This is a genomic window from Bradyrhizobium sp. AUGA SZCCT0182 (assembly GCF_018130185.1).
In the GTDB taxonomy this organism is placed as follows: domain Bacteria; phylum Pseudomonadota; class Alphaproteobacteria; order Rhizobiales; family Xanthobacteraceae; genus Bradyrhizobium.
In genome coordinates, this window is sequence record NZ_JAFCLY010000010.1 from 1 (window position 1) to 113,951 (window position 113,951).

A 113,951-nucleotide genomic window follows, 5' to 3' on the forward strand; every position below is an offset into this window, starting at 1 on the left:
GAGCACCGCTATCGACCGCGGCACTTTCATGCGCTGGAATGCCCTCACAAGGGGCGACAAGACAAAACTCAAGAGGACGGCGACTGCGATCGGAACGAGGATTTCGCGCGTGAAATAGAGGGCGGCGACGACAAGTGCGCCGATCAAGAAGTTCGAAAATGCCAAGCCAGCTGGGACCAACACCTCTATTTACCAATGCGCGAGCCAACCCGGCACGGAAGTGCGCCGCGTGACCCTTAATGGAAATCCTGTTGGGAAGGTTCCAATTGCGAGCCGCATGAGATGTTGTCCCGTTCGAACGTATCTCTCCACAGACATCGGGTGCACTGCGATATTGATCGGGAAGAAGTGGCAAATTGCCGATGCCTCGCGCCGCGCTTCGCGGACAAGAGCGGAACCAAATCCAACCACTGCGGTTTGATCGGCTGATTACGCCCGTCTGCAACGCCACCAAGGATCAGCTCAAGGCGATGCCGGAATTCGAGTATTGAATTCGAATGGCCCGGCCTGGTCGTCGAGCCGTTTTCAGGAAGCTTCATACGTAGATTGAGTTTCTTCAGAGCACACGAAAGCGCGCTGCCCATGGAGGTGGCAAATCATGGTTGATCAACATCAGGTACAATCGATCATCGCGGACGCAATTTGCGAATGCTTCAAAGATCATCCCGAGCGAAGCATTGGCTTTGAGGAAGCCAAACAAATGGCAAAATGCGTCGTCGAGGCCCTGGCTAACGCCCGGCTGGAGATCTGCGTGAGTGAACAGGATTGAATGTTTGCGAGGTGCCTGGGCTTCGATATTTCCGTCGATGTCAGCGGATGAGCGGTAGGGTGTCGGCGCGAGTCATCGTCCTCCACCCGCCGCACTCTTCGAGCCCAGCGACCCAAGAGCGAACTTCGCTCGTCTCGACCCTCAAGCGAGAGAAGTGCACTGAGTTCGTGGCTACCGATTCACTCAAGTGACATTGGGTTCGGCGCCCGCGTAATCCGCCCGATGGTCTTTCATCATTGAATCGTCTCATGCACGTCGAGAATGGGCACGTCCGGCGTTTTCATGATCTCGGCAATGACATTGTATGAAACGTCAACCGAGCCGGGCTTGTTCGGGTCAATCTTGACGTCTTTCACGTGAAGCGTCGCGCGAACCAGCCGGCCGTCGCTCAGGGTTATCTCGGTGACGCCGTGACGAACGCGGGAAATGACAGTTTCCGGGCGATGACCGATGTTGAAGGAAAATGGTTGTGCGTATCCGAACTTCATCGCCTCACCCTCGCATTTGACGCGCACACTCGTAACTTGCGCACTTGCTTCCCGATCAGATTTTCGGCGCCCGGCCTGCCCGGTCGAATACCGGCACCTTCTCGACATCGTCGGGTGCAGCGGCAGACGGCGTATCCTCGGCAGCGTGTCGCAACGCCTCGGTCTCGGCATCGAGGCCATCAACGGTTTCATTGGCCTGGCTGCCTGAATCGTGCGGTCGTGCCGGAACCTTGCCGTCCGTTCTGACTGGATTCTGTTTTGCCATTGTCTGTCTCCTTGGAGGTCAAGACACCAATGAACCGGGGCGCGGTCGGTTCCGTTGCGTTCATGTAATCGCGAGTAGCAAACGCAGAAGGGCCCCAGCGTAAGGCTGGAGCCCTTCGTCGATGAGGTCCGCTTGCCTGATTACGCAGCCTGCGCGGTCTCGGCGTGCTGGTTGACCTCGGATATCGCGAGCTGGCTCAGGGCGCTGTCCGTCGCTTTTTCTTCCTTGAGCGTAGCATCGAGGAGCTTCACGGCATCCTTGTAACCCAGTTCGTTCGCCCAGGTTCTGAGGGTGCCGTAGCGCGAAATCTCGTAATGCTCGACGGCCTGCGCGGCAGCCAGAAGGCCGGCGTCGAGGGCGGGCATGCCCTTGTACTCGTCCATGACTTCCTTGCCCTCGTCGAGAATTCCCATGATGGCATCGCAGGTCTTGCCCTTCGGGGTCTCTTCGATCGACGCAAACACCTGCTCCAGCCGCTCGACCTGGCCATCGGTCTCGGCCAGATGCTTTTCAAAGGCTGCCTTGAGCTTGGGCGACTGCGCCGCCTTGGCCATCTTCGGCAATGCCGAGAGGATCTTCTTTTCCGCGAAGTAGATGTCCTTCAACGTATCGAGGAACAGGTCCTGCAGTGCTTTCTCTTTCGCCATAACGGCCTCCGGCTGTTGGATTGTGTTGCGGTAGAACCAGCCGTACCGGGAGTTGTTCCTCAACTGCGTCCCGTGTGACGATTCATTTTTCTCGGCTCATTTTGTTTTTGGCGGCGCTGCAGCGGCTGTAGCTGAATCACAAAGACGCTCGTTGCACGCGTTGTCGCGATATCGCTTACGACCGGTTTGCCTGGATTGAAGGACGCGGCCACAACGCGTCAACGGTCAGAGCGTGATCGGCAAGACCGCTACCGATTGACCCATGGAAAGGGGTCCCTCACTGCTTTTGCTCGGGATGGAGCGTGGTCTTTTCGGCCATCATTTGCTTTATCAAACCGGCTATACCGTCCAGCGTGAGCTGGTCAGTCACATGGGATGATATACGCTTGTAGTGTTCAATCTTCTCATCGAGTTCGGTGCACTTTTTGCACATCGCTCACCTGCTTTCAGGCGGGAGCACAACACTCTCTGTCGCCGGTAGAGGCCAAAGGGCAGGACGGCGATAACACGGCAACTCCGATCTTTATGTCGCGTTCCCAGTGACCTCTGCTGGATCGAACAGGGTGGATCAAACGGCCACCGGCTGCGATGCTGCTACAGGATTAGCCATAACGAGGCGGCCGCGGCGGAGTAACCATCGTCTTCGGCTGCGAAGGCGCGACGCGTGGCATTCCCGTTTCGATGACCGGTTTGGCGCCCTCCGCCGCGCGATTCTGGCGGGAAGCCAGGATCTGTTCGGCGAGGTATTCCCACCGCTCGGCCTCACCGAGCAACCTCCAGCTATTGTCCGGATCGCACGCGGCCTGTTGACGGCAGAGCAAGGCCGTCGCGCGATACGCTTCAGCGCTCTTGAAACCGCCTTCCATAAAATCCTCCCCAGCTTTCGCGAGGTGCGACCGACCCCGCGTGAGGAGCAGAACGTTCCAGCCTGAGCCCTGTTCCTATGACGCCAGCGACAGGCCCTGTTCGGCTCGAAAACGCCGGTAGGAGGCGATGGCGGTGTTGGAGAGAAGCACCCGGCGGCGCTCGCCGCGGCGAACCATCGTCTCGATCGTGTCGAGCAGGTGATTGGCCGCGGTGTCGGGATGGCCGAGTTCGCCCGTTGCCTCCAGATAGTCCCAGGCGATCTGGAAGGAATCTTCAATCGTTGTCATCAGCGTCTCGGTCATGCAGGCAAACGCCGCCGAGGGAGACCTGTTCCGTGACCATCGGCCGCTTGAAGTAAGTCGCGCGCGCCGGCGGCTCGGGCGACGTCGCGCATCAAGGAACGTGATCGTTCCTGCTGCCGCCGATGCGATGCGGCTTGTTCAGGAAGTATCCGCGATTGCCGAGTGCGGCTTCCGCGTATTGGTCGATCGAGACGATGATGGCCTGGACGTGCTGGTAGCACCAGCCTTCGCGGCAGGCCAACGTCCGGACTTCGGCGAGCGCCTTGATCCAGGGCGGATTATCCGCGTTGTGGTCGTACCATTTCAGCGGATCTGACGGCATCGGAATGGCCTCGCTTCATCAAATCTTCCAGCTCCGCCCGCTTGCGCGAAAGCAGGAGGTCAGCCGTCGCGTTGTCGAGGCCGGCTTGATTGAGCCGGCGAACTGCCGAGCCCAGTTCGGCAAGCTGCCTGCGCAGCTTTTCGACTCTTGATGTCCAGGCCTCATCGCACACGGCGGCCGCGCGCACCTTTCAAGGGCCCCTTGAAAGGCCCCCGGCCGGCGGCGCGGCAATCCGCTTTCAGCCGCTCATCGACATCGAGCAGGCGTTCTTCGCCGCCGAGCCTGTTCCGCTCGCTGATCAGCCCGAGCATCACGACGCGCATGGCCATCAGCTGCATCGAGGCCCCGGCGCAGTCTTCATCGCGGTTGATGTGTTGGCGGATGGTACTCTCGGCATCCAGCATTTGAGAGCGCAAGAACCTGATTTTCCTGCGGATTTCGTTCAATCTGTTATCCATGGCTCACCTCACCCGGGGTTGGAGCCTATAGAGAACAAACAAAGAACAAATATCAAGTTAAGAATGCGGGCGGAGCCAAGAATCTTTGGGGGTCTTTGTGGGTCCGTGTGGGCCGCGCCCGATCGGCTGGTGATCCCTTAACGGGCGCAGGCGCAGGCCTGCGCGTAACCGGCGACTAGCAGTCGCGCGAGCAATCGCGGAATCAGATCCCGAATACCCAGACCGCGACGATAGTGACCAGGGTCGCGAGCCCGCTGATGGTCCATCCGGTTGCGTAGAGGATGTTGTCCTCGCCGGTGCCGCGCATCGCGTCGACATCCGCGGTTGCTGATCGCCAGTGCATGGCGCATCTCCACAGAGCCTGCCCGCTCTGATAACGCCGGTCCGGGTTCCCGGTTCCATCGTTCCGGGACATCGAGCGAGCGATCGCCGCTTTGAAGGTGAGGCCAAAACCGGCGCCCCGAGCGATTCACAAAAAAAGGCCGCCCCCGGGCGGCCTTCTCTGAGTGCTTTGCGCCGTCGGCAAACACCATCACACCAGCAACAGACGGTCCGTCTTCGCGGGCGTCAGCTCATCCTCGTCTCTGACGATGATAGTGACATCCCAGCCTTCGCTGGCCCACACCCGCGCCTTGGCGAGTGCCATCAGCGAACTCATCCTGTCCATCCTGACGGTCTCGTTTTCCCGTTCCGCCACGATCCTGTACGACATGCAAGTTCCCCTTACGCACGAAATGACTGGCCGAGACATTTCAGTGCGGCTTTGACCGCAATTTGCTGACAATTTGTCCAATTGGCGGCCCGCCGGGCGGCGCCGGACCGCAAAACGCCTTATTTCGCCGGGTCACGCGGAACGTTTGCCTTTGTGACGAATTAGCGTCAGTGCAGGCGGGAGAAGTAGTATGTTGAATTTGGTCAGGCATTCCGAAGCAGCCGATCTCGAAAATATCCTGGCCCGGCACGCCATCAGGAACACCGCCGCTGCCGACGACGCGGAATCGCAAGAGAAGCAGTTCCGCGATCTGCTGCAGGCGCTGCCCGCCGCCATCTACACGACAGATACCGAAGGCCGGATCACGTTCTTCAACCAGGCCTGCATCGAGTTCGCCGGCCGCACTCCGAAGATCGGCGAGATGTGGTGCGTGACCTGGAAGCTGTTCTGGCCGGACGGCACGCCGCTGCGCCACGAAGACTGTCCGATGGCGATTGCGCTCAAGGAAAACCGCCCGGTGCGGGACGTCGAGGCGATCGCCGAACGGCCCGACGGCTCGCGCATCTGTTTCATGCCCTATCCGACGCCGCTGCGCGACGAGGCCGGCCGGCTGCTCGGCGCCGTCAACATGCTGGTCGACATCACCACCCGCAAGCAGGCCGAAGAGCGCATGATGCTGCTGACCGGCGAAGTCGATCATCGCTCGAACAATCTGCTCGCCGTGATCCAGGCCATGCTGCGGCTGACCAAGGCCGACACGGCGGAGGAGTTTCAAGCCGCGTTCCAGGGCCGGCTCCGTGCGCTCGCCAATGTGCAGCGGCTGTTCTCGGTGTCGCGCTGGACCGGCGCCAGCATCCAGACCATCATTCAGGAAGAACTTCGCCCCTATGGCTCGACGCGGGTCAGCATGACCGGGACCGACGTCCGGCTTCCCGCCTCACTCGCGCAGGCGATCGCGGTGGCCATACACGAACTCGCGACGAACGCCGCCAAATACGGCTCGCTCTCGGGCCCCGCGGGCAAGATCGACATCCACTGGCAGATCGATGAGGCTGACAGCCTTCAGCTGCGCTGGACGGAATCCGGCGGCCCCCAGACCGCCGAGCCGATGCGGAAAGGATTTGGCGTCGACGCCATCGACGGCATGGTCCGCACCCTCAGCGGCCGGATCACGCGGCAGTGGAAACCCGAAGGACTGGACTGCGAATTGTCGTTCCCGGGCATCGGGGCGTAGCCCACATTGCTCGTCATGCCCGGCCTCGTGCCGGGCATCCACGTCTTAGCCTCACCTAAGCGAGAAAGACGTGGATGGCCGGGGATAGGCGAGCGAAAGCGACGCCGTCCTTCAGACGGCTATGCCCGGCCATGACGGCTGTGATTAAGACCCCGTCCTACTTCCCCTGCCTCACCACCAGCGCCGGCTTGGTCACGCCGTCGAGGCCAGTCAGCATCAGAACCGTCAGTAGCGCGTTTTGCGGGCCGAAATACGCATCGGTCGGCTTGTACCATTCGTTGCGCGAGTGCCAGTTGCCGCCCTCGCCGCCGCCGCCGATGGTGACGGCGGGAATGCCGAGCGACATCGCGATGTTGGAGTCGGTCGAGGAGCCCGCAAAGGTCACGCGCGGCGCGCGGGTGACGGCGGCGACCGCGCGTTGCGTCGCCTGAACGATCGGGGAATCCATCGGCACGATTCCGGCGGGCCGGTCGCCGATCATCTTGGCCTCGACGTTAAGCTTGTCGGACTTCCAGCGCGCGTTTTCATCCGCCACCGCCTCCTTGACCAGATCGAGCAGGCGCGCCTCGAGCTTGAGCAGCTCGTCGGTCGAATTCGAGCGCATGTCGACCGCCATCCGCGCTTCGGCCGCGATGGCGTTGACCGAGGTGCCGCCGACAACGGTGCCGACCGTGAAGGTGGTCTTGGGATCAGACGGCGGCTGCAGCTCGGAGATTTTGGCGATCGCGCGGCCCATGGCGTGGATCGCGCTCGGCAGGCCGAATTCCTGGAACGAGTGGCCGCCGGGGCCCCTGAAGATGAACTCGTAGCGATGGCTGCCGGTCGCCTGGTTGACGACGCGGGTGATGCCAAGCCCGTCGATCGAGATGAAGCCGTCGATGTCCTTGTGATCGCGGAACAGCGCCTTGACGCCGCGCAAATTGCCGAGTTCCTCCTCGCCGACGGTGCCGACGAACATGATGTCGCCGACGGTCGCGATCTCGTTGGCGTTCATCGCCTTGATCAGCGACAGCAGCGCAGCCAGCCCGCGGGAATCGTCGCCGATGCCGGGCGCGACAAGGGTGCCGTCCTTTTCCTTCACCGTGACGTCGGTGCCTTCGGGGAATACCGTGTCGAGATGCGCCGACACCACGAGTTTCGGACGGCCGCCGCCCGACCCCTTGCGCAGCGCGATGACGTTGCCTTCGCTGTCGATCGCGGCGTCCTTGAAGCCGAGCTCCTGCATCCGCTTCTGGTAATATTCGGCGCGGATCTTTTCCTTGTAGGGCGGCGCCGGAATTTCGGTGATGCGCTTTTGCTCGTCGAGAGTTCGCGCATCGTCGGCCTTGATGTCCTCAAGTGTCTTGGCGACCTTGGAATTGGCGAGGATGGGCTCTATCGCCGGCGCGGGCGCGGCCTGCCCCCAGGCCTGCGAAGCTGCCGCGACAAAGGCGATTGTCAGGATCGTGCGTTTGAAATTCATGAATGACTTCCCTCTCTCCTCGCAGGCCTCAGCCTGCACTTAAACCTGTGTCCTTCAGCCGCTCGGCGAACCAGCTCGACAAAGCCGGGTCTACCACGCCGCCGGTATAGATTTCCGACATCGCGACCTGCTTCTTGCCGAGCGTCACGAACACGCCGATCCAGTAGGCGAACCACAGATGCGGATCGGTCAGCGCCCGCAGCTTGTGCTGGTCGTGTTCCAGCGGCTGGTGATTGGCGGATTTCCGGACCTCGATCGTGAGCAGATTGTTGGGGATCTCGCGCTGATGCACGACGATATCGGGGTAGATCGATTTGCCGAGATGGTCGTCGGTCGAGATGATCGAACCGTGCGGCAGCCGCAGCGTCCGCTCGCCGAGTCTGTCGTAGTCGCAATCGACCTGCCAGCCGGCAAACTGATGTTCAAGATGCACCGCCAGCCGGTGCGTCAGCGGGCGCTCGCCGACGTCCTTTTCGAGCAGGAACGTCTCGTGCGCGTAAAACTCCGATAGCGCCGTGACGACCTTGTTCAGCTCGGTCTGCATGTCGCCTCCGACCTTCCGTCATTCCGGGGCGATGCGACGCATCGAACCCGGAATCTCGAGATCCCCCGGTGCGCAATTGCGCACCAGAGGTTCGCTTCGCGCCCCGGAATGACGGCTTTCAGCCGTCACATCTGCACTTCGATCAACCGCGGCCCCGGCTCGGCGACGGCTTCCGCCAGCGCCTTGACGAAATCGTCGACATTTTCGACGGCGCGGGCCGGCACGCCCATGCCCTTGGAGAGCGCGACGAAGTCGATGGTCGGGCGGTCGATCTTGAGCATGTCGAGCGCACGCTGTCCCGGCTCGCCGGCGCCGACGCCGTCGAACTCGCCACGCAATATCTGGTAGATGCGATTAGCGAACACAATCGTGACGACGTTGAGGCCTTCGCGCGCCTGCGTCCACAGCGATTGCAGCGTATACATCGCGCTGCCGTCGCCGACCATGCAGATCACCTTGCGGTCCGGGCAGGCGATCGCGGCTCCGGTCGCGACCGGCGTCGAATATCCGATCGAGCCGCCCAGATTCTGGATCCAGTCGTGCGGGGCGCCGGCCGCCATCACCGGAAAGAATGCTCGCCCTGTGGTGACGGATTCGTCGACGACGATAGCATTGTCCGGAATAGCCATGGCGATCGCCTGGGCAATTGACGCATGGTTCAGGGCGCCGGTCGGCTTGACGAGTTCGACCTTGGCCTGCGGCTTCACGTCCGCCGGCTTGGCGCCCACCGCCGAAGCCAGCGCCTCCAGCGCCGCGACCGAATTTTCGCCGCTCGAAGTCATGCGATGGACCTCGCATCCCTCGGGTTTCAGCAGGCTGGGCTTGTTCGGATAGGCGAAAAACGCCACGGGATCGTTGGCTTCGACCAGCACGATGTGCCGAAAACCCTTCAGCGCCGCTTGCGCCTGCTCGATCACGTAAGGCACCCGATCGATCGAAAACCGGCCGCGGCCGCGCGCCATTCTCGGACTGGCCAGCGGGCCCATCACCCTGCACCCGGTCTTGCCGGCGATTTGCGCCGCCAGCGCCAGTCCCTTCTCCGTCACCGCGCTGCCGGTCATCAACAGCAAGGTCTGTTCGCCTCCGCGCAGCACCTTTGCCGCCTTCTCGACCGCCTGCGGGGAGTAGCTCTGACGCTGCGATTCCACCGGCACCTCAGCCACGCCGTCGGCTTCGTTCCACGCGGTGTCGGCCGGCAGGATCAAAGTTGCGATCTGCGGCGGCGCACCACTCGCCGCGGCGATGGCGGCAGCGCCGTCACGGGCGACCGATTTCGCGTCCGGCGAAGTCCGAACCCAGGACGACATCGGCCGTGCCAGGCCCTCGATGTCGGAGGTCAGCGGCGCATTGTATTCGATGTGGTAGGTGGCATGCTGGCCGACGATGTTGACGACGCCGGAATTGGCCTTCTTGGCATTGTGCAGATTGGCAAGACCGTTGGCGAGCCCGGGGCCAAGATGCAGCAGCGTGGAGGCCGGGGTGCCCTTCATGCGGAAATAGCCGTCGGCGGCACCCGTCACCACGCCCTCGAACAGGCCCAGCACGCAACGCATGCCCTCGACCCGGTCCAGTGCGGCGACAAAATGCATCTCCGAGGTGCCGGGGTTGGTGAAGCAGACGTCGACGCCGCCTGCGACCAATGTCCGCACCAGACTTTCCGCACCGTTCATGGTCTCGCCCCCGTTCGCGATTGTTCTCAAGACGGCTCAAGATCAATCATTCTTCACCCGTTTCGTCAAAGGTTTAGCCGACAATGCAGCCATCGCCTCCGATGTGTTGCCTTTTTTAACCGCCGCGTCCGAAAATGGCGCGCTCACGGGCTCTTTGCTTGCGAAATCGCGGCAGTTATGGCCTGTCTCGCTGCATATTCTGATTTTTCACGAGGAAGAAAATGACCCGGGTTTTGGCTTTGTTATTTGCGACGTTGACGGTGCTGGCCGGTGTCGGTCACGCGCAAGCCCAGGACTTCGGGGGCTTCGTTGACTCGCGCGACATCTTGGGCGGCGGGCCGAATTTCCGCATGGGCGGATCGAGCTCGATCCGGCGGCAGACCGTGAACTTTGCCGGCAACTATGCCCCGGGCACCATCTACATCAACACCGCAGAGCGGCGGCTCTATCTGGTGCTCGCGGGCGGCCAGGCGCTGCAATACGGCATCGGCGTCGGCCGCGACGGCTTCCGCTGGAGCGGAACCCACCGTATCACGGCGAAGAAGGAATGGCCGAGCTGGACCCCGCCGTCGCAGATGCTGGCGCGGCGGCCCGATCTGCCGCGGCACATGAAAGGCGGCATCGACAATCCGCTCGGCGCCCGCGCGATGTATCTGGGATCGACGCTTTACCGCATCCACGGATCGAACGAGCCCGAGACCATCGGACAGGCGGTATCGTCCGGCTGCTTCCGCATGACCAACGACGATGTGACCGATCTCTATAGCCGCGTCTCGGTCGGCACCCCGGTGATCGTAAAGAACTAGCCGCATCCAGCGTCAGGGAACCGGCGGCGTCTGCCTTGACGCGCGAACAAGACTTGTTGACCTGAACCGGCCTCGCCAGGCGTGAACAAGTCTTGCGCGCACGCGCCGATTGCGGCAGCGTCGAGCCATAATGAGCGCAATTGGCCGGCCTCGATTCCCGCGAATGCTCGCAGCCGCCCTGGCTGCCGTAGCTCTCGGCGAAGTGTTGTTGCCCGCCGCGGCGTTGGCCGGGGATCCCTCCGTCGCCCAGCGTCAGCGCGCCCAGAAGAAGGTTTTCACCGACAGCGAGATCATCGAAGGCTTCTTCAAGATCGCCTTTGGCGCCGAGTATCATCTTGCCGGCCGCGTCGACCGCATCCGGAAATACGAAGCACCGGTTCGGGTGTTCGCCGACGGCACCCGCGCCGACCGCAAGGCCCAGCTCGCGAAGATCGTCGCCGACATCGCGGCACGGGTTCAGCACCTGGATATCGCGATGGCCGCGAACAATGATGATGCCAATGTGCTGGTCAAGCTGGTGCGCGACCGCGACCTCAACCGCACCATCATAACCTTCTACGGCAGCGAACGGGCGCGCGAGATTCGCTCCTCGCTCGATCCGCAATGCCTGAGCGGCTTTCGCAAGAACGAAAAGTTCGAGATCGAACATTCCGATGTGATCCTCACCGTCGACAATGGCGACTTCGTCTTCTTCGATTGCGCCTATGAGGAATTGCTGCAATCGCTCGGCCCGATCAACGACACCCCGACCGTGCCCTGGACCATGTTCAACGACAATGTGTCGATGGGCTATTTCGGCGTCTACGACCAGTACCTGCTCAACCTGCTCTACGATCCCCGGATCAAGGCCGGCATGACCGTGCAGGACGTCAGTGCGATATTGCCCGACGTACTCGCCGACGTCCGGGCATGGGTGCGCAAGGTCAATAATCTGACGGAGTGAATTGCATCACGATCGCTGCGTTAACTTCCTTCCCGACGCCGCCGTTGCGGTGTCCGCTTCGAGGGGAAGAGCGGTGGTGGTGGCCAGACTGTCAAAATGACGCGAATGACCCCAAGCGGACATTTGGCACCACCTAGCCAGGTTGTCCCGCCTAGGAGACTATCTCGTAGGGAGGTCCCCACCGTGGACGTCGGAGGTTGGCTGCGGAAGCTCGATCTCGAACAATATGAGGCGGCATTCCGCGAGAATAACATCGACGACACCATCCTCCGGAGTTTGACGAGGGAGGACTTGGAGGAGCTTGGTGTCGGATCTGTCGGGCATCGCCGGAAGCTGCTGGACGCCATCGCTGCGTTGCGGGCTGAAGCCTGCGAACCTGCACCGCTAGCGGATGCATGCCTGGAAGCCGACAAAGACACCGCCGAGCGCCGCCAGGTCACCGTGATGTTCTCGGACCTTGTCGGTTCGACGGCGCTCTCCGCGCGTCTGGACCCCGAGGACCTTCGCGAAGTCATTTCGGCCTATCAGAGGTGCGTCGCCGATATTGTAGGCCGCTTCGGGGGCTTCGTCGCCAGATACATGGGTGACGGCGTGCTGGTCTATTTCGGCTATCCGGCGGCAGATGAGGATGACGCCGAGCACGCAGTTCGAGCCGGTCTCGCGATTATCGACGCGGTCGCTGCAATCTCCGCCCCTGAGCGCCTGCAGGTGCGGATCGGAGCTGCCACCGGTCTGGTGATCGTGGGAGACCTTGTCGGATCCGGCGAAGCGCAGGAACGCAGCATTATCGGCGAAACCCCGAATTTGGCCGCGCGCCTGCAAAGCACGGCCGAACCCAACACCGTCGTTATTGCTGAGGCCACGCGCAAGCTCGTTGGCAATCTGTTCGAGCTACAGGATCTGGGGCCCAAGGAGCTCAAGGGGATCGCTGGACCGGTGAAGCCCTTCTCAGTGCTGCGGGCAAGTTCTGTCGAGAGCCGCTTCGAGGCAATGCACGCCGGCGACCTGACTGCGCTGGTCGGGCGGGAGCAAGAGCTTCAATTGCTCTTGCAGCGCTGGGCGAAAGCAAAGTCCGGCGAAGGCCAGGTTGTACTGCTGTCCGGTGAGGCCGGTATCGGCAAATCCAGGCTTGCCGCCGCGGTCATGGAGAAGCTTGCAGGCGAGCCACATGCGCGGCTGCGTTATTTCTGCTCGCCCCAGCACACGGGCAGCGCTCTCTATCCGGTCATCGGGCAGCTCGAACGTGCCGCCGGATTTGCGTACGGCGACACACCGCAGACAAAGCGCGACAAGCTCGATGCGCTCCTGGCGCAGACCGCGACGTCCAGGCAGGACACAGCACTTGTCGCCGAATTATTGTCACTCGCCAACGATGGGCGCTACCCCGCTCTCGAGCTTGCCCCTGAACAGCGACGGCAGAAGACGCTGGAGGCACTCGACCGGCAATCGGAAACCCTGGCGCGCTCGCGCCCCGTGCTGATGATCGTGGAGGATGCGCACTGGGGCGACCCTACGAGTCTCGAAGCGTTCGGTCGCACGGTGGATCGGATTGCGAACCTTCCCGTTCTCGTGATCGTGACGTTTCGGCCGGAGTTCGAGGCGGCCTGGGTCGGAAAGCCGCATGTGACAGCTCTTGCCCTCAATCGTCTGGGTCATCGCGAGGTCGACAGCATGATCGACCGCGTCGTCGGCAACAAGGCGCTGCCCGCGGACATCAAAAAAGACATCATCGAGCGCACCGACGGCATCCCGTTGTTCGTCGAAGAGATGACAAAGGCCGTTCTGGAGACCGGGAGCGAGCGGGAAGCAATGCAGACTGCGGCCGCGGTTCCCCCCTCGGCGCACGCCGTCCCCGCAAGCCTGCATGCGTCCCTGATGGCGCGGCTTGACCGGCTCGGCCCGGCCAAGGAGCTGGCCCAGACCGGGGCGGCGATCGGTCGCGAGTTTTCGCATGCGCTGTTGGCCGCGGTGGCGCGCAAGCCTGAGGCAGAACTGGTCTCCTCACTCGATCGTCTTGTCCGGGCCGGATTGCTGTTTCGCAACGGCGCACCGCCGCTTGCGACCTACTTGTTCAAGCATGCACTGGTGCAAGATGCGGCCTATGGCACTTTGCTACGCCAGCCTAGGCGCGTGCTCCACGCTCGTATCGCGGACATCCTCGAAAGCCAGTTTGCCGACATCGCCGAGGCCCAGCCGGATCTGCTGGCGCGGCATTACACCGAGGCCGGGCTGATCGACAGGGCCGTCGTGTTGTGGGGCAAAGCAGGATCGCGATCAATTGAGCGCTCGGCGCTGCTGGAGGCCATCGAGCAGCTAACGCGCGCGCTTGAGCAGATCGCGACTTTACCCACCACGCCGGCGCTTCGTCATGAAGAAATCAAGCTCCAGGCTGCGCTGATAGGTCCACTCCGCGATATCAAAGGGCTAGCCGCGCGCGAGACCACGGCCGCCGCCGAGCGGGCGCGCCTGCTGATCGAACAGGCTGAAGCGCTCGGGGAGCCTCCCGAAGATCCGTGGCTGCTGTTTGGGACTCTTATTACGTTGCTTGATTCACATATTGTGAACTTCAACGGCGACCTGGCCCGCGAGAGGGCCGCGCACATCATGACATTTGCCGAGAAAATGGGAGGTACGGAGCCTTTGCGGCTCGCCCAGCAACTCCTAGGTCTTGTCTTGCTTCTCTCGGGAAACATGGCGGAGGGCCGAGTCAATCTGGATCATGCGCTTTCCAGTCCTGTCGAAGCTCAGTCGATGGCGACACCGCGCGGTGGCCGCCTGCGGTGGCCGATACCAATCGTTTTGATCTGGCGGTCGCTGGCACTGTGGACGCTTGGCTATCCTGAAGCTGCGCTGGCAAGCGCAGAACAAGCGGTCGGTGAGGCGCGTAGGACGGGCTACGCCAGTACATTGATGCACATGTTGTCTATCGCATGCATTCCTCATTTGATGGGCCGCAACTATACGACGGCGCAGGCGCTCACCGTTGAGCTCATCGCACTGGCCGAAGAAAAAGGTTCCGGCTTCTGGAAGACCGCCGGATTGTTTAGGCGAGCCAGTCTCCTGGCCGCAACCGGCAAAAACTCGGACGCAGTCAGCATTTTCAGCTCAGCGATCCCCGTCTGGCGCTCAGCAGGGGCGACAGTGATTTTGCCGGTATGGCTATCCTACTTGGCGAAGGCCTGTGGGGAGGTTGGCCAATTCGACGACGCATGGCGCCACATTGGCGAAGCAATGAAGGTGGTCGAGGTCACAAAAGAAGCATGGTACGAGGCCGAGGTCTATCGCATCGCCGGTGAAATTGTCCTGATATCGCCAGCGCGGGACTTGGCAAAAGCGGAAACGTATTTCGCGCGGGCGCTCGCAGTCGCGAAGGCGCAGCAGGCAAAATCCTGGGAGTTGCGCACAGCCACGAGCATGGCGCGGCTCTGGCACGATCAAGGGAGGCGTGATGAGGCCCGAGAACTTCTCGCTCCGATCTACGGTTGGTTCACCGAGGGGTTCGCCACGCCGGATTTGAAGGAGGCAAAAAGCCTACTCGATTCGCTGGCGCCATGAGGACACTGGTGGAGTGCCGGAAAGAAATGCCTGCTCATGGCACCAAACAGACATGCGGAGAAAACGGACCTCGCGCAGCACGTCCGTAATGTCAGCTTATGACCTTCTCCGATGCCCGGGGTCCATCGGGTGGTCAGCGCGTGCCGGCACGATCCCCACAAGCAACGATATCCCGGGGAGATTTTCGACCCGCTCCCTCGGGCGGAGAGAACACCGCCAGGTATCCGCTGCCCCCTGCGAGCTTATATGTGGCGACCGCGCGATAGCCGACGGCGGTCAGTTCGCAACGCAAGAGCTCTATTGGCGTGCCGTGTTTCGACGTCGGAAGCTCAAGGTCGACAATTCCAACCCGCGCACCCCGCTTCAAGGCGGACGAGAGATTGTAGAGGAAGGCATAAGGTTGGGCTATCTCGTGATACATGTGCACAAGGATTGCAGCATCCAGCGAGGAAGCGGGCAGGCGCGGGTCGTGTGGTTCGCCGAGCGCGAATTTGACGTTCGTCAACTTCAGGCGTTCTACTCGCCGGGCGAGCTTGACGAGGTAATCCCGCGTAACGTCCTGGGCAACGACAGAGCCTTCGGGCCCGACGAGGTGCGAGATCCTGACCGTGTGGTAACCGCTGCCTGCACCAATGTCGCCGACCGTCATGCCTGGCTTTAGTTCAAGAAGACGGGCGATTTGACCGGTTTCATTCAGGGCGTCGCGGTGCTCTTCGGCAGAGCGGCGTGGGCTGACAATCTGCGCAACAGGGCGCTGAGGTAAGGGAAACTCGTTTGCAGCGGCTCCGGGGGGAGCCAGATGACCAATGTCAGCGGCGTATGCGCGAGTTGCGGCAAACGCCACTAGCGTCGCTGCACGGGCCAGTGTTATCACGCGCCTGCCGAGCAGGCGCAGCCGGTTTAGGCGCGGTCGTCCAGTTTTTGTGAGCTCAATAGGTGGACTCACACAGCCAACTCCATCTGTTCGCCTTGCGCTGGAGCACCCAACGAAGCCTAAGTGAGAATGCTGAGTACTCGAAGTCAACGGGTAAAGCCCGGCTGACGGTCGGCAACATCATCAGAATGCTGGCCCGCGTGCCGAAGTCCCGCGCAGGCTGTCACTTCGCTACGGCCATCGGACTGCGCGCCACAGCTCGAAGGCTATGTTCAAAATGTTTGACTCGCTCAACCAGACTTCATGTCTTCGTCCAGTATCACCAGCACCCAGGCTAGAAGCAGAAGCATCGTGGCAATAACGGAGTGCCTCCCCCAACATGAAGGCCACCCCAAAGCCTGCAACGATGAGGCCAACCAGTGTCTCCCGGCTGTATCCAACTAGCATTCGTTCCCATACTGCAACAGGATGCCTGACCATAGCTAATGTCGGTTGTTGGCACTAGACATGCCGACCGGCCGTGGACGATGTCCGCTCCCGGGAGAAGACGAGAAATCATGATGTCCGGACAAGCCGACGCGATTGACCCGAAGCGGACATGGGCGGGCTGGTTCGAGTTTCGCTCCGATCACTCTGGAAGACCAGCCTTTCGTAGGCCAGCGCTGAACAAAGCGAAATCCTCGCCCCGGCGGAATGACGCGAGATCTTTCAAGTTTGATATGCTCAAACCGGGCCTGTGTTTCAGTACCAACTCCACGCCGTGTTGTGCCGGTTCCAGACGTCCAGCCAGCCCGTTGCTTGCCGCATACGCACAAATTGGCAGCAGAAAAGGCGGACTGTCACGCATGGACGTTTCGGCCCAGGCTGACGCGCTGTCGTAATCGCCTAACAGAAAATGCGCATATGCCGCTGCACCATGAACACCAGCGGGATCGCGAGGATTTAGGCGAACGGCATGTGCGACATGTTCGAGCGCCACATCCGGTTCACCTCTCCAGACCCTCAGCCACGCACCGAGCGTCCAGGCGGACGCATGATTCGGATTAGCTTCCAGCCCCCGGTCCATGAAAGTCGCGGCCGCGTCGAACTCGTGCGCTATGAAAGCAAGTGCATAACCGCCCATACACAATGCCACGGAATCCTCGCTACCCAGATGCACTGCTTTCCAAGCCAAACTCGTGGCTTCGGCACTTTCCCGGACAGATTCGATCATCCATCCGCGCGCCTTTCGGTGCACGTAGCACCATGCGGCCATGCCGTAGGCGCAGGCTAGTTTGGGATCGACGTCGATCGCTTTGCGGTAAAGCCGGAGCGCTTCTTGATTGGCGGCCATCGACTCAAAATCATGCTTGGCCATTCCGCGCAGGTAGTAATCATACGCCAGGAGATTCTCGGTTGGCTTTCGGTTGGCTCGCTTGATCTCCTCAATCTGTAATTTGGAGGCGATTGCGCCCACAACGCCCTCTGTCACGCGGTCCTGAAGGTCAAACATATCTTCGGGCGGGCCCTCGAAACGGCCGGCCCACAGGTGCGCTCTGGTTTCGGTGTCTATAAGTTGTCCTGCGATACGTATACGGTTTCCAGCTTTGCGCACACTACCGACAAGGACATAGCGTACGCCAAGCTCGCGACCAACTTGCCTTACGTCGACTGTCCGGCCTCTGTACGTGAAGCTTGAGTTTCGCGCGATCACAAACAGCCAACGAAAGAGCGACAACGCCATCGTGATGTCCTCCACGATGCCGTCAGCCAGGTACTCCTGCTCAGCGTCCGCACAAAGGTTCTGGAAAGGCAGCACCGCAATCGAGGACTTGTCCCGACGTGGAAGCGCGGGTTTTCGCGGCATCGCAACGTCGAGAACTCTAAAAGCGCGAACCGGGCGTTCGATGTTTTTGAGGCTTTGTTCACCCATATCGACGAACTCAGCCTGAATTTTGCCCTGGACATGATCGTAGGCGGACGATGAGATCCAGATCCCACCGGCCTCTGCGATGCTTTCGAGTCGAGCCGCGATATTGACGCCGTCTCCAAAAACGTCGTGAGGTTCGATGATTACGTCTCCGACGTTGATGCCCACACGAAACATAATGCGGCTATCTTCCGAGTCATCGACTGTAAGCTCCCTGATGCGGGCCTGGAACTGGACAGCAGCGCGAACCGCTTCGACCGCGCTCGGAAACTCTGCCAAGAACCCGTCGCCCGTGTTCTTCACGATCCGGCCCCCGCGTTCGGCAATTGCGGGGGTGACAGCGTCAATCAAAAGTGCCGCAACTTTGGCATGCGTAGCTTCTTCATCATTGTGCATGAGCCGCGAATAGCCAGCCACGTCGGCGGCCATTATGGCCGACAACCTGCGCTCGACCCGAATTGGCCGATCCTGCACCATGGTTCGCACCCTAACCGACAACATATTGTACGACGGATTGAGTGACCGGACTACTCGGCTAACGTCTGCTTCTGGCACCCTTCGTACCTGATGCGGTGTCCGAATTGGGTCAGGAATAGGCACCCAGGCGGACAGCAGCCGACCGCTCGGATTCATGATTGGCGAAACGGCTATTCGCGGCAAACGAGCCCGTCATGGGCGCCTACGAAATTCAGGATCTGTTCGGCGCAGGCCCGCGGCTGCAGCATTCCCAGCATCGCGTAAGGCGTATCGAGATGCGTCACGCGGACGGAGGCGATGTTGTCGCGCAGCGCGGCTTCCTGATCGGCGGACGAGATGTTGCTGCCGGTCGGATAGAGTGCGAGCGTCGGAGCCTCGACCTTTTGCAGGTAAGGCCTGGCGTCGACGGAGCCGGCGAACTCGACCATCGCAGCGACGACATCGATGTCGGCCTTCCCTACTTCCCTGGCGTACCAATCCATGAAGGCCGGATCGAAACCGGCGGGAAACCGCGCCAGCGTGTTCGACTTGCGCACCCAGCCCTCGACGCCGAGCGCCCTGATGGCCTCGACCCAACTCGGAAAGCCGACCGCATAGGCGTTGCGGATCCAGTCATTGGCCCACACCGCCGGCGCCAGCACCGACAGCGTACGCAGGCGCTGCGGCCGCTCGGCGGCGAAAATCAGCGTGATCGCGCCGCCGATCGCCTCCCCGACCAGATGAAAATTCGGTGCGCCCGCGTGATCGGCCACCGCCTCGATGTCCCCGATGTAGGCGGCAAGCGAGAGCGCGTGCGCCGGATCTTTCAGCGGCGACGATTGTCCGAGCCCGCGCAAGTCCGGACAGATCACCCGGTAGAACCGCGCCAGATACGGCACCATGTTGAACCAGAACTCGCCCGAGCGGGCGAAGCCGTGGATCAGGATGATGGTCTCGGCCTTGCGCCAGCGGTCGGTGTAGTCGTGAACCGCGTAGTGCAACGGTGTCCCGTCACCGGCTTCGACGGTCGGCATCGCGGCGCTCCCGTCAGTTCGGTTTCAGACGGAGTTCTCTGGCGAGCTGCTCCATCTGGACGAATTCGCTTTGCGCGTATTTGGCGGCGTCTTCGGCGCTGATCACCCAGACCTCCTCGCCGCGTTTGGCCGCCATCGCCTTGAATTCGGGGCTTTGCGCCGCCCGGGTCAGAACGTCGCGCAGTTTTTCAAAGCGATCCTGAGGGATGTCGCGTGGCGCGATGACCGCGCGCCACAGCAATGTCTGGGATGGCGCCATCTTGACGTCATCAAGGCTTTCGACGTCGGGCAGCGTCGGAAAGCGCCGCGCCGTGGTCAGCAGCAGGCACTTTGCTTTTCCTTCGGCGACAAATTGCGCGATCGAGGCGATGGCGCCGCCATAAATGTCGATGGTGCGCGCAAGGAAGGCCGTTACCGTCTGGTCGGCGCCGGTAAAGGGGATGATCCGCTGGCGGATGCCCTCGGGTTGAAAAATCCGTGCGGTCGAAAACTGCACGAAGGCGCCGACGCCGTCCGAACCATAGGTGTATTTGTCGGGGTTGTTCTTTAGCTCGGCGAGGAACTCGCCTGCGTTCTTCGCCGGAAAATCCGGGTGGACGCAGAGCACGCCGGCGGCCTGCGTGATCATCGCGACAATGCGGTAGTCGGCCTGCTGGAAGCTTTGCGCCGCAACATGCGGGGCCATGGTGATGGCGCCGCTCGGCACCCCGCCGATGGTGTAGCCGTCCGGCTCGGACTTCGTCACAAAGCCGACGCCGATGGTGCCGCTGGCGCCGGGCTTGTTCAGGATCACGATCGGCTGGCCGAGCATCGGCGCTGCGACCTGGGCCAGCGACCGCATGATGGTGTCGGTGCTGCTTCCGGGCCCGGCGGGCACCACCAGCTGAACCGGCCGCTCGGGATAGTTGTCGGCCGACGCCGGCGAAACTACGCCGGCCATGAGGGCAGCTATTACGGCTACCGCGCCGATTCGGGCCAGCCCGGCAAAACGGCGCGACCAGGGCCACCACATCATGTCAGCGAATTTCTCCGTCGCGTCCTCCCCAATTGCCGGCAAGCGCCGTGATCCGAGTTCCGGCCAGCGACAACGCTGGGTTTTGCCTACGAAAACTTGTGACTTGCGGGAGCAAATCTTGTCTAATGAGTTAAAGGAAATCGTGTATAAGCTTTTCAAATGAATGACCTCCCCCGTACCCAGGCCCTGCGCTGCTTCATTACCGTGGCGCGCGAGGGCGTTGTGTCGCGCGCGGCCAGTTTGCTGAACCTGACCCAGCCGGCCGTCAGTTTGCAGCTAAAAGGGCTGGAGGAAAGTACCGGCCTGTTGCTTTTCAACCGAACACCGGGCGGCTTTACCCTGACCGAAGCCGGCGCCGCCCTGCTGCCGCTGGCGCACAAGGCGATATCGGCCTCGTCGGATTTCAAGACGATGGCGGATTCCCTGCGCGAGTCGGTACGGGGATCGCTTCGGGTCGGCACGATCCTGGATCCCGAGTTCATCCGGCTTGGACCTTTCGTGCGGAGCCTCGCCACTTCCTTGAAACAGACCGAAGTCTTCCTGCGCTACGGCATGAGCGACGACGTGCTGGCGCAGATCGGCAGGGGCGACCTCGACGTCGGATATTATGTCGACGCCACGCCTCCGGAGTCCCTGTCGTTCCCGAGCTTCTCCGAGCGCCACATCGACGACGGAAAGTACCAGCTCGCGCCGCTGATGAGCTACCCGTACCGGGTGATTGCCCCAGCGGAATGGAGCGACCGGGTGATCGGCAAGGACTGGCCCGACCTGATCGGCCTGCCGTGGCTCGCGACGCCGCCGCACTCGGCGCATCGGCGCCTGCTCGACAATATCTTCCGCCCCATGGGCTCGCTGCCGAAGCGGGTGGCCTATGCCGACCAGGAAGAGGCCATGATCGACTTCGTCGAATCCGGCATCTGCCTCAGCCTCGCGCGCGACTGCACCCTCGATCGCATCACCCGCAAACGGAACTTCGTGATCGCCGACAAGGTGACGGTGACCTGCGACCTGAGCTTTGCCTGCCTGACATCGCGGCGGCACGAACCGGTGATTTCGCACGCCTTCTCGGCCATGCAGGCGGTGTGGGATTTGAAGCCGACCAATGCCCTGCCCGCGCCGGTGGCCGCGCCAAGGTCGCGGAAAAGCGCACGAAGATAACCAGCCCCGCCGAATTAGCCGTCAGATCTTGCCATCGGAATCGCAGATCGATTTCAGTGCTCGCCATTCCTCCGGCGTCAGCAGCGGCGGCTTGCTGGCCGGCCGGTCTTCCCGGGTCATCCGCGCCAGCCGATCCTCGCTCATCGGATGGCTGGAGATGATGGAGAGGCCCTTGCCTCCCTTGCCGGTGACGCGGACGAGCAACTCGCCCATCGGCTTGGTCGGCCGGCCCAGCCCGTGCATGACGTCGATCGAGAAGCCGTCGGCATCCTGCTCGGCCTCGCGCGAATGCGACGAGGTGACCAGCGTCTTTGATGCAAAGATCAGGGCGCTGGAGCCCGTGATGTCGCCGAACAGCAACCCGACCAGAAACGCCGTGCCGCCGTCGCGGATCAATCCCCGCATGTTGTCGCGATGCTTGTGGTGGCCGAGTTCGTGCGCCAGCACGCCTGCGATCTCGTCGGCGTTCTCGGCCTTCGCGAGCAATCCGTTGAACATGTAAACCCTGCCGCCCGGTAGCGCGAAGGCATTGGGCACCGACGACGACAGCACGCTGGACTGTACCGAAGTATCCATCCCGGCCGATTCACGTATCGCGGTCATCAGCTTGACGAAGGCTTTTTGCCCGGCCGCATTGTCGCAGACCTTGGCGTCGAAGATCGTCTTGACCTGACTTTCGGCCGCTTCGCCGAGCCGCCGTTCAAAGGCCTCCGGCACCAGCGGCGCCAAACGATCGGCGGCGAGCGGGACACCGAACAATACCACCGCGATGATCGAAACCGTGGCGGCGAGCGACCAGCCGACGATCGCGGCGACGCCGCGGCGGCCCGGCGTGTTCTCATCCAGAGTTGCACAACGCGAGACTAGGTCGGCCGCGACCGCGGCATCGCGAATCTCCAGGCGCGCCAGCGCCGGTGCCGTCAGAGCACTGAGGCGCAGCATGCCGGAGGGACCGTCGGCGCGGCGGATATCGGCATAGGCCCATGCCGCAAGGCTCGTTTCACCGTCGCGGATTTCCAGCCGGTCGGCAAAATGCAGCGTGACCGCGCGCCGCTGGTTCGACTTGCCGTCGAAATAGATCGCCGAACCGCCCGATGGCGATTTCGGGGTACCGGGAGCGTCGCTATCCGTGATGGTACCGGTCATCAGCTAGAAGCCCGCGACATCAAGGCCATCAGCAAAACCTTCACCAAGCGCATTGGCCAGTTCACCCCTTGCCGAAACATTGGCAGCCGCTTCGATGCCGTGGATGTTGATCGATTCCAACACCCGCACCCAGAGATCGCGCATCAGATAGACGCGGATCACGACGTTGAGCGCCAGTGCGAACACCAGGTAGCCGATGCCAGCGAGCACCAGCAACAGGATGCTCTGAGAAGATTCCTGCGACTTGAAGAACTCGCCGAATCCCTCGCCGTTCATGCTGGCGACCAGCGCCGCGGCAGCTGCGAGGTAGACCGTGAAAACGAACCCGAGCAGGATGATCCAGCCGACCACCTTCCAGTACAGGCCGATCAGCCGGCTGCGCGGCAATTCCGATTCTAGCCGCACGCCGCCGATCCGGATGCCGGACAGCCACCAGCGCCATTCGACCGCCTTGAACGCGCCGTAGATGAAGGGTGCGAACAGCGGCATCAGGAACGCCATTGGTGCGAGCAACCACAGCCACCAGCCGCGCTTGAAGAATTCCCAGCCGCTTCCCTCGAACTTCCCCTGCAGATCGCCATAGTATGAATGGCGCATCTTGTAGCGCTCGAGCGCCGCCGTGCGCCATGGCAGCGCCAAGCCGAAGGTCACCATCGACAGCAGGCCCCACAGCGACGCCTGCAAGGCATAAATCCAGCCCGAGCCACTCATCCAGAATCGCACGCCGCGCCACACCGTGCGCGTCAGGCGATAGCGGCGGGCGCGAAAGATCGCAAACTGCCCGAACAGATAGAAGAAAGCGACCAGGGGAATGCTGGCGAACGCCTTGTAATGCTCGGCTTCGAGGCCGGCGAGAAAGTAGGCCAGATAGATCGGCACCAGGATCGCGAGTGCAACCAGGAACCCGATCAACAATTCCCGGCCCCGGCCGGTATATTCGGCGCCATCGCCGTCGATCTGGGTATTGCTCCAGAGATGGCGTCGGATGTCGGTGGTGAGCCAGAAGCGGTAGAAGCCCAGCGTCACCAATTCCAGCCCGGCGCCGCGCTTCACCAGGTGAAAGAATTCATCACGCTTGCCGGAAAACCCCACTGGCATCGGCGGCGGTTTCGGCAGCGGCGGTAGCGATGGCGGCCCGAGCGGGGTCCAACTCATCTGGTTCACGGGTCAACTCCAAGGCAGCGGGCAACAAGTCGGGTTTACACCAATTTGTCGGCTGGAGTGTGATCCGGTTCACTTACGCTGACTTGTCGAACAGCTCCCGCCCGATCAGCATGCGCCGGATTTCGCTGGTTCCGGCGCCGATTTCGTAGAGCTTGGCGTCGCGCAACAGCCTGCCGGTCGGATAGTCGTTGATGTAGCCATTGCCGCCGAGCAGCTGGATGGCGTCGAGCGCGCATTGCGTCGCCTTCTCGGCGGCATAGAGGATGGCGCCGGCCGCGTCCTCGCGCGTGGTCTCGCCGCGGTCGCAGGCTTTCGCCACCGCATACACATAAGCGCGCGAGGCGTTCATCGTGGTGTACATGTCGGCGATCTTGCCCTGCACCAGCTGGAAGGTGCCGATCGGCTGGCCGAACTGCTTGCGCTCATGCACGTAAGGCAGCACCACGTCCATGCAGGCCTGCATGATGCCGATGGGACCCGCGGCCAGCACCGCGCGTTCATAATCGAGGCCGGACATCAGGACGTTGACGCCGCGGCCGACTTCGCTGAGCACGTTCTCTTCCGGGACTTCGCAATTGTCGAACACCAGTTCGCAGGTATCGGAGCCGCGCATGCCGAGCTTGTCGAGCTTTTGCGCGGTGGAAAATCCCTTCATGCCCTTTTCGATGATGAACGCCGTGATGCCGCGCGGGCCGGCATTGGCGTCGGTTCGTGCATAGACCACCAGCGTGTCGGCGACCGGGCCGTTGGTGATCCACATCTTGCTGCCGGTCAGGACGAAGCGGTCGCCCTTCTTGTCCGCCCGCGTCTTCATCGACACCACGTCGGAGCCGGAATCCGGCTCCGACATCGCCAATGATCCGACATGTTCGCCCGAGATCAGTTTCGGCAGATATTTGCGCTTCTGCGCGTCGTTGCCGTTGCGGCGGATCTGGTTGACGCAGAGGTTGGAATGCGCGCCGTACGAAAGACCGACCGCCGCTGATGCCCGCGACATTTCCTCGACCGCGATGCAGTGCTCGAGATAGCCGAGCCCGGTGCCGCCATATTCCTCCTCGACGGTAATGCCGTGCAGGCCGAGCGCGCCGATCTTGGGCCAGAGATCCCTTGGAAACTGATTGCTCTTGTCGATTTCGGCCGCGCGCGGCGCGATCTCCTTGCTCGAAAAGGCAAACACGGTCTCGCGAATGGCATCCGCGGTTTCACCGAGGTCGAAATTGAGCATCCGGTACGCATTGGGAATCATGGTCGGCGACCTCCGGCGAAATATCGTTATTGGGATAAGCCTTAACCCCTGCAGGCGCGCTTGTCACGGGGAATGATACGGCTCCGTATCGGCCCCGACCGGGTGTAAAGTTCAATGCGGCCGAAGCATCAAAACTGTCCCTTGCTCCGGCACGTACGAACGGCTGTAATCGGCCCAAAATACCGCCACCGGGCGAATCCCGGCGCGCGGAGAACAATCAGGGAGCCGCTCCATGCAGGGAACCATCGAACTCACCCAGGATTCCATTGAACTGGACTCCCGGCAAAAGGCCGCACGCGAGCGCGCTTATTCGCTGCCGCTGGCCGAGTTCGACCCCGGCGATCCCGAACTGTTCAAGACCGATACGTTCTGGCCGTATTTCGACCGGCTGCGCCGCGAAGCGCCGGTGCATTACTGCAAGGACAGCATGTTCGGGCCGTATTGGTCGATCACCAAATACAATGACATCATGGACATCGAGACCAACCACGCGGTGTTCTCGTCGGCGGCCTATCTCGGCGGCATCACCATCCGCGACGTCGCAACCGATCTGCGCCGCGAAAGCTTCATCGCCATGGACCAGCCGCGCCACTCGGCGCAGCGCAAGACCGTGGCACCGATGTTCACGCCAACCCATCTCGACCAGCTTGCGATCAACATCCGCAAGCGGTCGGCCGAATGCCTCGACAATCTGCCGCGAGGCGAAGTGTTCGACTGGGTCGACCGGGTCTCGATCGAGCTCACCACGCAGATGCTCGCGGTGCTGTTCGACTTCCCCTGGGAGGACCGCCGCAAGCTGACGCGCTGGTCTGACATTGCGACGACGATACCCGGGCCCGGCGGCCTCGTCGCCACCGAAGAGGCGCGGCAGGCCGAACTTCTGGAATGCGCGACCTACTTCGCCACGCTCTGGAAGGACCGGATCAACCAGCCGCCGAAGAGCGATCTGCTTTCGATGATGGCGCACAGCGAAGCCACGCGCGACATGGACCCGAAGAATTTCCTCGGCAATCTGATCCTCTTGATCGTCGGCGGTAATGACACCACCCGCAACACGCTGTCGGGCAGCATCTATGCGCTGAGCAAGAACCCCGACCAGTACAGGAAGCTGCGCGACAATCCCGCGCTGATCGACAGCTTCGTTCCCGAGGTGATCCGCTGGCAGACGCCGCTGGCGCACATGCGGCGCACCGCGCTCGAGGATATCGAGTTCCGCGGCAAGCAAATCAAGGAGGGCGACAAGGTCGTGATGTGGTACGTCTCGGGCAACCGCGACGAAGAGGTGATCGATCGCCCCTACGAGTTCATCATCGACCGCGCCCGGCCCCGTACCCACATCTCCTTCGGCTTCGGTATCCACCGCTGCGTAGGCCTGCGGCTGGCGGAACTGCAATTGAAGATTATCTGGGAAGAGATTCTCAAGCGCTTCGACAAGATCGAGGTGATGGATGAGCCGAAGCGGGTTTATTCAAGCTTTGTCAAGGGTTACGAGACCCTGCCCGCCCGTATCGTCGGCTAGGCCAGCAGTTCCGCCCAAATCGGCACGGGCTTTGCGCATCGAGCGTCTGCAAGTTATAGTCTAATACATTTCCTATTGCGTTTCCTTGCACCCAGGGATGACTGACGATGAACGTCCTGACCGCGATCCGAGGCGACAGACAAGAGCTCCTGCGCGCCGCGCGCGAGGAGGCCTATTCGACGCCGCTCAGCGAATTTCACCCGGGTGCGCCAAAGCTGTTCCAGAACGATACGTTGTGGCCGTGGTTCGAGCGGCTGCGCAAGGAAGAGCCGGTGCATTACTGCACTAACGCGCCGATCGAGCCGTACTGGTCGGTGACCAAATACAACGACATCATGCATGTCGACACCAACCACGGCATCTTCTCCTCCGACTCGACGCTCGGCGGTATCTCGATCCGCGACGTGCCGCCCGGCTACGACTATCCGAGTTTTATTGCGATGGACCAGCCGCGGCATTCGTCGCAGCGCAAGACCGTATCGCCGATGTTTACGCCGACGCATCTCGATGAGCTGGCAAAGCTGATCCGCGAGCGCGCCTGCAAGGTGCTTGATGGCCTGCCGCGCAACGAGACCTTCAACTTCGTCGACCGCGTCTCGATCGAACTGACCACGCAGATGCTGGCGACGCTGTTCGACTTCCCCTGGGAAGAACGCCGCAAGCTGACGCGCTGGTCCGACGTCTCGACCGCGCTGCCCAAGAGCGGCGTTGTGGAATCGCCGGAACAGCGACGGCAGGAAATGGACGAATGCTACGCCTATTTCTCAAAGCTCTGGAATGAGCGCGTCAACAGCGAGCCGCGCAACGATCTGCTGTCCATGATGGCCCATAGCGAGGCGACGCGCCACATGGACCCCGATAATCTGATGGGCAACATCATCCTCTTGATCGTCGGCGGCAACGACACCACCCGCAACACCATGAGCGGCTCGGTGCTGGCGCTGAACGAGCATCCCGAGCAGTACCAGAAGCTGCGCGACAATCCGGCATTGATCGACAGCATGGTGCCGGAAGTAATCCGCTGGCAGACGCCGCTGGCGCATATGCGGCGCACCGCGCTGGTCGACACCGAAATCGGCGGCAAGAAGATCGCAAAGGGTGACCGCGTCGTGATGTGGTACGTCTCCGGCAACCGCGACGAAGAGGGTATCGAGAAGCCCGACGAATTCATCATCGACCGCGCCCGGCCGCGTACCCACCTGTCATTCGGCTTCGGCATCCACCGCTGCGTCGGCATGCGGCTGGCCGAGCTGCAGCTGAAAATCGTGTGGCAGGAAATGCTGAAGCGTTTTGACCGTATCGAGGTGGTCGGCGAGCCGAAGCGGGTCTATTCCAGTTTTGTGCGCGGCATCGAATCGCTGCCGGTCAGAATTTCTTGAGCGAGCTCAATTCGCCTGAGGCTATCAACGCCAAAGGCTTTACTGGCGCCCCTATAACATCGCGGCATGGCAGCTTGAACCAGATGAGAAGGCCGCGCTGCGGTATTTTCGGCTAGACCTTGGGCGTGGTCACGCAGGAGACGTGACCCGGAACCGAGGCTGCCATGAACGATGCTGCTGTCAGGGATGACGCCAAAGACGATACCCAGGCCGGCCAAAGCTGGCCGCTCCAGATCTACAAGACGCTGAAAGCGCATGGCGTCTCGCAAATCTCCTATGTTCCCGATGCCGGCCACTCCCGGCTGATCGAGCTGTCGCACGCCGATCCCGCGATCCAGACCACCGTCTTGACCACCGAAGAGGAAGGCGTCGCGCTATCCGCCGGCGCCTGGCTCGGCGGTGACCGCTCGGTGCTGTTGATGCAGTCGAGCGGCGTCGGCAATTGCGTCAACATGTTCTCGCTCGCCGCAAGCTGCCGCCTGCCGTTCCTGACGCTGGTGACGATGCGCGGCGAATGGGCGGAGTTCAATCCGTGGCAAATCCCGATGGGCAAAGCGACGCAGCAGGCGTTTGAGATCATGGGCGTCACCGTGTTCCGGCTCGATCGTCCCGAGGACGCGGAAGAGATGATTTCGGCGGCCTGTTCGCTGGCGTTCGAGGGCGACCAGCAGATCGCGGTGCTGATCTCGCAGCGCATGCTCGGCCGCAAAAAGTGGACGGAGACGAAGTGATGGTCCAGAATTTCACGCTTGGTCGCCGCGAGGCCGTCAAGGCGCTGCTCGCCGACCGTAAGGATCTGCTTGTGGTGACCGGGCTCGGCTCGGCCTCCTATGACGTGTTCGATGCCGGCGAGCATCCCGGTAATTTCTATCTGTGGGGCGCGATGGGCGGCGCCGGCATGGTCGGCCTCGGACTCGCGCTGGCGCAGCCGAAGCGGCCGGTCGCCGTGATCACCGGCGACGGCGAGCAGCTGATGGGCATCGGCAGCCTGCTGACGATCGCGACCAAGATTCCGGGCAATCTGACCATCGTCATTCTCGACAACGGCCATTTCGGCGAGACCGGCATGCAGGTCAGCCATTCCGGGCTCGGCGCCCAGCTCGACGTGATCGCGACCGGCGCAGGCTTTCGCTCGGTCACCGAGATCACGGATATCAAGGGCATCAATGATTATCGGCCCACGCTGCAGCGCATCGATCAAGGGCCGCGGCTGGCGCGCATTCGTATCGCCACCGGCCATGTCGATCGCGCGCTGCCGCCGCGCGACGGCGTGTTCCTGAAGAACCGGTTCCGGGAAAACCTTGGGTTTGCGGTCACGTAATCGCCTCAGCCGACCTGGATATCCCAGAGGCCTTCCTTGCGGCAGGCCTCGACCTCCTTGCGGAGCAGATCAGTGACGAGCGTGATGGCGGTCGAACCGGGATGCTCGATAGGGGAGGCGATGGTGAGTTCGCGCATCGGCGCCGGTTTTGCAATCGTGGCGACTTCCAGCCGGCCGTCGGCGACTTCCGCGCGCAGCGAGGACGGCGGCAGCAACGCATATCCAAGCCCCTCCTCGACCAGGCTGGTCAGGACACGAAACGAGTCCGCCTCGACCTGGACATCGAGCTTCAGCTTCTTCTTTGCCGCCGCATGCTCGATCAGCGTCCGGAGCCCGTGCGAATGACTGGGCAACACCAGCCGCTGCCGCAGCAGCCAATCGATATCGACCTGCTTCTTCTTCGTCAGCCCGCAACCGCGCGGGCCGACGGCGACGATCTTGTCGCGGCCGAGGTGTTGCACGGTGAGGTGCAGATCGGCCGACGGCCCGTAGATCACGGCCAAGTCCATCTGGCCGCGGTGCAACCACTCGATCAGATGTCCGCTGTAGCTCTCGACGATGCAGAGCGAGATGCCCGGATAGCTTTCGACGGTGCGCCGCGCCAGCCGCGCCGAGATCACGCAACTCACCGTTGGAACCAGACCCAGCACCACCCGTCCCGACGGTGGTCCGCCGGAGGACTGGATATCGTCGCGAATTTGATCGATTTGCCGAACGATGCCGGCCGTCCGCGCCAGCAGCAGACGGCCGGCCTCGGTCAGCACCATGCCGCGGCCGTTCCGGGTAAACAGCTCGGCGCGCAGCTCGTGTTCGAGCAGCTTGATCTGGCGGCTGAGCGCCGGCTGCGCGACCCGCAACGTGTCGGAGGCCTTGCTGAGGCTTCCGAGTTCAGCCACGCAACTGAACGTCCTCAGCTGTCGGAAATCCATGCTTGCCAATCTTGGAATGCAAGTTAATACGCTATAACAGTTGAGCATAGGGACTTCACGGTGGTTTCACAACTGCAAGCCCATCCCCAATCACAACGACGGCACTTCAAATGACCGCACACGAACAACCCGACGAGTACGCCGATATCCGCAACGCGGTCGCGAAACTCTGCGCCCAGTTCCCCGGCGAATACTGGCGCAAGCTCGACCGCGAAATGAAATATCCGAGCGAGTTCGTCGATGCGCTGACGCAGGCGGGTTATCTCTCGGTGCTGATCCCCGAGGAATATAACGGCGCCGGGCTGAAACTGTCCGCGGCGGCCGCGATCCTCGAAGAGATCCAGCGCGCCGGCTGCAATGGCGGCGGCTGCCACGCCCAGATGTACACGATGGGCACGCTGCTGCGGCACGGCAGCGACGAGCAGAAGGCAAAATGGCTGCCCAAGATCGCCAGCGGCGAATTGCGGCTGCAGGCGTTCGGTGTCACCGAGCCGACCAGTGGCACCGATACATCCTCGCTGAAGACCTTTGCCAAACGTGACGGCAACAAGGGCTACATCGTCAATGGCCAGAAGATCTGGACCAGCCGCGCCGAATATTCCGACCTGATGATCCTGCTCGCGCGCACCACGCCGAAGGAAGACGCCAAGAAGCGCACCGATGGCTTGTCGGTGTTCATCGTCGACATGCGCGAAGCCAAGGGCAACGGCCTCGAGATCCGCCCGATCCGCACCATGATGAACCACGCCACCACGGAAGTGTTCTTTACGGACATGCGGGTGCCGGCCGAAAACCTGATCGGCGAGGAAGGCAAGGGTTTCCGCTACATCCTGTCCGGCATGAATGCCGAACGCATCCTGATCGCCGCCGAGTGCATCGGCGACGCCAAATGGTTCATCAAGAAGGCGACGGATTACGCCAAGGAGCGCGTGGTGTTCGGCCGTCCGATCGGCCAGAACCAGGGCGTCCAGTTCCCGATCGCCAAGGCTTACGCGCAGATGCGCGCGGCCGAACTGATGGTGAAGGAAGCCACCCGCAAATATGAAGCCGGGCTCGATTGCGGTGCCGAGGCCAACATGGCCAAGATGCTGGCGGCCGACGCTTCCTGGGAAGCCGCCAATGCCTGCGTGCAGACCCATGGCGGTTTTGCGTTCGCCGAGGAATACGACGTCGAGCGCAAGTTCCGCGAGACGCGGCTTTATCAGGTCGCGCCGATCTCGACCAATCTCATCCTGTCCTTCGTGTCCGAGCATGTGCTCGGCATGCCCCGCTCCTACTGAGAACCATCATGCTGCCGTTAGAGGGATTGATCGTCGTCGCCGTCGAACAGGCGGTCGCCGCACCATTTTGCAGCTCGCGGCTGGCGGATGCCGGCGCCCATGTCATCAAGGTGGAGCGCCCCGAGGGCGACTTTGCCCGCGGCTATGACGCCGCGGCAAAGGGACAGAGCAGCTATTTCGTCTGGCTCAACCGCGGCAAGAACTCCGTGGTCGTCGATCTCGCCACCAAAGAGGGGCGCGCATCGATGGAAGAGCTGATCGCGAGCGCCGACGTGCTGCTGCAAAACCTCAAACCTGGCTCGATGGACAAGCTCGGCTTCTCGCTGGAGCGCCTGCGAAAAGATTATCCGGCGCTGATCTGCTGCACCATATCAGGCTATGGCGATGACGGCCCCTATGCCGACCGCAAGGCCTATGACCTTCTGATCCAGGCCGAGAGCGGCCTCGCCTCGATCACCGGCGGACCGGAAGGCCCGTCCCGCGTCGGCATTTCTGTCGTCGATATCGCGACCGGCGCCACCGCGCATGCCTCGATCCTTGAAGCGCTGATCGCACGCGGGCGCACCGGCAAGGGCGCCGATATCCGGATTTCGATGTTCGACGTGATGGCCGACTGGATGGCGGTGCCGCTGATCAATTCGGAAGCCGGCAATCCGCCGAAGCGGATGGCGCTGGCGCATCCGTCCATTGCGCCCTACGGCGTGTTCCAGTCGAAGGACGGCAAGGGCATCCTGATCTCGATCCAGAGCGAGCGCGAGTGGAAGAAGCTCTGCGCCGAGGTGCTGGACCAACCCGACCTGCCCAACGATCCCCGCCTGGCCAACATGGTCGAACGCGTCAGGAATCGCGCCGTCACTGACCAGATCGTGGCCGACAGCTTTGCCACGATGGATCGCATCGATCTGCTGAAGCGGCTGGCGGACGCCGACATCGCCTTTGCCGAGGTCAACACCATGGCCGACCTTGCCGTACATCCCCATCTGCGCCGCATCGAGGTCGATACGCCGAAGGGCAAGGTGAGCTACGCCGCGCCGGCTGCGATCTTCGTCGGCGAGAACAGGCGTTACGGCGCGGTGCCCGCGATCGGCGAGCACGTCGAACTCCCCAAAGCTGCTGCACGGGCCAAGTCGCCATGACGGAAAAACTCGACCTCGATCATTTGCGCGGCTGGATCGGAAAAACCACCGAAGCCTCCGACATCGTCACCGGGCAACTCGTCAAGGGTTTGCGCGCGACGCTGTTTCAGGAGATCGGTGAGCCCAGGACCGGCGACGCCGCGCCCTGGACCACGCATTGGTGCCTGGCGCAGCCGGTGTTTCCGATGTCGCAGCTGGGCCCGGACGGCCATCCGACCCGCGGCGGCTTCCTGCCGCCGGTGCCGCTGCCGCGCCGGATGTGGGCCGGCGGCGAGCTCGAATTTCTCGATGCGTTGCGCGTGGGCGATGAAGCCAACCGTACCTCGCGCATCGCTGACGTGACGATGAAGACCGGCAGCACCGGCGCGTTATGTTTTGTCTCTGTCGAGCACACGATCACGACCCCGCGCGGGGTCGCGATCCGCGAGCGCCAGGACATCGTCTATCGCGACATGTCGAGCACGCCGCCGGCGGCTTCCGGCAAGCCGGCCCCGCCGCCACCCGTTGCAAAGCACCGCGAAAGCCACATGGCCGACCCCGTGCTGCTGTTCCGCTATTCGGCGCTGACCTTCAACGGCCACCGCATCCATTACGACCGCGACTACGTCACCAAGGTCGAGGGCTATCCGGGGCTGGTGTTCCACGGTCCGCTGCAGGCGGCCCTGATCGTGGAGTTCGCCGCCAAACTGCACGGCGGCGCGGCGCCGAAGAAATTTGGCTATCGCGGCGTGCAGCCGCTGTTCGAAGGCAGCGAGTTCTCGGTCAATGCCAACGACACCGGCGCCGGCCTGGAACTGTGGACCGCCAATTCGGACGGCCAGCCGACCATGAAGGGTACGGCGACGTGGTGAAGGGTTGACGTCATTCCGGGGCGATGCAAAGCATCGAACCGCAGGTGCGCGATTGCGCACCGGGGAATCTCGAGATTCCGGGTCTGGTCCCGCGGACCATCCCGGAATGACGGTTTCCCTTTCTGAGGGCCCGACGTTGTCTCAAAATTCTTCCAAGACCAAATCGACCACCGTCAAGGACGCCACCTTCAACCTGCTGCGGGCGTTCGGCGTGAAAAAAGTGTTCGGCAATCCCGGCTCGACGGAATTGCCGTTCCTGAGCGACTGGCCTGACGACATCGATTACGTGCTGGGGCTACACGAAGCCTCCGTGGTCGGCATGGCCGACGGCTATGCGCAGGCGACCCGCAACGCCGGCTTCGTCAACCTGCATTCCGCCGCCGGCGTCGGCAATGCGCTCGGCAACATCTTCAACGCCTACCGCAACCAGACGCCGATCGTCATTACCGCCGGCCAGCAGGCGCGCTCGATCATGCCGCTGCTGCCGTTCCTGTTTGCCGAACGGGCGACGGAATTTCCGCAGCCTTATGTAAAGTACAGCATCGAGCCGGCGCGGCCCGAGGACGTGCCGGCCGCGATCGCGCGCGCCTATTACGTCGCGATGCAGCCGCCGTGCGGGCCCACCTTCGTCTCGGTACCGGTCGACGACTGGACACGGCCGACACAGCCGGTCGAGGCGCGCCAGGTCAGCCGCGAGCTCGGGCCTGATCCGGCTGCGATGAAGGCGCTGGTATCAGCGCTCAACGACAGCAAACGCCCTGCCCTCGTCGTTGGCCCCAGCGTCGATCGCGCGGAGGCGGTCGAGCTGATGGTCCGCGTTGCCGAAAAAGCCCGGGCCGCGGTGTGGGTCAGCCCGTTCTCGGCGCGCTGTTCGTTTCCGGAGCGGCATCCGCAATTCGCGGGCTTTTTGCATGCCTCGCCGGGACAGGTTTCCGACGCGCTGCGCGACCATGACCTCGTGGTCGTGATCGGCGCGCCAATTTTCACCTTCCATGTCGAAGGCCACGCCGCGATCTTCGATGGCGCCACCACGATCTTCCAGATCACCGACGATCCGACCGCGGCGGCGGTGACGCCGTCAGGCACCAGTATCGTCGCGACGATGAAGCCGGCGCTGACGATGCTGCTGGAACTGTTGCCCGAGACGAAGCGCGTGATCCCGGCGGGCCGCGCGCTGCTTCCCGCGCCCACGGCCGCCGATCCGATCCCGACGGAATTCCTGCTGGACGCGCTGTTCCACGCCATGCCCAAGGATGCTGCGCTGGTCGAAGAAGCGCCGTCGCACCGCCCGGCGATGCAGAAATTCATGCCGATGCGCGGGCAGGACAGTTTCTACACCATGGCGAGCGGCGGTCTCGGCTTCAGCCTGCCCGCCGCGGTTGGAATATCACTGGGACGTCCCGAGGTGCGTACCGTCTGCCTGATCGGCGATGGCTCGGCGATGTATTCGATCCAGGCGCTATGGACCGCGGCCCAGCGCAAGCTGCCGCTGACGGTGGTGGTGATCAACAATTCCGGCTACGGCGCGATGCGCTCGTTCAGTCAGGTGATGCAGGTCCGCAACGTGCCCGGCCTCGAACTGCCCGACATCGATTTTGTGAAGATCGCCGAGGGCATGGGCTGTCACGCGGTCCGCGTCAGCAAGGCATCGGAGCTCGGCGCTGCGCTGAAGCGCGGGCTGGCGCATGAGGGTGCCAGCCTGATCGAGGTGATGGTGGATTCGGCGGTGCCGCTGCTTTACACGAAGAAGGATTGACGCGGCCGCACCCATCTCGTCATGGCCGGGCAAAGCCGTCTGAAGGACGGCGTCGCTTCCGCTCGCCTATGCCCGGCCATCCACGACTTCCTTCTTGTGCAGCTCCAAAAACGTGGATGCCCGGGACAAGCCCGGGCATGACGGCTGGAAATTATTTCCCGTACGCTTCCCGCATCTTGGCCTGGATCTTCGCCATGCCTGATATCCAGCGATCGTAGTTCTCGGTCTTCTTGCGCATGTAACCGAGCACCTGCGGGTGCGGCAAAATCGCAAAGGTTTCCTGCTCCAGGCCCGCGAGCACGTCCTGCGCCACCTGCTCCGCCGACAGATCGCCGTCGCCGGATTGCGGGCCCTTTGGAATGGACCTGAGCATCGCGGTATCGACGCCCTGCGGGCACAGGATCGAAACCTTGATGCCGTCGGCCTTGTGCGAGATCGCGAGATTTTCCGCAAAGCCCACGGCCGCATGTTTGGTGGTCGAATAGGCCGGGCTGCCGACCTGCGACAGAAGTCCCGCCGCAGAAATCGTGTTGAGGAAATAGCCGCCGCCGCGCGCCTTCATGCGCGGGATCAGGTGCCGCGCGGCATAGACATGCGCCATGACGTGAACGGCCCAGCTTCGCGACCAGGGCTCATCCGAAGTTCCGCCTGCGTTGGTGGACAGCGGATCGAAGCCGCCGCCGATGCCGGCGTTGGAACAGAACAACGCTATCGGGCCGAATTGCTTCTCGGTCTCCTCGATGACGTGCAGGACATCCTTTTCCTTGCCCACATCGCATTTGAAGGCCGCGCCATTGATCGGCGTGGCGACGGTTCGCGCGCCGTCCGGATTGATGTCGGCGACCACGACCTTGGCCGCGCCCGCACGGTGGAAGGCTTCGCACAGCGCCCGGCCGATGCCGCTGGCGCCGCCGGTGACAACCACGACTTTTCCGGTCACCTGCATGGCCGTTCTCCCCTTGATTACTGTTTTCAACTGAACCCGGATCGGAAACGTAAGCCTCGCCCGGAAAATTGTCACGGAGCGATAAAACGTGCCCCCGGGATCGTCAATGCGCTGTCCGATCCCTCGGCCGCCATCGCAACTGAAGCTTGATTTTGGCCCGCCAATCGCCACTTTTGCGGGTGATCGCCCGCCCAATGTCTCATTGCCCTCTCATCGAGCCCTCCACGACGCATGGCCCCCAGTTTTCAGGATATCGTCGAGGAAGCGCGGTTGTCGGCGCGGGCGCTGCTCGATTACGGCGACAGCTTCTTCCATCCGACGGTGCGGCTCGGCGTCACCGGCCTGTCCCGCGCCGGCAAGACCGTGTTCATCACGGCGCTGATCCACGGCCTCACCCGCGGCGGCCGTTTTCCGGTGTTCGAAGCGTTCGCCACCGGGCGCATCGCCCGCGCCCGGCTCGAACCGCAGCCTGACGATGCGGTGCCGCGCTTCGATTACGAGAACCACGTCCGCACCCTGATCGAGGAGCGGCGCTGGCCGGCATCCACCGTCGACATCAGCGAGTTACGACTGGTGATGGACTATCAGCGCCAGAACGGCGCCGATCGCACGCTGACGCTTGATATCGTCGACTATCCCGGCGAATGGCTGCTCGACCTGCCGCTGCTCAACAAGAGTTTCGAGCAATGGTCGGCCGAGAGCCTTGCGCTCTCACGCGAAGGCCCGCGCGAAAAGCTCGCCACGCCCTGGCACGAGCATCTGGCGACGCTGACCGCCGAGGCCCGCGAGGACGAACCCGCGGCGCGCATGGCGGCGAAGCTGTTCACCGATTATTTGCGCGCCTGCCGCGACGAGCGCTTCGCGATGAGCCTGCTGCCGCCCGGACGCTTCCTGATGCCGGGCAATCTTGCAGGCTCGCCGGCGCTGACCTTCGCGCCGCTCGACGTGCCAACCGACGGCACCGCGCCCGACGGTTCGCTGTGGGCAATGATGCGGCGGCGTTACGAGGCCTACAAGGATGTCGTGGTGCGGCCGTTCTTCCGCGATCATTTCGCGCGGCTCGATCGCCAGATCGTGCTGGTCGACGCGCTCGCGGCGTTCAACGCCGGACCGGAAGCGCTGCACGATCTCGAAGCCGCGCTCGCCGGCATCCTCGATTGCTTCCGGATCGGCCGCAGCACGATTCTGAGCAATCTGTTCCGGCCGCGGATCGATCGCATTCTGTTTGCCGCGACCAAGGCTGATCATTTGCATCATTCGAGCCATGACCGGCTCGAAGCCATATTGCGCCGTGCCGTGGCCAAGGCGGCCGACCGCGCCGAATATGCCGGTGCCGCCATCGACGTTGTCGCGCTGGCCGCGGTGCGCGCCACCCGTGAGGCGATGGTCGCGCGCGGCCGGGAAAAACTGCCCTCGCTGCTCGGCACGCCCGCATCCGGCGAAGTCGCCAATGGCGATACGTTCGACGGCGAGACCGAGGTCGCGACCTTTCCAGGTGACCTGCCCATCGATCCCGAGGAACTGTTCAAGGGCACGTTCCGCGGCCTCTCCAGCGCGCCTTCCGAAAAGGCAGATTATCGCTTCCTGCGCTTCCGGCCGCCGCTGTTGCAGCGCGAAGGCGGCGAAGAGCCTGCGCTGCCTCACATCCGCCTTGACCGCGCCCTCCAGTTCCTGATCGGAGACAAACTGCAATGAGCGAGAAGACGCCCCATCGGCGGCCGGCGACGTTCAAGCTCGACGATCCCGGCGTGATCGTGATGGATCCGGATGATGCCAGCCGCCCCGCGCGCGGCACGGTGCACATCACGCCGGAGCCCGACCCTGCGCAGTTGCCGGTGCCGATCGACAGGCCGCTGGTCCCGGCGAGGCGCGGCTTCCGCTGGGGCACGCTGTTCTGGACCGCCACCGGCGGGCTGGTGTTGCTCGGCCTCGGGCTCGGCGTTGTCAACCTGATCGAGGATCTGTTCGCGCGCAGCCAGACAATGGGTTACGTCGCGCTGGCGTTTGCCGTCGCCGCCGCGCTGGCATTGACGGTTGTGATCGCGCGCGAAGCGTTCGGGCTGGCGAGGCTTGCCGCCATCGAGAAGCTGCACCAGCGCGCCGCCGAAGTGTTGCTCAGCGACGATCGCGCCGCCAGCCGCGCCATCGTCAATGACCTCTTGAAGCTCGCGCATCAGAACCCGCAACTGGCGCGCGCCCGCGCCACGCTGGTGTCTCACGCTGACGACATCATCGACGGCGCCGACATGATCAAGCTGGCCGAGCGCGAATTGATGGCGCCGCTCGACGAGGAGGCGCGGCGACTGGTCTCCACTGCGGCGCAACGCGTCTCGGTCGTGACAGCGGTCAGCCCGCGCGCGCTGATCGACGTGCTGTTCGTGTTCGTCGCCGCCATGCGGCTGATCCGGCAATTGGCGCGGCTCTATGGCGGCCGGCCGGGAACGCTCGGCATGCTCAGCCTGCTGCGCCATGTGATCGGCCACCTCGCCGTCACCGGCGGCATGGCGATTGGAGACAGCCTGGTGCAGCAGATGCTCGGCCATGGCATCGCGGCAAAGCTGTCGCAACGGCTCGGCGAAGGCGTGCTCAACGGGCTGCTCACCGCCCGGCTCGGCCTCGCCGCCATCGACGTGACACGGCCACTACCCTTCACCGCGCTGCCGCGGCCCGCACTCGGCGATCTCGCCAAAGACCTTTTGCGCAAGCGCGACGGCGAGGAGTGACATCTCCGGCTGTGCGTTGCCGGCCAGTACGCGCCAGCGGAACAGCGGCGTGTCCGGCGGCGGCGAGAGTTCGGGCGTCCAGCCGGTCAGCTTCTCCAGCGCATAGGTATCCATCACCACGCCGCGCCAGGTGCGCTCGACGCGTTCGAGCGGCTGCCGCTTGGCTGACGTGAAATCCCAGATCGGCAGGCGGTTGTCCGGCTCGCGCGCGACGTAGAGGCCGGCGTGATCCCGGATCAGGTTCATGCCGGGATCGCGAAAGCCCTGAAACCTGCCGCGCTCATTGATCTGAATGACCGGCACGCGGCCGTTGAAATACCAGCGCAGCATCGCGTAGGTGCGATAGTCCGTCGTGGCGATCCAGGTCGCGCCGGTCTTCTGCAACTGATCCTGGGCGCGCGCCACCACCTGCTGATAGCCGGCCTCGCCGCCGACCGGATCGGCGCGGCCGATCAGGTTCCAGGGGACCGCGACATAATAGAAGAACACGCCGACGACGAAGGCGATGCCGGATATCACCGCGACCCTCGCCCATTTGACGGTGGATGTGATCATCCATTCCGGCCAGCCCTCGCGCGGCAGCATCGCGATGTTGATGGCAGTGGCGGCAAATCCGGCCGGCCACAGAAACATCGGCCAGGTATCGCCGACGCGCAATGTCAGCGACTTCCAGAAGAAGTAGCCGAACGGCACGATGACAGCGGTCGAGAGCAGGATCGCGACCGGCTCGCGATGGCGATAGCCGCGCCACGCCGTCAGCGCCACACCCGACAGCACCACCGGCAACAGCACGAACCCGACGAGGCCGAACTGCAGGCCGAGATAATCGCCGACGGTGCGGAGTGACCATTGATGGGTCGCGACCGCGCGCACGAACTGGAAGCGGAACGAGGCCCAGTCGTGCTGGTAATTCCAGATCAGCACCGGCGCGAACATGATCAATGCAATCAGCGCCGCTGCCCACGGATAGGGACTGAGCAGCCAGCGCCGCCGCCAGTCCGGCACCAGCGCAAACGCCAGCACTGCGGGCAGCAGCATGATCACGGTGAATTTCGACAGCATCGCCAGGCCGGCGAACAGCCCGGCGGCGAGCCACCAGCGCGCATTGCCGCTTTCATGGAGCCGGACCAGCGACCACAACATCGCGACCGCGAGCGGGATCATCGCCGTATCGGGCGCCACCTTCGCCATCAGCAGCCCGTAGTAAAGCGCGGCCTCCGGCATCAGCAGAGCGAACACGATGGCGCGAAAATCACGGGTGACGCGACGGACGATATCGGCAAGCAGCAGCTGCGTGATCAGCATCGCGACGATGCCGCCGAACCGCACGCCGAGATTGGTGTCGCCGAAAATCGCAGTGCCTGATCGAATCAGCCAGGCAATCCCGGGCGGATGGTCGAGAAAGGCCAGCGCGCTCTCCTTCGACCAGGTCCAGTAATAGGCCTCGTCGGTGCGCAGCTCGATTAGCCCGGCATAGATCAGCCGCATCGCCGTCATTGCGGCGATCAACGCCACCACGGCAAGCCTTGGCCGGCCGGCGCTATCCGGTTTGTTGCTGTTGTCGGGGGCGTTCGTCACGGCGCTTTTTCTTCGACTCCCGAGGGGGTGTCAACGTTTCGAGGCGGAAAAGGTGATTGCCGGGACCACGTTGCAGGGTGTTCACCAAGCGAATAAGGCAATATTGTCGCCGACAGCTTCACTGATGGACCGCATGGCCTCCCTGTCCCGTAAACAAATCACAGCCGCCCTGCGCGGCACCAGCGTGCGGCAAATCCGTCTGGCCAGCGGCGTGGTGCTGTTTGCCTATCTGGTCAGCCATTTCGTCAACCACGCGCTCGGCAATATCTCGATGGAGGCCCTGGCCAGCGGCGTCTACTGGCACACGCTGTTCTGGCATTCTCTGCCGGTCACGCTGGTGTTCTATGCGGCCTGCCTCATTCACACCGGGCTCGGCATCTGGGCGCTGTACGAGCGCCGGCAATTCCGCTGGAAAGCAATCGAGCCGCTGCAGCTTGTCCTCGGCCTCAGCATTCCCGCGATGATCATCACCCACGTGATCGGCGTGCGGCTCGGCTATTCGCTGTACGGTCTCGAAATACTCTACCCGCAGGTGTTCTTTGCCTACTGGATCTCATGGCCGCCGCTCAAAATGTGGCTGCTGTTTGCGGTTCTGGTGATCTCCTGGACGCACGGCTGCATCGGTCTGTATCTGTGGCTGCGCATGAAGGCGTTCTACAAGACCGCCGCGCCCTATCTGCTGGCGTCAGCGGTGCTGATTCCGACGCTTGCCATGCTCGGCCTCTACCAGGGCGGACGCATCGTCGTCGACAGCGACAGCGTCGAATGGCGGGCGGAGAATCTCAAACCATCCCAGATGGGGACATCGGCTGAAAAGGCCGTGTTGAACGATATCACAAACTATCTTCTGATCGGCTATTGGGGCCTGCTCATTATTGCCCTGCTGGCAAAAGGCGCGCGTGCCATCCACGAGCGCCGTGGCGGCATGATCAACCTGTCCTATGGCAACGGCCGAACGGTCCGGGTGCCGAAGGGCCTCAGCGTGCTCGAGGCCAGCCTGCGCCACAACGTGCCCCATGCCAGCGTGTGCGGCGGCCGCGCGCGCTGCTCGACCTGCCGTATCCGCATCATCGGCGACCACCACGACCTGCCCGAACCCTCGCAGCGCGAAGCCTTCGTGCTCGGCCGCGTCGGCACGTCGGATCCGTCGATCCGCCTCGCCTGTCAGTTGCGGCCGGCAAACGACCTCTCCTTCTTTCAGCTCTTCCTGCCGCACACCATGTCGGCCGACGCGCCGTCGTCCAGTCCGACGCGGATCGGCCAGGAGCGTTATCTCGTCAGCATGTTCGTGGACATGCGCGGCTCGACCAGGCTTGCGGAAAAACGCCTGCCCTTCGACACCGTCTTCATCGTCAATCGATTCCTCGGCGCGGTATCGCAGGCGGTGATCGAAAGCGGCGGCCGGCCGAACCAGTTCGTCGGCGACGGCATGCTGGCGCTGTTCGGGCTTGCCACCAGCCGACAGGAGGCCTGCCGGCAGGCGCTGCGGGCCGCCGCCATGATCGCCGCCAATGTCGACGAGGTGAACAGGTTTCTGGAACATGATCTGCGCGAACCGATCCGTTTCGGTATCGGCATCAATGGCGGCGAGGTGATCGTCGGCGACATCGGCTACCGCGACCATATGGTGTTCACCGCGCTCGGCGATCCCGTCAATGTCGCCGCACGCCTGCAGGACATGACCAAGAGCCTTGCCTGCGAGGTGGTGATCTCGGACGAGGTCCGCGCCGCCGCAGGCCTGTCCGCCGACGCGCTGCCGCAACATGAAGTCGAGATCCGCGGCCGCAACGAGCCGATGATCGTGCGCAGCGTGTCGGATGCGAGGGAGTTGACGGCGCTGGTCGACGAGAACGCCGCCGCGGCGTGACGGCGGCGTCAGCCGAAGTCGCAGGGTGGGCAGCGCACTTGCCCCGTGCCCACCATTCTCTTGCACGAATGCCACAAGGATGGTGGGCACGCGGAGCCTGTCATCGGGCGCGCATTCGCGCGACCCGCCGGCTTTGCCCACCCTACCATTCCATTCGCGCAACCTCTCCCTGAACAGGCATTCAGAAAATTCTGCCCGATCGAGACGCAGTTTTCTCGAACCCGCTTTTTGGCGCGTACGACTGATAGGCGATGGGTCAGACTGAAACTGAAACCCAGACTGAAACTGAAACGATCAACCCGCGCCAGGACAAGATGTCGAACGCGCATCATTGAAGGAGAAAGACCATGCGTAAAGTTGCTCTCGCTCTCGCCGCCGCCACTTCCCTCGGTGTTATGGCGCTGGCTCCCACCACCGCTTCGGCGGGAGGGTTTTGGCCGCATCACCACCATCACCACCACCACGGTCACTGGGGCCACGGTCACGGCTTCCGCGTCGGCTTCATCGGTGGCGGTTATGACGGCTGCTACGTGACCCGCCGGGTGTTCACCCCGTACGGCGTTGTCCTCCGCACCGTCAACGTCTGCTACTAATCGAACCACTCGTTCGGTTCAGAAACCCCGGTCGCCCAGCGCGGCCGGGGTTTTCTGTTGTGGGTGCTGTTCAGACGTCATTGCGAGCCAACGGGTCGCGCGAATGCGCGCCCGATGACAGGCTTCGCGAAGCAATCCATCTTGCTGCGCAATAAAAGAATGGATTGCTTCGTCGCTTCGCCCCTCGCAATGACGAAAATGCCTTTTCGCCGTTCCACACATCGCTCCCGTTAACGACGTGAAATCCGGCGCAAACCGAGCCGCCTAGCCCATCGCGGCTTTCCGTTTTGTGATCCATTTCACATCTGAACAGCCATTCAGGTAGTTGTCCGCAATGTAATGCGGCTTTCTCGAACCGGTTTTCTCGCACGCACGACTGATGGGCGATGGGTAAGACTGAAACCTGAACGATCAACCCGCGCCAAGACAAGATGTCGACCGCGCTTCACTCAAGGAGAAAGACCATGCTTCGTAAAGTTACTCTCGCTATCGCTGCCGCCGCCACCCTCGGCACCATCGCGCTGGCTCCGACCGCCGCTTCGGCGAAGCCGGTGCACTGGCCGAACTTCCATCACCACCATGGCCATCACCACCACGGCCACCACCACCATGGCTTCGGCTTCAACGTCGGATACGTCGGCGGCGGTTACGACGGCTGCTACGTGAGCCGCCGCGTGTACACCCCGTATGGCGTTGTGTTCCGCACCGTCAACGTCTGCTACTAATCGAACCACAAGTTCGGTTCAGAAACCCCGGTCGCCCAGCGCGACCGGGGTTTTCTGTTGTTGCAATGTAAATGTGAGAAGGAGGTGCAACCGATGACGCAGATCCGGAATCCGGCTGGCTATTCGCGCAACGTCGTTGAGACCGCCGCGTTCAAGCCCGGCGTCGAACGCGAATTTGTGCAGAACAATTGCACCGCTGTCATTCCGCCGACTACATCAAGACGCCGCCGCACGGCGAGAAATTCAAGAAGGATATTTGGGCGGCCGAAGTGACCAGGATGATCAAGGTCTATGGCGCACCGATTGACGATGCGGATGTCTCATCGCGAACTACAAAAACGAGCGGCGGATGAAGGCGCGGATGCCCCCGCTCGGCGCGTCTATTTTGTGAACAACCCCTCCCCCGCACGCCAGGCGAGGGAGGATATCTGGTCAATCCTCCCATCGACGACGCTGGCGCCGGCCACGATTTCGCCGCGTCAAATGAGCGCGAAACGGGCAAAACGGCGGAAATACGGTGCGATATGGCGGATTTTTGCGGAATCCGTGGTGCCGTTTTGCGCTACCCAGTCCGCCACAACCCGCGTATCCTGAAGTCTCGGGCATGCCCGGTATGTGCGGGGACCGGCGGCTCGGATATTTTTTTGATTCCGCGGAGACGACGTGAATGGCTAAAGGTACGGTGAAGTGGTTCAACCCGACCAAGGGTTATGGATTTATCCAGCCCAGCAACGGCGGCAAGGACGTTTTCGTTCACATTTCGGCAGTTGAGAAAGCTGGGCTTTCGACGCTTAACGAAGGGCAGACCGTTGAATACGAAGAGATTGCCAATCGCGGCAAGACTTCGGCCGAAAACCTCAAGGTTTAGCGCTACCGCGCGATCGGCAACGGCGCGCTCTCGGAAGTAATCCGGGAGCCGGGCTTGAAAAAACTCTCAAAAAACTGTGAGCGTTCGGCGGAGCGAGCACCGTAGTTGCTCGTACTCTCTTTGGGCCGACCGGCCGCTCAATCTTCCTTCACCCATTTCTCGACCGGCATGACGTCCGGAGGCTGCAGATAGCCTCGCGGCCAGAGGTCGACGACCCATTCGGCCTTGGTTGCGCGATCGACCAGCACGGCGGTGTTGTGCGGTGTCTGCAGCACCAGCGTATTGCCGCGATAGCGGGGATCACCGATCGCATGATGCTTCAGCAGCCCCCAATCCCGCAGCACCAGTAACAGGCTGGTGGTATTGCGGGTGGTGTCCCAGCAATCGTAATTGTGCTTGTCGTCGAAGTAGCGGAAATCCGCTTTCGCCACGCGCTTATTGGTGCCGAGGATCGGTCCCATACGGCGGTCGAACCACACCACGGCCTTCTGCACCGCCGCGCGTTCGGCCACGGCCGACGCACGGCCCGCGGCCATGATCTGCGTCAGCGCGGTGCGGTCCCCCGGCGTGAACTCCAGTATCTGGCGGCGCCGGCAGACGAAGCCGTAACAGACCGTCATCAAATTCGCCGACGGCGGATAGATCGACACCGACGTATAGAGATCGGCGACCGCCGAACTCATTTCGGCGGCTTCGGAAGGCGCGCCTGACAACGCCGCCCCGACAACGCCGAGCACGCCCGCAAGCCGGGCAAACGTCTGGCGTAACGCTCGATCGGCGTCTCTCATGATCCCTGCTATCCAAACCACGGCGGTGCCCGAGAATTAGCGCGTGCCTTTCACGCTGCCAAGTTGCAAGACCGCCACCTGTGGAACAGGCCACGGCTATTTTTGGCGTGGTGCGTTTTGGTCACGGTCGTTTTATTTGCGCTACCCGACCGGCAACGGCGCGTCGCGCTTGACCTCTTCCATGACGGCGTAGGTCCGCGTTTCGCGCACCCCCGGCAGCGCCAGCAGGGTCTCGCCGAGAAAGCGCCGATAGGCCGCCATGTCGGCGAGACGGGCCTTCACCAGGTAATCGAAGCCGCCCGCCACCATGTGGCATTCCAGCACTTCGGGGGCCGATTGCACTGCTTCAGCGAAGCGCTCGAACACGTCGGGCGTGGTCTTGTCGAGCATCACTTCGACGAACACCAGCAAGCCCAATCCCAGGAGATGCGGATTGAGCCGGGCTCCGTAACCCTCGACGAAGCCATCGCGCTGCAGCCGCTTCAGGCGCTCGCCGATCGAGGTCGGTGACAGCCCGATCCGCTCGGCCAGTTCGACATTCGCAATACGGCCATCTCCTTGAAGAATAGAGAGGATTTTGCGGTCTATCTTGTCGATGTCCATCGTTTATCCGGCTATTTTTTATATTCTCCATATTTCCTAAGGCATAATGACGAACTTGTCTATCGAACTACGGTTGGAGCAGCGGTAAATTGGATGAGACCCCGAGGGAATCACCATGCCGGACCATCCACCGCCTCTCCCGCCCTTCAACGCGGCCTACGCACCCGATGATTGGAAAATCGCCGCCCGCCTGCTCGCCACCGCCAAGCTGGGCGCCGAGCAGGAGACGCGGATCGACCTCACGGCGACGCGCCTGATCGAAGCCGTCAGAGCCAATGACGATCCGCTCGGCGGCGTTGAGGACATGCTGCGCGAGTTCGCATTGTCGACCAAGGAAGGCCTCGCGCTGATGGTGCTCGCGGAAGCGCTGTTGCGGGTGCCGGATGCGCGCACCGCCGACCAGTTCATCGAGGACAAGCTCGGCCAGGGCGACTTCGTGCATCACGAGACCAAATCCAGCGCCTTCCTGGTCAACGCCTCGGCGTGGGCGCTCGGCATGTCGGCGCGGGTGATCCAGCCCGGCGAGACGCCGCAGGGCACCATCGGCCGGCTGACCAAGCGGCTCGGCGCACCCGCCGTACGCGCCGCGACACGCCAGGCGATGCGGCTGATGGGCAGCCATTTCGTGCTCGGCGAGACTATCGAGGCCGCGCTGGCGCGGGCCGAAGCGCATGCATCGCGCCACCGGCGCTATTCCTTCGACATGCTCGGCGAAGGCGCGCGCACCGCCGCCGACTCCGCGCGCTATTTTGATTCCTATGCACGCGCGATCGATGCGATCGGCCGCGCCGCCAACAATCGTCCCCTGCCCGACCGGCCTGGCATTTCCGTCAAGCTCTCGGCGTTGCATCCGCGCTTCGAAGCGGTCAGCCATTCACGCGTGATGAGCGAACTGGTGCCGCGCCTGATCGATCTGGCGCGGCAGGCCAAGACCTTTGATCTGAATTTCACCGTCGATGCCGAGGAAGCCGACCGGCTGGAATTGTCGCTCGACGTGATCGCGGCGGCATTCGCCGATCCATCATTGGCCGGCTGGGGCGGCTTTGGGCTGGCGATCCAGGCCTATCAAAAGCGCGCCCGTGAGGTGATCGACCATGTCGATGGTCTCGCGAAAAGCCTGAACCGCCGCATGATGGTGCGGCTGGTGAAAGGCGCCTATTGGGACACCGAGATCAAGCGCGCGCAGGAGCGCGGTCTCGACTGTTATCCCGTGTTCACCCGCAAGGCGATGACGGACCTGAACTACGTCGCCTGCGCGCAGCAATTGCTGGGCTTGCGGCCACGGATCTTTCCACAGTTCGCGACGCACAACGCGCTGACGGTCGCGACGCTTCTCGAACTGGCAAAGGACAAAAGCGGATTCGAGTTCCAGCGCCTGCACGGCATGGGCGAGGCACTGTATGCGCAGCTCAGTGAAGACCATCCCGACATCGCCTGCCGGACCTATGCGCCGGTCGGCAGCCACCGTGATCTCCTCGCCTATCTGGTACGGCGGTTGCTCGAGAATGGCGCCAATTCGTCGTTTGTCGCGCTCGCCGCCGATGAAACGGTGCCGATGGCCACATTGCTGTGGCGTCCGATGGAAATCATTGGCGTCGCCGCCAAAGCCGCGCATCCGGACATCCGCCTGCCGGCCGACCTCTTTTCGCCACAACGGACAAACTCGCGTGGGCTGGAATTCGGTGAACGGGCGGCGCTGAACAAATTGGTCGCCGACATCGCCGCGGAAACCTTACCTGCGATCGGTAACGTCACCGATGCGACGCTCTCCGAAGTCAACGCGGCAATCTTGGCCGCGCGCGACGGCTTCAAAGGCTGGAGCCGAACGCCGGCCTGGACGCGCGCAAGCATTTTGGAAAAGGCCGCCGACCTGCTGGAACAACGCGCGGCGCATTTCATCGCGCTGCTGCAACGCGAGGGTGGCAAGACGCTGGACGATGCACTGTCGGAGTTGCGCGAAGCCGTCGATTTCTGCCGCTATTATGCCGCGCAGGGACGCGCGCAGTTCATCGACGGCAAGGCTATGCCGGGTCCGACCGGCGAAAGCAATATACTCGCCTTGCGCGGCCGCGGCGTCTTCGTCGCGATCTCGCCGTGGAATTTTCCGCTCGCGATCTTCATGGGCCAGGTCACGGCGGCGCTGATGGCCGGCAACGCCGTCATCGCAAAACCTGCCGAGCAGACGCCGCTGATTGCGGCCGAAGCCGTGCGGCTGTTGCATGAAGCCGGCGTGCCACCTGCCGCGCTGTATCTGGTGCAAGGCGACGGGCGGATCGGTGCGGCGCTGGTGGCGCATCCCGACATATCAGGCGTCGTTTTTACTGGCTCGACCGAGGTGGCACGATCAATCAACCGCACGCTCGCTGCCAAGGACGGCCCGATCGTGCCGCTGATCGCGGAGACCGGTGGCATCAATGCGATGATCGTCGATGCCACCGCGTTGCCCGAACAGGTCGCCGATGACGTCGTCACCTCGGCGTTCCGCTCGGCCGGCCAGCGCTGCTCGGCGCTGCGGCTGTTGTTCGCCCAGGACGACGTTGCCGACCGCATGATCGAGATGATCGCAGGCGCCGCGCGTGAACTGAGGATTGGCGATCCCAGGGATCCCGCCACCCATATCGGCCCGGTGATCGATGCCGAGGCCAAAGCGCGCCTGGACGCTCATATCGCGCGCATGAAGCAGGAAGCGCGGGTGCACTTTGCGGGCACCGCGCCCGAGGGTAATTTCGTCGCGCCGCATATCTTCGAACTGTCCGATGCCGGGCAACTCAAGGAAGAAGTGTTCGGTCCGGTGCTGCACGTGGTGCGCTACCGCGCCGACCGGCTCAAAGCCGTGTTGCAATCGATCGAGGGCTCCGGCTACGGACTTACGCTCGGCATCCACTCCCGGATCGACGATACGGTCGATGACATCATCGACGCCGTTCAGGTCGGCAATATCTACGTCAACCGCAACATGATCGGCGCGGTCGTCGGCGTGCAGCCGTTCGGCGGGCATGGCCTTTCCGGCACCGGCCCCAAGGCCGGCGGACCGCATTATCTGGCGCGGTTTGCCACCGAACAGACGGTGACCGTCAATACCGCCGCCGCCGGCGGTAATGCAGCCCTGCTCTCGGGCGGGGAGTAGTTGCATCCCGCGCCCAAATGGCGTTGAAGTTTCAGCACGCACGGCATGCAATATTCCAGCGGAAGAAAAATCAACAGGGTTTCGGGAGCGGCATCGACATGGAAAAAGGCATTTTTGACGGCCTCAAGGTTCTGGACTGCGCGAGTTTCATCGCAGCCCCCGCGGCCGCCACCGTGCTGTCCGATTTCGGCGCCGACGTGATCAAGATCGAACCGCCGGTTACCGGCGATCCATATCGAAATTTGCCGAATTTGCCGGGCTACCCGCACAGCGAACACAATTTCGCGTGGATGCTGGAAGCCCGCAACAAGAAGAGCCTGGCGCTCGACCTGACGAAGCCGGAAGCGCAGGCCGTGCTGTACAGACTGGTCGCCGAGGCCGACGTCTTCATCACCAACATGCCGCCGCAGGTCCGCACCAAGCTCGGCATCACCTGGAACCATCTGGCGCATCTCAACGACCGGCTGATTTATGCGTCGTTCACCGGCTATGGCGAAAAGGGCGAGGAAGCCAACAAGCCCGGCTTCGACTCTAACGCCTATTGGGCGCGCTCCGGCCTGATGGACCTTGTCCGCGCCGACGAGCACACCACGCCGGCGCGATCGATCGCCGGCATGGGCGACCACCCCTGCGCGATGGCGTTTTACGGCGCGATCGTGACCGCGCTGTTCAAGCGTGAAAAGACCGGCAAGGGCTCGCATGTCAGTTCGAACCTGATGGCCAATGGCGTCTGGGCAGCCTCGGTGCTGGCGCAGGCCAAACTGGTCGGCGCCAAGTTCGGCGAACGACGGCCGCGCGAGCGCGCGCTGAACGCGGTGACCAATCACTACCAGTGCAAGGACGGCCGCTGGCTGATCCTGTCGCTGCTGAACGAGGACCGGCAATGGCCGACGCTGGCGCGCTGCCTCGAGCGCGAGGATCTGGTGACCGACCCGCGCTTTGAAACCAGGAAGGAGCGCCACGCGCGCTCGCTGGAACTGATCAAGATCTTCGACGAAATCTTTGCCGGCAAAGACCTCGCCGAATGGCGCAAGATCCTCGACGGCAACGGGCTGGTGTTCGGCGTCGTCGGCATTCTCGACGACATTCCGGGCGACAAGCAGATGATCGAGAACGAAGTGCTGGTGCCGTTCGAGAACGACACCATGATGACCATCAGCAGCCCGATCTGGGTCGACGGCAGCAAGAAGGTCCAGCCGCGCAAGCCGCCCGGCCTCGGTGAACACAGCGACGAGATTTTGCGCAACGCCGGCTATGACGAGGCCGCGATCAAGAAGCTGCGCGCGTCCGGCGCGGTGGCGTAACAGCCGCCGCATCTATTTCCTCGCGACCAGAGCGCCGACCAGCTCAGAGAGCGCAGTCCTGGTTTCCTGACGGAAGCCGCGGCGCGGCGTTGCCAGTTGCTGCAGCAGGATGCCGATCAGGCTGGAGACGAACAGATCGGCATGGCCGCGGGGATCGGACGAACCGGCGGCGCGCAAGGCAAGCTCGGCGCTCTGCCGCCAGGTATCGAACCACTCGGCCACGACAAGCCGGTGTCGCTCGCTCCGAGCCGCGGCCAGAAACGCCTCAAAGCAGGCGATGTGCGTCTCCGCGTCGGTCTTGAGTTCCTGGGAATACCAGCCCACCAGCGTGTCAATCCAGGCGCCAGCGTCGAATGCCTTGCTTTGCAGGCTGAGGGCCAGCGCACGCAGCCGCCCGACCTCGCGTGTCAGGGCGAAGCGAAGTGCTGCGTCCACCAGAATCTCGCGCGTGGCAAAGTGATGGGTGATCGCGCCCACCGACATTGCGGCCTCGGCGGCGACCGCGCGATGCGTGACCCCATCCAGTCCGTTGCGGCCGATGATACGCAGTGTCGCCTCCATCAAAGGGCGCTCGCGGTCGGTGATCGCTTCTCCGGCTTTGCGGGGCATATTGACATTCGCCATCGTTGATCTAAGAACAGAACAATTGTTCTGTTTTGCAAAGTATAAGTATCGGACGGTGAACACAAGCCTCCGGAACCCTGGAGCCTGCAAATGCCCAGTTACCGACTGCATTACTTTCCAGAGTCCGGAAACAGCTACAAGCTTGCGCTGATGCTGACCCTGTGCGACCGGAGCTTTGAGCCGGTCTGGACCGATTTTGGCGGCGGCATCACGCGGTCAGCGGAATGGCGGCGCACGGTCAACGAGATGGGCGAAATCCCGGTGCTGGAAGAGGATGGCGTCCGCCTCACCCAGACCGCGCCGATCCTGCTGAAACTCGCGCAGCAGTTCGGCCAATTCGGCGGCGAGACTGAAGCGGAGCATTTCGAAGTCTTGCGCTGGCTGTTCTGGGACAACCACAAGCTCACCGGTTACATGGCCTCATACCGATTCATGCGGACGTTCATCCCGTCAGGCGATCCCGCGGTGCTGACCTATTTTCGCAAGCGGCTCGACGATTTCCTCGGCATCCTGGAAACACATCTGCAGCAGAATGCGTTCGCGATCGGCGCGCGGCCGAGCATCGCCGATATCTCCATGATGGCCTATCTGCATTATCCGAGCGACGAGACCGGATATGATTTCGCGGTGAGCCACCCGGCGATCAGCGCCTGGCTCGGCCGTATGGCTGATCTGCCCGGTTGGAAGTCGGCCTACGATCTGCTGCCCGGCAAGCGGCTGACGCATTACGCGAAGTGAACGCTTTCGGTTTGACGTTTCAGCGGCTCAACCAGGCCCAGACGATGCCAAAGACGATTACACCGGCAATGACGGCGACCGCGATCGCCCAGGTGCTGACGCGGACGTTGCTGACGATCTCGCGTTTGGCTTCGTTCTCCGCGATCTCGCGATTCCGCTGCCTGTTCTCCTGGTCGGAAGAGCTCATCGCCGGTCCCCGCTTGGTTGGTCGTTACCCGCCACTCTAGCATCAAACGATGACGGTGCATCGGCACCCTTGCCACGGCCCTCGGGCCGAGGCCTGCCTAACGGCTTTTGACGAAGCACATGCCCGTTCGCGCGGTCTTGCCGCTGACCTGACAGGCCAGTCCCTCAGCGCAGGTCCAGGCACGGAAGCTCGCATCGTTGCTGGCCGTGGTATTGCTGGGAGCATAGCAATGCGCGCCCCAACCATCGCTATATTCGGTCCCCACCAGTTCCGTGCTGCCGCGCAATTGCGGACGGCTGGCAAAGCCCCGGGAATAATCCGGCGCCTTGCCATCCCGCACTGCGGTGAGGATGTCACGGCGGCGAACCTGATCGCCGAAGAAGTGCGGCGACGCCGGCACGACCGTTGAATTGGAGGGATTGACCGCCATCCAGTCGACGCCGGGAAAATGAAATCCGCCGATGCCACGCGTCTGGTGGCATCCGGAACAGGTGACGTCGTTCAGCCGCCGCTCAAAGCCGCCAGCCGAGCGGATGTTTTGCAGCTTCATACCGCCAGCCGCGGCCTTCTTCAGCGCCGTGACGACGTCAGCTTCGCTGAACACCGCCTTGGCCCCCTCGCCCTGCATCAGGCCGAATTCAGGCTGCAGGTCGGAAGCGTCAAATCCGGCCGGCGTTGCGGCAATCGCGCCATTGGCAAGGAATTTTTCCGGGATCAGGACCGCGCCAGAATCGAGCTCTGCCAAATGTTTCGGCTCCAGCAGCCATGACTTGAATTCGCGCCCGAGCTTGTCGTCGGCCAGAATGCGGTCGCGGTCGATCTGGTTCTCCATCGGCGCTTCCCGAAATTCCCGCGCCGCGGCGTCATAGCGAAACACCTTCAACAGGTAATTGGTACGGAAATCGCGCACGGGCGATTTCGGCGCATGCGCGATCTGAAGGTTGGTCTCGATGCGATCGATGTTTTCATAACCGAGCAGATCGAGCGGACCGTTTTCATCCAGCAGCTTTTCCGCGAGCGGCGCGCCGGTCAGCGAAAATTCGCCTGCGGCGAGCCATCGCTTTGCGATTTCGGAACAGGTGACGGGTTTGCCGTTACGGTCGATCCCATGATCGGCCTTGGCTTTCAGAACGAGATTCAGCGTCATCGGCAGACGGAGCAAAATTGCCCTGTCGTCGATCCCCGGCGTTTTCATTCGCGTCAGCCGATAGATCAGCCGGATGTCGCCGCAGCTGGCCTCGTCGACATAAGCGCGGTCCATGCGATTGACGATGCCCGCCAGCGCGAAACGGGTGTCGCCGGAATCAAGCTGGGTGCGGTCGAACAGTTGAAAGGCAAAGCCATCACCCACGCCGACGGCTTCGCTCGGCAGGCTCCTTTTGTGTCGCGCAATATAACGGTCGAACTCGGCGTCGATCGCCTGCCGGACCGGGAGCATCGACGGCAGGGTGAATAGCTGGCCGCTCGTGAGCGGAATATCGGCCGACCGCTCCGGCCACAACAAACGGCCGATGCCGAACCTGCCGCCGTCGAGTTCGCGCAGCGCCAGGGGATCCGTTATCGCGGTCCCACGCTCCAGTGGCGCGGCGGACGCCGGCAATGCGCCGCACACCAGGGCGAGCATGATGAAAAGAAATCGCAGCGCGCGGCTCATGCCCCCACTAACACCGCGCGAAGTGGCCTATTCAAGTAAAAAGGCGCTTCACATCCCGGTGAAGCGCCTTCGTCTTTCAGATTTCGCGTAATCAGCGGGCGACAATCAGACCCTTGCTGGTCACGACCACCCATTTGCCGTCCTGCTTGCGGATGGCATCGATGCGGCCGAGACCCGGGACAGGATCGCCGGCGTAGACTTCAAAGATGCCCTGGCGGCCTTCGATCAGCGCGCTGCCATTGGCGGCGTCACGCAACACCCAGCCGTCCACGGTCGGCAGCCGTGCAATCTCGGGCTTGGGCGCGGGCAGCGGCACCGCCGCGGCCGTTGCGGGCGGCGACACCGTTCCCGTGACGTCCCTTGCGGCAGCCGGCGTTGCGGCGGCGACGGGTGCGGGTGCAGCAGCCTGCGCACGGAGTTTTTCGACGGCATCGCTGAGCTTGGCGAGCTTGGCGGTCGGTTCGGCCTGCGCCTTCTCGACCTTGTCGAGGCGGTCGCTGGTCTTGTTGAACTGGCTCACCCCGGTTTTGGAGGTGTGCTCGACGCTGGCCTTCAGCGCCAGGATATCGGCGTCGATCCGCGCCACCGAGGCTTCGAGTGCACTGTTGTTGTTCGCCACGGCGGAATTTCCGGCCATCATCTGTCCAAGACCCGCGGTTGCCAGCGCGCCACCGAGCGCACCGGCGACCGTCGCCAGCGCCACCACAGCCGCCATCGCCGACATCCGGCGCTTGCCGGACACGCCGTCAGCTGCAACGGCCTCCGGCTTCACATCGGCTTCGTCGCCGTTCCACGCGCGCTCGCCGGGCGACATGATCAACAGCTTGCCGGGAATCCGCGGCGTTTCAACTTTCGGAGCTTCAGATGTGGCCGCTTCGACCTTCGCCGGTTCAACTTTGGTTGCTTCAAGCTTGGAAGCCTCGACCCTGGGCGCTTCCACTTTGGGCGCATCCGGCTTTGGGGACGTTTCTTGCTGGTCGGGTGCCAGCATCGGGGACTCGATCGCCACCGTCACCGGCACTTTGGCTGCGGACATATCGGGAGCGGCCGGCCCGGCGCCGACGGAACCGGTTTCACCGCTGGTGGCCTCGGACTGCTGTTCGCTCACGTTCAATTCTCCAGAATGGGTTGACCTTTTGGTAACTTTTATTGCTTGCGAAATCGTTACCGGGTTCTGCCTTACCGAAATTTTAGAAGGTCATCCGGGCCTGTTTGCGGCCGCAAAGCGACGGCTGCGGGGCCGGCGACTCCGCCCGCTCGCCCATGCTGCCCTGCGGCAATCCCCGACAGCTCCGTTTGCGCCCGTTCATTTACCGACTAACATGGCCTGACCATCCAGCCAGAAGGCAGGAGGCCGCCATGACCATCGAAAAATGCATCAACGAGTTTGATGTAGATGACGTCATTTTTGAGGAAGGCTCGACCGGGCGCGAACTGTTCGTCGTGCTCGACGGCAAGGTCGAGATCGCCAAGGTTAACGGCGCCAGCAAGACCGTGATCGCCACGCTCGGCAAGGGAGAATTCTTCGGCGAGATGGCCGTGATCGACGGCTCGTCCCGCTCGGCGACCGCGATTGCCGCAGCGGCGCACACCCGCGTGATGCGGATCAATCACGCCCGCTTCGTCTATCTGGTCAGCCAGCAGCCGGCGTTTGCGCTGATGATCATGGATGCGCTCAGCAAGCGACTGCGTGCCGCGAACGCGATCACGTTCAAAGCCGCGGTCAATCCATGAGCGAGCGCAAGCCGAGCCCGTTCAAGACCCTGCTCGAAAGCGACGTCTGCACGCTGATCGAGGCAGCCGAGGACGTGTACCAGATTCGTTTCAAGAACCGCGCGGCGAACGCCTATCTGGTGCGCGGCAGCTCGCGGACCATCATGATCGATGTCGGCCTGTCATCGAACTATCCGCATCTGCTGAAATGTCTGCAACACGTCGATTGTCCGCCCGAGAAAATCGACATGGTGGTGCTGAGCCATGAGCACCTCGACCATATCGGCGCCGCCTATCATTTCAATGGCCGCGCCTTCATCGCCGCGCATCGGCTGGCCGCCAACAAGATCATGCTGCGCGACGATTTCTCGATGCTGCGCAAGATGTTCAACGAACCGAATATCCCGATCAATGTCGACATCTGGCTCGAGGAAGGCAATCTGCTCGACCTCGGCAATTTCCGCCTCAACGTGATGTACACGCCCGGCCATACCTCAGCCTGCATCACGCTGTTCGATCAGGACAAGGGCCTGTTGTTCGCCAGCGACACGCTGATGCCCGGCGGCGTGATGGGCGGCGTATTCGGCTCCGGCAGCATCGCCGACTATATCCAGTCGCTGGAGCGGCTGAAGGGGTTGAACTCGAAGATCCTGCTGTCCGGCCACGGCCGCCTCTCCGACACGCCGCAGGACGATGTACGGGTCGCCATTCAACGTTCGCACAACCTGCTGTCCGACACGGCGCAATTGTTCGACGCGCTGGATGCGCGCTCGAATTTCGAACCGATCATGCAGTCGGTGCGAGACCTCAACAAGCTGGATGATGGCTAGGCAGCCAACGCTGCCGAATAATTGCGCCATCCGGAATTATTTCCCGCCTGACAGATCTTGACGTGATTCCAAATCACGCTCGCCGGCCTTCGGCTGCGGTCGATCCATTTGACAAAATTTATGGCGGCCTGTTCAACAACAGCAACAACGACGCCTCCAAGAGGCATGGGGAGAGAGCACCATGAAACTTTACGACTCGGTCGGACCGAATCCGCGCATTGTCCGCCTGTTCATGGCGGAGAAGGGCATCGAGATGCCGAAGCAGACGGTCGACCTGCGCAAGGGCGAAAACCGCGAGGCCGAGCACCTGAAGCGCAATCCGCACGGCCAGATGCCGGCGCTTGAACTCGACAATGGCAGCTATCTCTCGGAAGTCATCCCGATCTGCGAATATCTCGAGGAGAAGAACCCGACGCCTGCGATGATCGGGACGACGCCGGAAGAGCGCGCCGAATGCCGGATGTGGACGCGCCGCGTCGATCTCAACATCTGCGAGCATCTCGCCAATGGCTTTCGCTTCGGCGAGGGTCTGAAGTTTTTCGAGAAACGCATCCTCTGCGCGCCCGAAGCCTCGCCCGGCCTGAAGATGATCGCGGCCAACCGCCTGCAATGGCTCGACGGACAAATGGCCGGCAAGGACTATCTCTGCGGCAAGCGCTTCACGATGGCCGACATCCTGCTCTATTGCTGGCTCGATTTCGCCGGCACGGTCGGCCAGCCGCTGGATCAGACCAACGCCAATATCGTGGCGTGGATGGCGCGGGTTGCGGAACGGCCGTCGGTGAAGGCGTAGGTAAGGCCCGTGTCTTACCCTCCCCTGGAGGGGGAGGGTCGACTCGCATGGAGCGAAGCGAAATGCGAGACGGGGTGGGGTGAAGGTCCCTCAACTCGGGCACCGCTCGCGAGGAGAGACTGTCACCCCACCCCGCCGCTTCGCATCGACCCACGAGCAAGCTTCGCTTGTCTCGGACCCCTCCAGGGGAGGGTAAGAGCTAAATCACCACCGGCTTGTCCGGCAGCTCATTCATCCCGCCGCCCTGCGGCGGAAAATGCGCTGCCAGTTGCCTCGACACGGCCTCGATCCCCTTGATCACGCCGCGTTCGAAATTTCCCGCCCGAAATTCCGTTTCCATCTCGACGCAGATTTTCTCCCAGCCGGCGGTGCCGACGTGTGCGTGGATGCCGCGGTCGGCGACGATTTCGACGTCGCGGTCGGCCAGCAGGAGATAGATCAGCACGCCATTGTTGTGCGCGGTGTCCCAGATCCGCAGTTGCGAGAAAACATCCAGCGCGCGTTCCCGCGCCGGCTGGTTCCGGAACAGCGGCGCGCCGTCGAGCGCGCCTTCGACCACGAAGCGGACCTGGCCGGAATGCGTGGCCTCACCCGCCCTAATCGCCGCCTCGATCGCGGCCAGCACCTTCGGCGGAAAGTCACGCCGCTCCCGCCAGCGGTGTTGGAGCAGATGCCTGCCAATGCGTTTGATGCCCATATCTACCAGCTCCCCGACGCGCCGCCGCCGCCGAAACTGCCACCCCCGCCGCCGCTATCGCTCGAGCTGCTGCTCGAACTGCCACCGGACCATGAGCCGCCGCTGCTGCCCCCTGACCAACCGCCGCTTCCACTGCTCCCCGGCGACGACGACACAATGGTGTCGCTGAACAGCACGAAAAACACTGCGATCAGCCCTGCGAATATGGCTGCGGCCAGCGAGCCGAACAGGAACCAGGCAATCAGCGTCACCACGCCGCCGCCGACGCCCGCGCCGACCAGCCGGCCGAGCATGGTCCGCATCAACCCACCGAACAGGAACACCGGGATCAGGAGAAACGGATTGAACATGGCGTCGACGTCGAACAGCCCTGACTGATGTTGCCAATGCGGCGGCTCCGGCTCCGGCAGTTTCTCGCCATCGATGATCCGGATCATCTTGTTGAGGCCGGCCGAGACGCCGCCGGCGAAATTGCCGGACTTGAATTTCGGCGTGATCTCCTCGTCGATGATGCGCTTGGTGGTGACGTCGGTCAGCGCGCCTTCGAGGCCATAGCCGACCTCGATGCGAAGATGACGATCGTTCTTGGCGATGACGAGCACTGCGCCGTCGTCGATCTTCTTGCGGCCGATCTTCCAGGCTTCCGCCACCCGGAGTGAGAATTGCTCGATCGCCTCGCCGTCCGTCGTCGGCACAACCAGAACTGCGATCTGGCTGCCCTTTCGCGCCTCGAAACTTCGGATGGTCTGGTTAAGCGAAGCGATATCGCCGCTGGTGAGCGTCCCGGTCTGATCGACCACGCGCCCGACGAGCGGTGGCACCGCGACGACGGCCAGGGCTGAAGCAGCCCAGAACACGAGCAGCGCAAGAATGGAAACTCTTGCAGCATTCATTGCGATTGATCTTTGATCCGCTACTTCGCGGGCGCGGCCGGTGTCGGATTGAAATCCACCTTCGGCGCCGTGGATATTTCCTTCTCGTTCTCGACCGCGAAGTTCGGCTTTTCCTTGTAGCCGAACATCATCGCCGTCATGTTGTTCGGGAAGGTGCGGATACCGACGTTGTAGTCCTGCACCGCCTTGATGTAGCGGTTGCGCGCCACGGTAATGCGGTTCTCGGTGCCTTCGAGCTGCGCCATCAAATCCTTGAACAGCGCGTCGGATTTCAGCTGCGGATAGTTTTCGGTCACGACCAGCAGGCGCGAAAGCGCGCTGGAGAGTTCACCCTGGGCGGCCGTGAATTTCTGGAACGCGGCGGGATCGTTCAGCACTTCGGGTGTCGCCTGAATGCTGCCGACCTTGGCGCGGGCGTTGGTGACCCCGAGCAGCACGTCCTTTTCCTGCTGCGCAAAGCCCTTCACCGAATTGACGAGGTTGGGCACGAGATCAGCGCGCCGCTGGTACTGGTTCACCACCTCCGACCAACCCGCCTTGACCTGCTCGTCATTGGTCTGGATGGCGTTGTAGCCGCAATTGGTCAGGCTCAGCGTCGCCAGCGCCGCCAGCACGGTCCAAAATCTGCGCATAAAACACTCCCGGTATTATTTCGTGTCACGGTATCAGAATGTCGTGCTTTCACACAATTATTCCGGGGCTGGGCCTAATGACCCATCCCGGAATGACGGCGGTGATTGAATGAACTTCGGGCCGCTTTCGTTCCGATGGCTCTTGCCTATCGTCGGCTGAAATAGTCACATGGCCGAATAATAATAACGGGAGGGCCCATGACCGCATTCGAAACCATCGTCGTGGAGCGGCCGGAGCCGCGCATCGCGCGGATCGTGATGAACCGGCCCGAGGCGCGCAACGCGCAGAACCTGCAAATGACCTACGACCTCAACGCCGCCTTCGATGCGGCCGTGCAGGATGACGCGGTCAAGGTCATCATTCTCGCAGGAAGCGGCCCGCATTTTTCCGCCGGGCACGATCTGCGCCCTAGCAGCAAAAACGAAGCCGGGGTGGATTTTCCGCCGGTCGGAAATTGGGGCGGCTTTGCCGAACCCAATGCCCATGGCCGCTTCGCCCGCGAGCAGGAGATCTATCTGCAGATCACGCGGCGCTGGCGCAACCTGGCGAAGCCGACCATTGCGGAAGTGCACGGCAAATGCATCGCCGGCGGGCTGATGCTGGCCTGGGCCTGCGACATGATCGTCGCAAGCAGTGATGCCGAGTTCTGCGATCCCGTGGTCACCATGGGCGTGTGCGGCGTCGAATGGTTCGTGCATCCCTGGGAACTCGGCCCACGCAAGGCCAAGGAATTGCTGTTCACGGCGGATACCTGGAGCGCGGACGAGGCGCACCGGCTCGGCATGGTCAACCACGTCGTGCCGCGCGCGGAGCTTTCCTCGTTCGTGATGGCGCTGGCGCAGAAGATCGCGGCGAAGCCATCGTTCGCGCTGAAGCTGACCAAGGAGGCCGTCAACCGCTCGGTCGACGTAATGGGACAGCCCGCGGCGATCGACCAGGCGTTCGCGCTGCATCAGCTCTGCCATGCGCATAATCTTCAGGAATTCGGAATGGTGGTGGACCCCGCGGGGCTTCATCCTTCCGTCAGGAAGCAGGCATCGGTGAAGTAGAGCTATGGACCTTACATTGAGCGATGAGCAGCGGTTGCTGCGAGAGAGTGCCGAACGTTTTGTGGCCGGAACTTATAACGCCGAGCATCGCCGCCGGATGGCGAGCGAACCGCTCGGCTTCAGCGCCGAAATCTGGAAGCAGTTCGCTGAACTCGGCTGGCTGGCGTTGCCGATCGCCGAGGAGCATGGCGGGCTCGGCGGCGGCGCGGTCGAGGTCGGCATCCTGATGGAAGCGTTCGGCCGCGGGCTGGTGTCCGAACCCTATCTCTCGACGGTCGTGATCGGCGCGGAATTGATCGGCGCCTGCGGCAGCGAGGCGCAGAAGCAGGCGCTACTGCCCAAGGTCGCCGACGGTTCGCTCTATCTGGCATTCGCACATTCGGAACGCGCGGCGCGGTTCGATCTGGCTGAGGTCGCGACCACTGCGTGGAAGACGGCAGAGGGATGGCGCCTCGACGGCCGCAAGACCGCGGTGCTCGACGGCAATGCCGCCGGGCGGATCATTGTTTCGGCACAGATCGCCGACGACAATGGGGTGGGAGAGCTCGGCCTGTTCCTGGTGCCGGCGGAGGCGGCTGGTCTCACCAAGCGCGATTTCCCGCGACTCGGCGGCGGCCGCGCATGCAACCTCGAACTTCGCGGCGTCCACGTGGGCGCCGACGCCGTGCTCGGCGACGGCAGCGATGCGCTGCCGGCGATCGAGGCCGTGGTCGACCGCGCAATGGCCGCACTCGGCGCGGAAGCCGTCGGCATCATGCAGACGCTGCTGGATCAGACGCTCGAATACACGAAGATTCGGAAACAGTTCGGCCGGCCCCTGTCGGCCAATCAGGTGATCCGCCATCGGCTCGCCGACATGGCGATGAACTGCGACGAGGCCCGCTCGATGGCGCTGCGCGCCGCGCTGATGATCGATGCCGAACCTATCGCGCGCGGCCGCGCCGCCTCGGGCGCCAAGGCCAAGATCGGCAAATGCGCGCGCTTCGTGGCCGAACAATCCGTGCAGTTGCACGGCGCGATGGGCGTCACCGAAGAGCTCGACATCGGCTCCTACTTCAAGCGGCTGCTCGCCTTCGACACGTTGTTCGGCGGCAGCGCCCATCATTATCGCCGCCACGCCGCCCTCGGCGGCCGAACCATTCAAGCCTAGCGGGAGCGCCACATGGATCTCACCTTCAGCGCCGAGGAGCGCGCCTTCGAACAGGAAGTCCGCGACTTCATCGCGCAGAATCTGCCGGCGGAAATGAAGCACGCGCAGTCGCTGACCCCATCGGTTTTTTCCGATCCGGATATCGGGATCGCCTGGCAGAAGGCGCTGCACGCCAAGGGCTGGGGCGCGCCGGGATGGCCGGTGGAGCATGGCGGGCCGGACTGGACCCCGGCGCAGCGCTGGATTTTTGAAGCCGAATGCGCCCGCGCCGGTGCGCCGAATGTCAATGTGATGGGCGTCAAGATGGTCGGCCCCGTCATCATCGGCTTCGGCTCGCCGGAGCAGCAGAGTTTTTACCTGCCGCGGATTCGCTCCGGCGAGGATTATTGGTGCCAGGGCTATTCCGAGCCGGGCTCCGGCTCCGATCTCGCCTCGCTGAAGACGCGCGCGGTGCGCGACGGCGACGATTACATCATCAACGGCACCAAGATCTGGACCACGCATGCGCATCACGCCAACCGCATGTTCGCGCTGGTGCGCACTAATGAGACCGAGCGGCAGCAGGACGGCATCTCCTTCATCCTGATCGACATGAAGAGCCCGGGCATCACGACAAGGCCGATCCTCACGATCGGCGGCGACCACGAGGTCAACCAGGTGTTCTTCGACGATGTGCGCGTGCCTGTCGCCAACCGGGTCGGCGAGGAAGGCAAGGGCTGGACCTACGGCAAGTACCTGCTCGAGTTCGAACGCGGCTCCGGCATCGCCTCGGCCAAGTTGCGCGAGGCGCTGAAGACGGTATCCGACCTCGCCGAATCCGAGGCCACCGGCCGCGCTATCGACGATCCCGATATTTCGATGCGGATGTCGGAGATCGAGGTCGATATCGACACGCTCGAGATGACCGAGCTGCGGGTGCTGTCAGCGCTGCAGACCGGGCAGAATCCCGGCGCGGTGTCCTCGCTGCTCAAGCTGCGCAACAGCGAAATCCGCCAGGCGGTCACGCGCCTCGGTGTCGATGTGATCGGCCATGACGGCCTCTATGTCGAGCCGATGCGGCCGTTCTACAAGCTCAACGAGGCGCCGGGGATTCCCGAGGAGATGCTGCCGGTGGTGCCGGAATATCTCAACAGCCGGGCGTATACGATCTTCGGCGGCTCGTCGGAGATCCAGCGCGATATTATCGCGAAGATGGTGTTGGGATTGTAGGACGATCAGGCCACTTCCTGCTGCCGGCCGACGATTTCGTGGGCCGTTGAGGCGTTGCCGAGGCCGATTGCCGTGAGCAGCTTCAGCATCTCCAGCCGCGCGGTGACGTGCGACATGGTGGGGCGGCTGCCCAGCGTGATCTCGTCGAGGTCGTCGACCGCGGTGAGGCCCCGCGGATAGAATTCGCGGAAGATCACCCGTTCGGCCAGGCCCTCGACGCAGCGGAAGTTCAGCCGCTGTGACAGCTGCTGGATGCTCTCGCCGACGAGGCGCTTGTTGCGCGAGCCGAGCGTCGAGAGCCGGTTGCGCAGCACGATCCAGTCGGTGACGCCGAGATAGCGTACGCGGCGCCTGCCGCGCGCTTCTTCCACCATCTCGGCATAATGGCTGGTGCCGGTGACGCGGAAGGTTTCGGGGTCGACGGTGCCGAGCACGTCGAGATCGACGAAGCTGTCGTTGAGCGGCGTGATCAGCGTGTCCGCCATCGCATGCGCGACGTGCGTCAGATAATCGTCGTGACCGGGGGTGTCGATGATGACGACGCCATAGCGGCCGGCGAGCGTCTCGACGGTCTTCTCCAGAGCCCGGCAACCAGCGGCCTGTTCATCAGCCGAGGGATAATCGAGCTGCTGGAAGCAAAAATGCTGGGGCATGCCGAGGTCGCGGCCGACATGACGCGCCCAGGCGCGCCGGTTCTCGATGTGATGGGTGAGGCTTTTCTGCCTGGTATCGAGATCGATGGTGGCAACCGCCTGGCCCGACTTGATCAGGGCGATCGCGATATGCATGGCGACGGTCGATTTTCCCGACCCGCCCTTCTCATTGCCGACGACGATCACACGAGCAGACAGTGCCCGCATCGCACCTTCAACCGACATCGGATCGCCCCCGAGAGTCTGATTACGTTCTTGCTTCTTGCTCTGCGATCATTGGGCTTGATTCGGCGGAATCCCGCAACCGTGAGGGGTGCTGATTTTTGAGGCGTGCTGCTTTGAGTCGCACCGCGCTCAGTAGCCGTCATTCCGGGGCGCGCGATGCGCGAACCCGGAATCCATTTCACGACGGAGCGTGCGGCGCGATGGATTCCGGGCTCATCGCTTCGCGATGCCCACAGATGCGCGATCGCGCATCGGGGGATGACGACGGGTGTGGTTACGCCCCCGCCCTCGCATCCCGGATCGCCTGCCAGACCTTGGCCGGCGTCAGCGGCGTGTTGAGCTGCTTGATGCCGAGCTCACTCAAGGCATCCATCACGCCGTTGGTGATGCAGGGCGGGCCGCCGATGGCGCCGGATTCGCCGCAGCCCTTGGCGCCCAGGGGATTGGTGCGACAAGGCGCGGAATCATCCAGCGTCACCTCGATGGGCGGAATGTCGTCGGCGCGCGGCACGCAGTAATCCTGATAGCTCGCGGTCAGCAATTGTCCTTCCTCGTTGTAGGACACGCCTTCATACAGCGCCTGCCCGATGCCCTGCGCGACGCCGCCATGCACCTGTCCGGTGACCAGCATCGGATTGACGGCGATGCCGACATCGTCGACCGTGGTGTAGCGCACCACCTTGCTGACGCCGGTTTCGGGATCGATCTCGACCTCGCAGATGTGCGTGCCGTTCGGCCAGCTCGGGCCGTCAACCTCGCCCTCGCTGTCGACGCTGAGCCGCGCGCCGTCTTCCTTCTTGGCGATCTCGAACAGGCTGATCCGCCTGTCGGTGCCGACCACCGTGAGAAAGCCGCCCTGATACTCGATATCGTCGATCGAGGTCTCCAGGACATTCGACGCCTTCTCGCGCGCCTTGTTGATCATGTCGTTGGTGGAAACGGCCACCGCCGTGCCGCCGACGAACAGCGAGCGCGATCCGACGCTGCCGAAACCGGTGGCGAGATCGGTGTCGCCCTGCACGACGTCGATCTTGTCCATGGGAATACCGAGCGTATCCGACACCATCTGGGTGTAGGTGGTCTGCAGGCCCTGCCCCATCGCCATGGTGCCGGAATGCAGGATGATGCGGCCTTCTGCCGTCGCGTGCAGTGAGACCTTTTCGGTGTGCGCGCGGCCGCCGGTCCATTCGATGTAGCTGGTGAGGCCGCGGCCGTAGAGCAGGCCCTTCTTCCTCGCGGCTTTCTTGCGCGCATTGAAACCGTCCCAATCGGCGAGATCGGAGGCGCGTTGCATCATGTGCGCGAACGCGCCGGAATCGTACACCTGGCCGGCGGCGTTGGTGTAGGGCAATTGCGCCGGCTTGATGTAATTGACCTTGCGGATAGCGCGCGGGTCCATGCCGATCTGGCGCGCGGCGGCGTCCATCAGCCGCTCGACGATGAACACGGCTTCCGGCCGGCCCGCGCCGCGATAGGCGCCAACCGGCGCGGTGTTGGTCATCACGGATTTGACTTCGAAATGCACCAGCGGAAGATCATAGACGCCGGTCTGCACGAACGGCCCGAGCACCAGCGGGATGATGTTGCCGGCGCCGCTGCTGTAGGCGCCGGTGCCGCCGATCGAGCGCACGCGATAGGCCAGCACGCGGCCCTTGGCGTCGAGCGCGAACTCGCCGGTCGAGGTGAGGTCGCGGCCATGGGTTCCGCCGACGAATTCATCGGTGCGATCGCCGCGCCAGCGGATCTTCTTGCCGAGCTTGGTCGCGGCATAGGCCACCACGCCGTCTTCCGGATAAAGGCTGGTCTTCTGCCCAAAACCGCCGCCGATATCGCCGACCAGCACGCGCACGCTTTCCTTCGGCCGCTTCAAAATCGATTCGGCGAGCAGATCGCGGGTCGAGCCCGGCGTTTGCGATTGCACGTGCAGGATCAGCCGGCCGGATTTCTTCTCGATCTCGGCAATGGTCGAGCGCGGCTCCATCGCCGATGGAATCAGCCGCTGGCTGACCAGGTCGAGCGACACGGTATGCGCAGCCCTGGCGAAGGCCGCTTCGACCTTGGCGGCATCGCCATAGCTCATGGCGCCGACGATGTTGTCGGGCGCTTCGGGCCACACGACAGGCGCGCCGGGCTTGACCGCTTCGACGGGATCGACCACCGATGGCAGCACCTCGTAATCGACCGCGATCGCTTCCGCCGCGTTCTGCGCCAGCACCCGTGAGGTCGCAACCACAGCTGCGACCGGCTCGCCGGCGAAGCGCACGATTTCATGCGCCAGCAGCCGCCGCGGCGGCACCGTCATCGGCGAGCCGTCCGGCCGCTTGAAGATCGCCAGCGTCGGGATGGTGCCGATATCGTCCCTGACCAGGTCGGCGCCGGTATAGATCGCTTCCACGCCCGGCAGCTCCGCCGCGGCCTTGGTGTCGATCGAGACGATTTTGGCGTGGGCATGGGGCGAGCGCAGCACGTGCAGCCACAGCGCGCCCTCCTCCGGCCTGTCGTCGATGAACTGCCCCTTCCCGGTAAGCAGCCTCTGGTCTTCCAAACGCTTGACCGGCTGGCCCGCACCAAAACGCATATTGCCGGGAAGAATGTTCATCAGTTGGTCCTTCGATTTTCTTCGCAAAGTTGGGTGGGTTCTAGCCGATAGATAGGGTGTGAGCCAACCCTATGGAAGCGCCTGAGAAATGGGCAATGGTCTTGCTCAGCTTCGTCCCGGCCTCACTATCGTCGTCGTCCCGGCCTTGAGCTCAGATGCGCAATTGCGCATCGGGGGACCCATACGCCGCGGCGCTCGTTGTTGCGGAAGGTATTTAACGTCAGCGCTCTCGTTGATCGGCCGCGGCGTATGGGTCCCGGGTCAAGCCCGGGACGACGGCGGTGTATGTTGTTACACCATCCAAACGCAATTTCGCGATCTCGCGGCACAATGCGCCCGAGTTTTGCTATTGAACTTCCCGCCCTCGAAGACAGAGGGCGCAGGGAATGCCGGATGCGCGCTGCACCCGCGGTCCCGTGTGCGATTGTGCTAAGAAAGCTGCACACGAGCATACAGGGCAGCGGAGAACATCCGACATTCCCTGCGCAGTGGCTCTACGGCTTATGACGCGCTCTCCCCGGTGAGACGGCCTCTATTGCCACCGTCGCCCTTCGGAAGCGTTGGCTCCCGAAAGACTTGACGCCGTTACGGGCGCCATGACCACACGCTTTCGCCGTACGCTTCAGCCGCGACCGTCAATCGCAACGTCAGCGTCCACCGCATCCCCGCCCCTCGTCATGACGACGGCCGACGCCCCTCTGAGTGGGACGGGATGGGCATAGATGTGCAGGTGATTTGGGGTCGAAGGAAAGGGAAATATTTTGATTTTCGGAAATTCTTGACTTGACACGATTTCCGTAAACCGGAATTGATTTGCCCGTCGGGTTGTTTTGTCGCACCGCGGGTCCCGAACTGTGCTTGCCGGCGGGGCGAAGCAGTTTGCGGTCTGCAACATCAACCTGAAGGCCAAAGCAGATTTGAGCGGGCTGGCGACACGGCGTCGCGCAGAATCACACCCGATTCTGCCGGACGTTATCCACCCCCGGAACCGCATGTCTGTTCCCGGAGGTAATGTCAGTAACCAGATCACGACGCCGATCACATCACCAGAACAGCGATGCGATCATGGAATCCTCTACACCCGCGGTGGCAGATAGATGCACACCGGGAGGTTGGCGACGCAGACATGACAATTACCATCGGGCGAGGCGCGCAGCGTCCATCTCGGAAACGTCCTGTCTCGCCAGCGCCAGCCGTCATCGCCGAGATCGATCACCTCGTTGCACGGCACCGGGCGGCAATGATGATCTTCGCAACATTCGTGCGAATACAGCATGTGGATGAGGATCAGCACCGTCTTCATCTTCGTCATCCTTGGCGATGATAGCTGGTGACGTTCACCATCAGCAGTCGGTTTGTCCGATGGCCGTCCTATCCGCACACCGCAGTTTGCCTTAAATGTGACCTGTGGATCACCGACACCTATTGTGCACTGAGCGGACGAGATGCGCTCCACGCTTGATGTCAGTTCACGGCGTCAGAGCGCACATCACTGATGCGAGGACCGACTTTCGTTTTTGCCCCGAAGCGGACGTGTCGTCGACGCTACCTTGTGGGTTCGTCAGCCCTCTCGCGGTTGCGAGATGGACAGCCATTCTCTTGATCGTTGGCTCGCGTTGAAAATCAAGCGTCTGCAGATGGCTGTTTAAACGTCGAAAGCGAAGAAAGCTCTGGTCGCGGTCATGATTTGCGATAGGGTGCGGAAGCTTGTCCGATGGTTCAGCGATTAGGACGTTACCGGTGCAGTCAGCCGCACCTGTGCAGGAGCCCTGACCCTATCGGTGTGAAGTACATTGCAGACCCGCGCGGTTGGGTATGCTATTAACCATTTCAGTTTCTCGCGATCTTACGTGCCGACCAGTGGACGCTTCGGTTGTCCTTGGGTCGCCTACACCAGTTACATGGAAATAGGGCTGCCTGTAAAACGGGAGGAGAGACTATGGATCGCCGCCAATTCGTTGCGGGCGCGAGCATTGCGGTCGCAGCCGCTTCTGCCTTTCCAGCGCCTGCCATCGCCCAAGGCGCACGCGAACTCAAGATGGTCACCATATGGCCGAAGGGCTTGCCGGGCCTGCAGTCAGGCGCCGAACGTGTCGCACAGTCGATTACGACGCTGTCGGGCGGCCGAATGCAAGTCAACGTCTTCCCCGCCGGTCAGCTGGTCGGCGCAATGGAATCGTTCGATGCCGTCTCCTCCGGACTGGCTGATCTCTACCACGCATCAGAAGTCACATGGGCGGGCAAGTCCGCCACCTTCGCCTATTTCTGCAACGTCCCGTTTGGATTTACCCCGGACGAGATCAACGCATGGGTTTACTACGGCGGTGGTCAGGCGCTGTGGGACGAGCTGAGCGCCGGGTTCGGCCTCAAGGCGTTCCTGTGCGGCAATACCGGTCCTCAGATGGGCGGCTGGTTCACCAAGGAGCTCACAAGCATCGATGCCTTCAAGGGCCTGCGCTATCGCATGCCCGGCCTGGGTGGCGACGTGTTGCGCCGGCTGGGCGCCGTGGTGGTTACCTTGCCGGGCGGCGAGATCATTTCGTCACTTCGATCAGGCGCGATCGACGCGAGCGAATTCGTGGGTCCCTGGGTTGACATGGCGTTAGGCCTGCACAAGGCGGCCAAGTACTACTACTATCCGGGCTTCCATGAGCCGGGGGCGGCGGTCTCGCTTGCCGTAAACAAGAAACTTTGGGAAAGCCTCGGCAGCACCGACAAAAGCATAATCGAGGGTGCCGCCGCGCTCGAGAACACACGTTCCCTTGCTGAGGCCACCGCCGCTAACGCCACTGCACTCGAGGAGCTTGTCAAAGATCCCGCGATCCAGATCCGCAAGGTCGATGACGCGATCTTGCTGGAGTTCGGCAAGATCTCCGGCGAAGTTCTATTCGAGTTAAGCCGCAAGGACGACCTGGCGCGGCGGGTCTACGACAGCTTCATGAAGTTCCGTACCGCGGCCGTTCGCTGGAGCGACGTTTCGGAACGCGCGTTCCTGAATGCGCGGGCGCTGCCGTATCCATTTGGAGGGTGACGGAGGCATTTCGCACCCTCAGGCCAAGGCGAGAACATGGGTCTGGCGAGGTCTAGCCGGTCAACAGCGCTCATGAGTCCGAACCTGCGGACATGGGTGCCATCTCGGCTCGGCGTAGCAAACCGACTGCTATTGGCCTTCCTCGGAATCAGCGGCCTGGGTGTCGTCGGTGCGACCGTTGCAATCTTCTCCTTCCGCGATATCGGCCAGGCTCTCGATCGCATCACGGCACGACGCGTGCCCGCCGCACTGGCTTCAGTGGAAGTATCGCGACGGGTCGAACGGATTGTTTCCGCCGCGCCGGCCCTGCTCTCTGCTGCCACGCCAGCCGATCACAACGAGAGTTCGCAGAGGATAGGCGTCGAGATGCAGGAGCTCGCCGCACTGCTGGAAAGCCTCGAGCACCGTGGCGCCGACAGCGATGCCCTCGGCTCAATGCGATCGGCCGTTGGTCGTCTGCGGACCAATCTTGAATCGCTGGACAAGCTGGTCGCGGATCGCATGATCGTAAGCGCGCTGAAGCGCGGCCATTCGAGCAACGCGCTCAGTACTCACAATGAAAGCCAAAGCCTGCTGGCACCCTGGCTCCAGATTGTCGAGGGGGAGGTCGCGCAATCGCGCCGCGCGTTCGACGACGCCAAGACAAGCGCCCAGGAACGGATTGCGGCCGGCAGCGGGCTGGTCCGCTCCACGGCGTCCTATCATGCACTCCAGCGCGTGCAGTTTCTCATTACGTCGGTAAGTGACAGGTTGCAGCAGATCTCGGCAGCAAGCGATTCAGACAGCGTGCGTGTGCAAATGTTTCGAATCCAGCAATCCCTGCGTGAGACGAGGCAGATAACACCCAACCTGGATCCGAGATTGCAACCGCTTCTGATTGGCAGGCTCGAGGAATTCCGTGCACTTGTCGAGGGGATCAACAGCATTCCCGAGTTGCGGTTGCAAGAGCTTGGCATCGTTGCTCAGGCTACCCGCAACCTGACGGAGAATGCTGCGCTCTCGCGAGACCTCACTCAGGCGGCGAATCGCCTCGTCTCAATTGCAAACCGCGATATCGTGCAGGCTAATGATGAGGCGTTCGCGGTTCAGCGATTCAGTTCGACCGTCCTGATCGCAGCGGTAGCGCTCAGCCTACTCAGCTCTATCGGGATAGTTTGGTTGTATGTGGGGCGCAACATCGTCTCGCGGTTGACCGCACTTAGCCGCAGCATGCTGGCGATTGCCGAGGGCAATCTTGCGACCAGCGTACCGACCGGGGGTAGCGACGAGATCTCGGAGATGGGCAGAGTAGTCGAGGTTTTGCGTAAGAACACGCTCGAACGGAACGAATTGCTGATAGAGAGAGAGCAAACGGCCGTGCGGCTCGAGAAGCAAGTCGAGGCGCGCACCATCGAGCTGGCCCGGTCGGTTGAGGAGCTTCGCGCCCTCGGCGAGGTCAGCCAGGCGGTCAACTCGACCATTGATTTGCAAACGGTGCTGTCCACGATCATCTCGAAAGCGGTCCAACTATCGGGCACCGACGCCGGCACAATCTATGCGTTCGACGATGCCCGTCAGGAATTCCGATTGCGCGCCAGCTACGGCATGGACGAGGCGTTGGTCGCAGCCATAAAGGACCGCAACGTCCGCCTGGGCGAGACCCTGATCAGTGAGGCGGCGATACAGCGCAGGCCCGTTCAGGTTGCCGACATTAGCAAGGATCCTACGTTGGTCCTCGACATCATCAGGCGCGCTGGATTCCGTGCGCTGCTGGCTGTCCCGCTGTTAGGCGCAGACCGGATCGTCGGCGCGCTGGTGGTCCGTCGCAAGCAGCCGGGCGACTTCCCCCAAGGCACGGTTAACCTATTGCAGACCTTCGGGGCACAATCGGTACTAGCCATCCAGAACGCTCGCCTCTTTGACGAGGTACAGTCGCGCACACGCGAATTGGCGAAGTCGCTGGAGGGCCTGCGGGCTACGCAAGACCGTCTCGTCCAGACTGAGAAGCTTGCCTCGCTCGGCCAGTTGACGGCCGGCATCGCGCACGAGATCAAGAATCCGCTCAATTTCGTAAACAATTTTTCGGCCGTTTCCGTCGAGCTTGTCGATGAACTGCGGGAGGCACTTGCAAGGGCCAGCCTTGCTCCCCAGTTGCGAGGCGAGATCAGCGAGATTTCGGATATGCTGCAGGACAATCTTGACAGGGTTGTGCAGCACGGCAAACGGGCCGACTCGATCGTCAAGAATATGTTGCTGCACTCGCGCCAGGGATCCGGGGAGCATCAGCCCACCGATATCAATGCCGTCGTCGAGGAGAGTCTCAATCTCGCATACCACGGTGCACGGGCAGAGAAGCAGGATTTCAATGTCACGCTGGAGAAGTCCTTCGATCCTGCGGCCGGCGAGGTCGATATGTTTCCACAGGAGATTACGCGCGTGCTGCTTAACCTCATCTCGAACGGTTTTTATGCGGCGACGAAACGGAATTTGGAAGCCAACGGACGCGGCTACGAACCCACGCTTGCCGTTCTGACCAGAAATCTGGGTGAGAGCGTCGAAATCAAAATTCACGATAACGGTACGGGAATTCCAGCCGAGGTGAAGGAAAAGATGTTCGATCCGTTTTTCACCACAAAACCCCCGGGCGAGGGGACAGGCCTCGGTCTTTCGCTCAGTTACGACATCATCGTAAAACAGCATGCGGGATCGATTGAGGTCGATACGCAGCCCGGCCAATTTACCGAATTCCGGATTGTCTTGCCGCGGCGCGCTGCGAAGCTCGCCCAATTGGGAGAGCGCTCGTGAACCTTCTTATTCTTGTTGTCGACGACGAACCGGATGTGGAGGCGCTTTTTCGCCAACAGTTTCGGCGCGATATCCGCGCAGGCCGGTTCACGATGGAATTTGCGCAGTCTGGTGACGTCGCGCTCTCGCGCATAAGCGAAGCGCGTGAGCAATCGCTCATTCTGATCCTGTCGGACATCAACATGCCGGGAATGAGCGGCCTGGAAATGCTTCCCAAAGCGAAGGCGATACGGCCGGATGTCCCGATCATCATGATCACGGCCTATGGCGATGCAGAAACCAAACGCCGGGCGCTGGATGGCGGCGCCGAGGCGCTTCTGACAAAGCCGATCGACTTTGGGGCACTCCGTGGCAAGATTGACAGTCGTGTTGAAAGGGCTGCGTGACTGGACGAATGTCCGTTGTTGGGCACGAAGCGGACCCAAGTCATTGTCCGCTCTTCTTTGGCTTTTGGCGGAACGGCGGACATGGGCGCCATCGATCCAGCCCGATTTATGATTGCACGACCTGGCAAGCCAGCTAGCTGACATCCCTTAACGCTGCCTCGACCACCTTGCGCTGCTCCGCCGTCAGCGCCGCCTGCGGCGGGACGGGGGCGCCGACGGCGTAGCCTTGAATCTCAAGGCCGGCCTTGATGCAGGCCGCGAGGTTGAAGCGGGCGAAGGCTTCGTTGATGCGCCACAGCTTGCGCTGCAGTGTCAGCGCCTCATCCCAGCGCTTGGCCTGACAGAGGTTGTAAAGCTCGACGCTCTGGCGCGGGATGATGCAGGCCGGGCCCGCCATCCAGCCGAGGCCGCCGATCAGCATCACCGCCGCCGGAATGTGGGCCGAGGCCGAGAACACTTTGATGCTGTCGCCGCAGCGGTTCATGATCGACAGCAGCCGCCCGGTGTTGGTCGAGGCGTCCTTGATGTAGCCGATGCGCGGATGCGCGGCGAGGCGTTCGATGACGTCGAGCGTGAGGTCCGAACGCTGGAATTGCGGGTTGGTGTAGATCACGACGGGAATCTCGACCGCGTCCGCAATGGCGCGGAAATAGGATTCCACCTGCGTGTCCGAAATCGGAAAATACGCTTCGAGGATTGCGAGGATGCCGTCGGCGCCGAGCTTCTGATACGCCTTCGCCTGCGCCACCGCATCGGCCGTCGAGGTGGAGGCGACGCCGGCAATGACAGGCACGCGGCCTTTGGCTGCCTCGATCGTGGTCTGCACCACGGCGGTGCGCTGCTTCTCGTTGAGATAGGCGAACTCGCCGGTCGACCCGAGCGGCGTCAGCCCGTGCACGCCTGATTTGATCAGATCGTCGCAGAGGCGCGCGAGCACCTCGGTGCGGATGCGGCCTTCGGGATCGATCGGTGAAACGAGGTAAGGAAAGACGCCGTGCAGATCAGTCATTGAGAGAAACGCCTCTTAAGAAACGGGCATGGTTCAAGTTCAGGAAGCCGTAAGCGCCATACCGTCGGTTGCTGGATCAGCGCCACCTTGCAGCCCTTCAGAAGAAATCTTGATGCCGTGTACCCAACCGAATGTGTGGCTAAGTGCGGATCGTACCGTCTGATATCCGAGCCCATTCAGCGCCCGTTCGGCAGAGCGCGGGATCCGGTTCGAGAGATCGATGATATCGCTGGTAGCCGAAAAGCGGGGCGCTGAGACCGCCTCCAACATCGACATTTCGAAGTCGAGGACGTTCAACGACACCTGGAGTACACCCATGGCGATCTGGGTCGCACCAGGTGCTCCGATCACCAGGACGGGCTTGTCATCCCTGAAGACGATCGACGGACAAATGGAAGAGAATCTCGCTTTTCCGGGCGCCAGCGAGCCGGCTCGCCCGGGCCGCGGATCAAACACACCCATACATCCATTGTACATGAAACCCAATCCATTGGTGATCACGCCGGACGGCAAACCAAGTGAATGGGTCATCGAGATGCAGTTGCCTTCGGCATCGCATATCGAAACCTGTGTCGTGTCCTTGCTCGGGAGGCCCGCATTGAGCCTGACCACGTTGACCTTGTCGCCACGCTTGATGCCTTCAGCGATTTCGGCGCAGTGCCCTTTCGAGATCAAGCGATCGGTCGGAACGTCAACAAAGGAAGGGTCGCCGATAAAGCGATCCTTGTCGCGCGTTGCGGCCTTCATGGCTTCGGCAACGACGCGAATGTATTCGACACTGTTGTGACCGATAGACTTCAAGTCGAAATTCTCGAGCGTGCGAAGCATCTCCAGCAGCATGATGCCGCCGCCGGGCGCCTGATTTGTCGTAACAATTGAGTTTCGATAGGTGGCTGAGAGAGGCTTGTTTCTTACGGTCTGCAGCTTCTCGAGATCAGAGCGGCGCAACAGACCGCCGTGAGCCCGCATGTCTGCGTCGATGGCATCGGCGATCTCGCCGCGAAAGAATGCGTCAGGCCCATCCTTCGCGATGGCCCGCAGCACGTTTCCATAGTCCCGATTGACGACGCGGTCTCCCACACGCTTTGGCGATCCGTCCGGTCTGCAATAAAGCGCCTTGGCCGATGGGACGAATGAAATTCGATTGGCGTTGCCCACCCGGCCCATCGTTCCTTCTTCCGACCACCAGGCGTGGACATGCGGCCGGACGTTCCAGCCATTTTCCGCGTAATCAATGGCCGGGCCAAACAGCTCCGACCAGGGCAGTTTGCCGAGATCACGGTGCGCGTCGGCAAAGGCTCTCAGCGAGGAGGGCACGCAGATCGATTGATAACCGATGTCGTTCACGTTCCCTTTGAGAATGAAGCCGTATCCGTCACGCGCTTCGCCCACGATCAGATCCTGCCACATGTCAGGTCGTACGGCTGATGGCGCAGGGGCATGGAAATCGTAGTAGGTATGCACCTTCTTCGACGGGAAATAGGCGGCCAGACTTCCGAAACCGGCAATTCCGCACATCATGGGGTCAACGACTGTCTGAACCAACGCTGCCGCGATGGCGGCATCGATCGCATTGCCGCCGGCGACGAGGATGTCCCTGCCCGCCTCTGTGGCCTCGGGTTGCGGAGTTACCACCATGCCCTTGTGCGTCACGTTCTTCTCCCTGGCGCCGTGAGTTGACATCCGGTCGCTGCAAGGAGCGAAGCAGCTAAGAATTCTTTTGGCAACAGATGGATCGGCATGGGCCTCTGCGAGACAAGGCAAGTTGCTGGGTTTGCCCCTTAGCAGAAAATCCACAAGGCTCATTGCTCGGTCGAAATGATCTCCCCAACGTCAGTTGCCCATGCCAGCAACGAGCACGCCATAGCGAAGATCACCGCAAAAACGCCAAGTACCCAAGCGCCAGTGAAAAGAGCACACGTCACACCAGATGCAAGGAGGGAAGCAGCTCCGACGCATAAGAGCCGCCCCCAACCTCCCGCATTCCTCAACGCCTGATCAAAAGAGGCGCAGAGAAGGAGCAACAGCAGTTCAGCTAAATTGATGGAGGGGTGGGGCCACCACCATCGCCCGGCAGTTTTCGTTGCCAAAATAGACACTCAGGAAGGTGCCCTGCAGGGCCGAGCAAACCAAAGATCAAAAATCGCTTCATGCTGCAAAGTCTAGTTTAGCGACATGATCGCCGCCTAGATCGATTCACCCTTAACAGGCGCTGTATTCGATCCTCCGACTTCGGCCCTTCAACGGACAGGCCTTCGCGCCGGGACAAGCCCGGCCATGACGGAATATCAAAACGCCTTCGCGATCGCGGCCCTGGCATCGCTCTGGATTTTGCCCAGATGATCCTTGTCGCGAAAACTCTCGGCGTAGATCTTGTAGACGTCTTCGGTGCCCGACGGCCGTGCCGCGAACCAGCCCTGATCGGTCTCGACCTTGATGCCGCCGAACGGCTGATCGTTGCCGGGCGCCTTGGTCCGGATCGCCGTCACCGGATCGCCAGCCATTTCCGTCAGGCCGAGTTGTTCCGGCCCGAGCGCCTTGAGCGCGTTCTTCTGCTTCGGCGTCGCCGGCACGTCGATCCGCGCGTAGACGGGCGTGCCGAGTTCGGCGGTCAGTCCCGCAAACAGCTCGCTGGGATTGCGGCCGGTCTTGGCGAGGATTTCGGCCGCCAGCAGCCCCATCACGACGCCGTCCTTGTCGGTGGTCCAGACCGATCCGTCCCGCTTGAGGAACGAGGCGCCGGCGCTTTCCTCGCCGGCAAAGCCGAATGCGCCGCTGCCGAGGCCCTCGACGAACCATTTGAATCCAACCGGAGTCTCGACCAGCTTGCGGTTCAGCTTTTTCGCAACGCGATCGATGATCGAACTGGAAACGATGGTCTTGCCGATCGCGGCATCCCTGCCCCATTGCGGCCGGTGCTCGAACAGATAGGCGATCGCAGCGGCGAGGAAATGATTCGGGTTCATGAGGCCGCCGGTGCGGGTGACGATGCCGTGGCGATCGGCGTCGGTATCGTTGGCGAAGGCAACGTCAAACCTGTCGCGCATCTGGATCAGGCTCGCCATCGCGTAAGGCGAGGAGCAATCCATCCGGATCTTGCCGTCCCAGTCCGCGGTCATGAAGCGGAAGGTGGGATCGACGACATCGTTCACAACAGTGGCGTTGATGCCGTAATGCTCGATGAGCGGCTGCCAATAGTGCACGGCGGCGCCGCCGAGCGGATCGATGCCGATTTTCACGCCGGATGATTTGATCAGCGCCATGTCCACGGCGTTGCCGAGATCGGCGACATAGGGGCGGATATAATCATACAGATGCGTCGTCGGCGCCTTGCGGGCGCGCTCATACGGCATCCGCGCCACACCCTTCATGTCCGCCGCCATAAAGGCGTTCGCGGCTTTTTCCACCCTGGCCGTGACATCGGTATCGGCCGGCCCGCCATGGGGCGGGTTGTATTTGTAGCCGCCGTCCTCGGGTGGATTATGCGACGGCGTGATGACGACGCCATCGGCAAGGCCGCTCGTCCTGCCCTTGTTGTAGCTCAGGATCGCGTGCGAGATGACCGGCGTCGGCGTGTAGCCGCCGCGATCGTCGATCATGATATCGACGCCGTTGGCGGCAAACACTTCCACCGCGCTCACCAGCGCCGATTCCGCCAGCGCGTGGGTGTCGATGCCGATGAACAGCGGGCCGGTCAGCCCGGTTTCGCGGCGGTAGTCGCAGATCGCCTGCGTCGTCGCCAGAATGTGGTTTTCGTTGAAGGAGTTTTTCAGCGACGTGCCGCGATGACCCGAGGTGCCGAAAGCGACGCGCTGCGCGGGATCGGCCGGATCGGGCTTTCCGGCGAAATAGGCCGTCATCAGGCGCGGAACATTGACGAGATCAGCGGAACCGACCGGTTTACCCGCGGCAGGATTGGTTGCAGTCACATGGCCTCTCAGGAAGGAGTGGTTTCCTGAGAACATACGCGAAAGGACGGCGGCGACAAAGGCGCTTTCGGCCGCTCACCATGCCGGAAATGCAAGCAGGAACCGCCATGACGATGCCTTGATCGTCACAGCCGCGGAATATTCGCTGTCTTGATCACGTCGGCCCATTTTACGATTTGCGACTGGATCAGCGCGCGCATCTCCTCCGGCGTACTGCCCTGCACGTCGCCGCCGATCGCGGTCTCCAGCGCCGCCCTGGTTTCGGGATCGGCGAGGGTTTCCAGAACAGCCTTGTTGAGGCGCTTGATGATCGCCGGTGGCGTGCCCTTCGGCGCCAGCAGGCCCGCCCAAGTGCGCACATCGAATCCCCTGACGCCGGATTCATCGGCCGTCGGAACGTTTGGCAAGAGTTTGCTGCGCGCAGGTGACGTCACGGCCAGCCCGCGAATGGCCCCGCTCTCGATCTGTGGCGCCAGCAGCACCGGCGTTCCCACGATCATTGGAATCTCGCCGCCGAGCAGCGCGGTGACGGTGAGCGAATCGCCGCGATAGGGAACGTGCACCATCTTGATGCCGGCCGTGGTTTCCAGAAGTGCGCCGGCCAGATGGTGGGTGCTGCCAAATCCAACCGAAGCGTAATTGAGCTCGCCGGGCTTTGCTCTCGCGAGCGCGATCAATTCGCCAAGTGATTTGGCCTCGTAATCGGCGCGAACCGCGATCACGAGCGCGTAGTAGACGGCGGTCGAGATCATCTCAAAGCTGTCGACGGAATCGTAAGGCAGCGACTTGTAGAGTGCCGGGGATATGGCGTGGGCGCCAGTGACGAGCCCGATCGTGTAGCCGTCGGGCTCGGCCTTGGCGATCTGGGCCGCGGCGAGATTGCCGCCCGAGCCAGGCTTGGCCTCGATCACGATCGGCTGGCCCAGCCGCTTCGCGAGCCCGTTCGCCAGGATGCGCGACAGGGTGTCGGCTGCGCCGCCGGCGGCGAAACCGTGGAGCAACCGGATCGGCCGGGTCGGATAATCCTGGGCGCTGGCAGCGCTAATCGATCCCGCGATCGTGGCGATGAACAGCATCGCGAACAGTCGCCCGAACGAATAGCGACGAACTGAACTGCGCGCTGATCCCGCCATTTTCGTCTCTCCCCATATCGATCATTGTGTTCGTGTTAGCCGTGGAAGTTCCGCGCACTTACTTCCCGCCGCGCATCTTCGGCGAGAACTCCGCCGCATCAGGCGAAGGACCCACGCCCCAGATGTCGCGCGGCAATCCGATCCAGGTCTTCGGACGCTGCGGCCGGTCGCGATGCCAGGGACGCGGCTCGAAATAGCCGAGCTCCTCGTCGGCCATGCGGTCCATGTCGTAGAACAGCTCGATGAGATAGCCATCGGGATCGCGATGATAGGTCGCGATGTTGTGCCCGGGGCCGTGGCGCACCGGTCCCCATAGCAGCGGGATCTTTCGTCGTCCGAGCAGGTCGCAGGCCTGCTGCATGTGGGAAGCATCGCGCAGTTCGAACGCCATGTGATGCAGCCGCGCGTCAGTGCCGCGCGCGAAATTGACGGCGTGATGCTCGAACCCGCAGCGCATGAAGACGAAGTTTTCCTCGATCCGGTCTGAATCGCGGAAACCCAAAACGTCGGAATAAAATCTTGCGGTCCGGTCCGGATCGGGCGCGTACATCGCCATGTGGCCGAGCTTGCTGACGACGATGCCCCGCACCTGTTCGCTCGGCGGGGTGAATTGCCACTGCGTGAACAGCTCGATCTGCCGGCCGTCGACATCTGAGAAAACCAGCGTCCGCGGTATTCCCGGCGCGGAATCGGAGCGGATCTCGGATTTGATGCCGAGATCATTGAGCTCTTTGCCGACGTCCGCCAGCTCGACATCGGGGCCGATCTCGAAGGCCATGGCCTTGCAGGAGGAAGCCGTATCCTGCTCCAGAACCAGCGTGAGTTCGCCGGACTCCGAGGCGAACAGCGCGCGACCGGCCTGCCTTTCGACAATGCCGAGACCGATGATCGCTTGATAATATTCGATCTGCTGTTCGATATCGGCAGTCGCGAACGTCGCGTGCCTGATGCGCTTGACTTTTATCATCGCACTCTTCCCCGTCAGTCCCGCGTCATGATGATCTTGCCGAGCGCCTGGCCGGAATCCAGCAGCTCATGGGCCCGGCGCACCTCGGACAGCATGAAGCGGGCAAAGATCGCCGGCTTGATGGTTCCGTCAGCCAGATGGCCGATCATGCGCTTCATGATGGCGCGCCGGCCTTCGCGGTCGTGGTCGTAGATGTGGAACGAGAAACAGCGGATCGCGGGGCAGACATCGAGATGCTTGCGCATCTCCTCCATCATGTTCTGCGTCGGCAGACCGTCGAACGCGTTGTAGGAAACCACCGTTCCCCACTTGGCCAGCGCGCGCAGATGGGTGAAGAAATCAGGACCGCCGACGTGATCGAGCACGAGATCGACGCCACGTCCGCCGGTCAGTTCACGCACGCGCGCGACGACGTCTTCGCCGCGATAGTAGATGATGCCGTCGGCGCCCATCGCGCTGGCGAAGACCGCCTTCTCCTCCGAGCTGACGGTGCCGATCACGGTCATGCCTGCAAGCTTTGCAAGTTGCACCAGCGACGAGCCGACGCCGCCGGCCGCGCCGATGACGAGCACCGATTTCGGCAGACGCGCCGATCCGCATTCATTCAGCAGCGCCCACGCCACCTGGTAATTGGCAAGGCAAACCGCGGCCTCAAGATCAACCTGCTCGGGCAGCAGATGAACGGCATCCGCCGGGGCTGCGACCATCTCGGCGTAGCAGCCACCGCGCTGCGCCAGATCGCGGGCGCTCAGCAGCACCTTTTGTCCGACCTTGATGTCACGCACTCCGCTGCCGACGGCCTCGATCCGGCCCGCCACGTCGTTGCCGGGGTTGGCCGGCAGCGGCGGCATCCATTTGTAGACGCCGCTGCGGATCAGCTTGTCGGGTTGCCCGACCCCGAAGGTTTCAGCCCGGATCAGCACGTCGGTTTCGCCGGGCTCCGGCATCGGGACGTCCTGATATTGCAGGGCGTCCGGCCCTCCCGGGCGATGTACCAAGACAGCCTTCATGCGCGCTCCCACCCATCCTCAATCCATATTTTCGAAAATACTATCGCTTACGAAAATTATTGCAACAGCATTCTCGCCTCGATAGACTCAAAGGCGATCGGAGAGCGATTCCATGAACGTAACGGCCTTCAAGCGCCGAAAGGAATTCGGCAAGACGCTCGCGTCCGATATCGCGCATCGGATGCGCAACGAGATCGTGACCTGCCGGCTCAAGCCCGGCGAGGTGCTCAAATTCGACACGCTGCGGCTGGCCTATGGCGCGAGCTTCACGACGCTGCGCGAGGCGCTGACCTGTCTTGCCGCCGAGGGGCTGGTGGTGGCCGAGGAGCAGCGCGGCTTCAAGGTGGCGCCGATCAGCCTTTCGGATCTGATCGACCTGACGCGCGCGCGCATTCTGATTGAGGTCGATTTGATCCGCCGCTCGATCGAAAATGGCGATGATGACTGGGAAATCGCGGTTATTTCGTCGATCCACCGGCTTGGAATCATCGAGGGGCGCGAGGTCGAGGACTACGCCGACAATCCGGAATGGAAGCTGGCGCACCGGGAGTTTCACGAATCCCTGGTGGCAGCATGCGGCTCGCCGACCCTGCTTGGCATTCGGCAATCACTGTTCGAACGCGCCGAGCGCTATCGCAATATCTCGGCAAGGTTCCGGCCACGTCCGCGCGACAAGGCGGGCGAGCACCGTGCGCTGATGAAGGCCGCCGTCGGCCGCGATGCCGACCGCGCCTGCGAGCTGATCGCAAAACACATCCAGAGCACCACCGACAACGTCATCAAATACGCTTCGGAATTGTTCAGCCGGAATTGAACCCGATCGGGCCTTGGCGACCGTGCGGAAATGCGCGCTCCCGAGCCGAAAATGAATTCCGCTTGTTTAATTTTCGAAAATAGTGTCTTTTACGGAAATCTTAAATCAGGGTCCGAGGATCGCGTTCATGAAGCTCATCTCCTTCCTGCGGCAGCAGACCGAAACCTGGGGCGCCGTGCGCGGCGACGAGGTCATCGACCTCGGCAAGGTGCTCGGCGGGACGCTGGCGGATTTCGTCGGCAGCGCGAAATTCGCCGAGCGGGAGCAGATCGCCGCCGCCCACAAGGCGGACCTGAAACTGAGCGAGATCAGTTTTCTGCCTGTGATCCCGCGGCCCGAAAAGATCGTCTGCGCCGTGCGCAACTACCTCGATCACCACAACGAGGCGGTCGCATTCGGCATGAAGCGCGAGATCACCGAATTTCCGCCGATCTTCCTGCGGGTCTGGCGTTCGCAGGTCGCGCACAACGCGCCGGTGGTTCGGCCAAAAGTGTCCGACAATCTGGACTGGGAGGGCGAACTCGCCGTCGTGATCGGCAAGGGCGGCCGCCACATCAGCCAGGCCGACGCCTTGAATCATGTCGCCGGCTATTCGATCTACAACGACGTCAGCGTCCGCGACTGGCAGCGGCATGCGCAGCAGATCGCATCCGGCAAGAATTTCGTCGGCACCGGCCCGTTCGGTCCATGGCTGGTGACGCCTGACGAGATCGCCGATCCCACCAATCTGAAGCTTGAGACCCGCGTCAATGGCGAGACGGTGCAGTCGAGCAATACGTCGATGCTGATTTTCTCGATCCCGCGGCTGATCGAATATTCCTCGACCATTTTCGACCTCGTGCCGGGCGACGTCATCGCCACCGGCACGCCGGCCGGCGTCGGTTTCACGCGCAAGCCGCCGATCTTCCTCAAGCCCGGCGACGTCGTCGAGGTCGAGATCGAACAGATCGGTGTGCTGCGCAATCCCGTCGTGGACGAGCAAAAGTAGCGCAAATGCCCGCAGCCCATGACGTCCGCAAGACTTCGTTCAGCGTCGAGACGATCTGGCACGAGCGTGGTCCCCGCCGCGAACAGCCGCTGCTCGTCGGCACAGCGATCGCGGTGATCCGCAATCCCTTTGCCGGGCGCTATGAACCGGACCTGATGCCGTTTCAGGCCGGTTTGCGCGACCTCGGCCGCGAGCTTGCAACGGGGCTGATCGCACAGCTCGGTGGCGCCGCCGGCATCGAAGCCTACGGCAAAGGCATCGTCGTCGGCGAAGACGGCGAACTCGAGCATGGCGCCGTGTGGCACGAGGCCGGCGGCCAGGGCATGCGCGAGGTGCTTGGCCAGCCCAAGGCCATCGTTCCCGCGGCAAAGACGATCGGCGGCCCGGGCACACGCCTGATGGTGCCGCTCGGCCACGTCCACGCCGCCTATGTGCGCAGCCATTTCGGCACCGCCGAGATGACGATGTGGGACGCGCCACGCCGCGACGAAATCGCGTTCGGTCTCGTCATGGCAACCGGCGGCCGGCCGCACGCCCGCATCGGCGGATTGTCGGCCGATGCGATTTCAGTCCACGACGGCCAGCGCTGACTTCACATGCTGTCCGGCTGTTCGCTCAGCCGCCCTGCAGACCTGTTTCCTTGATCAGCGGACCCCATTTGAGCCGCTCCCGCTTTTCGAACTGGGTCAGCTCGGCGGGCGTTCCGCCGCCGGGATCAAATCCGAGTTCCAGCAGGCGCTTCTTCGTTTCCGGCTCGGCAAGTGCCTTCGCCAGCTCCTTGTTCAGGAGATCGACGATCGGCTGCGGCGTGTCGCGCGGCGCGTAGAACGCGTTCCAGGCGGTCACCTCGAAATCGGCCACGCCCTGCTCGGCGATGGATTTTACACCCGGCATCAGCTCGGTCGATTTCAGCGAGCTGATCCCGAGCGCCTTCAGCTTGCCGCCGGCGACATGGCCGCGCAGTGCCGTCACCGTGTCGATGATCAGCGGCACCTGGCCGCCGAGGACGTCGGTTGTAGCCGTCGCCGATCCCTTGTAGGGCACGGAAAACAACGACGCACCGCTCCGCCCTTTGAGGAACTCGAAGACGATGCGGGCCGTCGTGCTCGGCAGCGCGATGTCGACCTTGTCGGGCGTCGCCTTGGCCGCGGCAACCAGGTCGGCCAGCGAATTTCCTGAAAACGACGGATTGGCCGCGAGCACCATGGGCAGCTTGCCCACCAGGATGATCGGCGCAAAATCCTTGGCCGGATCGAATCCCGGCGATGCGTACATGAACTCGTTCATGCTCTGGGTGGCATTGGTGCCCATCATCAGCGTGTATCCGTCAGCGTCCGAACGCGCGGCCTGCTCGGCGCCGATGTTGCCGCCGGCGCCGGGCTTGTTCTCGACATAGAACCGCTGGCCCATCGTCCGCGACAATTGCTCGGCGAAGTATCGCGCCACCACGTCGGTGCCCTGGCCTGCCTGGTACGGCACGATGATCCGCACCGGCCTCGACGGATAGGTCTGCGCAACCGCCGCGCAACTCCATAGCAAAGCCAGCAATCCTGCGGCCCATTTTGCAAATCTCGGCATGACGGTTTCCTCTCCTGATGATTTTATTTTTTGTTGTCGGTCTTCTTATCGTTGGGTGAGACGATGCCGGTCTCGATCAAACCGGCGATGGCCGTTTGATCGAAGCCGGCCTCGCCCAGGATTTCGCGGACATGTTCACCGAAGCGCGGTGGCCGCCGTCCCGCGCCGCCGGGCGTCTGCGCAAGTTTTATGGGAATGCCGGGCGCGCGGTGGCCTTCGCTTTCGATCAGCATGTCGCGGTGCGCCACATGCGGCTGCGCGAACGCCTGCGCCACATTGTTCACGGGCCCTGCCGGCACGCCCGCGCGCATCAAATCGCGGCAGAGATCGTCGGACTTGAAGCCGGCCAGCGTGCGCTCGAGTTCGGCGCGAAGGGATCCGACGTGCTTGAGCCGGTCGGCGTTGGTCCGGAAACGCGGATCGTCGAGAAGGTCTTCGCGCGCCACCTTCTGGCAGAAACGGCGGAACTGGCCGTCGTTGAGGATCCCAAGGAAAATCTCGCCGTCGCTGGCGGCGAATTTGTCGTAAGGCGCGATATTGGGATGGGCGCTGCCGAGCCGGCCGGGGACGACGTCCGAGCAGAGCCAGTTGGCTGCGTGCGGAACCAGCAGATTGAGCGCGGTGTCGAACAGCGTTACCTCGACGCGCTGGCCCATTCCGGTGCGCTCGCGCGCCGCCAGCGCCAACAGCACGCCGGTGAGCGCATTGTATCCGGTGACGTAATCGACAATGGGAACGCCGACGCGGGTGGCGCCGGATTGCTGTGTGCCGTTGATGCTCATCAGCCCGCACATCGCCTGCAGTACGGCGTCGTAACCGGGCAGCCCGCCGAGCGGCCCATCGGCCCCGAAGCCGGAGATGGCGCAGTACACCAGCCGCGGAAAGCGCGTGGACAAAACATCAAAGCCGATACCCCAGCGCTCCATGGTGCCGGGCAGGAAATTCTCCACCAGCACGTCCGCATCTCTGAGCAGGGCTTCGAGCACGGCGCGCCCTTCCTCGCGCGAAAGGTCGAGCGCCATGCCGCGCTTGCCGCGGTTGACGGCGCTGAAATACGCCGCCTGCCCGGCCGCATCGAACGGCGGCCCGAGACCACGGGTCTCGTCACCCGCCGGCGGCTCGATCTTGACGACGTCGGCGCCATGATCGGCCAGCATCTGCGTGCACAATGGCCCGGCGAGCACGCGCGACAGATCGACGACCTTGAGGCCGGTCATCGCTCCGCGCGTGAGCTCGTTTGCGGGCATGGTCAATGGACCGTTCGGTTGTCAGGACGCGTGATCAGGTGCGGCTTGGCAGTTCCACGATGCCGGTTCCGAGGACCGATACTTCATTGTCCTGGTTGTGGGCTTCCTGCTCGATCTCGACGAGGTGACGTCCGCCCTCGACGAATTTGCGCTTCACCTTGCCCCTGATGAACAGCAAATCGCCTTCGGGATTGTGCCGTCGGATCTTGCAGGTCGCACGGCGCAGGAAGCCGTCGTCGCCCATCCAGTTGGTGAGGTGATGGGTCAGCCAGGAGCAGCGTTCCGGACCATAGTCGTAGGCGCCGGGCGCACCGACCTCGAGCGCGAACTCCTCTTCCCAATGCACGCGCTCGGGACAGTCAGGAATATTGAAGCGGTTGGGAATACCGAGACCGCGGTGGGCGTCCTGCAGTTTCCAGGCGAGCTTGTTGGCGCGGATGTAAAGGCCGCCCCAACCCTGCGCATAGGCGATGAAGCCGGTGACCGTCATCGGTCCCTTGAACATCACGGGCAGCGCCTCACCCTCGGTGACGTCCTGCCAGTAGCGCTTGCGCGAACCCTGAATCCGCTCCTCGGCATAGAGCTTGTAGGCCTCGGCCAGTTCCTGCTCGCTGTAACGGCGCGGCGCGCGGGCCTTGACCTCCTTGTACTTGGTGCCCTGCTCGCGCGCGTGGTCGCGCTCGGTGCGGAAGCACCAGCTATCCGCCTCGGCGACGAGGTCGCCCTGCTGGTTGAAGAAATCGACATGATAGGTCTGCTGGATTGCGCGGCCGGCAAAGCGCGTCTGGTGCTCGACGAGGTCCTTCAGCTTGGCCTCGGTCGAAATCACGTCGTTGCGACGGACAGGCTTGTGCCAGGTCCAGTCGGCGCCCGACCACATCGCGTGGACACCGGGCAAACCGCCGACATAACCTGACACGATGCGGCTGGTCGAGAACAGGAAGCTCGGCAGCGCGATGATGCCGCCATGGTTGGTCTTGGCGGCGTAATCAGGGTCGCACCACAGCGGATTGTCATCGCCGATGCCATGCGCGTAGTGACGGATGTTGTCGCGCGTCGCCTCGTAGCACCATGGCTCGGCGGTGACGCCGATCGAGACGCCGATGCGCTTGCGCAGATCGTCGAGGCCGTCCTCGGTGATCTTCGGAAATCTGGTTTCAACGGTATCGAGCATGTGACGTTCCTTCCTTCAGGCTCTTGCCTCTATCTGGCTTCTGATTTCGTGATGGCCTGCTCGCGGTCGCGCAGCACCTTGCGGTTGACCTTGCCGGCCGGTGTCTTGGGCAGTTCGGTGACGAAACTGACGACGCGCGGATATTCGTGATGGCTGAGGCGCTGGCGCACGACGTCCTGGATCTCGTGCTGGAACGCCTCATCGCCAGCCCGGTCGGTGACGACGAAGGCTTTCACGACTTGCCCGCGCAGCGGATCGGCGACGCCGATCGCGGCCGCCTCACGCACTTGCGGATGCTTGAGGATCGCATCCTCGATTTCGACGGCGCTCATGGTCCAGCCGGCGGAGATGATCACATCGTCGGCGCGGCCGCCGTGATAGAAGTAACCGTCCTCGTCGATGCGGCCGAGATCCTTGGTCGCGATCCACTGTCCGTGGCGCCAGACCTTCAGTTCGCCGGCGACGCCGGGCGGGCATTGCCGGCCCTCGGCATCGTGGACCTCGACGCGCCCGCCGGGAATCGGTTTACCCAATGAACCGGGCTTGACGACGAAATCGCCGGCGCCGGGATAGCTCACCAGGATCACGCCGATCTCGGTGGTGCCGTACATGCTGCAGGCCGGCCGGCCAAAAATGTCCTCGACGAACGAAGCGGTCTCGCTGTCGATCGGCTCGCCGGTGAAGGACAGTTTCTCGATGGCGTAGCGATAATTCGGCGCCGCGCCGGAATTCCGCATCATGCGATAATGCGTGGCGGCCGCCGAGATGTTGGTGAACTGGTGCTGCTGCAGCGCCGCCAGCAGCCGCTCCGGATTGAACTTGCCGGCATAGGCGCCAATGGTGATGCCGAGCGCCAGCGGCGCCAGCGTGCCGTGCCAGAGACCATGGCCCCATGCCGGCGACGACGGGCAGATGAAACGATCGCCAGGACGAAGGCCGGTGCCGTACAGCGCCGCCACCATCAGCGTCACGATCGCACGATGGGTGTGCTTGACCGCCTCGGGAAGCTCGCGCGTCGTCCCCGACGTATATTGGAACAGCGCCAGCGCGTCGGCCGCCGTGTTGGGCGTAAAGTGCGGTGAGAAGCGCTCAAGTCCTTTCAGGAACGCATCGTCGGCGACCACGATTTTCGCTTCCATGCCGTCCAGGCTTGGCGCCTTTTCGGCGTTCGTCACAATCAGTTGCGGCGTGCAATCGTTGACGCGCAGCTTGACGCCATCGGGTCCGAACAGCGTGAACAAGGGCACGGCGACGGCGCCCGCCTTCATCGTGCCGAACACCGCCACATAGAACGCCCGCGACGGCTCCAGCATGATCGCCACGCGATCGCCGGGCTTGACGCCCTCGTCTTCCAGATAATGGGCGAAGCGAGACGAGGCTTCCGAGATCTCGCGAAAGCACAACAGTTCATCCGGCCCGTCGGCGTGAACGACAATGACAGCCGGATTGGAGCGCCCGGCATGCCGGTCGATGCATTCATGGGCGATGTTCAGGCGTTCGCGATTGCCCGCGAATAGTTCCCAGAGTCTGGCGGACGAAAATTCCGCCTGCGCATCCGCGTAGCTCGTGAAGTAGGTCAGCTTGGTCATGGCGGCAAAATACCGAAGTCGAACTAATTGTCAAATAGCGTTTATGATTGTATATATACAATCAATCTCGCCTCGTTGTTGCGCCGCAATCATTGTTGTACAGAGACAATCATGCCGAATCCCAAATCGCCGCGGGTCCGCGCGGTACCTGCCGTCACCCGCGCCATCGCCATTCTGCGGCTGCTAAGCCGCAGCCGTTCGCCGCAAAGCCTCAAGGCGATTGCGGAGAGTCTCGAACTGGTGCCCAGCACCGCGCTGCACATCGCGCGCGCGCTCGTTGCCGAAGACCTGCTGCAGGTCGATCCCTTGACCAAGCGCTACAGGCTCGGTGTCGGCATGCTGCCGCTGGCGCGCGCCGTGCTCGAGAACAGCGACTTTCCGAACCTGGTGCGGCCGAAGCTGGATGATCTCTCACACCGCTACGGCGTCATGGCGATCGGCGTCGAAGTGCCCGACCTCGACAACATGATCGTGATCGCCCTTGCCCGCAGCCAGGCGCCGGTGCGCCTGCATGTCGATGTCGGAAGCCGGTTTCCCGCGCTGATCAGCGCCACGGGGCGATGCGTCGCCGCGTTTTGCGGGCAACCGCAGAAGGAGATCGAGAAGCGATTTCGCCTGCTGCGCTGGCACAATGCGCCGAGCTACGATTCCTGGCGCAAGGAAGTCGAACAGGTGCGCCGCCAGGGTTTCAGCATCGATCGCGGCAATTACATCGACGGCGTCACCATCGTGGCGGTGCCGGTTCTGAACAGCCAGGGCACGATCTCGCACACGATCGCCGCCGTCGGCCTCGGCAGCCAGCTCGATCGTGCACGCTCGCTGGCGCTGGCGAACGACATGGGCATCGCCGCGCGCGAGGTCGCCGCACAGCTGCCGCCGCAGTTTTAGCGACAGTTTACGGAATCATCTGCAGGCGCCCAGATCTGCTGCCTGCGCTCAAGTCCGCGCAGGGCAAACGTGCCGACCAGCTGCAGCGGACGCGCACAACGTTCTGCGAACGTATCGGAGACCAGCACAGGGCGGCCTGCGTCGTCGCACAGTTCCTCGATCCGGCTGGCTTCGTTCACCGCGCGGCCGATCACCGTGAAGTCGAGCCGCCGGCTGGTCCCGACATTGCCGTAGACGACCTGACCGAAATGCAAGGCCAGATGGACCTCCAATTGCGGCAGTCCCGCCTGGCGACGTCGCTCATTCAAGGCACGGTTGGATGCCAGCGCCCAGTCCGCGGCATCCAGCGCAACGCCACAGGTCGCGCACGGCTGATTCTTCGGATCCGACACCGGAAAGATCGCCAGGAAGCCGTCTCCCATGAATTTCAGGATTTCGCCGCCGCAGCGCGTGACGGGCTCGCCAATGGCATCGAAGTGCTCGTCCAGCCAACCGACGACCTTCACAGGATCGTCCTGGTCCGTGAGGGTCGTGAAGCCACGGAAATCGGCCAGCAGGATCGCGGCGGCAACCGTCTTGCCTTCACCGCGGCGAATATTGCCTTCGAGCACCCGCGTGCTCGTCTCCGAGCCGAGATAGGTCGCGAGCGCTTCCTGCAATGTCCGCGAGAGGCTGAGTTTGCAGATGGCAAGCCCGAGCGCGGGAAGCACTTCGTCCAGCACAGCCATGTCGTCGTCGCTGAAACCGGACGGCGCGTCGGTCGCGAACGAAATGGCGACGCCTTTCAGCGCGGTTCCCGGCGCGAACCAGATCAGATGCAGGACATAATCGGTGCCGCCTTCCGCGCGCAGGTCGATGAGTTCGGGAACAGCGCTTGCGGCATTCAGATCATCCCCAAGACGCCATCGGGCGAAGGTCCGGCCGTCGGCCAGCAACGCGTGGAGCGGACTACGTTCGAACGCGTCGAAATCCTCGGCGCCATAGCTTGCGGAGGCCAGCGATGCGCCGCGGTCGCTGTGCCAGTCGAAGCTGAACCCGCGCACGGACGGATCGAGCGCGTTGGTCACCACGCTCATGCGCCAGAGCGGCAGCGCCTGATCGCGCAAGGCCTTGCAGAAACCATCGAGCAAAGCGACGCCGTCATCAAGTACCGTCGCTTGTTCGGTGATCCAGCGAACGATTTGCCGGGTGCACGGCTTCTTGCGGCTATGACTTCCAACGATCATCTGAGGATCTGTGAACCGTCGGGACTGCGTGGCGAATGAAGGAAGCCCGCCGATACGATGTGTCATCATTGCAATTGCGCCATCAGTGCTTCGGCGCCCTTGTCGATCCCGGCCTCTGCCGCCGTCAGCCGTCCCACGCTGGCCTTGACGTCATACGGGCTCGGATATTGCTTGGTGACGAAGGCGCTGAGCAGCCGTGACGTTCCCGCGTCGAAGATTTCGACGGCATAGACGACCGAGCCTGTCAGCGATCCCTCCCCGTCACGCGCGGTCTGCACGCCGTTATAGACCAGGCCGGCAACATCGAACCGCGACAGCGTGCCGAGCACCGGCGTGTTGGCGACGGCCCCCGTCAGCGTCAACCGCACGCGCAACGTGTTTGGCGCACGCTGACTTGTAAGCGTGAAGCGGCCGCCCAGCTCTTTCGCGAACCGCGTCCGCATATAGTTCGCGAGCGTGGTCTTGTCGGTTCCGGACAGCTCGCCGAATTGCTGGTCCGGACCCCGGTAGATCACGACCGGATCGAGAATCACCTTGTTGTAGGGGCGCCAGTCCACGTCGGTCGAGTAGCGATACGGAATTCGCCCGGACGGATCGGATGGATTTGGCGCAAGATAGGACGATGAAGCCATTTCCGAATAAGGGATCGGTGTCACGCTGGCGCATCCGCTCAAGGCAGCAGCAAGGGCCAGGGCCGCCAGACGGCGGTCCGCTCGCGAGAGGGCAGACATTTCAAACTCCAGTTTGGATATGTTGGGTAAGCGTCAGCGAAGCAGATCGAAACGGCGCGAATTGAATCGCCGGTTCTATTTTGCGGCTCTTGCCATTGTCGGTGGATTCGCCTGCGCCCACTCCCTGTCCGCCCTGGGTCCGGTGGGATCGCCGGTCATACCGACCAACTGGCCGGGCAAGGCATTCGTGGTCTGGGTCCAGGTCTGGGTGGCGCACAGAATCGACAGCATGCAGCCGGTGACGTTGAGGTCCCTGGCGCCGCGCGATAGCGAGATTTCGTAGCTCTTGCCGTTCTCGGCATTGTATATCTGACCGTTGAAACGTCCTTCAACGACGGGCTTCAGACCCAGGATCAGCTGGTGACCGAGAAGCGGCCGCGACCGCTTCGCGGGGTCCGGATTGTTCTGATCCTTCAGCGGCTGCCCGTTCGCGTCCACCGGCTCCTTCATCCAGACGATAAAGCCGCAAACCTGTTCCAGCCTGGCACCGCAGCGCTCGATGCGAACGCGCGCGCGGCCATCTTGCGTAAGCCAGGTGCCGCTTGGATCGGCCGCTCCGGCGGCGTTGCCGGGCCCCGCGATCAGTATCTGAAATAGTGCGAGCGCGGTGCGCAGTATCGTCCGGGAAATCAACGTCAGCAGCTTCATTTCCAGTTCCTTTCGGGGCGCGGGCGCAGGTTTCCGCTCGCCCCGAACGGCTGCCGCCGCCCGAAACGTCCTGCGCAATTAATCAAACGATACCGTACTATTATACACTTCCGTAGCCGGACGCAAGCCGGTATGAGAAGTATCTGACGATGCGACCGCGCAGCCGGACAGGCCGCGCGGGCAAATGCCCCGGAGAGAACCAGCTAGATGAATGTCACCAAGGCAAAGCCGGCCAAGACCGTGCGACGACACAGCGGACGGCCGACCAAGGAGCAGGCCGGACAGATCACCGGGCACCTTGTCGACGTGGCGACACGGCTGTTTTTGGAATCGAGTTTTGAGGCGGTCAGCATCGATCTCATCGCGGCGACGGCGCGGGTCTCGAAGCAGACCTTCTACGCCCGCTTCGCTTCCAAGGAAGAGCTGTTTGCGGCTGTCATCCACAAAGGGGTGAACGATCTCCTGGCGCCCGAAGTCACTGAATCCAACCGCGACGCGCCGATCGAAGCAACCCTGGTCCGGATCGGCATCGAGCTTTCAAAGCGTGCGCTGGCGCCGGCGGCGATCGCGCTGGACCGGCTCATCACCTCAGAAGCGCATCAGTTTCCGGAGTTGGCCCTCGCCTGCCACGAGAACGCCAATCACGCGCGGGAGCTGATTGCCGACATTTTCTCCAACGCCATGCGCGACGGCCAGATCCGATCAACGACGGATGCGCGTTTCGCCGCCGAGCAATTCCTCTACGCGGTGGTCGATGGCCCCGCCCGCACCGCGATCCTCAGCGGCAAGACCGTCAGGTCGGAAAAGGACCTGCGTGAGCGCGTCACGGCCGCGGTCCAATTGTTTCTGGATGGATGTCGCGACTAGAGCCTGTTCCGTTCCGATTGGATCGGAACGGGGCTCTAGATTCTTTATTTGACGCGTTTTCTTGACGCGAACCGGTGTCCACTTCGCTGGAAAATGCTCTAGACGGCGCGGCCGTAACTCAGCGGCGCCAGACCTGATCCTCGCTCCAGCCGAGCTCCGCGAACTCGCCTGCGCGCAGCGGCGCCTCTTCCGCGGCAAAGAACTCGTCGAGCTGCGGCGGACGGACACCGGTTGCGCTCAACATCGCATGCGCCTGGCCGCGATGATGGATCTGGTGCTGGAACAGATGCAGCAGCAGCCGGTCCATTCGCTCATGCTGAATGCGACTGCCGCGGTGAACGTTGACGATGCGATCGAGATCTTCAGCGCCGAGGCGCTCGACGAAGGTGATCAACCGGCGGTCCATCTCGCCTTGCGCGTCGCGGAGAATGCTGACGGTTTCGCACGGCTCCTCGTTGGCCCAGGCCGCCGGCCCAAGAGTGCCACCTTCCAGAGCATCGATGTAAAAGCGGTCGATGATCAGGATGTGATTGAGGGTGGCGCGCAGGCTCGGAAAGAAGCCGGTGCGCGGCGCGGTGAAATCCGCCTGCGAGAGCGCTGCACAGGCGGTCAGCAGGCGATGATTGGCCCAGCCATTGTTGTAGGCCATGGTACGAAAAGGAAGCACGGCATCCATCGCATCTGCTCCCGCCTGATGGCTCAGACCTTGACGAGGCGCACGCGCGTGCCCCAGGGGTCGGCGGCCTCGAGGCCACCGGCAACAGATGCGACCTGGACGCCGGCCTGACGCAGGCGTTCTTCCTTTGCCGTGAACAGATCCGCCTTCTCGATCTCCAGCGAAAACCAGGCGAGGCCGGTGGCCGCGTCGTCACGGCGGCCGGCGCCGGCACTTTGCCAGACGTTGAGACCGAGATGGTGATGGTAGCGCCCCGAGGACAGGAACGCGGCGCCGCTGCGCGCCCGCGTCGGATCGAAGCCGAGCGTGCCGCGGTAGAAGCCGTCGGCCTTGGCGAGATCGCCGACGCGCAGATGCATGTGGCCGATGCGCAAGCCGTCCGGCGCCTTTGCATAATCGCTGACGTTGGTATTGGTGAGCGAGACGAGGTTGTCGATATCGAGCTGGTCGGTTCCCATCGTCACGGTGCCCTCGCTCCATTGCCAGAGCGAGGGATCGCGATCGGCATAGACCTCGATGCCATTGCCCTCGGGGTCGTCGAGATAGACGGATTCGCTGACGCGGTGATCGGCAAAGCCCGACAGCGGCACGCGGTGGATCGCCGCATTGACCAGCCAGCGCGCGAGATCCTTGCGCGTCGGCATCAGGAAGGCGGTGTGATAGAGCCCGGCTGCGTTGCGGGCTTCGTTCGCGGCATCCGGGCGAGCCTCGAGCGCCAGCAATTTCACCCCGCCGGCGCCGAGCACCGCGCCGGTGGCCGAGCGTTCCATCACGGCAAGCCCGAGCACGTCGCGGTAATAGTCCGCCACCACATCGAGCTTGCGGACCCGGATCGTCACCATGCCGATCCGCATCGGCGTGCGGTTGGCGAAAGTCGGCCCACCGCCGCTACCACCCTGCTCGGCGCGCGCCGCGGCCGCGGCGGCCGCCGCGAGTGAGGAGGCGCCGGCGAGATGCAGCAAGGTGCGGCGGGTCATATCGAGGTTCATGGTGAGCGTGTTACCTGTTTTCGGATGGGAATGACGGCGGTCTATCATATTTTCGATCCACGAACTGCCCGCCATAGGCGCGTTTCGATCACATCTACGTCGGCGGAATGGCAGTCACCCGGAGGTGACTAGGCTGCCCCCAGCGCGCGATAAATCCCGCGCTCGAACTGCCGGTAGGCCACCAGCGCCTGTTTGTCGACGAAGGGCAGGATCTGCATCATGATCACGCCCGCAATGCGTTTCTTCGGATCGATCCAGTAATAGGTATTGAACAGGCCGGCCCAGGTGAGACTGCCGGCCGCGCGGCCCTCGCGGACCGGATCGACATTGATCATATGGCCGAGCCCCCAGCGCAGATGGACCCCCGGGAAAAAATCCACGTCATTTGAAAGCGCGGGATTGGCCGTCTTCAGAATTCCTGCTTCGATACTGCCGATCTGGTTGGTCGACATCATTGCGACGGTATCCGGCCGCAACAGGCTTGTGCCGCGAAAACGTCCGCCGTTCAGCAACGCCTGCAGCAGGACAAGATAGTCCGGCGCGGTCGAATAGATGCCGCCGCCGCCGGAAAAGGCTGCTGTCGGGGCCAGCTTCTCGAACGGTTTCGGGACGAGCTTTCCGCCTGCGTCGCGCACATGCAGGCTGGCCTGACGGGCACGCTGCTGCTCGGTGATGACAAAGCCGGTGTCGTTCATGCCGAGCGGGCCGGTGATGTGTTCACTGAAATAGCGATCGATGCTTTGCCCGCTGGCGATCTCAACCAGCTGGCTGACATTGTCGATACTGCCGCCATAGGCCCATCGTGCGCCCGGCTCGAACATCAGCGGCCGGCGCGGCAGGGCCGGATCGGCCCGCGCCGCTTTCTGGTAGCGAACCACATTCGGATCCCACAGCGGGTAGCTGAAGCCGGATGTGTGCGTCAGCAGGTTGCGCAGCGTGATCGGCTTGTGCGCCGGTCGCAGCTGCGGAACGCCTTTGGCATCGAATCCCTCAAGGACCTGGGGCGCGGCAAGCGTCGGATCGATATTGGCTGATGGCTCATCCAGTTTCAGTTTGCCGCGCTCGACCAGCTGCAACGCGGCCACCGACGTCAGCAGCTTGACCATCGAGGCAATACGAAAAACCGTATCTGGTGACATTGGCATTGCGGCCGCGACATTGCGCGCGCCGAACGCGCCCTGATAGACGACCGAGCTTTCGTTCGCGGCCATCGCGACCACGCCGGGGATTTCCCTCGCCGCGACCTTCGCCTGCAACGCGGCGTCGATCGCCTCGCCGGAAACCGGCTTGCGGACAGGTGCGGCAAAGCCGGCACCAGGAACCAGGCTTGCTGCCGCAAGCCCTGCGCTCCGCAACAACGCATCACGCCGACTGAGCAGGCCCGCCATTCGTAGTCCCGAATCCCGCGCCGAGATTCGGGCATTCTAGACGCTTCGAAACCGATGACGCCAGTGGGCTAAACCGGCGCGGCGATGCCGCGCCGGCGCCGGCCACCTCTTACTATTTCCATTTCGCCAGATAGAAGCGCGGCAGCTCGTCCGAATAGGGGGTGAAGTCGAGCTGCTTGGAATAGCCGTAGGTCGTCACATAGGTGTGCAGCGGCGCGAAATAGGCCTGCTGGGTGATGCGCTGGATCACGGCCGAGTAGGCCTTGTTGCGCACTTCAGCGTCATTGGTCGATCCGCCCTCGATCAGCCATTTCTGCACGTCCGGATCGCGCGCATAATCGTCGGCGCCGCCGTCAAAGAAGTTCGGCAGGAAGGCCGAGACGTCATTGATCGAATAACTGCCCCAGGTGCCGAGATAGGCGCGCAGTTCCCCTGCCTTCGCGCGCTGTATCAGCGCGCCGACCTGGAGCTGGTTGAGCTTGGCGCGGATGCCGACCGCCATCAGATAGTTCTGAATCGCCGAGCCCCATTGCGGCAATATATAGCTGGCCAGATCGACTTCGAAGCCATCCGGATAGCCGGCTTCCGCGAGAAGCTGCTTCGCCTTGGCGGGATTGTAGTCGTAAAGCGTCGCGGCCTCGCCGTTGCAGCCGAATTGAGTCGGGAAGCAGGGAGCCCCCGGAACGCGGCTTCCGCCGGTGACGAGCTTGTCGGCAATCGTCTGCCGGTCGATCGCGTGCCAGATCGCCTGGCGCACCTTGAGCTTGGTCAAAGGATTGTCGGCGCCGGTGCGGCCGGCGGCGTCAAGCGAGAGATAGCCTACCCGCATTGACTCCTTGCGCACGGCCGCCAGATTCGGGAACTTGTTGACGCTATCGAACTGGTCGGGGTTCAGATTCCAGATCCAGTCCGCACGACCGGAGAGCAGTTCGGTCATTTCGGTGGCGGCATCCGGCACGAAGCGCACGCTCATCTTCTTGATCGCGGCTTTACCCTTGGGGCTGCCGGCCCAATAATCCTCGAAGCGTTCGAAGTCGATGGAGACGCCCGACTCGACCTTGGTCATCTTGTAGGGGCCGGCGCCGACCGGCGCCTTGGCATAGGCTTCCGCACCGACCTTCTCGCGATAGGCCTTGGGGTAGATCGGGACAACCATCGCGAAATAATCCAGCGCCGCCGGCGTCGGCCGCTTGAGTTTGACGCGAACCGACATGTCGCCGGTCTTCTCTGCCTTGTCGATCCAGTTGTAGTTCGCCGGGGTCGACACCTTGCTCGCGGGATCGGATATGAGATTGAGCGTGTAGACGACGTCATCGGCGGTGAACGCGCTGCCGTCGTGGAATTTGACGCCGGGCCTGAGCGTAAACTCGATCGTGGTCGTATCCGGCAGCTTCCACTCGGTGGCGAGCAGCGGCTCGACCTTGAAGGATTCGGGGTTGCGGTAGACCAACCCGTCCCAACCCTGGTGGTGCATCACCACGCCAGTGCGCTCGTTGTTATAGTAGGGGTCGATGTTCGACAACGCGGCGCGCATCGTGATCCGCAACGTGTCGGCGGACTTCTGCGCCAGCGCCGGGGAAGCACCGGCACCGACCAGTGCCGCCGCGAGGATCGCCGCACCAAATCTCAATTGCACGCCCATGCCGTCCTCCTTTGGTTCCGATCGCAAGACCGATTTCAAGCACACACTATGCCAGATGGCACTCTACCATTCCCTGGGGGGCGCGGACCATGGGCGTTGGTGCCACACGGCGGCAGCGTTCGACGGCGATGCCGCAGCGCGGGTTGAACCGGCAGCCCGGCGGAATATTGGCCGGATCCGGCATGGCGTCGCCGAGGCCGATATCGGGCACGCCGCGGCCCGGCTCCGGCGTCAGCACGCTTTGCAGCAACGCCTGCGTGTAGGGATGACCGGGCGCACGAAACAACGCGTCGGTTTCGTTGCGCTCGACGAAACGACCGAGATACATCACCGCGACCTCGCTCGCGACATGCTCCACGACAGCCAGATTGTGGCTGATGAATAGATAGGTCAGTCCGAGATCGCGGCGCAGATCGGCGAGCAGGTTGAGGATTTGCGCCTGCACGGAAACGTCGAGTGCGCTGGTCGGCTCGTCGCAGATCACGATCCGCGGCTCGAGCACCAGCGCACGGGCAATCGCCGCCCGCTGGCGTTGTCCGCCGGAGAGTTGCGAGGGCATGCGCTCGCCCATCGCCGCCGAAAGCCCGACGCGTTCGAGAATTTGAGCGACCCGGCGCTCGATTTCCGCGCGTGAGAAGGTACCCTGGGCGGTCAATGGCAGCGCGACGATGTCCTTGATGCGGTGCCGCGGATTGAGCGAGGCGAACGGATCCTGGAACACCGGCTGGATCAATCGCGCCCGCGCCTTGCGGTCGAGATCGAACAGGCGCTTGCCGTCGACCAGCACGGTCCCCGCGGTCGGCTTCAGCAGCCCGAGGATCAGCCGCGCGAGGGTGGATTTCCCGCAGCCGGATTCGCCGACAATGCCGAGCACGCTGCCCGCCGGCACGCTGAAGGTAACGTCGTCGACCGCGATCACGCGTTTTTCCGCCGCGAACCAGCCGGCGTTGACCCGGAACTCGCACCGCAGATTCTGGACTTCGATCGCGACGCTCATGCGGGCTGCGGCTCCGAGAATTCCGGTGCGAGCCGGCAAAGATAGTCGTGCGCGCTACCTGCCTGGCGGCGCGGGATTTCGCGTTCGCAGCTGGCGTCGGCGTGGGAACAGCGCGAGCGGAACGCGCAGCCCGCAAAGCCGGGTCCAATCGCCGGCACCACGCCCGGGATCGAGCCGAGCGGCCGGTCGCGCTGCACCCGGCCCGGCACCGGCACGCAGGACAGCAGTCCGCGCGTATAGGGGTGTTGGGGGCTGCGGAACAATTCCGCGGTCGGCGCGCGCTCGACCACCTCGCCCGCATACATCACCGACACCCGGTCGGCGACGCGGGCGACGATGCCGAGGTCATGGGTGATCAAGAGGATCGCAAGGCCGAGTTCGCGCTTCAAGGTCGCCAGCAGCCGCAGGATCTGCGCCTGCACGGTAACGTCGAGCGCGGTGGTCGGCTCGTCGGCGACCAGCAGCTCGGGATCGCACATCAACGCCATCGCGATCATGACGCGCTGACGCAAGCCGCCGGAAAGCTGGTGCGGGAACTGGCCGAGCCGCATCTCCGGCGCGGTGATACCGACGCGGCCCATCAGTTCGACCGCGCGCTCGAGCGCGGCGGTGCGCGAGCCGCCCTTGTGGCGGGTCAGCACCTCAGCCATTTGCGAGCCGATCGTGAAGGCCGGGTTGAGGCTGGTCATCGGCTCCTGGAAGATCATCGAGATCCGATTGCCGCGCAGGCGTGCCATCTCGCGGTCGGACAGCGAAAGGAGGTCCGTGCCGGCAAAGCTCATGCGTTTGGCAGAGCGCCGGCCGCCGCGCGCGAGCAGGTTCATGATCGACAGCGCGGTCACCGATTTGCCGCAGCCGGATTCACCGACCAGGCAATGGGTCTCGCCCTTCTCGACCTGCAACGAGGCGCCGCGTACCGCCGCGCTGCGGCCGCCGAACGTCACTTCGAGATCCTCGATGTCAAGCAATGCGCTCATCGCGACCGCTCCGAGCCGAGCAGATTGCGCAATCCGTCGCCGACTAGGTTGATGCCGAGCACCAGGATGAACAGCGCGACGCCGGGCACCATGATCACCCAGGGTGAGAAGAACATGTAATCCTTGCCCTCGGCGATCATCAGACCCCAGGACGGCAGCGGCGGCGGCACGCCGAGGCCGAGGAACGACAGCGCCGCCTCGAGCAGGATCGCGAGCGCCATCTCCAATGTTGCCACCACGGCAAGATGGCTCGCGATGTTCGGCAATATCTCCTTGACCAGCAGATGCAACGTCGAGGCGCCGGCGCAGCGGGCGGCGTTGACGTAATCGAGGCCGCGAATCTGCATCGTGGTCGCGCGCGCCACGACCGCAAAACGGTCCCACAACAGAAGCCCGAGCGTTGCGACGACGAGGCCTAGCCCCGACCCCATCAGCCCGACCACCGCCAGCGCGACCAGCACCACCGGGATCGACAGCCGCGTGGTGATGGCGAACAGCACGGCGTCGTCGACGCGGCCGCCGAAGAAGCCGCCGAGCACGCCGAGCGTGATGCCGATCAGTCCCGACGTGATCACGGTCATGATGCCGATCAACAGCGAAATGCGCGCGCCGTACACCAGCCGCGCCAGATAGTCGCGGCCGAGCTGATCGGTGCCGAGCAGATGCCCGGCCTGAGTGCCCTCCATCCAGAACGGCGGCTTGAGGCGGTTGCCGAGGTCCTGAGTGAAGGCATCATGCGGCACCAGCTGATTGCCTGTTATCGCGGCCACCGCGATGATGCCGACGATGACGATCCCGACCGTGAAGCCGGCCACGCCGACCCGCGACGTCAGCGGCGCATGGATTGCAATCGGTTCGCTCATCCGGTCCGGAGCCTCGGATCAAGCAGCGCATTGAGGATGTCGGAAAGCAGCGTGAGCCCGATATAGATCGCGGCCAGCACCAGCACCACCGCCTGTACGACCGGAAAATCATTCTTCGCGATGCTCTCCCAGCCAAGATAGCCGACGCCATGCAGCGCAAACACCGTTTCGATAACGATCGAGCCGCCGAGCATGAAGCCGAGCTGGACGGCGGCGATCGACACGACAGGGATCGCGGCATTGCGAAGCGCGTGCTTGAAGATGATGCGCGCGCGCGACAGGCCCTTGGCGCGTGCGGTGCGGATGTAGTCGGACGCCATCGCCTCGATCATGCCGGATCGCGTGAGCCGCGTCAGCGCCGGGATTGCCGTAAAAGCGAGCACGATGCCCGGCATCACGAAGTGCTGCCAGGTTCCGGTGCCTGAAATCGGCAGGATGCCGAGATTGAGACCGAGCACGATCATCAGGATCAGGGCGAGCCAGAAGCTCGGGATCGCCTGCCCCACCATCGTGAACATGGTGACACCGCGGTCGAGCCAGGTGTTCTCGCGGACCGCCGCAAGGATGCCGAGCGGGATCGAGATGATCAGGGCCAGGCTCAGGCCCACGAGGCCGAGCGTAAGCGTGATGGGCAGGCGTCGTGCGATCAGGTTGGAAACGCTGTCCTTGAAGAAATAGCTCTGGCCGAAATCGCCGACCATGGCGCGGCCGACCCAGCTGAAGAACTGGACGTAGAGCGGACGATCGAGGCCGTAGGCCTTGCGAATGATTTCGACGTCGGCCTGCGTCGCGGAAGGCCCGGCGATTGAAATGGCAAGGTCGCCCGACAGCCGCGTCAGCATGAATGCAAGCGTCATCACCGTGAGCGCGACCAGAAGGCCGAGACCGAGACGCCGGGCAATCAGAAGCAGCATCGAGAAGTCCAATACCGAAACGCAACGAGAGTGTTCAGGTCGGTGTCCCCTACCCGAAGCGACCGCACGGTGTCATCAAACAGACCCTCCATGCAAGAGCACGACTTGCCACATGCAAGAGCCGCGCCGCGGCAACGAGCAAGAGCCGCGCCGCGCCGCGCGCAGGTTTCAGGGTGCGGCCTTGCCCGATGCAGCTTCAAGCGTCGCGTACGGCCACGCGAACTTCGGCTTGATTTGAGACCTTCAGGCGACTTCCGGGCTCATCAACGTCTCCAGCTTCGCCTTCAAGGCCGCGCCGTTGGCGCACTGGCGCAGCGGTGGACGCACCCGCAGCCAGCCGGCGTCGCCGCTCTGCGCGGCGATAATTGCCTTCAACGTCGAGGGGAACGACGGCCCGCTGGCGACGACGTCGATGGCGGCCTGCATGCGCGCTTCCGCGCCGGTCCCGTTGATCATGACCTGAACCAGGCCAGGCACGACATTGCCCATTCCGCAGATCGTGCCGGCGCCGCCGGCTGCGATGGCGCGGGCGATATCGGTTTCGTTGCCGACCGTAATCGCAAGCTCGGGCGCGGCGGCACGAAACGCCTGGAATTGCCTGAAGTCGCCGCTTGAGTCCTTGAGACCTGCGACGACAACGCCGTAGCGCTTGCGCAAACTGGCCGCCACCGCGACCGGCACGGCGACGCCGGACACCTGCGGGATATGATAGAGCGTGGCGCGAAGGCGGTCGTCAGCCACGGCATCGAAAATCGCGGCGAACGCATCCTCGATTCCCTCAGGCGTGACGTCACGGTCGAAATAGGGCGGCAGGATCAGCACATGGTTCAATCCCAGGCTCAGTGCCGAACGCGCCAGTGCAATGCTGTCGGTGATGGCGGGAAAGCCGCCGCCAAGCCCGATGCGCGACGACGCCACGCCGGCCTTGAGCAACGCCTCGACGGTCGCGATCCGCTCGGCCATACCGAATGAGGTGCCCTCGCCGGTGGTGCCGAACAGCACGACGCCGTCGACGCCCGTTTTGAAGAGGTTGAGGGCGTGCCCCGCGAGCTTCGCGTGATCCACGGTCCCACTGGTCGTCAGCGGTGTGGGCGCAGCCGCCCAAAACCCGCGAATTGCTGCTGTCATGACCTCTCCCATTGCATCTGGACGCCCCAAGCGGCATCCGCGTGCTTGACTTCTGCTGTACCTTACATACAAGGACACCTCAACTCGGTATTGAGCAGGCCGCGCTGCCAAAAACGCATGGACGCGCGACGGACCAACAAAGGCTCCGCCATGGATGCGATGACGCGACCCGAACGACCGCTGGAGCTGCTCAGCGCCTTGCAGCTCAAACTCGGCGCAAAGGCGGTGCTGACCGGCGACGATATTCCCGCCCGCAATTGCAACGACTGGAGCGCGAGCCTGCCCCAAACACCGATCGCGGTGGTTCGGCCGCTGGACGCAGCCGGCGTATCGGAGGCGATCGCGACATGCCGCAAGGCGCAGCTGCCGTTCGTGCCGCAAGGCGGATTGACCGGCCTGTGCGGCGGTGCTTCTCCGGAACCGGGCTGGGTCGCCATTTCGCTGGAGCGAATGGTCGGCATTGAAGAGATCGATCGCGCCAGCTCGACCATGACGGTCAAGGCCGGCACGCCGCTGGAGACGATCCAGAAGGCAGCGGATGAAGCCGGCTTCTTCTTTCCGCTCGATCTGGGATCGCGCGGCTCCTGCGCGATCGGCGGCAATCTTTCCACCAATGCCGGCGGCAATCGCGTCATTCGTTACGGCATGACGCGCGAGCTGGTGCTTGGCCTCGAAGTAGTGCTGCCGGACGGCACCATCGTCACCAATCTCAACAAGCTCCTGAAGAACAATGCCGGCTACGATCTGAAGCATCTGTTCATCGGCTCGGAAGGCACGCTCGGCATCATCACGCGCGTCGTATTGCGGCTGTTTCCGAAACCGCGCTCGACTATGGCGGCACTCTGCGCAGTGGCGGACTATCCTGCGGTGCTTGATCTGCTCGACGCGGCGCGTGGCGGGCTCGGTCCGCTGCTGTCGGCGTTCGAAGTGATGTGGCCGGACTATTGGGAGGTGATTACGGCGCGGGCCGGCGTGCGCGCGCCGGTCGGCACCGGTCATGGTCTCTATGTGCTGGTGGAGGCGCAAGGCACCAATGAGAGCGTTGATGCGCCGCAGTTCGAAGCCTGGCTCGAAGGCCTGATGGCGCGCGGACTGCTGCTAGACGCCGCCGTCTCGCAATCGGTGGCGCAGACCAAGGCGTTCTGGGCGGTGCGCGACATCTGTTCGGAATTCGGCCAGGTGCTCGGCCCGCACATTTCCTACGATATCGGGCTTGCGGTGGCGCGCATGGATGAGTTCGTCAGCCGCTGCAAGTCAGCGCTGGCCACCGGCATCGCCGGATGCGAGAGCGTCTATTACGGCCATATCGGCGACGGCAATTTGCATCTGGTGTCCTGGGTCGCGGGCCTGCCGGTCGAGCGCCAGCCAAAGGAAGAAATGGACGCGATCATCTACGGCCTGGTGCGCGACCTGGGCGGCAGCGTCTCCGCCGAACACGGCATCGGAACGATGAAGAAAAAATGGCTCGGCCATGCGCGCAGCGAAGCGGAGATCGCGCTGATGCGCACGCTGAAAGCGGCGCTCGATCCCGATCATTTGCTCAATCCCGGAAAGGTGATCTGATCGAGGCGGAGGCAAGAGGGCCCATGAAATCGCTCAAGCTCGATGCACCGAAGTCGCTGTCGCAGCGGGTCATGCTGCGGCTGCGTCAGGCCATCATCGATGGCGAGTTCGGACTGGGTGCTGTCATTTCCGAAGAGATGATCGCGCAATCGTTCGGCGTCAGCCGAACGCCGGTGCGCGAAGCGATGGGTCTGTTGCAATCGCAGGGGCTCGTGGTGATCCGGCCGCAGGTCGGCAGCTTTGTCTTTACCCCGAGCGCTGCCGACATCTCGGCACTTTGCGCGTTCAGGATCATCATCGAGCCCAAAGCCGCCGAGCTCGCCTATCGTCATGACCGCGCCGGCGCGGTCGCGGCGATGCGGTCCGCGATCTCTGACATGGAGCAGGCGCTGGCGGCCAAGGACAACGTCGCCTATGGGCGAGCGGATACAGCAATGCATGAGGCCTTCTTCGCGCATTGCGGCAATCGCTATCTTGTCGAGTCCTATCAATTGGTATCGGGACGCGTGGCCGCGCTGCGCACCAATTTGAGCGCACCGGTCGACGTCCAGACACCGGCCTCGTTCGACGAGCACCGCAAGCTGCTCCATTTGTTCGAGCGCGGCGAACTCGCGGCTTTCGAGACGCTGATGACGTCGCACATCGCCAATTCAGGGCTGACCTACGCGCGGGCGCTGGAAGTTGCGTAGGCGTCCAGCCGCTGCATTGCTCAAGCAATCGGCGGACGCGCGGAGGCCCATGGACGTACGGCCTCGAACGCGGCGGACATTTGCAGCACGCCGAGATCGTCGCAGCGCCGGCCGACGATCTGCAGCCCGACCGGCAGGCCCGCACTGGTGAACCCGCAGGGAAGCGACGCAGCCGGATTCTGCGCCAGGTTGAACGGATAGGAAAACTCCGCCCACGACATCCAGTCCCACGGATGCTGCGGCCAATGGTCGGGCTGGAGCTGCGTGGCGGGGAATGCCGCAACCGACACCGCCGGTGTCAGGAGGAAATCCCAATCCTCGAAGAAATGGTGGATCTCCGCGCAATAGGCGAGTTTTGCGACCTTCATTTTCAGATAGTCTGACAGTGTGATGTGCAGTCCGGCCTCAAAGCATGCGACGAAGCCCGGATCCAGCCGGTCGCGGAATTCGGCGACGCGATCCGCGTAACGGCTGTAATGCGCCGGCCAGAAGAAGCGCGCCAGTTCCGGGCCCTTCGGTCCCCATGGCGTCTTGACCTGTTCGACGCGCCAGCCGAGCTCGGTTTCGAACGCCTCTGCGGCCTTGCGCACCAATGCCGCCACATCAGGATCGACGCGGGCATGGCCGAGATCCGGACTGAATGCGATGCGCGGCGCGCGTGGCCTGCCCGCGAGCTGTGCGGGATAGTCGGCCGGCGGCCCTTCAAGGCTCGACTGATCGTCGGGATGGCGGCCGGCCATCACTTTCAGCATCAGCGCGGCGTCCGCGACCGTGCGCGTCAAAGGACCGAGATGCACGGTGTTGTCGCTCGGTGTCATCGGCGATTGCGGCACGCGGCCGTAGGTCGGCTTGATTCCGTAGACGCCGCAGAAATGCGCGGGCATGCGGATCGAGCCCGCGCCGTCACTGCCTTGATGGAGCGGGCCATAACCAGCGGCGGCGCCTACGCCCGCGCCCGAAGAAGACGCGCCGGCGTTCAAGCCGAGCTTCCAGGGATTATGCGTGACGCCGGTCAGCGGACTGTGGCTGACGCCCTTCCAGCCGAACTCGGGCGTGGTGGTCTTGCCGAGAATGATGGCGCCCGCGTCGCGAAGCCGCGCGACCGCGACGTTATCTGCGGGCGCGACCTCGCCGCGAAACAAATAGGTCCCGCGTTCGAACGGCATGCCGCGCACCGGTTCGAGATCCTTGATGGTCACGGGAACGCCGTGCAGAGGACCCATAGAGGCTCCCTTGGCAAGGGCGGTGTCGGCAGTTTTCGCGGCGGCCATCGCCTCTTCCGCCGCCAGATGGGCAAAGCCGTTCAGTTTGGGCTCAAGGGCTGTGATGCGCTCCAGCACCGTCGATGTGACTTCGACGGAGGATAGTTCTTTGGTGCGGATCGCGCCTGCCAGCTCCGTTGCCGGCGTGAAGCAGAGATCGACCTTGTCCATCGCTCAGCTTCCGCGTTTCGCGGTCACGGGCGGATCGTAGGCCTGGATCGGCGGCAGATTGCCGGTGAAGCGTTCCACCTCGGCGGTCGTCAGTTGCCCGGTGCAGCCCTGCGCCAGAGAGGACGTGCCGACGTCCCGCGTCAGCACGTTCGGGTTGCCGTGCACGCAAAGCGAGGCCTCTTCCTGGGGATCGGCGGGATCATACCAGGCGCCGGTGGCAAGCTGGATGACGCCCTGCCGGATGCCGTCGGTGACGCGCACGCCCGCAAGGCATGCACCACGCTCGTTGAACAATCGAATGATATCACCGTCGGAGATCCCGCGCGCGGCGGCGTCGACCGGATTCATGCAGGCGACCTCGCGTCCGCGATGCTTCGACGCTGCGCTGTGGCCACCGAAGTCGAGCTGGCTGTGCAGCCGCGTGGCCGGCTGGTTGGCGACCAGGATCAGCGGCGCTGTAGGCGCCGGCACCTGCACCCGCTCGAGCCAGGCCGGATGACCCGGACAGTCCGTCTCGCCAAAGCCGGCGATGGTCTCCGAGAAAATCTCGAGCTTGCCGCTGGGTGTCGGCAGCTTCGCTCCATCAGGATCTTCGCGGAAACGGCGCAGCTGCCCGCCATCGTCGGGATGTTGCGGCATGATCAGGCCATCGCTCTTCCAGAACTCGTCGAAGCTGGGCGCCGGCAAATTGCGCTCCGCCAGCCCCTGCCGTGTCGGCTCGTACAGATGCTCCAGCCATTGGCGGACGTTACGGCCTTCGGTGAAGGCTTCGCGCTTGCCGAGGCGTTCGGCGAGATCGGAGAAGATGGCGTAATCGTCCCGCGCTTCGCCAAAAGGCGGCGCAATCTGCTGCATCGGCACCAGCAAGGGATCGTTGGCGTTGGCGCCGATATCCTCGCGCTCCAGCGTCATGGTCGCGGGAAGCACGAAATCGGCATGCCTCGCCGTCGCGGTCCAGCCCAATTCATGCACCACCAGCGTATCGACCTGCGCGAAAGCCTTGCGCAGGCGGTTGATGTCCTGATGATGATGGAACGGATTGCCGCCGGCCCAGTAGACCAGCTTGATGTCGGGATAGGTTTTGGTCTTGCCGTTGTAGCGGTAGGTGCCGCCGGGATTGAGCAGCATGTCGGCGATGCGGGCGACCGGAATGAATTCGGTGACGCCGTTACGGGCTTGCGACAAGGTCGGCGTCGGCACGGAATTGTAGCGCCGTCCGTAATAGGCGATGGCCCCGAGTGCATAGGCATAGCCGCCGCCCGGCAGACCGATCTGCCCCAGCGCTGCGGCAAGCACCGCGCCCATCCAGACCGGTTGCTCGCCATGTTCGGCCCGTTGCAGCGAGTGCGAGACCACGATCAGCGCGCGGCGGCCGTGGAGCTGTCGGGCGAGCGCCACGATGGTGTCGGCCGCAACGCCTGATATCGCGGCGGCCCATGCCGCGTCCTTGGGCTGGCCGTCCGTCTCGCCCAGGACGTAACGCTCGAACACCGGCCAGCCAACCGTGAAGCGATCGAGGAAAGCGCGATCGTGCAGTCCCTCGACGACCAGCGTATGCACCAGCGCCAGCATCAAGGCGACATCGGTGCCCGGGATGTTGCTGATCCACTGCGAGCGGGCCTCGTCCGGCAAATCGCCGCGCAGCGGGCTCACATGGCCGAACTGGCAGCCGCGCGCGGCGGCGCGCGCCATGGCGCCACGCTCGACATGCTTGCTGGTGCCGCCGCCGGCCACCATGCTGTTCTTCAGCGCCATGCCGCCGAAGGCGAGCACGACATCGCTATGCTCGGCAATCTGTTCCCAGGAGACGTTGCGCTTGGTCAAATCCTCGTAGTCGCCGATGATGTGAGGCACCACGACAGTGGCGGCGCCGGAACTGTATGAATTGACCGACTTGACGTAGCCGCCCATCGCGACGTTCAGGAAGCGATGGACCTGGCTTTGCGCATGGTGAAAGCGGCCCGCGCTCGACCAGCCGTAGGATCCACCGAACACCGCGCCCGGGCCATAATTATCCCGCACGCGGGCGAGTTCCGCGCCGAGCAGGTCCAGCGCGTCCTTCCACGACATCGGGACAAATTCATCACGCCCGCGGCGCGCGTCCGGCCCGCGCTTTCCTTCGAGCCAGCCGCGGCGCACCATCGGCTGCGCGACCCGCGCGCGATGACGCAAGGCGCCGGGAAAATTGTCGATGATCTGGTTCGGATCGGGATCGTCAGGATGCGGCCGAACCTCGAGTTCATCACCCCGCCAGCGCGCCGAAAACACGCCCCAATGCGACGAATGCGGCCGGAAAGATGCGTCGGCCGGGGAAGCGGGAGGGGTTTTCTCGGTCACATCGGTCATTCGAAATCTCTCATCGCCATTTGGTGCATGCCAGCACAAATCTGCCGCCGACAGTGTAGACCCATCGGGCGCTGAGAGTATTGCGAAATTAGGGAGAGAGGCCTGCTTGACCCGCGCCCCGGGCGAACTTCGCCGCGCGCGAGTTGCATCGATTCGGTTTACAGCTGACGCCTGTGGGGGTTCATTGGAGCTTCCCCGCGCCCATCAATCCGGAAAGCCAAATAGCCTGGCTGGATTGGTCACCAGAATTTTCTCAAGCTCCGCTTCATCGGGCGCATAGCGATAGAGCAGCTCCAGCAGATCCGCATCGTTGGGCGGCTGGACCACCGAAACCGGATGCGGCCAGTCGCTGGCCCAGACACAGCGGTCGGGCGCCGCCTCGATATAGGCGCGGGCGATCGGAATGACGTCGTCCCACGGCGGGCCGGCCTTCGAGGTCTTCTCGCCGAGCGACAGCATCACCCAGAAATTGCCCTTTGAGAGCAGGTCGAGCACCGCGCGCAAATTCGGGTCGTCCTTGCCGCGCAACGGATCGGGTCGCCCCATGTGATCGATCAGGACAGGCACGTTCAGCCCGCGGATCTTGTCGAGATTCCCGACGATGCCATCCTTCTCGGGCTGGAACTTCGCGTACCAGCCGAGCTCGCGGATGCGCGCGATGGCGCGCTCGAAATCCTTGTCGGACAGCACCGCGCCAAGCTCTTTTCGGAAACTAAAGCGTGCCCCGCCGACACCTGCGGCATCAAGCCTGGCAAGATAGGAATCATCGGCTTCTGCAAAGACGAGTGCGTTGGCGCAGGCGCGATAGTTCGGCCCCATCGCGGCCAGGCCATCCAGCACCACGGAATGATCAGCGCCATAGGTCGTGGTTTGCACAATGATGCCGCGCTCGATGCCGAGCGCCTTGTGGACGCGCAGCGCCGCCTCCCAGGTCGCGGATGGCATCTGGTAGGCCGCCCCTGCCCGGATCGGATATTTTTCCACCGGCCCCAGCACGTGAAACTGGCTGTCGATGCTCTTCGGCGGCGGCAGCCTCAAAGGACGGCGCGGGGTCGGATCGAACGGAAGGTAGCTCGGCATGGTTTGTCCTCTTCTCGATGCCTTCAATCGATCACGGCGGTGAAGTCGCACTGCACCAGCGCGCCGCCATCCATGTTCATCTGCAGCGCATGACGGGCGGGGCGCGAATGCTCGTCGGGAAACATCTTCAGCCACTCCACATTGACCGGCGCGCGCTGGGTGCGATCCTGCAGCCACACCGTCATCTTGATGATGTCGTCGGTGCTGCCGCCGCCGGCTTCCACGATGGTCTTCATGTGGGCGAACATGTTGGCGCACTGGTCCTCGATACGATCAGGCATGACGCCGGTTGCGGGATCGCGACCGAGGATGACGCCGGACATCAAGAGATTGCCGATCCGGCATGCATTCGGAATCGGGTTGGCATGCTTGAACTCGCCGATATGGATGCTCTTGCGTCGCGCCATTTGCACACCTCGTTTTGAAAAATGTTCGCTCAGACGAATTGGCAGGAAACCGATCCGAACGGACCGTAATCGGCATGAAACGTATCGCCCTTGCTGATTTCGACCGGGCGCGTAAAGGATCCCGCCAACACCACTTCGCCCGCAGCCAGGTGCTCGTCATGGAGAGCCAGCCGGTTGGCGAGCCACGCCACGCCATTGGCCGGGTGGTTGAGGACGCCGGCCGCGATCCCGGTCTCTTCGATTTGCCCGTTGCGAAACAGCAAAGCTCCGATCCAGCGCAGATCGGCCTCCAGCGGCCGGAACGGCCGGCCGCCGACCACCAGCGCCGCGTTCGCCGCGTTGTCGGAGATCGTATCGGTGACCTTGCGCGGCGCCTTTGTCTCGGGGTCGACCCGGTGCATGCGCGTTTCGAGAATTTCCAGCGCAGGTGTGACGTAGTCGGTGGCGTTGAGCACGTCGAACAGCGTGCAGTCCGGCCCCTTCAGCGGCGCCTTCAGGACGAACGCCAGTTCGACCTCGATGCGCGGGGCGTGAAAGCGGTCGAACGGGATGGTGCCGGCGTCCGAATAGAACATGTCCGCGAACAGCACGCCGAAGTCCGGCTCGGAGATACCCACCGCGTTCTGCATCGCCTTCGACGTCAGGCCGATCTTGTGGCCCTTGATGATGCGGCCGCGCGAAAGCTGCAGCCTGGTCCACGCCCGCTGGATCGCATAGGCATCCTCGATCGTCAGTTCCGGATATTCCGACGTGAACGCAGGGATCAGCGATTTGCTGCGTTCGGCCTCGTCGAGACGCTGCGCGAGGCGGTCGATGGTTTGCTGGTCGAGCATGATCTAGGCCTCCGCGGCAACGACGTTGCGCAGGATACCGATGCGGGAGGATTCCACCTCGACCACGTCGCCGGGCTTCAGCCAGCGGGGCGGATCGAACCGCGCACCCGCGCCGGTCGGGGTGCCGGTTGCGATCATGTCGCCCGGCTTCAGGGTCGCGAAGGTGGAGAGATAGGCGATCAGGAAGTCGAACGGAAACATCAGCCGCTCGGTGGAATCGCTCTGCCGCACCTCGCCGTTGACGCGGGTGACGATATCGTGCGGCCCGCGCGGATCGCATTCGTCGGAACTGACAATCCACGGCCCGACGCTGCCGGAGCGATCGAAATTCTTGCCCTGCGTGACGTTGAATTTGCCGTGATGCAGCCAGTCGCGCACGCTGCCTTCGTTGCACAGCGTCATGCCGAAGATGTGGTCGAAGGCCCGCTCGCGCGGGATATGGCGCCCCGCCTTGCCGATCACGATGACGAGTTCGCCCTCGTAATCCAGTTGCTCGGAAATTTTCGGCTTCTCGATCGGCTGACCGGAGCCGACCACCGAGGACGGATTACGGACGAACAGGCTGGGATATTTCGGCAGGTCCGAATTGTCTTTGTATTCAGCGTTGCGATCCCGGTAGTTGACGCCGATGCACCACAGCTTTTCCGGGGCCGGGATCGGCGACCGCAAGGTGAGATCGCCGAGCGCATGGTCCGGCGCTTGTCCGGCGATGGCGGCACGCGCGGCCTCGAGGCCGTCGCCGGCAATCAAGGTCCGCAAGTCGGGAAACTTGGTGCCAATTCGGCTGCTCAGATCGACGACACCGCCGGCAACGGCCGCGCCGAAGCACGGTCGTCCGTTGGCGTGATAGCTCAGGAGACGCATTTGGCTTCCTTCAGGATTCGGATTTCGAGGTCTGGAAAACTGGCTTCAGGGTGACGATCTCGCCGAGCCGCGCGTAGCGCGGACCGCCGATGCGTGCGATGGGGTCCAGCGCCTCGGTCTCGATCTTGCCGTTCTGCAGCAGCCCGTCGCGGACGTGGAACACCAGCACTTCGCCGACAATCAGCCGGCTGCGGGTTTCGCCGAATTCGAGGCATTGCCGAAAGCGGCACTCCATCGCGATCGGTGCTGCGGCCAGACGGGGCACCCTAATGCGCTCGCTCGGCAGCGTCTCGAGTTGCAACTCCTCGACCTCACTGACTTCGGGCGGATGCTCGGTGGAACTCTCATGCACCGCAATCATCAGGCTCGAATCGGCGATGTGGACGACGTATTCCTCGTTGTTGAGAATATTATGTGCCGTGTCCTTGTAGATTCCAGCCTTGTGGCCGACGCTGATCGCCAGCATCGGCGGCTTCGGCGAGACAAAGGTAAAGGCGCTGAACGGCGCAAGGTTGACGGTGCCGCCGCCCGACAGGCTGGTGACCCAGGCGATCGGACGCGGCACCACGATGCCGGTGATCAGCCGGTAGGCCCGCTCGGCATCGAGGTCTGACGGATCGATCCGCATCGCAGGCCCCTCAATCGGACTTGATGTTCGCCTTGCGGACCACCGGGATCCATTTGGCGTCCTCGGCCTCGAGATAGCTCTTGAACGCCGCCGGCGTCATCGTGACGGCCTCGGCGCCGAGCGTATTGAACTTTTCGACGATCGCGGGATCCTTCAGGATCGTCGCCATCGTATCGTGCAGCTTCGTCACGATCTCAGCGGGCGTACCTGATGGTGCGAACAGGCCGGTAAAGGTCTGGCCGTCGAATTCCTTGTAACCGAGTTCGGCGAAGGTAGGCACGTCAGGTATCCACGAGGCGCGGTGGCTGCCGGTGACGGCAAGTGCGCGCACATTTCCATTCTTGATGAAGGGCAGTCCGACCGAAATCTGGTCAAAGGCAAACTGCACCTGGCCCCCGATCAGATCGTTGATGGCGGGCGCGTTGCCGCGGTAATGCGCCGTCACCCATTGGATGCCGAGCGTCGACTGTACGAGTTCGCTGAGCAAATGATTGGTGGTGCCGGCGCCGGGCGAGGCCATCGTCATCTTGCCGGGCTCGCGGCGAGCGAGATCGAAGAATTCCTTCAGATCCTTTGCCGCGACCGACGGATGCACCTCGAGCACCAATGGCGTCATCGAAATCGAGGAGATGGGCAGGAAATCGCGTTTCCAGTTGTAGGCGTCGCGCTTGGCGATCTCGGGGGCGAACAGCACCGGTCCGTTGGCGCCGACAAACAGCGTGTAGCCGTCGGGCGTCGACTTCGCGAATGCCTCGCCGGCAATCAGACCGCCGGCACCGGCCTTGTTTTCCACGATGAAGGGCTGCCCCAGCATCGTTTGCAGCTTGTCGGCGATGATGCGCGCGGCTCCATCGACATTGCCGCCGGCCGGATAGGGCACGATGAGCTTCACCGACCGTGCCGGCCATTGCTGGGCCGCGACCGGAGCGCTCGACAGCGCCGTCATCAATGCCGTGACCGCGATGCCGGCGATGGCGAAAAATCTCATTGCATCCTCCCGAAAGGCCTAAGCAGCTGGAGCAATCCGCTGCCTCGTTGTTGTGGGCGAGCTTCAGCCCGTCCGCCTATACGTTGATCCGATCTTGCCCCGCGGGCTTCCCTTGTCGATGGAATTGTGGTGTTTTTGTCCACATTATGGACATCGGACGAACCTGGATGACGGATGGACGGCGGCGTGACAGACCGGAGCCGCAGCAGGGCGGGCAGGCGATCCGCCGCGCCTTGACCGTGTTGCGGATTCTAGCGGCCGGCCGGGAAACCGGCGTGCCGTTGTCGGAGGTCGTTCGGGCAACGTCCCTCACCCGTCCCACCGTCCACCGGATCGCGCAGGTGCTGATCGAGGAAGGCATTGTCGAGCGCAGCGCCCAGACCGGACGCTACGCGATCGGCCGCCAGGTGGCGGAACTGGCGCTGGCGCGGCAATCGCGCTCGCCGCTGCTGGTCGCGGCCGAGCCTTATCTGGCGCGGGCGTCCGCACAGCTCGGCGATACCTTGTTCCTGACGGTGCGCACCGGGCTCGATACGCTGTGCGTCGCGCGGCGCATCGGCTCATATCCGATCCAGGTGCTGTCGATCGAGGTCGGCGCGCGGCGGCCACTCGGGGTCTCCAGCGCGGGCGTGGCCATTCTGGCCGCGATGCCGGCTCCGGAGGCGCGCGGGATCGTCCTCGCCAACGAGGCACGATTCATGGCCTATCGCACCGACCTGCCGACGGTACTGGGACAAATCCGGCTCGCGCGGCGCCGGGGCTATAATTTGCGCGACGTCGGCCTCGTGCAAGGAACGAAATCGCTCTCGGCCTGGATCAGGAGTCCCGACGGTCAGCCCGCGGCGGCGATTACCCTTTCCGCGGTAAGAAACAGGCTGAGCCCGCGCCGTGCCGTCGAAGTGTCGGATGTCCTCATCGCCGCTGCACGAGAGATCGAGCGAACCATACCGAATGCGTCAGGCGGCTAACGGGCGGACTTCCGAACGAAACACAGCGTAACATCGGACTCTAGTCTAGGACTTGTCTTTCAAAAACACCCGGCTGGCGAGCACGTCCGACGCCTGCAGCGACATCACGTCGTCGGCGTCCAGCATGCGGTCGAGATCGGCGACGAGACGATTGGCCTGCCGCAGCCGCATGCGGTCGAGCGCGTTCCGGATCGAGCGCGCGTTGGAGAACAGCGGCTGGGTGACGCGTGCCGCGATGTAGCGGGTGAACGCCTCCCGCGCCTCGTCGCTGAACTTGTAGTTCATGTCGTGCAGCATCAGCTCGGCGATGGCGAGCAGCTCATCATTGGAATAATCCGGAAAATCGATGTGATGGGCGATGCGGGAGCGGAAGCCCGGATTGCTGGCGAAGAATTTTTCCATGCGGTCGCCATAGCCGGCAAGGATCACCACCAGATCCTCGCGCTGCGATTCCATCACCTGCAGCAATATCTCGATCGCTTCCTGGCCGTAGTCGCGTTCATTGTCCGGCCGATTGAGGTAATAGGCCTCATCGATGAACAGCACGCCGCCCATCGCCTTCTTCAGCACCTCCTTGGTCTTGGGCGCGGTGT

105 protein-coding genes and 1 pseudogene (1 of these 106 running past the window's edge) are annotated in these 113,951 nt (G+C 63.0%); 41 read left to right on the plus strand and 65 right to left on the minus strand.

All coding sequences use genetic code 11. The annotated features are described in order from the left end of the window. The first annotated feature begins 598 nt into the window (after window positions 1–598). Window positions 599–769: a hypothetical protein gene (locus JQ611_RS13170; protein WP_212391355.1), complete on the plus strand. Its 171-nt coding sequence runs from the start codon at window positions 599–601 to the stop codon at window positions 767–769. Window positions 770–1,002: 233 nt separating this feature from the next. Here the strand turns inward: JQ611_RS13170 and JQ611_RS13175 are convergent, their stop codons facing one another. From JQ611_RS13175 to JQ611_RS13215, 9 genes are all read right to left on the minus strand, one after another. Beyond that, window positions 1,003–1,257, minus strand: a complete 255-nt coding sequence (locus JQ611_RS13175; protein WP_212465673.1) for a hypothetical protein — start codon at window positions 1,255–1,257, stop codon at window positions 1,003–1,005. Window positions 1,258–1,312: 55 nt separating this feature from the next. Beyond that, window positions 1,313–1,522, minus strand: a complete 210-nt coding sequence (locus tag JQ611_RS13180; protein WP_212465674.1) for a hypothetical protein — start codon at window positions 1,520–1,522, stop codon at window positions 1,313–1,315. A 140-nt stretch (window positions 1,523–1,662) separates the two neighbouring features. Further along, window positions 1,663–2,169, minus strand: coding sequence for a ferritin-like domain-containing protein (locus JQ611_RS13185; protein WP_212416674.1), 507 nt, complete (start codon window positions 2,167–2,169; stop codon window positions 1,663–1,665). A gap of 602 nt (window positions 2,170–2,771) precedes the next feature. Beyond that, window positions 2,772–3,035 (minus strand): hypothetical protein, encoded by a 264-nt coding sequence (locus JQ611_RS13190; RefSeq protein ID WP_212465762.1) that lies wholly within the window; start codon window positions 3,033–3,035, stop codon window positions 2,772–2,774. Between the two features lie 75 nt (window positions 3,036–3,110). Next, entirely contained in the window at window positions 3,111–3,323 is a 213-nt protein-coding gene (locus tag JQ611_RS13195) for a hypothetical protein (protein WP_249133142.1), read from the minus strand. A 106-nt stretch (window positions 3,324–3,429) separates the two neighbouring features. After that, window positions 3,430–3,660, minus strand: coding sequence for a hypothetical protein (locus tag JQ611_RS13200; RefSeq protein ID WP_212001304.1), 231 nt, complete (start codon window positions 3,658–3,660; stop codon window positions 3,430–3,432). A 161-nt stretch (window positions 3,661–3,821) separates the two neighbouring features. After that, on the minus strand, window positions 3,822–4,106 hold the full coding sequence (locus JQ611_RS13205; protein WP_212263487.1) for a hypothetical protein: 285 nt from the start codon (window positions 4,104–4,106) through the stop codon (window positions 3,822–3,824). Between the two features lie 214 nt (window positions 4,107–4,320). Further along, on the minus strand, window positions 4,321–4,461 hold the full coding sequence (locus JQ611_RS13210) for a hypothetical protein (RefSeq protein WP_212263486.1): 141 nt from the start codon (window positions 4,459–4,461) through the stop codon (window positions 4,321–4,323). Window positions 4,462–4,650: 189 nt separating this feature from the next. Beyond that, window positions 4,651–4,830: a hypothetical protein gene (locus JQ611_RS13215; RefSeq protein ID WP_212263485.1), complete on the minus strand. Its 180-nt coding sequence runs from the start codon at window positions 4,828–4,830 to the stop codon at window positions 4,651–4,653. Between the two features lie 190 nt (window positions 4,831–5,020). On the opposite strand from JQ611_RS13215, the gene JQ611_RS13220 reads away from it, so the two are divergent. Next, complete coding sequence (locus JQ611_RS13220; RefSeq protein ID WP_212465675.1) at window positions 5,021–6,064, plus strand: HWE histidine kinase domain-containing protein; 1,044 nt, start codon at window positions 5,021–5,023, stop codon at window positions 6,062–6,064. Window positions 6,065–6,221: 157 nt separating this feature from the next. Here JQ611_RS13220 and JQ611_RS13225 read toward each other — a convergent pair whose 3' ends face one another. The 3 genes from JQ611_RS13225 to JQ611_RS13235 form a co-directional block, all read right to left on the minus strand. Beyond that, complete coding sequence (locus tag JQ611_RS13225) at window positions 6,222–7,526, minus strand: M20/M25/M40 family metallo-hydrolase (protein WP_212465676.1); 1,305 nt, start codon at window positions 7,524–7,526, stop codon at window positions 6,222–6,224. Window positions 7,527–7,554: 28 nt separating this feature from the next. Continuing rightward, entirely contained in the window at window positions 7,555–8,070 is a 516-nt protein-coding gene (locus JQ611_RS13230; RefSeq protein WP_212465677.1) for a hypothetical protein, read from the minus strand. Between the two features lie 125 nt (window positions 8,071–8,195). Further along, the gene (locus tag JQ611_RS13235; protein ID WP_212465678.1) at window positions 8,196–9,740 is read right to left on the minus strand and encodes an acetolactate synthase large subunit; all 1,545 of its coding nucleotides are present in this window, start codon (window positions 9,738–9,740) and stop codon (window positions 8,196–8,198) included. 221 nt (window positions 9,741–9,961) lie between these two features. On the opposite strand from JQ611_RS13235, the gene JQ611_RS13240 reads away from it, so the two are divergent. From JQ611_RS13240 to JQ611_RS13250, 3 genes are all read left to right on the plus strand, one after another. After that, entirely contained in the window at window positions 9,962–10,546 is a 585-nt protein-coding gene (locus JQ611_RS13240; protein WP_212263480.1) for a L,D-transpeptidase, read from the plus strand. Between the two features lie 163 nt (window positions 10,547–10,709). After that, the gene (locus JQ611_RS13245) at window positions 10,710–11,489 is read left to right on the plus strand and encodes a DUF2927 domain-containing protein (RefSeq protein WP_249133143.1); all 780 of its coding nucleotides are present in this window, start codon (window positions 10,710–10,712) and stop codon (window positions 11,487–11,489) included. Window positions 11,490–11,672: 183 nt separating this feature from the next. Beyond that, window positions 11,673–15,044, plus strand: a complete 3,372-nt coding sequence (locus JQ611_RS13250; protein WP_212263478.1) for an AAA family ATPase — start codon at window positions 11,673–11,675, stop codon at window positions 15,042–15,044. A gap of 133 nt (window positions 15,045–15,177) precedes the next feature. Here JQ611_RS13250 and JQ611_RS13255 read toward each other — a convergent pair whose 3' ends face one another. The 4 genes from JQ611_RS13255 to JQ611_RS13270 all read right to left on the minus strand — a co-directional run bounded on the left by JQ611_RS13255 (window position 15,178) and on the right by JQ611_RS13270 (window position 20,374). Beyond that, window positions 15,178–15,888, minus strand: coding sequence for a methyltransferase domain-containing protein (locus tag JQ611_RS13255; RefSeq protein ID WP_312011946.1), 711 nt, complete (start codon window positions 15,886–15,888; stop codon window positions 15,178–15,180). A gap of 658 nt (window positions 15,889–16,546) precedes the next feature. Then, a complete protein-coding gene (locus tag JQ611_RS13260) occupies window positions 16,547–18,304 on the minus strand; it encodes an adenylate/guanylate cyclase domain-containing protein (RefSeq protein ID WP_249133144.1) in 1,758 nt (585 codons plus the stop codon). 170 nt (window positions 18,305–18,474) lie between these two features. Continuing rightward, window positions 18,475–19,317, minus strand: a complete 843-nt coding sequence (locus JQ611_RS13265) for an alpha/beta fold hydrolase (protein ID WP_212465681.1) — start codon at window positions 19,315–19,317, stop codon at window positions 18,475–18,477. A gap of 13 nt (window positions 19,318–19,330) precedes the next feature. Next, window positions 19,331–20,374 carry a tripartite tricarboxylate transporter substrate binding protein gene (locus JQ611_RS13270; RefSeq protein ID WP_212465682.1) on the minus strand — a complete coding sequence of 348 codons (1,044 nt, stop codon included), beginning with the start codon at window positions 20,372–20,374 and terminating at the stop codon, window positions 19,331–19,333. A 117-nt stretch (window positions 20,375–20,491) separates the two neighbouring features. Between JQ611_RS13270 and JQ611_RS13275 the strand changes: the two genes are divergently transcribed. Then, window positions 20,492–21,490: a LysR family transcriptional regulator gene (locus JQ611_RS13275; RefSeq protein WP_212391375.1), complete on the plus strand. Its 999-nt coding sequence runs from the start codon at window positions 20,492–20,494 to the stop codon at window positions 21,488–21,490. Window positions 21,491–21,511: 21 nt separating this feature from the next. On the opposite strand, the gene JQ611_RS13280 is transcribed toward JQ611_RS13275, so the two are convergent. The 3 genes from JQ611_RS13280 to JQ611_RS13290 form a co-directional block, all read right to left on the minus strand. Then, a complete protein-coding gene (locus JQ611_RS13280) occupies window positions 21,512–22,636 on the minus strand; it encodes a M48 family metallopeptidase (protein WP_212465683.1) in 1,125 nt (374 codons plus the stop codon). Between the two features lie 3 nt (window positions 22,637–22,639). Next, the gene (locus tag JQ611_RS13285) at window positions 22,640–23,800 is read right to left on the minus strand and encodes a DUF898 family protein (protein ID WP_312011947.1); all 1,161 of its coding nucleotides are present in this window, start codon (window positions 23,798–23,800) and stop codon (window positions 22,640–22,642) included. A 73-nt stretch (window positions 23,801–23,873) separates the two neighbouring features. Then, window positions 23,874–25,046 carry an isovaleryl-CoA dehydrogenase gene (locus JQ611_RS13290; RefSeq protein ID WP_212465684.1) on the minus strand — a complete coding sequence of 391 codons (1,173 nt, stop codon included), beginning with the start codon at window positions 25,044–25,046 and terminating at the stop codon, window positions 23,874–23,876. 232 nt (window positions 25,047–25,278) lie between these two features. Here JQ611_RS13290 and JQ611_RS13295 point away from each other — a divergent pair, with 232 nt between their 5' ends. The 4 genes from JQ611_RS13295 to JQ611_RS13310 all read left to right on the plus strand — a co-directional run bounded on the left by JQ611_RS13295 (window position 25,279) and on the right by JQ611_RS13310 (window position 29,265). Next, on the plus strand, window positions 25,279–26,565 hold the full coding sequence (locus JQ611_RS13295; RefSeq protein ID WP_212465685.1) for a cytochrome P450: 1,287 nt from the start codon (window positions 25,279–25,281) through the stop codon (window positions 26,563–26,565). Window positions 26,566–26,672: 107 nt separating this feature from the next. Further along, entirely contained in the window at window positions 26,673–27,944 is a 1,272-nt protein-coding gene (locus tag JQ611_RS13300) for a cytochrome P450 (protein WP_212465686.1), read from the plus strand. Between the two features lie 164 nt (window positions 27,945–28,108). Further along, window positions 28,109–28,675 (plus strand): thiamine pyrophosphate-binding protein, encoded by a 567-nt coding sequence (locus JQ611_RS13305; RefSeq protein WP_212263471.1) that lies wholly within the window; start codon window positions 28,109–28,111, stop codon window positions 28,673–28,675. Next, window positions 28,675–29,265, plus strand: a complete 591-nt coding sequence (locus JQ611_RS13310; protein ID WP_212263470.1) for a thiamine pyrophosphate-dependent enzyme — start codon at window positions 28,675–28,677, stop codon at window positions 29,263–29,265. The genes JQ611_RS13305 and JQ611_RS13310 overlap by 1 nt, the downstream gene beginning before the upstream one ends. Window positions 29,266–29,270: 5 nt before the next feature. Here JQ611_RS13310 and JQ611_RS13315 read toward each other — a convergent pair whose 3' ends face one another. Continuing rightward, on the minus strand, window positions 29,271–30,194 hold the full coding sequence (locus tag JQ611_RS13315) for a LysR substrate-binding domain-containing protein (protein ID WP_212465687.1): 924 nt from the start codon (window positions 30,192–30,194) through the stop codon (window positions 29,271–29,273). Between the two features lie 110 nt (window positions 30,195–30,304). Here JQ611_RS13315 and JQ611_RS13320 point away from each other — a divergent pair, with 110 nt between their 5' ends. From JQ611_RS13320 to mdlC, 4 genes are all read left to right on the plus strand, one after another. Continuing rightward, the gene (locus JQ611_RS13320) at window positions 30,305–31,474 is read left to right on the plus strand and encodes an acyl-CoA dehydrogenase family protein (protein WP_212465688.1); all 1,170 of its coding nucleotides are present in this window, start codon (window positions 30,305–30,307) and stop codon (window positions 31,472–31,474) included. Between the two features lie 8 nt (window positions 31,475–31,482). Then, window positions 31,483–32,610: a CaiB/BaiF CoA-transferase family protein gene (locus JQ611_RS13325; protein ID WP_212465689.1), complete on the plus strand. Its 1,128-nt coding sequence runs from the start codon at window positions 31,483–31,485 to the stop codon at window positions 32,608–32,610. Then, a complete protein-coding gene (locus JQ611_RS13330) occupies window positions 32,607–33,461 on the plus strand; it encodes a MaoC family dehydratase N-terminal domain-containing protein (RefSeq protein WP_212465690.1) in 855 nt (284 codons plus the stop codon). Before JQ611_RS13325 ends, JQ611_RS13330 begins: the two co-directional genes overlap by 4 nt. A 136-nt stretch (window positions 33,462–33,597) precedes the next feature. Beyond that, entirely contained in the window at window positions 33,598–35,217 is a 1,620-nt protein-coding gene (gene mdlC, locus JQ611_RS13335; RefSeq protein ID WP_212465691.1) for a benzoylformate decarboxylase, read from the plus strand. A 151-nt stretch (window positions 35,218–35,368) separates the two neighbouring features. Here mdlC and JQ611_RS13340 read toward each other — a convergent pair whose 3' ends face one another. Continuing rightward, the gene (locus JQ611_RS13340) at window positions 35,369–36,163 is read right to left on the minus strand and encodes an SDR family oxidoreductase (protein ID WP_192736602.1); all 795 of its coding nucleotides are present in this window, start codon (window positions 36,161–36,163) and stop codon (window positions 35,369–35,371) included. Window positions 36,164–36,394: 231 nt separating this feature from the next. On the opposite strand from JQ611_RS13340, the gene JQ611_RS13345 reads away from it, so the two are divergent. Next, a complete protein-coding gene (locus JQ611_RS13345) occupies window positions 36,395–37,858 on the plus strand; it encodes a YcjX family protein (RefSeq protein ID WP_212465692.1) in 1,464 nt (487 codons plus the stop codon). Continuing rightward, complete coding sequence (locus JQ611_RS13350) at window positions 37,855–38,886, plus strand: YcjF family protein (protein ID WP_212465693.1); 1,032 nt, start codon at window positions 37,855–37,857, stop codon at window positions 38,884–38,886. The genes JQ611_RS13345 and JQ611_RS13350 overlap by 4 nt, the downstream gene beginning before the upstream one ends. Here JQ611_RS13350 and JQ611_RS13355 read toward each other — a convergent pair. Continuing rightward, entirely contained in the window at window positions 38,806–40,383 is a 1,578-nt protein-coding gene (locus tag JQ611_RS13355; protein WP_212465759.1) for a glycosyltransferase family 39 protein, read from the minus strand. The two genes, JQ611_RS13350 and JQ611_RS13355, sit on opposite strands and share 81 nt — an antisense overlap. A gap of 214 nt (window positions 40,384–40,597) precedes the next feature. On the opposite strand from JQ611_RS13355, the gene JQ611_RS13360 reads away from it, so the two are divergent. The 5 genes and pseudogenes from JQ611_RS13360 (at window position 40,598) to JQ611_RS13375 (ending at window position 44,517) form a co-directional block, all read left to right on the plus strand. Continuing rightward, on the plus strand, window positions 40,598–42,331 hold the full coding sequence (locus JQ611_RS13360; protein WP_212465694.1) for an adenylate/guanylate cyclase domain-containing protein: 1,734 nt from the start codon (window positions 40,598–40,600) through the stop codon (window positions 42,329–42,331). Window positions 42,332–42,678: 347 nt separating this feature from the next. Further along, window positions 42,679–42,924: a hypothetical protein gene (locus JQ611_RS13365; RefSeq protein WP_212263462.1), complete on the plus strand. Its 246-nt coding sequence runs from the start codon at window positions 42,679–42,681 to the stop codon at window positions 42,922–42,924. A 464-nt stretch (window positions 42,925–43,388) separates the two neighbouring features. Next, the gene (locus JQ611_RS13370) at window positions 43,389–43,649 is read left to right on the plus strand and encodes a hypothetical protein (RefSeq protein ID WP_212263461.1); all 261 of its coding nucleotides are present in this window, start codon (window positions 43,389–43,391) and stop codon (window positions 43,647–43,649) included. A gap of 138 nt (window positions 43,650–43,787) precedes the next feature. Beyond that, window positions 43,788–44,002 (plus strand): annotated as a pseudogene (locus JQ611_RS41710) (hypothetical protein); the annotation flags it as partial. 314 nt (window positions 44,003–44,316) lie between these two features. Next, window positions 44,317–44,517: a cold-shock protein gene (locus tag JQ611_RS13375; RefSeq protein WP_027539571.1), complete on the plus strand. Its 201-nt coding sequence runs from the start codon at window positions 44,317–44,319 to the stop codon at window positions 44,515–44,517. A 137-nt stretch (window positions 44,518–44,654) separates the two neighbouring features. Here the strand turns inward: JQ611_RS13375 and JQ611_RS13380 are convergent, their stop codons facing one another. Further along, window positions 44,655–45,305 (minus strand): hypothetical protein, encoded by a 651-nt coding sequence (locus tag JQ611_RS13380; RefSeq protein ID WP_409411268.1) that lies wholly within the window; start codon window positions 45,303–45,305, stop codon window positions 44,655–44,657. A 141-nt stretch (window positions 45,306–45,446) separates the two neighbouring features. Further along, complete coding sequence (locus JQ611_RS13385; RefSeq protein WP_212465695.1) at window positions 45,447–45,908, minus strand: Lrp/AsnC ligand binding domain-containing protein; 462 nt, start codon at window positions 45,906–45,908, stop codon at window positions 45,447–45,449. Window positions 45,909–46,023: 115 nt separating this feature from the next. Here JQ611_RS13385 and putA point away from each other — a divergent pair, with 115 nt between their 5' ends. Together putA and JQ611_RS13395 are read left to right on the plus strand one after the other, a co-directional pair. Further along, entirely contained in the window at window positions 46,024–49,035 is a 3,012-nt protein-coding gene (gene putA, locus JQ611_RS13390) for a bifunctional proline dehydrogenase/L-glutamate gamma-semialdehyde dehydrogenase PutA (protein WP_212465696.1), read from the plus strand. A gap of 98 nt (window positions 49,036–49,133) precedes the next feature. Then, window positions 49,134–50,339 carry a CaiB/BaiF CoA-transferase family protein gene (locus tag JQ611_RS13395; RefSeq protein ID WP_212465697.1) on the plus strand — a complete coding sequence of 402 codons (1,206 nt, stop codon included), beginning with the start codon at window positions 49,134–49,136 and terminating at the stop codon, window positions 50,337–50,339. A 12-nt stretch (window positions 50,340–50,351) separates the two neighbouring features. Here JQ611_RS13395 and JQ611_RS13400 read toward each other — a convergent pair whose 3' ends face one another. Further along, window positions 50,352–50,963 (minus strand): TetR/AcrR family transcriptional regulator, encoded by a 612-nt coding sequence (locus JQ611_RS13400; RefSeq protein WP_249133145.1) that lies wholly within the window; start codon window positions 50,961–50,963, stop codon window positions 50,352–50,354. Window positions 50,964–51,053: 90 nt separating this feature from the next. On the opposite strand from JQ611_RS13400, the gene JQ611_RS13405 reads away from it, so the two are divergent. After that, window positions 51,054–51,701: a glutathione S-transferase family protein gene (locus JQ611_RS13405; RefSeq protein WP_212465698.1), complete on the plus strand. Its 648-nt coding sequence runs from the start codon at window positions 51,054–51,056 to the stop codon at window positions 51,699–51,701. Between the two features lie 19 nt (window positions 51,702–51,720). Here JQ611_RS13405 and JQ611_RS13410 read toward each other — a convergent pair whose 3' ends face one another. From JQ611_RS13410 to JQ611_RS13420, 3 genes are all read right to left on the minus strand, one after another. Further along, entirely contained in the window at window positions 51,721–51,888 is a 168-nt protein-coding gene (locus JQ611_RS13410) for a hypothetical protein (RefSeq protein ID WP_212263456.1), read from the minus strand. 97 nt (window positions 51,889–51,985) lie between these two features. Further along, window positions 51,986–53,542 (minus strand): hypothetical protein, encoded by a 1,557-nt coding sequence (locus JQ611_RS13415; RefSeq protein WP_212465699.1) that lies wholly within the window; start codon window positions 53,540–53,542, stop codon window positions 51,986–51,988. A gap of 91 nt (window positions 53,543–53,633) precedes the next feature. After that, window positions 53,634–54,650 (minus strand): hypothetical protein, encoded by a 1,017-nt coding sequence (locus JQ611_RS13420; protein WP_409411269.1) that lies wholly within the window; start codon window positions 54,648–54,650, stop codon window positions 53,634–53,636. Window positions 54,651–54,901: 251 nt separating this feature from the next. Here JQ611_RS13420 and JQ611_RS13425 point away from each other — a divergent pair, with 251 nt between their 5' ends. The 3 genes from JQ611_RS13425 to JQ611_RS13435 all read left to right on the plus strand — a co-directional run bounded on the left by JQ611_RS13425 (window position 54,902) and on the right by JQ611_RS13435 (window position 56,878). Next, window positions 54,902–55,276, plus strand: a complete 375-nt coding sequence (locus JQ611_RS13425; RefSeq protein ID WP_212465701.1) for a Crp/Fnr family transcriptional regulator — start codon at window positions 54,902–54,904, stop codon at window positions 55,274–55,276. Further along, complete coding sequence (locus JQ611_RS13430) at window positions 55,273–56,085, plus strand: MBL fold metallo-hydrolase (protein WP_212465702.1); 813 nt, start codon at window positions 55,273–55,275, stop codon at window positions 56,083–56,085. The genes JQ611_RS13425 and JQ611_RS13430 overlap by 4 nt, the downstream gene beginning before the upstream one ends. Window positions 56,086–56,266: 181 nt before the next feature. Further along, entirely contained in the window at window positions 56,267–56,878 is a 612-nt protein-coding gene (locus tag JQ611_RS13435; protein WP_212263452.1) for a glutathione S-transferase family protein, read from the plus strand. A 199-nt stretch (window positions 56,879–57,077) separates the two neighbouring features. On the opposite strand, the gene JQ611_RS13440 is transcribed toward JQ611_RS13435, so the two are convergent. The 3 genes from JQ611_RS13440 to JQ611_RS13450 are packed head-to-tail and all read right to left on the minus strand — an operon-like array spanning window position 57,078 to window position 59,100. After that, window positions 57,078–57,575: a TPM domain-containing protein gene (locus JQ611_RS13440; RefSeq protein WP_212391406.1), complete on the minus strand. Its 498-nt coding sequence runs from the start codon at window positions 57,573–57,575 to the stop codon at window positions 57,078–57,080. Between the two features lie 2 nt (window positions 57,576–57,577). Further along, window positions 57,578–58,468: a YgcG family protein gene (locus JQ611_RS13445; RefSeq protein ID WP_212465703.1), complete on the minus strand. Its 891-nt coding sequence runs from the start codon at window positions 58,466–58,468 to the stop codon at window positions 57,578–57,580. Window positions 58,469–58,488: 20 nt separating this feature from the next. Beyond that, window positions 58,489–59,100, minus strand: coding sequence for a LemA family protein (locus JQ611_RS13450; protein ID WP_212465704.1), 612 nt, complete (start codon window positions 59,098–59,100; stop codon window positions 58,489–58,491). Between the two features lie 198 nt (window positions 59,101–59,298). Between JQ611_RS13450 and JQ611_RS13455 the strand changes: the two genes are divergently transcribed. From JQ611_RS13455 to JQ611_RS13465, 3 genes are read left to right on the plus strand one after another with little or no spacing between them, the layout of a single operon-like run. Continuing rightward, the gene (locus tag JQ611_RS13455) at window positions 59,299–60,150 is read left to right on the plus strand and encodes an enoyl-CoA hydratase (RefSeq protein WP_212465705.1); all 852 of its coding nucleotides are present in this window, start codon (window positions 59,299–59,301) and stop codon (window positions 60,148–60,150) included. A 4-nt stretch (window positions 60,151–60,154) separates the two neighbouring features. Continuing rightward, window positions 60,155–61,300, plus strand: coding sequence for an acyl-CoA dehydrogenase family protein (locus tag JQ611_RS13460; protein ID WP_212465706.1), 1,146 nt, complete (start codon window positions 60,155–60,157; stop codon window positions 61,298–61,300). Between the two features lie 12 nt (window positions 61,301–61,312). Continuing rightward, complete coding sequence (locus tag JQ611_RS13465; protein ID WP_212465707.1) at window positions 61,313–62,509, plus strand: acyl-CoA dehydrogenase family protein; 1,197 nt, start codon at window positions 61,313–61,315, stop codon at window positions 62,507–62,509. A 5-nt stretch (window positions 62,510–62,514) separates the two neighbouring features. On the opposite strand, the gene JQ611_RS13470 is transcribed toward JQ611_RS13465, so the two are convergent. The 3 genes from JQ611_RS13470 to JQ611_RS13480 all read right to left on the minus strand — a co-directional run bounded on the left by JQ611_RS13470 (window position 62,515) and on the right by JQ611_RS13480 (window position 67,289). Further along, the gene (locus JQ611_RS13470; RefSeq protein WP_212465708.1) at window positions 62,515–63,387 is read right to left on the minus strand and encodes a division plane positioning ATPase MipZ; all 873 of its coding nucleotides are present in this window, start codon (window positions 63,385–63,387) and stop codon (window positions 62,515–62,517) included. Between the two features lie 274 nt (window positions 63,388–63,661). Then, window positions 63,662–65,986, minus strand: coding sequence for a xanthine dehydrogenase family protein molybdopterin-binding subunit (locus JQ611_RS13475; protein ID WP_212465709.1), 2,325 nt, complete (start codon window positions 65,984–65,986; stop codon window positions 63,662–63,664). Between the two features lie 1,075 nt (window positions 65,987–67,061). Then, window positions 67,062–67,289, minus strand: a complete 228-nt coding sequence (locus tag JQ611_RS13480; protein WP_212032756.1) for a hypothetical protein — start codon at window positions 67,287–67,289, stop codon at window positions 67,062–67,064. Between the two features lie 636 nt (window positions 67,290–67,925). On the opposite strand from JQ611_RS13480, the gene JQ611_RS13485 reads away from it, so the two are divergent. The 3 genes from JQ611_RS13485 to JQ611_RS13495 all read left to right on the plus strand — a co-directional run bounded on the left by JQ611_RS13485 (window position 67,926) and on the right by JQ611_RS13495 (window position 72,187). Beyond that, window positions 67,926–69,017, plus strand: coding sequence for a TRAP transporter substrate-binding protein (locus JQ611_RS13485; RefSeq protein ID WP_212263445.1), 1,092 nt, complete (start codon window positions 67,926–67,928; stop codon window positions 69,015–69,017). A gap of 72 nt (window positions 69,018–69,089) precedes the next feature. Beyond that, window positions 69,090–71,801, plus strand: coding sequence for an ATP-binding protein (locus JQ611_RS41715; RefSeq protein WP_212390486.1), 2,712 nt, complete (start codon window positions 69,090–69,092; stop codon window positions 71,799–71,801). Continuing rightward, complete coding sequence (locus JQ611_RS13495; RefSeq protein ID WP_212032754.1) at window positions 71,798–72,187, plus strand: response regulator; 390 nt, start codon at window positions 71,798–71,800, stop codon at window positions 72,185–72,187. Before JQ611_RS41715 ends, JQ611_RS13495 begins: the two co-directional genes overlap by 4 nt. Before the next feature lie 133 nt (window positions 72,188–72,320). On the opposite strand, the gene JQ611_RS13500 is transcribed toward JQ611_RS13495, so the two are convergent. From JQ611_RS13500 to JQ611_RS13525, 6 genes are all read right to left on the minus strand, one after another. After that, window positions 72,321–73,196 (minus strand): dihydrodipicolinate synthase family protein, encoded by an 876-nt coding sequence (locus JQ611_RS13500; RefSeq protein WP_212465710.1) that lies wholly within the window; start codon window positions 73,194–73,196, stop codon window positions 72,321–72,323. 39 nt (window positions 73,197–73,235) lie between these two features. Next, window positions 73,236–74,849, minus strand: coding sequence for a gamma-glutamyltransferase family protein (locus JQ611_RS13505; protein ID WP_312011949.1), 1,614 nt, complete (start codon window positions 74,847–74,849; stop codon window positions 73,236–73,238). Between the two features lie 635 nt (window positions 74,850–75,484). Continuing rightward, window positions 75,485–77,161, minus strand: coding sequence for a phosphoglucomutase (alpha-D-glucose-1,6-bisphosphate-dependent) (pgm, locus tag JQ611_RS13510; protein WP_249133146.1), 1,677 nt, complete (start codon window positions 77,159–77,161; stop codon window positions 75,485–75,487). Between the two features lie 89 nt (window positions 77,162–77,250). Then, a complete protein-coding gene (locus JQ611_RS13515; protein ID WP_249133147.1) occupies window positions 77,251–78,258 on the minus strand; it encodes a tripartite tricarboxylate transporter substrate binding protein in 1,008 nt (335 codons plus the stop codon). A gap of 58 nt (window positions 78,259–78,316) precedes the next feature. Then, the gene (locus JQ611_RS13520) at window positions 78,317–79,225 is read right to left on the minus strand and encodes a VOC family protein (protein ID WP_212390490.1); all 909 of its coding nucleotides are present in this window, start codon (window positions 79,223–79,225) and stop codon (window positions 78,317–78,319) included. 14 nt (window positions 79,226–79,239) lie between these two features. Then, window positions 79,240–80,235 carry a zinc-dependent alcohol dehydrogenase family protein gene (locus JQ611_RS13525; RefSeq protein ID WP_212465713.1) on the minus strand — a complete coding sequence of 332 codons (996 nt, stop codon included), beginning with the start codon at window positions 80,233–80,235 and terminating at the stop codon, window positions 79,240–79,242. Window positions 80,236–80,347: 112 nt separating this feature from the next. On the opposite strand from JQ611_RS13525, the gene JQ611_RS13530 reads away from it, so the two are divergent. The 3 genes from JQ611_RS13530 to JQ611_RS13540 all read left to right on the plus strand — a co-directional run bounded on the left by JQ611_RS13530 (window position 80,348) and on the right by JQ611_RS13540 (window position 82,627). Continuing rightward, on the plus strand, window positions 80,348–81,049 hold the full coding sequence (locus JQ611_RS13530) for a GntR family transcriptional regulator (RefSeq protein ID WP_212465714.1): 702 nt from the start codon (window positions 80,348–80,350) through the stop codon (window positions 81,047–81,049). A gap of 127 nt (window positions 81,050–81,176) precedes the next feature. Next, window positions 81,177–82,037, plus strand: coding sequence for a fumarylacetoacetate hydrolase family protein (locus tag JQ611_RS13535; protein ID WP_212263438.1), 861 nt, complete (start codon window positions 81,177–81,179; stop codon window positions 82,035–82,037). 5 nt (window positions 82,038–82,042) lie between these two features. Next, a complete protein-coding gene (locus JQ611_RS13540) occupies window positions 82,043–82,627 on the plus strand; it encodes an amino acid synthesis family protein (RefSeq protein ID WP_212263437.1) in 585 nt (194 codons plus the stop codon). A gap of 25 nt (window positions 82,628–82,652) precedes the next feature. On the opposite strand, the gene JQ611_RS13545 is transcribed toward JQ611_RS13540, so the two are convergent. From JQ611_RS13545 to JQ611_RS13560, 4 genes are read right to left on the minus strand one after another with little or no spacing between them, the layout of a single operon-like run. Further along, complete coding sequence (locus JQ611_RS13545) at window positions 82,653–83,615, minus strand: tripartite tricarboxylate transporter substrate binding protein (RefSeq protein WP_212465715.1); 963 nt, start codon at window positions 83,613–83,615, stop codon at window positions 82,653–82,655. Window positions 83,616–83,638: 23 nt separating this feature from the next. Then, complete coding sequence (locus JQ611_RS13550; RefSeq protein WP_212263521.1) at window positions 83,639–84,862, minus strand: CaiB/BaiF CoA-transferase family protein; 1,224 nt, start codon at window positions 84,860–84,862, stop codon at window positions 83,639–83,641. Between the two features lie 34 nt (window positions 84,863–84,896). Beyond that, window positions 84,897–86,036, minus strand: coding sequence for a MaoC family dehydratase N-terminal domain-containing protein (locus tag JQ611_RS13555; RefSeq protein ID WP_212465716.1), 1,140 nt, complete (start codon window positions 86,034–86,036; stop codon window positions 84,897–84,899). Between the two features lie 29 nt (window positions 86,037–86,065). After that, a complete protein-coding gene (locus JQ611_RS13560) occupies window positions 86,066–87,625 on the minus strand; it encodes an acyl-CoA synthetase (protein WP_212465717.1) in 1,560 nt (519 codons plus the stop codon). A gap of 111 nt (window positions 87,626–87,736) precedes the next feature. Between JQ611_RS13560 and JQ611_RS13565 the strand changes: the two genes are divergently transcribed. Further along, a complete protein-coding gene (locus JQ611_RS13565) occupies window positions 87,737–88,513 on the plus strand; it encodes an IclR family transcriptional regulator (RefSeq protein ID WP_212263433.1) in 777 nt (258 codons plus the stop codon). Here JQ611_RS13565 and JQ611_RS13570 read toward each other — a convergent pair. From JQ611_RS13570 to JQ611_RS13580, 3 genes are all read right to left on the minus strand, one after another. Next, window positions 88,510–89,739 (minus strand): adenylate/guanylate cyclase domain-containing protein, encoded by a 1,230-nt coding sequence (locus JQ611_RS13570; RefSeq protein ID WP_212465718.1) that lies wholly within the window; start codon window positions 89,737–89,739, stop codon window positions 88,510–88,512. The two genes, JQ611_RS13565 and JQ611_RS13570, sit on opposite strands and share 4 nt — an antisense overlap. Before the next feature lie 65 nt (window positions 89,740–89,804). Next, a complete protein-coding gene (locus JQ611_RS13575) occupies window positions 89,805–90,470 on the minus strand; it encodes a DUF3313 domain-containing protein (protein ID WP_212263431.1) in 666 nt (221 codons plus the stop codon). A 75-nt stretch (window positions 90,471–90,545) separates the two neighbouring features. Further along, window positions 90,546–91,118 (minus strand): DUF2147 domain-containing protein, encoded by a 573-nt coding sequence (locus JQ611_RS13580; protein WP_212465719.1) that lies wholly within the window; start codon window positions 91,116–91,118, stop codon window positions 90,546–90,548. A 207-nt stretch (window positions 91,119–91,325) separates the two neighbouring features. Here JQ611_RS13580 and JQ611_RS13585 point away from each other — a divergent pair, with 207 nt between their 5' ends. Continuing rightward, window positions 91,326–91,985, plus strand: a complete 660-nt coding sequence (locus JQ611_RS13585) for a TetR/AcrR family transcriptional regulator (RefSeq protein WP_212390502.1) — start codon at window positions 91,326–91,328, stop codon at window positions 91,983–91,985. A gap of 118 nt (window positions 91,986–92,103) precedes the next feature. Here JQ611_RS13585 and JQ611_RS13590 read toward each other — a convergent pair whose 3' ends face one another. From JQ611_RS13590 to JQ611_RS13630, 9 genes are all read right to left on the minus strand, one after another. After that, the gene (locus JQ611_RS13590; RefSeq protein WP_212465720.1) at window positions 92,104–92,661 is read right to left on the minus strand and encodes a DinB family protein; all 558 of its coding nucleotides are present in this window, start codon (window positions 92,659–92,661) and stop codon (window positions 92,104–92,106) included. A gap of 23 nt (window positions 92,662–92,684) precedes the next feature. After that, complete coding sequence (locus JQ611_RS13595) at window positions 92,685–93,650, minus strand: VOC family protein (RefSeq protein ID WP_212263519.1); 966 nt, start codon at window positions 93,648–93,650, stop codon at window positions 92,685–92,687. Between the two features lie 128 nt (window positions 93,651–93,778). Next, window positions 93,779–95,038: a serine hydrolase gene (locus JQ611_RS13600; protein WP_212465721.1), complete on the minus strand. Its 1,260-nt coding sequence runs from the start codon at window positions 95,036–95,038 to the stop codon at window positions 93,779–93,781. Window positions 95,039–95,150: 112 nt separating this feature from the next. After that, window positions 95,151–96,680, minus strand: a complete 1,530-nt coding sequence (locus tag JQ611_RS13605; RefSeq protein WP_212390506.1) for an ABC transporter substrate-binding protein — start codon at window positions 96,678–96,680, stop codon at window positions 95,151–95,153. Between the two features lie 46 nt (window positions 96,681–96,726). Continuing rightward, window positions 96,727–97,677: an ABC transporter ATP-binding protein gene (locus tag JQ611_RS13610; RefSeq protein ID WP_212032730.1), complete on the minus strand. Its 951-nt coding sequence runs from the start codon at window positions 97,675–97,677 to the stop codon at window positions 96,727–96,729. Continuing rightward, the gene (locus tag JQ611_RS13615; protein WP_212263426.1) at window positions 97,674–98,654 is read right to left on the minus strand and encodes an ABC transporter ATP-binding protein; all 981 of its coding nucleotides are present in this window, start codon (window positions 98,652–98,654) and stop codon (window positions 97,674–97,676) included. Before JQ611_RS13615 ends, JQ611_RS13610 begins: the two co-directional genes overlap by 4 nt. Then, a complete protein-coding gene (locus tag JQ611_RS13620; RefSeq protein WP_212263425.1) occupies window positions 98,651–99,517 on the minus strand; it encodes an ABC transporter permease in 867 nt (288 codons plus the stop codon). Before JQ611_RS13620 ends, JQ611_RS13615 begins: the two co-directional genes overlap by 4 nt. Next, a complete protein-coding gene (locus tag JQ611_RS13625) occupies window positions 99,514–100,431 on the minus strand; it encodes an ABC transporter permease (RefSeq protein ID WP_212263424.1) in 918 nt (305 codons plus the stop codon). Before JQ611_RS13625 ends, JQ611_RS13620 begins: the two co-directional genes overlap by 4 nt. Window positions 100,432–100,674: 243 nt before the next feature. Further along, window positions 100,675–101,559, minus strand: coding sequence for a dihydrodipicolinate synthase family protein (locus JQ611_RS13630; protein WP_212465722.1), 885 nt, complete (start codon window positions 101,557–101,559; stop codon window positions 100,675–100,677). A 150-nt stretch (window positions 101,560–101,709) separates the two neighbouring features. Between JQ611_RS13630 and JQ611_RS13635 the strand changes: the two genes are divergently transcribed. Both JQ611_RS13635 and JQ611_RS13640 read left to right on the plus strand, forming a co-directional pair. Then, the gene (locus JQ611_RS13635; RefSeq protein WP_212263518.1) at window positions 101,710–103,122 is read left to right on the plus strand and encodes an FAD-binding oxidoreductase; all 1,413 of its coding nucleotides are present in this window, start codon (window positions 101,710–101,712) and stop codon (window positions 103,120–103,122) included. Window positions 103,123–103,145: 23 nt separating this feature from the next. Further along, window positions 103,146–103,811: a GntR family transcriptional regulator gene (locus JQ611_RS13640; RefSeq protein ID WP_212465723.1), complete on the plus strand. Its 666-nt coding sequence runs from the start codon at window positions 103,146–103,148 to the stop codon at window positions 103,809–103,811. A gap of 20 nt (window positions 103,812–103,831) precedes the next feature. On the opposite strand, the gene JQ611_RS13645 is transcribed toward JQ611_RS13640, so the two are convergent. The 8 genes from JQ611_RS13645 to JQ611_RS13680 form a co-directional block, all read right to left on the minus strand. After that, complete coding sequence (locus JQ611_RS13645; protein WP_212465724.1) at window positions 103,832–105,244, minus strand: amidase; 1,413 nt, start codon at window positions 105,242–105,244, stop codon at window positions 103,832–103,834. A gap of 3 nt (window positions 105,245–105,247) precedes the next feature. Continuing rightward, the gene (locus tag JQ611_RS13650; RefSeq protein ID WP_212465725.1) at window positions 105,248–107,590 is read right to left on the minus strand and encodes a molybdopterin guanine dinucleotide-containing S/N-oxide reductase; all 2,343 of its coding nucleotides are present in this window, start codon (window positions 107,588–107,590) and stop codon (window positions 105,248–105,250) included. Window positions 107,591–107,794: 204 nt separating this feature from the next. Next, window positions 107,795–108,670, minus strand: a complete 876-nt coding sequence (locus JQ611_RS13655) for an amidohydrolase (protein WP_212465726.1) — start codon at window positions 108,668–108,670, stop codon at window positions 107,795–107,797. Window positions 108,671–108,693: 23 nt separating this feature from the next. Then, entirely contained in the window at window positions 108,694–109,077 is a 384-nt protein-coding gene (locus JQ611_RS13660) for a RidA family protein (protein ID WP_212465727.1), read from the minus strand. A 29-nt stretch (window positions 109,078–109,106) separates the two neighbouring features. Then, window positions 109,107–109,910: a 2-oxo-hept-4-ene-1,7-dioate hydratase gene (hpaH, locus tag JQ611_RS13665; protein WP_212465728.1), complete on the minus strand. Its 804-nt coding sequence runs from the start codon at window positions 109,908–109,910 to the stop codon at window positions 109,107–109,109. 3 nt (window positions 109,911–109,913) lie between these two features. Then, window positions 109,914–110,774 carry a fumarylacetoacetate hydrolase family protein gene (locus JQ611_RS13670; protein WP_212263416.1) on the minus strand — a complete coding sequence of 287 codons (861 nt, stop codon included), beginning with the start codon at window positions 110,772–110,774 and terminating at the stop codon, window positions 109,914–109,916. 10 nt (window positions 110,775–110,784) lie between these two features. Beyond that, complete coding sequence (locus tag JQ611_RS13675; protein ID WP_212465729.1) at window positions 110,785–111,402, minus strand: flavin reductase family protein; 618 nt, start codon at window positions 111,400–111,402, stop codon at window positions 110,785–110,787. A gap of 10 nt (window positions 111,403–111,412) precedes the next feature. Next, on the minus strand, window positions 111,413–112,390 hold the full coding sequence (locus tag JQ611_RS13680; protein WP_212390515.1) for a tripartite tricarboxylate transporter substrate binding protein: 978 nt from the start codon (window positions 112,388–112,390) through the stop codon (window positions 111,413–111,415). Between the two features lie 167 nt (window positions 112,391–112,557). Between JQ611_RS13680 and JQ611_RS13685 the strand changes: the two genes are divergently transcribed. Beyond that, entirely contained in the window at window positions 112,558–113,358 is an 801-nt protein-coding gene (locus JQ611_RS13685) for an IclR family transcriptional regulator (RefSeq protein WP_212390516.1), read from the plus strand. Between the two features lie 45 nt (window positions 113,359–113,403). Here JQ611_RS13685 and cbbX read toward each other — a convergent pair whose 3' ends face one another. Continuing rightward, on the minus strand, window positions 113,404–113,951 hold the 3' portion of the coding sequence (gene cbbX / locus JQ611_RS13690; protein WP_212465730.1) for a CbbX protein. Its footprint extends 331 nt past the window's final position; the window shows 548 of its 879 coding nt (coding positions 332–879); the start codon falls outside the window, past its right edge — the gene reads right to left on this strand; it ends in the stop codon at window positions 113,404–113,406.

Bases quoted from the DNA above. Each gene is read 5' to 3' on its own strand.
- JQ611_RS13450 (WP_212465704.1), bottom strand. From the start codon at position 59,100: ATGCGCAGATTTTGGACCGTGCTGGCGGCGCTGGCGACGCTGAGCCTG.
- JQ611_RS13575 (WP_212263431.1), bottom strand. From the start codon at position 90,470: ATGTCTGCCCTCTCGCGAGCGGACCGCCGTCTGGCGGCCCTGGCCCTT.
- JQ611_RS13515 (WP_249133147.1), bottom strand. From the start codon at position 78,258: ATGGCGGGATCAGCGCGCAGTTCAGTTCGTCGCTATTCGTTCGGGCGA.
- JQ611_RS13500 (WP_212465710.1), bottom strand. From the start codon at position 73,196: ATGACTGATCTGCACGGCGTCTTTCCTTACCTCGTTTCACCGATCGAT.
- pgm (WP_249133146.1), bottom strand. From the start codon at position 77,161: ATGTTCTCAGGAAACCACTCCTTCCTGAGAGGCCATGTGACTGCAACC.
- JQ611_RS13355 (WP_212465759.1), bottom strand. From the start codon at position 40,383: ATGACGGCGATGCGGCTGATCTATGCCGGGCTAATCGAGCTGCGCACC.
- JQ611_RS13625 (WP_212263424.1), bottom strand. From the start codon at position 100,431: ATGCTGCTTCTGATTGCCCGGCGTCTCGGTCTCGGCCTTCTGGTCGCG.
- JQ611_RS13350 (WP_212465693.1), top strand. From the start codon at position 37,855: ATGAGCGAGAAGACGCCCCATCGGCGGCCGGCGACGTTCAAGCTCGAC.
- JQ611_RS13210 (WP_212263486.1), bottom strand. From the start codon at position 4,461: ATGCACTGGCGATCAGCAACCGCGGATGTCGACGCGATGCGCGGCACC.
- JQ611_RS13265 (WP_212465681.1), bottom strand. From the start codon at position 19,317: ATGCCGACCGTCGAAGCCGGTGACGGGACACCGTTGCACTACGCGGTT.
- JQ611_RS13530 (WP_212465714.1), top strand. From the start codon at position 80,348: ATGAACGTAACGGCCTTCAAGCGCCGAAAGGAATTCGGCAAGACGCTC.
- JQ611_RS13305 (WP_212263471.1), top strand. From the start codon at position 28,109: ATGAACGATGCTGCTGTCAGGGATGACGCCAAAGACGATACCCAGGCC.
- JQ611_RS13180 (WP_212465674.1), bottom strand. From the start codon at position 1,522: ATGGCAAAACAGAATCCAGTCAGAACGGACGGCAAGGTTCCGGCACGA.
- JQ611_RS13660 (WP_212465727.1), bottom strand. From the start codon at position 109,077: ATGGCGCGACGCAAGAGCATCCATATCGGCGAGTTCAAGCATGCCAAC.
- JQ611_RS13475 (WP_212465709.1), bottom strand. From the start codon at position 65,986: ATGAACATTCTTCCCGGCAATATGCGTTTTGGTGCGGGCCAGCCGGTC.
- hpaH (WP_212465728.1), bottom strand. From the start codon at position 109,910: ATGCTCGACCAGCAAACCATCGACCGCCTCGCGCAGCGTCTCGACGAG.
- JQ611_RS13260 (WP_249133144.1), bottom strand. From the start codon at position 18,304: ATGGTGCAGGATCGGCCAATTCGGGTCGAGCGCAGGTTGTCGGCCATA.
- JQ611_RS13375 (WP_027539571.1), top strand. From the start codon at position 44,317: ATGGCTAAAGGTACGGTGAAGTGGTTCAACCCGACCAAGGGTTATGGA.
- JQ611_RS13290 (WP_212465684.1), bottom strand. From the start codon at position 25,046: ATGATTCCCAATGCGTACCGGATGCTCAATTTCGACCTCGGTGAAACC.
- JQ611_RS13555 (WP_212465716.1), bottom strand. From the start codon at position 86,036: ATGCTCGATACCGTTGAAACCAGATTTCCGAAGATCACCGAGGACGGC.
- JQ611_RS13220 (WP_212465675.1), top strand. From the start codon at position 5,021: ATGTTGAATTTGGTCAGGCATTCCGAAGCAGCCGATCTCGAAAATATC.
- JQ611_RS13610 (WP_212032730.1), bottom strand. From the start codon at position 97,677: ATGAGCGTCGCGATCGAAGTCCAGAATCTGCGGTGCGAGTTCCGGGTC.
- JQ611_RS13430 (WP_212465702.1), top strand. From the start codon at position 55,273: ATGAGCGAGCGCAAGCCGAGCCCGTTCAAGACCCTGCTCGAAAGCGAC.
- JQ611_RS13170 (WP_212391355.1), top strand. From the start codon at position 599: ATGGTTGATCAACATCAGGTACAATCGATCATCGCGGACGCAATTTGC.
- JQ611_RS13405 (WP_212465698.1), top strand. From the start codon at position 51,054: ATGCCCAGTTACCGACTGCATTACTTTCCAGAGTCCGGAAACAGCTAC.
- JQ611_RS13600 (WP_212465721.1), bottom strand. From the start codon at position 95,038: ATGGCGGGCCTGCTCAGTCGGCGTGATGCGTTGTTGCGGAGCGCAGGG.
- JQ611_RS13640 (WP_212465723.1), top strand. From the start codon at position 103,146: ATGAAATCGCTCAAGCTCGATGCACCGAAGTCGCTGTCGCAGCGGGTC.
- JQ611_RS13595 (WP_212263519.1), bottom strand. From the start codon at position 93,650: ATGAACCTCGATATGACCCGCCGCACCTTGCTGCATCTCGCCGGCGCC.
- JQ611_RS13620 (WP_212263425.1), bottom strand. From the start codon at position 99,517: ATGAGCGAACCGATTGCAATCCATGCGCCGCTGACGTCGCGGGTCGGC.
- JQ611_RS13320 (WP_212465688.1), top strand. From the start codon at position 30,305: ATGACCGCACACGAACAACCCGACGAGTACGCCGATATCCGCAACGCG.
- JQ611_RS13300 (WP_212465686.1), top strand. From the start codon at position 26,673: ATGAACGTCCTGACCGCGATCCGAGGCGACAGACAAGAGCTCCTGCGC.
- JQ611_RS13330 (WP_212465690.1), top strand. From the start codon at position 32,607: ATGACGGAAAAACTCGACCTCGATCATTTGCGCGGCTGGATCGGAAAA.
- JQ611_RS13535 (WP_212263438.1), top strand. From the start codon at position 81,177: ATGAAGCTCATCTCCTTCCTGCGGCAGCAGACCGAAACCTGGGGCGCC.
- JQ611_RS13605 (WP_212390506.1), bottom strand. From the start codon at position 96,680: ATGGGCGTGCAATTGAGATTTGGTGCGGCGATCCTCGCGGCGGCACTG.
- JQ611_RS13460 (WP_212465706.1), top strand. From the start codon at position 60,155: ATGGACCTTACATTGAGCGATGAGCAGCGGTTGCTGCGAGAGAGTGCC.
- putA (WP_212465696.1), top strand. From the start codon at position 46,024: ATGCCGGACCATCCACCGCCTCTCCCGCCCTTCAACGCGGCCTACGCA.
- JQ611_RS13435 (WP_212263452.1), top strand. From the start codon at position 56,267: ATGAAACTTTACGACTCGGTCGGACCGAATCCGCGCATTGTCCGCCTG.
- JQ611_RS13680 (WP_212390515.1), bottom strand. From the start codon at position 112,390: ATGAGATTTTTCGCCATCGCCGGCATCGCGGTCACGGCATTGATGACG.
- JQ611_RS13415 (WP_212465699.1), bottom strand. From the start codon at position 53,542: ATGAGCCGCGCGCTGCGATTTCTTTTCATCATGCTCGCCCTGGTGTGC.
- JQ611_RS13470 (WP_212465708.1), bottom strand. From the start codon at position 63,387: ATGTCGGTTGAAGGTGCGATGCGGGCACTGTCTGCTCGTGTGATCGTC.
- JQ611_RS13275 (WP_212391375.1), top strand. From the start codon at position 20,492: ATGAATGACCTCCCCCGTACCCAGGCCCTGCGCTGCTTCATTACCGTG.
- JQ611_RS13590 (WP_212465720.1), bottom strand. From the start codon at position 92,661: ATGGATGCCGTGCTTCCTTTTCGTACCATGGCCTACAACAATGGCTGG.
- JQ611_RS13540 (WP_212263437.1), top strand. From the start codon at position 82,043: ATGCCCGCAGCCCATGACGTCCGCAAGACTTCGTTCAGCGTCGAGACG.
- JQ611_RS13635 (WP_212263518.1), top strand. From the start codon at position 101,710: ATGGATGCGATGACGCGACCCGAACGACCGCTGGAGCTGCTCAGCGCC.
- JQ611_RS13570 (WP_212465718.1), bottom strand. From the start codon at position 89,739: ATGATCGTTGGAAGTCATAGCCGCAAGAAGCCGTGCACCCGGCAAATC.
- JQ611_RS13445 (WP_212465703.1), bottom strand. From the start codon at position 58,468: ATGAATGCTGCAAGAGTTTCCATTCTTGCGCTGCTCGTGTTCTGGGCT.
- JQ611_RS13385 (WP_212465695.1), bottom strand. From the start codon at position 45,908: ATGGACATCGACAAGATAGACCGCAAAATCCTCTCTATTCTTCAAGGA.
- JQ611_RS13655 (WP_212465726.1), bottom strand. From the start codon at position 108,670: ATGCCGAGCTACCTTCCGTTCGATCCGACCCCGCGCCGTCCTTTGAGG.
- JQ611_RS13685 (WP_212390516.1), top strand. From the start codon at position 112,558: ATGACGGATGGACGGCGGCGTGACAGACCGGAGCCGCAGCAGGGCGGG.
- JQ611_RS13380 (WP_409411268.1), bottom strand. From the start codon at position 45,305: ATGAGAGACGCCGATCGAGCGTTACGCCAGACGTTTGCCCGGCTTGCG.
- JQ611_RS13245 (WP_249133143.1), top strand. From the start codon at position 10,710: ATGCTCGCAGCCGCCCTGGCTGCCGTAGCTCTCGGCGAAGTGTTGTTG.
- JQ611_RS13580 (WP_212465719.1), bottom strand. From the start codon at position 91,118: ATGAAGCTGCTGACGTTGATTTCCCGGACGATACTGCGCACCGCGCTC.
- JQ611_RS13340 (WP_192736602.1), bottom strand. From the start codon at position 36,163: ATGCAGGTGACCGGAAAAGTCGTGGTTGTCACCGGCGGCGCCAGCGGC.
- JQ611_RS13425 (WP_212465701.1), top strand. From the start codon at position 54,902: ATGACCATCGAAAAATGCATCAACGAGTTTGATGTAGATGACGTCATT.
- JQ611_RS13365 (WP_212263462.1), top strand. From the start codon at position 42,679: ATGCGTAAAGTTGCTCTCGCTCTCGCCGCCGCCACTTCCCTCGGTGTT.
- JQ611_RS13360 (WP_212465694.1), top strand. From the start codon at position 40,598: ATGGCCTCCCTGTCCCGTAAACAAATCACAGCCGCCCTGCGCGGCACC.
- JQ611_RS13175 (WP_212465673.1), bottom strand. From the start codon at position 1,257: ATGAAGTTCGGATACGCACAACCATTTTCCTTCAACATCGGTCATCGC.
- JQ611_RS13370 (WP_212263461.1), top strand. From the start codon at position 43,389: ATGCTTCGTAAAGTTACTCTCGCTATCGCTGCCGCCGCCACCCTCGGC.
- JQ611_RS13395 (WP_212465697.1), top strand. From the start codon at position 49,134: ATGGAAAAAGGCATTTTTGACGGCCTCAAGGTTCTGGACTGCGCGAGT.
- JQ611_RS13585 (WP_212390502.1), top strand. From the start codon at position 91,326: ATGAATGTCACCAAGGCAAAGCCGGCCAAGACCGTGCGACGACACAGC.
- JQ611_RS13485 (WP_212263445.1), top strand. From the start codon at position 67,926: ATGGATCGCCGCCAATTCGTTGCGGGCGCGAGCATTGCGGTCGCAGCC.
- JQ611_RS13225 (WP_212465676.1), bottom strand. From the start codon at position 7,526: ATGAATTTCAAACGCACGATCCTGACAATCGCCTTTGTCGCGGCAGCT.
- JQ611_RS13345 (WP_212465692.1), top strand. From the start codon at position 36,395: ATGGCCCCCAGTTTTCAGGATATCGTCGAGGAAGCGCGGTTGTCGGCG.
- JQ611_RS13240 (WP_212263480.1), top strand. From the start codon at position 9,962: ATGACCCGGGTTTTGGCTTTGTTATTTGCGACGTTGACGGTGCTGGCC.
- JQ611_RS13295 (WP_212465685.1), top strand. From the start codon at position 25,279: ATGCAGGGAACCATCGAACTCACCCAGGATTCCATTGAACTGGACTCC.
- JQ611_RS13525 (WP_212465713.1), bottom strand. From the start codon at position 80,235: ATGAAGGCTGTCTTGGTACATCGCCCGGGAGGGCCGGACGCCCTGCAA.
- JQ611_RS13560 (WP_212465717.1), bottom strand. From the start codon at position 87,625: ATGACCAAGCTGACCTACTTCACGAGCTACGCGGATGCGCAGGCGGAA.
- JQ611_RS13455 (WP_212465705.1), top strand. From the start codon at position 59,299: ATGACCGCATTCGAAACCATCGTCGTGGAGCGGCCGGAGCCGCGCATC.
- JQ611_RS13615 (WP_212263426.1), bottom strand. From the start codon at position 98,654: ATGAGCGCATTGCTTGACATCGAGGATCTCGAAGTGACGTTCGGCGGC.
- JQ611_RS13185 (WP_212416674.1), bottom strand. From the start codon at position 2,169: ATGGCGAAAGAGAAAGCACTGCAGGACCTGTTCCTCGATACGTTGAAG.
- JQ611_RS13235 (WP_212465678.1), bottom strand. From the start codon at position 9,740: ATGAACGGTGCGGAAAGTCTGGTGCGGACATTGGTCGCAGGCGGCGTC.
- JQ611_RS41715 (WP_212390486.1), top strand. From the start codon at position 69,090: ATGAGTCCGAACCTGCGGACATGGGTGCCATCTCGGCTCGGCGTAGCA.
- JQ611_RS13215 (WP_212263485.1), bottom strand. From the start codon at position 4,830: ATGTCGTACAGGATCGTGGCGGAACGGGAAAACGAGACCGTCAGGATG.
- JQ611_RS13325 (WP_212465689.1), top strand. From the start codon at position 31,483: ATGCTGCCGTTAGAGGGATTGATCGTCGTCGCCGTCGAACAGGCGGTC.
- JQ611_RS13280 (WP_212465683.1), bottom strand. From the start codon at position 22,636: ATGACCGGTACCATCACGGATAGCGACGCTCCCGGTACCCCGAAATCG.
- JQ611_RS13520 (WP_212390490.1), bottom strand. From the start codon at position 79,225: ATGATAAAAGTCAAGCGCATCAGGCACGCGACGTTCGCGACTGCCGAT.
- JQ611_RS13190 (WP_212465762.1), bottom strand. From the start codon at position 3,035: ATGGAAGGCGGTTTCAAGAGCGCTGAAGCGTATCGCGCGACGGCCTTG.
- JQ611_RS13670 (WP_212263416.1), bottom strand. From the start codon at position 110,774: ATGCGTCTCCTGAGCTATCACGCCAACGGACGACCGTGCTTCGGCGCG.
- JQ611_RS13550 (WP_212263521.1), bottom strand. From the start codon at position 84,862: ATGCCCGCAAACGAGCTCACGCGCGGAGCGATGACCGGCCTCAAGGTC.
- JQ611_RS13400 (WP_249133145.1), bottom strand. From the start codon at position 50,963: ATGGCGAATGTCAATATGCCCCGCAAAGCCGGAGAAGCGATCACCGAC.
- JQ611_RS13230 (WP_212465677.1), bottom strand. From the start codon at position 8,070: ATGCAGACCGAGCTGAACAAGGTCGTCACGGCGCTATCGGAGTTTTAC.
- JQ611_RS13675 (WP_212465729.1), bottom strand. From the start codon at position 111,402: ATGCGGATCGATCCGTCAGACCTCGATGCCGAGCGGGCCTACCGGCTG.
- JQ611_RS13630 (WP_212465722.1), bottom strand. From the start codon at position 101,559: ATGACAGCAGCAATTCGCGGGTTTTGGGCGGCTGCGCCCACACCGCTG.
- JQ611_RS13645 (WP_212465724.1), bottom strand. From the start codon at position 105,244: ATGGACAAGGTCGATCTCTGCTTCACGCCGGCAACGGAGCTGGCAGGC.
- JQ611_RS13195 (WP_249133142.1), bottom strand. From the start codon at position 3,323: ATGACAACGATTGAAGATTCCTTCCAGATCGCCTGGGACTATCTGGAG.
- JQ611_RS13565 (WP_212263433.1), top strand. From the start codon at position 87,737: ATGCCGAATCCCAAATCGCCGCGGGTCCGCGCGGTACCTGCCGTCACC.
- JQ611_RS13465 (WP_212465707.1), top strand. From the start codon at position 61,313: ATGGATCTCACCTTCAGCGCCGAGGAGCGCGCCTTCGAACAGGAAGTC.
- JQ611_RS13545 (WP_212465715.1), bottom strand. From the start codon at position 83,615: ATGCCGAGATTTGCAAAATGGGCCGCAGGATTGCTGGCTTTGCTATGG.
- JQ611_RS13310 (WP_212263470.1), top strand. From the start codon at position 28,675: ATGGTCCAGAATTTCACGCTTGGTCGCCGCGAGGCCGTCAAGGCGCTG.
- JQ611_RS13410 (WP_212263456.1), bottom strand. From the start codon at position 51,888: ATGAGCTCTTCCGACCAGGAGAACAGGCAGCGGAATCGCGAGATCGCG.
- JQ611_RS13480 (WP_212032756.1), bottom strand. From the start codon at position 67,289: ATGAAGACGGTGCTGATCCTCATCCACATGCTGTATTCGCACGAATGT.
- JQ611_RS13200 (WP_212001304.1), bottom strand. From the start codon at position 3,660: ATGCCGTCAGATCCGCTGAAATGGTACGACCACAACGCGGATAATCCG.
- JQ611_RS13650 (WP_212465725.1), bottom strand. From the start codon at position 107,590: ATGACCGATGTGACCGAGAAAACCCCTCCCGCTTCCCCGGCCGACGCA.
- JQ611_RS13440 (WP_212391406.1), bottom strand. From the start codon at position 57,575: ATGGGCATCAAACGCATTGGCAGGCATCTGCTCCAACACCGCTGGCGG.
- JQ611_RS13315 (WP_212465687.1), bottom strand. From the start codon at position 30,194: ATGGATTTCCGACAGCTGAGGACGTTCAGTTGCGTGGCTGAACTCGGA.